Annotated in this window: 96 protein-coding genes (2 of these 96 cut by a window edge); 36 read left to right on the top strand and 60 right to left on the bottom strand. The window is 56.5% G+C overall.

Translation table 11 applies throughout. The features are described from left to right. The 3 genes from DD597_RS11825 to DD597_RS11835 form a co-directional block, all read right to left on the bottom strand. A protein-coding gene (locus DD597_RS11825) for a glycoside hydrolase family 10 protein (protein ID WP_129256213.1) crosses the window boundary here: on the bottom strand, positions 1-759 show its 5' portion. Its footprint begins 531 nt before the window's first position; the window shows 759 of its 1,290 coding nt (coding positions 1-759); the start codon lies at positions 757-759; its stop codon lies beyond the left edge, outside the window. A gap of 7 nt (positions 760-766) precedes the next feature. Beyond that, positions 767-1,054 (bottom strand): VF530 family DNA-binding protein, encoded by a 288-nt coding sequence (locus DD597_RS11830; protein WP_063159047.1) that lies wholly within the window; start codon positions 1,052-1,054, stop codon positions 767-769. Positions 1,055-1,183: 129 nt separating this feature from the next. Then, on the bottom strand, positions 1,184-2,665 hold the full coding sequence (locus tag DD597_RS11835) for a UbiD family decarboxylase (RefSeq protein WP_063159048.1): 1,482 nt from the start codon (positions 2,663-2,665) through the stop codon (positions 1,184-1,186). A 113-nt stretch (positions 2,666-2,778) separates the two neighbouring features. Here DD597_RS11835 and DD597_RS11840 point away from each other — a divergent pair, with 113 nt between their 5' ends. After that, entirely contained in the window at positions 2,779-3,663 is an 885-nt protein-coding gene (locus DD597_RS11840) for a LysR substrate-binding domain-containing protein (protein WP_003857101.1), read from the top strand. Here DD597_RS11840 and DD597_RS11845 read toward each other — a convergent pair. The 4 genes from DD597_RS11845 to DD597_RS11860 all read right to left on the bottom strand — a co-directional run bounded on the left by DD597_RS11845 (position 3,654) and on the right by DD597_RS11860 (position 7,172). Further along, complete coding sequence (locus tag DD597_RS11845) at positions 3,654-4,562, bottom strand: LysR family transcriptional regulator (protein ID WP_129256214.1); 909 nt, start codon at positions 4,560-4,562, stop codon at positions 3,654-3,656. The genes DD597_RS11840 and DD597_RS11845 overlap by 10 nt on opposite strands. Position 4,563: 1 nt before the next feature. Then, positions 4,564-5,541 (bottom strand): MBL fold metallo-hydrolase, encoded by a 978-nt coding sequence (locus DD597_RS11850; protein ID WP_023324665.1) that lies wholly within the window; start codon positions 5,539-5,541, stop codon positions 4,564-4,566. A 107-nt stretch (positions 5,542-5,648) separates the two neighbouring features. Beyond that, entirely contained in the window at positions 5,649-6,533 is an 885-nt protein-coding gene (locus DD597_RS11855) for an SDR family oxidoreductase (protein WP_022651207.1), read from the bottom strand. 111 nt (positions 6,534-6,644) lie between these two features. Beyond that, positions 6,645-7,172, bottom strand: coding sequence for a GNAT family N-acetyltransferase (locus DD597_RS11860; RefSeq protein WP_003857109.1), 528 nt, complete (start codon positions 7,170-7,172; stop codon positions 6,645-6,647). 131 nt (positions 7,173-7,303) lie between these two features. On the opposite strand from DD597_RS11860, the gene treZ reads away from it, so the two are divergent. From treZ to glgX, 3 genes are read left to right on the top strand one after another with little or no spacing between them, the layout of a single operon-like run. Continuing rightward, positions 7,304-9,091 carry a malto-oligosyltrehalose trehalohydrolase gene (treZ, locus tag DD597_RS11865; RefSeq protein WP_058647876.1) on the top strand — a complete coding sequence of 596 codons (1,788 nt, stop codon included), beginning with the start codon at positions 7,304-7,306 and terminating at the stop codon, positions 9,089-9,091. After that, the gene (gene treY / locus DD597_RS11870) at positions 9,088-11,556 is read left to right on the top strand and encodes a malto-oligosyltrehalose synthase (protein ID WP_063944731.1); all 2,469 of its coding nucleotides are present in this window, start codon (positions 9,088-9,090) and stop codon (positions 11,554-11,556) included. The genes treZ and treY overlap by 4 nt, the downstream gene beginning before the upstream one ends. Positions 11,557-11,571: 15 nt before the next feature. Then, positions 11,572-13,647 carry a glycogen debranching protein GlgX gene (glgX, locus tag DD597_RS11875; RefSeq protein WP_003857116.1) on the top strand — a complete coding sequence of 692 codons (2,076 nt, stop codon included), beginning with the start codon at positions 11,572-11,574 and terminating at the stop codon, positions 13,645-13,647. On the opposite strand, the gene DD597_RS11880 is transcribed toward glgX, so the two are convergent. Further along, a complete protein-coding gene (locus DD597_RS11880; RefSeq protein ID WP_003857118.1) occupies positions 13,644-14,192 on the bottom strand; it encodes a winged helix DNA-binding protein in 549 nt (182 codons plus the stop codon). The genes glgX and DD597_RS11880 overlap by 4 nt on opposite strands. A gap of 224 nt (positions 14,193-14,416) precedes the next feature. Between DD597_RS11880 and DD597_RS11885 the strand changes: the two genes are divergently transcribed. From DD597_RS11885 to DD597_RS11895, 3 genes are read left to right on the top strand one after another with little or no spacing between them, the layout of a single operon-like run. Beyond that, positions 14,417-15,139: a DUF969 domain-containing protein gene (locus DD597_RS11885; RefSeq protein ID WP_003857121.1), complete on the top strand. Its 723-nt coding sequence runs from the start codon at positions 14,417-14,419 to the stop codon at positions 15,137-15,139. After that, a complete protein-coding gene (locus DD597_RS11890) occupies positions 15,136-16,122 on the top strand; it encodes a DUF979 domain-containing protein (protein ID WP_063159052.1) in 987 nt (328 codons plus the stop codon). Before DD597_RS11885 ends, DD597_RS11890 begins: the two co-directional genes overlap by 4 nt. 9 nt (positions 16,123-16,131) lie before the next feature. Then, positions 16,132-17,127 carry a DUF2891 domain-containing protein gene (locus DD597_RS11895; RefSeq protein WP_063868602.1) on the top strand — a complete coding sequence of 332 codons (996 nt, stop codon included), beginning with the start codon at positions 16,132-16,134 and terminating at the stop codon, positions 17,125-17,127. Between the two features lie 21 nt (positions 17,128-17,148). On the opposite strand, the gene DD597_RS11900 is transcribed toward DD597_RS11895, so the two are convergent. After that, the gene (locus DD597_RS11900) at positions 17,149-18,537 is read right to left on the bottom strand and encodes an MFS transporter (RefSeq protein WP_023314162.1); all 1,389 of its coding nucleotides are present in this window, start codon (positions 18,535-18,537) and stop codon (positions 17,149-17,151) included. Positions 18,538-18,666: 129 nt separating this feature from the next. On the opposite strand from DD597_RS11900, the gene DD597_RS11905 reads away from it, so the two are divergent. The 3 genes from DD597_RS11905 to DD597_RS11915 all read left to right on the top strand — a co-directional run bounded on the left by DD597_RS11905 (position 18,667) and on the right by DD597_RS11915 (position 20,399). Beyond that, positions 18,667-19,596, top strand: a complete 930-nt coding sequence (locus DD597_RS11905) for a LysR family transcriptional regulator (RefSeq protein ID WP_129256215.1) — start codon at positions 18,667-18,669, stop codon at positions 19,594-19,596. 63 nt (positions 19,597-19,659) lie between these two features. Then, positions 19,660-19,926, top strand: a complete 267-nt coding sequence (locus tag DD597_RS11910) for a DUF1778 domain-containing protein (protein ID WP_003857131.1) — start codon at positions 19,660-19,662, stop codon at positions 19,924-19,926. Then, positions 19,914-20,399 carry a GNAT family N-acetyltransferase gene (locus tag DD597_RS11915; protein WP_003857133.1) on the top strand — a complete coding sequence of 162 codons (486 nt, stop codon included), beginning with the start codon at positions 19,914-19,916 and terminating at the stop codon, positions 20,397-20,399. The genes DD597_RS11910 and DD597_RS11915 overlap by 13 nt, the downstream gene beginning before the upstream one ends. 177 nt (positions 20,400-20,576) lie before the next feature. Here DD597_RS11915 and DD597_RS11920 read toward each other — a convergent pair whose 3' ends face one another. Continuing rightward, complete coding sequence (locus DD597_RS11920; protein WP_045896810.1) at positions 20,577-21,869, bottom strand: glycoside hydrolase family 28 protein; 1,293 nt, start codon at positions 21,867-21,869, stop codon at positions 20,577-20,579. A gap of 104 nt (positions 21,870-21,973) precedes the next feature. Beyond that, positions 21,974-22,732 carry a DeoR/GlpR family DNA-binding transcription regulator gene (locus DD597_RS11925; protein WP_003857136.1) on the bottom strand — a complete coding sequence of 253 codons (759 nt, stop codon included), beginning with the start codon at positions 22,730-22,732 and terminating at the stop codon, positions 21,974-21,976. 86 nt (positions 22,733-22,818) lie between these two features. Here DD597_RS11925 and DD597_RS11930 point away from each other — a divergent pair, with 86 nt between their 5' ends. Together DD597_RS11930 and tam are read left to right on the top strand one after the other, a co-directional pair. Beyond that, positions 22,819-23,403: an NUDIX hydrolase gene (locus tag DD597_RS11930; protein ID WP_023324657.1), complete on the top strand. Its 585-nt coding sequence runs from the start codon at positions 22,819-22,821 to the stop codon at positions 23,401-23,403. Between the two features lie 84 nt (positions 23,404-23,487). Then, positions 23,488-24,246, top strand: coding sequence for a trans-aconitate 2-methyltransferase (gene tam / locus DD597_RS11935; RefSeq protein WP_023314159.1), 759 nt, complete (start codon positions 23,488-23,490; stop codon positions 24,244-24,246). A gap of 6 nt (positions 24,247-24,252) precedes the next feature. On the opposite strand, the gene DD597_RS11940 is transcribed toward tam, so the two are convergent. From DD597_RS11940 to DD597_RS11960, 5 genes are all read right to left on the bottom strand, one after another. Continuing rightward, entirely contained in the window at positions 24,253-25,443 is a 1,191-nt protein-coding gene (locus DD597_RS11940; protein WP_045342948.1) for a cytochrome c biogenesis protein DipZ, read from the bottom strand. A gap of 135 nt (positions 25,444-25,578) precedes the next feature. Next, positions 25,579-26,874 carry an ATP-binding protein gene (locus DD597_RS11945; protein WP_032609216.1) on the bottom strand — a complete coding sequence of 432 codons (1,296 nt, stop codon included), beginning with the start codon at positions 26,872-26,874 and terminating at the stop codon, positions 25,579-25,581. After that, positions 26,871-27,611 carry a response regulator gene (locus DD597_RS11950; RefSeq protein WP_022651194.1) on the bottom strand — a complete coding sequence of 247 codons (741 nt, stop codon included), beginning with the start codon at positions 27,609-27,611 and terminating at the stop codon, positions 26,871-26,873. The genes DD597_RS11945 and DD597_RS11950 overlap by 4 nt, the downstream gene beginning before the upstream one ends. A gap of 44 nt (positions 27,612-27,655) precedes the next feature. Then, a complete protein-coding gene (locus tag DD597_RS11955) occupies positions 27,656-28,651 on the bottom strand; it encodes an alpha/beta fold hydrolase (RefSeq protein ID WP_129256216.1) in 996 nt (331 codons plus the stop codon). A gap of 145 nt (positions 28,652-28,796) precedes the next feature. Beyond that, a complete protein-coding gene (locus DD597_RS11960) occupies positions 28,797-29,237 on the bottom strand; it encodes a GNAT family N-acetyltransferase (RefSeq protein WP_003857152.1) in 441 nt (146 codons plus the stop codon). 303 nt (positions 29,238-29,540) lie between these two features. On the opposite strand from DD597_RS11960, the gene DD597_RS11970 reads away from it, so the two are divergent. Continuing rightward, a complete protein-coding gene (locus DD597_RS11970; protein WP_023314155.1) occupies positions 29,541-30,089 on the top strand; it encodes a GNAT family N-acetyltransferase in 549 nt (182 codons plus the stop codon). Here the strand turns inward: DD597_RS11970 and DD597_RS11975 are convergent. The 8 genes from DD597_RS11975 to sad form a co-directional block, all read right to left on the bottom strand. After that, positions 30,077-30,991, bottom strand: coding sequence for a bestrophin family protein (locus DD597_RS11975; protein WP_003857155.1), 915 nt, complete (start codon positions 30,989-30,991; stop codon positions 30,077-30,079). The genes DD597_RS11970 and DD597_RS11975 overlap by 13 nt on opposite strands. A gap of 201 nt (positions 30,992-31,192) precedes the next feature. Further along, the gene (locus DD597_RS11980; protein ID WP_123060511.1) at positions 31,193-32,644 is read right to left on the bottom strand and encodes a tagaturonate reductase; all 1,452 of its coding nucleotides are present in this window, start codon (positions 32,642-32,644) and stop codon (positions 31,193-31,195) included. A 116-nt stretch (positions 32,645-32,760) separates the two neighbouring features. Then, positions 32,761-33,288: a GNAT family N-acetyltransferase gene (locus DD597_RS11985; protein WP_123060512.1), complete on the bottom strand. Its 528-nt coding sequence runs from the start codon at positions 33,286-33,288 to the stop codon at positions 32,761-32,763. An 82-nt stretch (positions 33,289-33,370) separates the two neighbouring features. Beyond that, entirely contained in the window at positions 33,371-34,336 is a 966-nt protein-coding gene (locus tag DD597_RS11990; protein WP_003857161.1) for a sensor domain-containing diguanylate cyclase, read from the bottom strand. A 58-nt stretch (positions 34,337-34,394) separates the two neighbouring features. Then, positions 34,395-34,757: a DUF4186 domain-containing protein gene (locus tag DD597_RS11995; protein ID WP_003857163.1), complete on the bottom strand. Its 363-nt coding sequence runs from the start codon at positions 34,755-34,757 to the stop codon at positions 34,395-34,397. Further along, positions 34,757-35,683 carry a glutaminase B gene (gene glsB / locus DD597_RS12000; RefSeq protein ID WP_003857165.1) on the bottom strand — a complete coding sequence of 309 codons (927 nt, stop codon included), beginning with the start codon at positions 35,681-35,683 and terminating at the stop codon, positions 34,757-34,759. Before glsB ends, DD597_RS11995 begins: the two co-directional genes overlap by 1 nt. 62 nt (positions 35,684-35,745) lie before the next feature. Beyond that, positions 35,746-37,335 (bottom strand): methyl-accepting chemotaxis protein, encoded by a 1,590-nt coding sequence (locus tag DD597_RS12005; RefSeq protein ID WP_048244070.1) that lies wholly within the window; start codon positions 37,333-37,335, stop codon positions 35,746-35,748. Between the two features lie 127 nt (positions 37,336-37,462). After that, positions 37,463-38,845, bottom strand: a complete 1,383-nt coding sequence (sad, locus tag DD597_RS12010) for a succinate-semialdehyde dehydrogenase (protein ID WP_129256217.1) — start codon at positions 38,843-38,845, stop codon at positions 37,463-37,465. 99 nt (positions 38,846-38,944) lie between these two features. Between sad and DD597_RS12015 the strand changes: the two genes are divergently transcribed. After that, positions 38,945-39,823: a LysR family transcriptional regulator gene (locus DD597_RS12015; protein ID WP_017382364.1), complete on the top strand. Its 879-nt coding sequence runs from the start codon at positions 38,945-38,947 to the stop codon at positions 39,821-39,823. On the opposite strand, the gene DD597_RS12020 is transcribed toward DD597_RS12015, so the two are convergent. Both DD597_RS12020 and DD597_RS12025 read right to left on the bottom strand, forming a co-directional pair. After that, positions 39,820-40,632 carry a PhzF family phenazine biosynthesis protein gene (locus tag DD597_RS12020; protein ID WP_003857174.1) on the bottom strand — a complete coding sequence of 271 codons (813 nt, stop codon included), beginning with the start codon at positions 40,630-40,632 and terminating at the stop codon, positions 39,820-39,822. The two genes, DD597_RS12015 and DD597_RS12020, sit on opposite strands and share 4 nt — an antisense overlap. 22 nt (positions 40,633-40,654) lie before the next feature. Next, positions 40,655-41,443 (bottom strand): PhzF family phenazine biosynthesis protein, encoded by a 789-nt coding sequence (locus tag DD597_RS12025; RefSeq protein ID WP_045342938.1) that lies wholly within the window; start codon positions 41,441-41,443, stop codon positions 40,655-40,657. 176 nt (positions 41,444-41,619) lie between these two features. On the opposite strand from DD597_RS12025, the gene DD597_RS12030 reads away from it, so the two are divergent. After that, the gene (locus DD597_RS12030; protein WP_063944717.1) at positions 41,620-42,816 is read left to right on the top strand and encodes a sugar transporter; all 1,197 of its coding nucleotides are present in this window, start codon (positions 41,620-41,622) and stop codon (positions 42,814-42,816) included. A gap of 43 nt (positions 42,817-42,859) precedes the next feature. On the opposite strand, the gene DD597_RS12035 is transcribed toward DD597_RS12030, so the two are convergent. Then, positions 42,860-43,525, bottom strand: a complete 666-nt coding sequence (locus DD597_RS12035; RefSeq protein WP_023324645.1) for a MarC family NAAT transporter — start codon at positions 43,523-43,525, stop codon at positions 42,860-42,862. Between the two features lie 256 nt (positions 43,526-43,781). Here DD597_RS12035 and marR point away from each other — a divergent pair, with 256 nt between their 5' ends. The 3 genes from marR to marB are packed head-to-tail and all read left to right on the top strand — an operon-like array spanning position 43,782 to position 44,865. After that, entirely contained in the window at positions 43,782-44,216 is a 435-nt protein-coding gene (gene marR, locus DD597_RS12040; RefSeq protein ID WP_023314145.1) for a multiple antibiotic resistance transcriptional regulator MarR, read from the top strand. 20 nt (positions 44,217-44,236) lie between these two features. Continuing rightward, complete coding sequence (gene marA, locus DD597_RS12045) at positions 44,237-44,617, top strand: MDR efflux pump AcrAB transcriptional activator MarA (protein WP_001303241.1); 381 nt, start codon at positions 44,237-44,239, stop codon at positions 44,615-44,617. A 32-nt stretch (positions 44,618-44,649) separates the two neighbouring features. Beyond that, positions 44,650-44,865, top strand: a complete 216-nt coding sequence (gene marB / locus DD597_RS12050; protein WP_048240814.1) for a multiple antibiotic resistance protein MarB — start codon at positions 44,650-44,652, stop codon at positions 44,863-44,865. Between the two features lie 38 nt (positions 44,866-44,903). On the opposite strand, the gene eamA is transcribed toward marB, so the two are convergent. Next, positions 44,904-45,803 (bottom strand): O-acetylserine/cysteine exporter, encoded by a 900-nt coding sequence (gene eamA, locus DD597_RS12055; protein WP_129256218.1) that lies wholly within the window; start codon positions 45,801-45,803, stop codon positions 44,904-44,906. A 193-nt stretch (positions 45,804-45,996) separates the two neighbouring features. On the opposite strand from eamA, the gene ydeE reads away from it, so the two are divergent. Continuing rightward, positions 45,997-47,214: an efflux MFS transporter YdeE gene (gene ydeE, locus DD597_RS12060; protein ID WP_023324643.1), complete on the top strand. Its 1,218-nt coding sequence runs from the start codon at positions 45,997-45,999 to the stop codon at positions 47,212-47,214. A gap of 46 nt (positions 47,215-47,260) precedes the next feature. Here the strand turns inward: ydeE and zinT are convergent, their stop codons facing one another. From zinT to DD597_RS12100, 8 genes are all read right to left on the bottom strand, one after another. Beyond that, positions 47,261-47,899 carry a metal-binding protein ZinT gene (gene zinT / locus DD597_RS12065; RefSeq protein WP_129256219.1) on the bottom strand — a complete coding sequence of 213 codons (639 nt, stop codon included), beginning with the start codon at positions 47,897-47,899 and terminating at the stop codon, positions 47,261-47,263. Positions 47,900-47,951: 52 nt separating this feature from the next. After that, positions 47,952-48,650 carry an urea ABC transporter ATP-binding subunit UrtE gene (urtE, locus tag DD597_RS12070; protein ID WP_058647864.1) on the bottom strand — a complete coding sequence of 233 codons (699 nt, stop codon included), beginning with the start codon at positions 48,648-48,650 and terminating at the stop codon, positions 47,952-47,954. A gap of 9 nt (positions 48,651-48,659) precedes the next feature. Then, positions 48,660-49,457: an urea ABC transporter ATP-binding protein UrtD gene (gene urtD / locus DD597_RS12075; RefSeq protein ID WP_015570541.1), complete on the bottom strand. Its 798-nt coding sequence runs from the start codon at positions 49,455-49,457 to the stop codon at positions 48,660-48,662. Beyond that, on the bottom strand, positions 49,457-50,530 hold the full coding sequence (urtC, locus tag DD597_RS12080; protein ID WP_032609181.1) for an urea ABC transporter permease subunit UrtC: 1,074 nt from the start codon (positions 50,528-50,530) through the stop codon (positions 49,457-49,459). Before urtC ends, urtD begins: the two co-directional genes overlap by 1 nt. After that, complete coding sequence (urtB, locus tag DD597_RS12085; protein ID WP_060579876.1) at positions 50,530-52,104, bottom strand: urea ABC transporter permease subunit UrtB; 1,575 nt, start codon at positions 52,102-52,104, stop codon at positions 50,530-50,532. The genes urtC and urtB overlap by 1 nt, the downstream gene beginning before the upstream one ends. A gap of 22 nt (positions 52,105-52,126) precedes the next feature. Further along, on the bottom strand, positions 52,127-53,398 hold the full coding sequence (urtA, locus tag DD597_RS12090) for an urea ABC transporter substrate-binding protein (protein ID WP_015570544.1): 1,272 nt from the start codon (positions 53,396-53,398) through the stop codon (positions 52,127-52,129). Between the two features lie 201 nt (positions 53,399-53,599). Further along, positions 53,600-54,703 (bottom strand): cobalamin-independent methionine synthase II family protein, encoded by a 1,104-nt coding sequence (locus DD597_RS12095; protein ID WP_015570545.1) that lies wholly within the window; start codon positions 54,701-54,703, stop codon positions 53,600-53,602. A gap of 156 nt (positions 54,704-54,859) precedes the next feature. Beyond that, positions 54,860-55,270: a rhodanese-like domain-containing protein gene (locus tag DD597_RS12100; protein ID WP_003857206.1), complete on the bottom strand. Its 411-nt coding sequence runs from the start codon at positions 55,268-55,270 to the stop codon at positions 54,860-54,862. Between the two features lie 73 nt (positions 55,271-55,343). On the opposite strand from DD597_RS12100, the gene ftrA reads away from it, so the two are divergent. After that, a complete protein-coding gene (gene ftrA, locus DD597_RS12105; RefSeq protein WP_129256220.1) occupies positions 55,344-56,342 on the top strand; it encodes a transcriptional regulator FtrA in 999 nt (332 codons plus the stop codon). 148 nt (positions 56,343-56,490) lie between these two features. On the opposite strand, the gene DD597_RS12110 is transcribed toward ftrA, so the two are convergent. Continuing rightward, positions 56,491-56,853: a hypothetical protein gene (locus DD597_RS12110; protein WP_003857209.1), complete on the bottom strand. Its 363-nt coding sequence runs from the start codon at positions 56,851-56,853 to the stop codon at positions 56,491-56,493. Positions 56,854-57,096: 243 nt separating this feature from the next. On the opposite strand from DD597_RS12110, the gene DD597_RS12115 reads away from it, so the two are divergent. Then, positions 57,097-57,330, top strand: a complete 234-nt coding sequence (locus tag DD597_RS12115) for a DUF2554 family protein (protein ID WP_003857211.1) — start codon at positions 57,097-57,099, stop codon at positions 57,328-57,330. On the opposite strand, the gene DD597_RS12120 is transcribed toward DD597_RS12115, so the two are convergent. Further along, a complete protein-coding gene (locus DD597_RS12120; protein WP_045894346.1) occupies positions 57,327-59,291 on the bottom strand; it encodes a U32 family peptidase in 1,965 nt (654 codons plus the stop codon). The genes DD597_RS12115 and DD597_RS12120 overlap by 4 nt on opposite strands. An 80-nt stretch (positions 59,292-59,371) precedes the next feature. Beyond that, positions 59,372-59,899 (bottom strand): helix-turn-helix domain-containing protein, encoded by a 528-nt coding sequence (locus DD597_RS12125; RefSeq protein ID WP_045336245.1) that lies wholly within the window; start codon positions 59,897-59,899, stop codon positions 59,372-59,374. Positions 59,900-59,991: 92 nt separating this feature from the next. On the opposite strand from DD597_RS12125, the gene DD597_RS12130 reads away from it, so the two are divergent. Beyond that, positions 59,992-61,158 carry a benzoate/H(+) symporter BenE family transporter gene (locus DD597_RS12130; protein WP_129256221.1) on the top strand — a complete coding sequence of 389 codons (1,167 nt, stop codon included), beginning with the start codon at positions 59,992-59,994 and terminating at the stop codon, positions 61,156-61,158. Here DD597_RS12130 and DD597_RS12135 read toward each other — a convergent pair. After that, the gene (locus DD597_RS12135) at positions 61,138-62,010 is read right to left on the bottom strand and encodes a helix-turn-helix domain-containing protein (RefSeq protein ID WP_003857218.1); all 873 of its coding nucleotides are present in this window, start codon (positions 62,008-62,010) and stop codon (positions 61,138-61,140) included. The two genes, DD597_RS12130 and DD597_RS12135, sit on opposite strands and share 21 nt — an antisense overlap. A gap of 174 nt (positions 62,011-62,184) precedes the next feature. On the opposite strand from DD597_RS12135, the gene DD597_RS12140 reads away from it, so the two are divergent. Continuing rightward, positions 62,185-63,081, top strand: a complete 897-nt coding sequence (locus DD597_RS12140; RefSeq protein ID WP_003857219.1) for a DMT family transporter — start codon at positions 62,185-62,187, stop codon at positions 63,079-63,081. Positions 63,082-63,115: 34 nt separating this feature from the next. Here the strand turns inward: DD597_RS12140 and DD597_RS12145 are convergent, their stop codons facing one another. Beyond that, complete coding sequence (locus DD597_RS12145; RefSeq protein WP_129256222.1) at positions 63,116-63,790, bottom strand: DUF3313 domain-containing protein; 675 nt, start codon at positions 63,788-63,790, stop codon at positions 63,116-63,118. Positions 63,791-63,923: 133 nt separating this feature from the next. Further along, positions 63,924-65,519 carry an ABC transporter substrate-binding protein gene (locus DD597_RS12150; RefSeq protein ID WP_003857222.1) on the bottom strand — a complete coding sequence of 532 codons (1,596 nt, stop codon included), beginning with the start codon at positions 65,517-65,519 and terminating at the stop codon, positions 63,924-63,926. A gap of 111 nt (positions 65,520-65,630) precedes the next feature. On the opposite strand from DD597_RS12150, the gene pepT reads away from it, so the two are divergent. Then, positions 65,631-66,860 carry a peptidase T gene (pepT, locus tag DD597_RS12155; protein WP_048208673.1) on the top strand — a complete coding sequence of 410 codons (1,230 nt, stop codon included), beginning with the start codon at positions 65,631-65,633 and terminating at the stop codon, positions 66,858-66,860. Here the strand turns inward: pepT and tehB are convergent. Together tehB and tehA are read right to left on the bottom strand one after the other, a co-directional pair. After that, entirely contained in the window at positions 66,857-67,450 is a 594-nt protein-coding gene (gene tehB / locus DD597_RS12160; RefSeq protein WP_023314132.1) for a tellurite resistance methyltransferase TehB, read from the bottom strand. The genes pepT and tehB overlap by 4 nt on opposite strands. Then, positions 67,450-68,445 (bottom strand): dicarboxylate transporter/tellurite-resistance protein TehA, encoded by a 996-nt coding sequence (gene tehA, locus DD597_RS12165; protein WP_023324635.1) that lies wholly within the window; start codon positions 68,443-68,445, stop codon positions 67,450-67,452. The genes tehB and tehA overlap by 1 nt, the downstream gene beginning before the upstream one ends. A gap of 121 nt (positions 68,446-68,566) precedes the next feature. Here tehA and ydcK point away from each other — a divergent pair, with 121 nt between their 5' ends. Further along, a complete protein-coding gene (ydcK, locus tag DD597_RS12170; protein ID WP_127675299.1) occupies positions 68,567-69,547 on the top strand; it encodes a YdcK family protein in 981 nt (326 codons plus the stop codon). On the opposite strand, the gene rimL is transcribed toward ydcK, so the two are convergent. The 4 genes from rimL to DD597_RS12190 all read right to left on the bottom strand — a co-directional run bounded on the left by rimL (position 69,542) and on the right by DD597_RS12190 (position 74,026). Continuing rightward, complete coding sequence (gene rimL / locus DD597_RS12175; protein ID WP_023324633.1) at positions 69,542-70,081, bottom strand: 50S ribosomal protein L7/L12-serine acetyltransferase; 540 nt, start codon at positions 70,079-70,081, stop codon at positions 69,542-69,544. The genes ydcK and rimL overlap by 6 nt on opposite strands. A gap of 105 nt (positions 70,082-70,186) precedes the next feature. Next, on the bottom strand, positions 70,187-71,842 hold the full coding sequence (locus tag DD597_RS12180) for a glucan biosynthesis protein D (RefSeq protein ID WP_032609161.1): 1,656 nt from the start codon (positions 71,840-71,842) through the stop codon (positions 70,187-70,189). A 230-nt stretch (positions 71,843-72,072) separates the two neighbouring features. Next, the gene (locus DD597_RS12185; RefSeq protein WP_023314127.1) at positions 72,073-72,846 is read right to left on the bottom strand and encodes an ABC transporter substrate-binding protein; all 774 of its coding nucleotides are present in this window, start codon (positions 72,844-72,846) and stop codon (positions 72,073-72,075) included. Between the two features lie 10 nt (positions 72,847-72,856). Continuing rightward, positions 72,857-74,026: a pyridoxal phosphate-dependent aminotransferase gene (locus tag DD597_RS12190; RefSeq protein ID WP_129256223.1), complete on the bottom strand. Its 1,170-nt coding sequence runs from the start codon at positions 74,024-74,026 to the stop codon at positions 72,857-72,859. A 113-nt stretch (positions 74,027-74,139) separates the two neighbouring features. On the opposite strand from DD597_RS12190, the gene DD597_RS12195 reads away from it, so the two are divergent. Beyond that, a complete protein-coding gene (locus DD597_RS12195; RefSeq protein WP_100397324.1) occupies positions 74,140-74,982 on the top strand; it encodes a LysR family transcriptional regulator in 843 nt (280 codons plus the stop codon). Here the strand turns inward: DD597_RS12195 and DD597_RS12200 are convergent. Together DD597_RS12200 and DD597_RS12205 are read right to left on the bottom strand one after the other, a co-directional pair. Further along, a complete protein-coding gene (locus tag DD597_RS12200) occupies positions 74,969-76,474 on the bottom strand; it encodes a carboxylesterase/lipase family protein (protein ID WP_045349905.1) in 1,506 nt (501 codons plus the stop codon). The genes DD597_RS12195 and DD597_RS12200 overlap by 14 nt on opposite strands. Before the next feature lie 42 nt (positions 76,475-76,516). Then, on the bottom strand, positions 76,517-77,860 hold the full coding sequence (locus DD597_RS12205) for a VOC family protein (protein ID WP_129256224.1): 1,344 nt from the start codon (positions 77,858-77,860) through the stop codon (positions 76,517-76,519). 227 nt (positions 77,861-78,087) lie between these two features. On the opposite strand from DD597_RS12205, the gene DD597_RS12210 reads away from it, so the two are divergent. Further along, positions 78,088-79,011, top strand: coding sequence for a LysR substrate-binding domain-containing protein (locus DD597_RS12210; protein ID WP_003857247.1), 924 nt, complete (start codon positions 78,088-78,090; stop codon positions 79,009-79,011). Between the two features lie 41 nt (positions 79,012-79,052). On the opposite strand, the gene DD597_RS12215 is transcribed toward DD597_RS12210, so the two are convergent. The 3 genes from DD597_RS12215 to DD597_RS12225 form a co-directional block, all read right to left on the bottom strand. Beyond that, positions 79,053-80,744, bottom strand: coding sequence for a methyl-accepting chemotaxis protein (locus tag DD597_RS12215; protein WP_023314123.1), 1,692 nt, complete (start codon positions 80,742-80,744; stop codon positions 79,053-79,055). A gap of 159 nt (positions 80,745-80,903) precedes the next feature. Next, the gene (locus DD597_RS12220; protein ID WP_058658927.1) at positions 80,904-82,022 is read right to left on the bottom strand and encodes an S-(hydroxymethyl)glutathione dehydrogenase/class III alcohol dehydrogenase; all 1,119 of its coding nucleotides are present in this window, start codon (positions 82,020-82,022) and stop codon (positions 80,904-80,906) included. 32 nt (positions 82,023-82,054) lie between these two features. Continuing rightward, complete coding sequence (locus tag DD597_RS12225; protein ID WP_003857256.1) at positions 82,055-82,330, bottom strand: metal/formaldehyde-sensitive transcriptional repressor; 276 nt, start codon at positions 82,328-82,330, stop codon at positions 82,055-82,057. 340 nt (positions 82,331-82,670) lie between these two features. On the opposite strand from DD597_RS12225, the gene DD597_RS12230 reads away from it, so the two are divergent. From DD597_RS12230 to DD597_RS12255, 6 genes are all read left to right on the top strand, one after another. Further along, positions 82,671-83,213: a hypothetical protein gene (locus DD597_RS12230; protein ID WP_129256225.1), complete on the top strand. Its 543-nt coding sequence runs from the start codon at positions 82,671-82,673 to the stop codon at positions 83,211-83,213. Positions 83,214-83,700: 487 nt separating this feature from the next. Next, a complete protein-coding gene (locus DD597_RS12235) occupies positions 83,701-84,306 on the top strand; it encodes a transporter (protein ID WP_129256226.1) in 606 nt (201 codons plus the stop codon). 184 nt (positions 84,307-84,490) lie between these two features. Further along, positions 84,491-84,763 (top strand): YqjD family protein, encoded by a 273-nt coding sequence (locus tag DD597_RS12240; protein ID WP_003857263.1) that lies wholly within the window; start codon positions 84,491-84,493, stop codon positions 84,761-84,763. Positions 84,764-84,951: 188 nt separating this feature from the next. Further along, positions 84,952-85,191 carry a regulatory protein YcgZ gene (ycgZ, locus tag DD597_RS12245; RefSeq protein ID WP_003857265.1) on the top strand — a complete coding sequence of 80 codons (240 nt, stop codon included), beginning with the start codon at positions 84,952-84,954 and terminating at the stop codon, positions 85,189-85,191. A gap of 118 nt (positions 85,192-85,309) precedes the next feature. Then, positions 85,310-85,609 (top strand): hypothetical protein, encoded by a 300-nt coding sequence (locus DD597_RS12250; protein ID WP_003857266.1) that lies wholly within the window; start codon positions 85,310-85,312, stop codon positions 85,607-85,609. 23 nt (positions 85,610-85,632) lie between these two features. After that, a complete protein-coding gene (locus DD597_RS12255) occupies positions 85,633-85,911 on the top strand; it encodes a biofilm development regulator YmgB/AriR family protein (protein ID WP_129256227.1) in 279 nt (92 codons plus the stop codon). An 83-nt stretch (positions 85,912-85,994) separates the two neighbouring features. Here the strand turns inward: DD597_RS12255 and DD597_RS12260 are convergent, their stop codons facing one another. Continuing rightward, on the bottom strand, positions 85,995-87,452 hold the full coding sequence (locus tag DD597_RS12260) for an EAL domain-containing protein (RefSeq protein WP_129256228.1): 1,458 nt from the start codon (positions 87,450-87,452) through the stop codon (positions 85,995-85,997). 285 nt (positions 87,453-87,737) lie between these two features. On the opposite strand from DD597_RS12260, the gene DD597_RS12265 reads away from it, so the two are divergent. Then, positions 87,738-88,622 (top strand): hypothetical protein, encoded by an 885-nt coding sequence (locus DD597_RS12265; protein WP_032634546.1) that lies wholly within the window; start codon positions 87,738-87,740, stop codon positions 88,620-88,622. 33 nt (positions 88,623-88,655) lie between these two features. Here the strand turns inward: DD597_RS12265 and DD597_RS12270 are convergent, their stop codons facing one another. From DD597_RS12270 to DD597_RS12285, 4 genes are all read right to left on the bottom strand, one after another. Continuing rightward, a complete protein-coding gene (locus tag DD597_RS12270) occupies positions 88,656-89,831 on the bottom strand; it encodes an HlyD family type I secretion periplasmic adaptor subunit (protein WP_022651165.1) in 1,176 nt (391 codons plus the stop codon). Further along, positions 89,828-91,993, bottom strand: a complete 2,166-nt coding sequence (locus tag DD597_RS12275) for a type I secretion system permease/ATPase (protein ID WP_129256229.1) — start codon at positions 91,991-91,993, stop codon at positions 89,828-89,830. Before DD597_RS12275 ends, DD597_RS12270 begins: the two co-directional genes overlap by 4 nt. 176 nt (positions 91,994-92,169) lie before the next feature. Beyond that, positions 92,170-110,223, bottom strand: coding sequence for an Ig-like domain-containing protein (locus DD597_RS12280; protein ID WP_129256230.1), 18,054 nt, complete (start codon positions 110,221-110,223; stop codon positions 92,170-92,172). Positions 110,224-110,343: 120 nt separating this feature from the next. Then, a complete protein-coding gene (locus DD597_RS12285; protein ID WP_129256231.1) occupies positions 110,344-111,681 on the bottom strand; it encodes a TolC family outer membrane protein in 1,338 nt (445 codons plus the stop codon). Positions 111,682-112,415: 734 nt separating this feature from the next. Between DD597_RS12285 and DD597_RS12290 the strand changes: the two genes are divergently transcribed. Both DD597_RS12290 and DD597_RS12295 read left to right on the top strand, forming a co-directional pair. Then, on the top strand, positions 112,416-113,159 hold the full coding sequence (locus DD597_RS12290; RefSeq protein WP_032658360.1) for a DeoR/GlpR family DNA-binding transcription regulator: 744 nt from the start codon (positions 112,416-112,418) through the stop codon (positions 113,157-113,159). Between the two features lie 13 nt (positions 113,160-113,172). Further along, the gene (locus tag DD597_RS12295; protein WP_129256232.1) at positions 113,173-114,240 is read left to right on the top strand and encodes an oxidoreductase; all 1,068 of its coding nucleotides are present in this window, start codon (positions 113,173-113,175) and stop codon (positions 114,238-114,240) included. Between the two features lie 40 nt (positions 114,241-114,280). On the opposite strand, the gene cybB is transcribed toward DD597_RS12295, so the two are convergent. Beyond that, positions 114,281-114,811, bottom strand: a complete 531-nt coding sequence (cybB, locus tag DD597_RS12300; RefSeq protein ID WP_003857288.1) for a cytochrome b561 — start codon at positions 114,809-114,811, stop codon at positions 114,281-114,283. Positions 114,812-114,898: 87 nt separating this feature from the next. Then, positions 114,899-115,343, bottom strand: the final stretch of a protein-coding gene (gene aldA / locus DD597_RS12305) for an aldehyde dehydrogenase (RefSeq protein ID WP_032658358.1). 995 nt of this gene lie beyond the right edge of the window; only the last 445 of its 1,440 coding nucleotides appear in the window; the start codon falls outside the window, past its right edge; it ends in the stop codon at positions 114,899-114,901.

Here is a 115,343-nt window from a genome sequence, read left to right on the forward strand (position 1 = left end):
TTTTGACGAAAATCCTTCGCCATAGCGCCTGAAGGTCCAGGCATCATTCAGGGGGGAGCCCGGCGTCTCGGTGTAAAAATAGTCATCGAACTGAACGCCGTCGACAGGGTAATGATTTACCACTTCCATCACCACCTGGGTTATCCAGCCCCGCACCTCGGGAATGCCCGGGTCGAGAACAAAACGATCCCCCGAGGTGCGGATCCACTCCGGATGCAGGACGTACACGCTCGAAGGATGAAGCGACGAGGTGCGGTTAAGCGCGGCGATGGTCGACGGCTTCGTGTTGGTGGAAACGCGGTATGGGTTAAACCAGGCATGAACCTTCATCCCACGCTTGTGCGCTTCATCCAGCATAAACTGAAGCGGATCGTAACCGGGATCTTCCCCGATAGTCCCCGTCAGGGTATCTGACCAGGGCAGTATTTTAGAAGCCCACAGCGCCGTACTGTCCGGTTTTACCTGAAAGAAGACGGTGTTGATCCCAAGATTTTTCAGCTTATCGAGCTTGTCCGTCAGCGCCCGCTGTTGCTGGGCGATGCGCTGGTCCGCGCTACGGCCATTCACCGATGAAACGGGAGGCCAGTCGAGACGGGAGACGGTCGCCAGCCAGATCCCGCGCATGGGTTCTTTAGTCTGCTGTACTGGTTTCGCCTGCGGCAGCGGGGTTACGAGTGATTTAGGTGGTTTGGAAGTGCAACTTACCAGTAAAAGCGCGCAGCCAAGCAGCGCGCCAGTCCGTTTTACGTGTCGCATCATTTGCGTGTTAGCTCCTGGGTGTCCGGCTATCCGTCCAGGGATTAAACGCCGGTTCGTCCTGTTCCCCGTTACCGTCATCGTGAAGGGAGTCGAGGTAGAGGGCTTCAACTTCCGCCCGCGCCCATGGGGTGCGGCGCAGAAACTTCAGACTCGATTTAACGCTCGGGTCCTTGCGAAAACAGTTGATTTTGATTCGGTTGCCCAGTTCATACCAGCCATATCGCGCAACCAGCGCGTTAACCTGCATTTCGAGGGTTACGCCATGCAAAGGATCGTTGGAAACATGTGCTGTCATAGGCGTCCGGTAGTCTCATTTTTTATGGGGATGTGATAAACGCTCAAAGGTTACAAGAAAGCAGGGGACGCGGCAATTTCAGCGTGAGGTTCTTCACCCGTGAAGGGTGAAGAGGATTTCCGGTTAATACTATTTTTTAAACAGTTCAGGTGCCCACGGCGTTGGGTCTACCTCCATAAAGGGCGCACGCTCAAAGCGGGACTTCAGCGCCCAGGGCACCGTACAGTCGAAAATCGTTTTGCAGGTGATCCCGTTGCCACGAATGGAGGGGCTGTAGTCCGGCGCCTGAGACGGATCGAGCTGGTGTCCGCGGATCCCCGGCAGATGGGTGATGCTGACATCGCCCTGCATACGGGTCGTCATCGCCCACAAGATGTCGTCGCTGTCGAAAATATCCACATCTTCGTCGACGAGAATAATGTTTTTAAGCTCGGAATAGGTGGCTAACGCGATGAGAGCCGCCTGACCCTGACGCCCTTCGTCAGAGGGCTGGCGTTTTTTCACCTGCAATACGCCAAGGAACTTGCCGCCGCCAGCGGTATGCGCATAGACGTTTTGCAGAAAACCGGGGATGGCTTCTTCCACCGCATTACGGATGCTGGCCTCCGTTGGCAAACCGGCCAGCGTGGTGTGCTCTTCGCCCGGTCCTACCAGGGTTTGCAGGATCGCCTGATGACGCATCGTGACGGCCTTCACTTTGATTACCGGTAAGGAGGGGTTAGCCTCCCCGCAGTAGCCGGGAAATTCCGGCATCGCGTGCCCGGTGTGGGTATGCTGATCTTCTTCTACGCGCACGCCCGGCAGCAGTTCGCCTTCGATGATAATTTCCGCACGCGCAATCGCTTTTTCATTTACGGCCACACCCTGCACCAGCTCGACGGGGGTCTGACGTAACGCGCCGGCGACACCCAGCTCGTTGTAGCCGAAGGGCGTGGTAGGGGCTTCGAAACAGGCGCCAATATAGATAGCGGGATCGAGACCCATATTGATCGTGACCGGCAACGGTTTGCCCGCCTCCTCGGCTTTCTTACGGAACACTTCAATATGGCGGCCCGCGGCAAGAAACATGGAGAGCTCATCGCGCTCCTGCACGCAGAGACGGTGAATAGTGACATCGGTCAGTGAGGCATCTTCCGGATCGCTTGCCAGCACCAGCCCCAGACAGAAGAACGGACCGGCATCTATCGGCGTGTTGGTCGGTGCCGGAAGCAATTTACGCAGATCGAAGTCCGGATCGTCGGCATAAAACACCTGTTCCTGACACGGCGCCTGTGCCGCCGGAACCACAACGGGAGCAATCGGGTTTTTCACGGCCTGGCCGACATGTTTTGCCAGTTCAGAGGGATCGCAGCCCAACAGGAGCGCCGCCCGCTCGCGGCTGGCGTGCATTCCGACCAGAATACGGGAGTCGGGGTATCCCTTAATAGCGTTAAACATCATCGCCGGGCCAATGCGCGTCGGACGTTTTACCGTGCCGCCAGCACCAATATGCCGGTACACACCCGCCAGCTCCGCGTCAGGATCGACCGGATGGCTGGTTTCAAGGTATTGACCTTCATGGCGTTTTAGCAGTTCGATAGCACTTCTGAGATCGTTGATGTGGTTTTCCATATTTTTCCCCCCTCGGATGAATGCATCCATTCTTAACCGGACGAAGAGGGCTATCAATTGCATCATTTATGCTATTTTAATATGAATTTTATTATCAATAATAAAGGCATGGTATGCAGTTTCGACTGATGCGCAATTTTATCGTGGTGGCGGAAGAGCTTCACATGCATCGAGCGGCGGAGCGCCTTAACATGGCGCAGCCCGCGCTGAGTCAGCAGATAAAAACGCTTGAAGATCGTCTGGGGGTAATGCTCTTTAGCCGGGCGAATCGTCGCCTGACGCTGACGCCAGCCGGTGAGGCGTTTCTCAGTAAAGCCAGAGTCGCGATTTTAATGACCGATCAGGCGATTCTGGATGCCAGACAGACGGCCAGAGGGGAACAGGGCGTGCTGAATCTCGGATGTGTTTCAAGTGCGATATTCGACAGTAAGCTGCCCGCCGCGCTGCGGCTTTTACATGAGAAATGGCCCGCCATCAGCCTTTCCATGATGACGGGAAATGTGCAAACCCTTTATACCGGCGTGCAAAGCAACCAGCTGGATGTGGCCATTATTCGTGCCCCGTTACCGCTGCTGCCTGACGATCTGCAAAGCCGTCCTTTCACAACGGAAAAAGCCGTGCTGGCCTTACCTCGTCAACACAGCCTGGCGGGCTCCGCCGCGCTGACGCTTGCGTCGGTGAAAGAGGAGAAGTGGATCGCCCTGCGCGACCCGGAGGGGATGGGGCTGGAGCAATATTTCTATGATGCCTGCCACAGCGCGGGCATACAGCCTGACGTTGTGCAAAATGCCACCGATGTCCCCACGGTGATAAGTCTCGTCTCGGCAGGGTTTGGCATCGCCATGCTGCCGGCTTCAGCGAAGGCGATATGCGTACAAAACGTCGTCTTTGTGGATATTCTTGACCGACTCCGGGAGAGCGAGCTGACGCTGGTTTGCCACCGGATTATTCGCTCTGAGGTGCTGAAAAAATTGATGAGTATCCTCGATCATACCTGACGTCCGGCGGCCTGAAGAAGCTGTTCTCGCAGCCAGCGGTTAGCCGGATCCTGGCTGTTTTTCGGGTGCCAGTACATACCGATGACGATCGGCGGGAGATCCAGCGGCGGCGGAAAAATATCAAGCGTTTGCGTAAACCGTAGCAACATGCGTCTGGGTAAGGTGCAGAGCAAATCGGTACCGGCAACAATCGCAGGCGCCATCGCATAGCTTTGCGTCGACATCACTACGTTACGCTGGTGGCCAAGCCCCGCCAGGTGCTGATCGACAAAGCCCGCGAACGGGTCGCCCTCGGATGAAACCACCAGGTGGGAAAGGCTACAATAGCTATCCAGATCCATCGGACTCGTACCGCGCGGATGGCCTTTTCGCTGGGCTGTGGCATATTCATCGTCAAACAGCTTGCGTCTGACCCATGCATCGTGCGCCACCGCGTTAACGCCGACATAAATATCCACATCGCCATTTTCCATCTGCGCTGGCAGCAGTTGGGTTTCCGGGAGCGCAAAACGCAGGCGGATACCTGGCGCCGCACTGCTAATCTGATTCTGCAACTCTGCCCCCAGCATCAGCGCCGGGTTCTCGTGCAGGGCAATCACAAAGGTGCGGTTGCTGTTCTGCGCGTTAAACGTGGTGGGTTCAAGCATCGCCGATATACCCTGCAAAACCGTCGCGACCTGCGGCCTTAACCCCTCGGCGCGCGGCGTCGGTAACACCCCACGTCCGTGTGGGGAAGGGACAAACAGCGGCTCACCAAACAACACGCGCAGGCGCGCAAGGCGGCCAGACATCGCCGGCTGGCTGATGCCCAGCCGCGCGGCGGCATGGGTGATATTCTGGTCCCTGAGTAACGCATCCAGCGTCAGGATCAGGTCCATATCCATATCGGAGGGGGACATCTTATTTTGCGTCACGGTTGGTATAGGTCACCGGAACCCACGCGTAGCCGTCCCGCTCACCTTTCGTCACATAGCCGATCCCGGGGAAAGGCAGATGTGGCGCCGCAATCAGCGCTTTATTTTTCACAAACTCAGCGAAAGCAGCGTTGCGCACCCGGGCGGCGCCGTCCTGATCCTCATCGTAAGCAATCGTCACGTTGGGCTGTGGGAACTGAACCGCGGCAACGTGAATGATGTCGCCGACAAAAGTCATTTTTTCACCTTTGCTCTCCAGCGTGTAGAACGCGGAGCCTGGAGTGTGACCCGGGTGAACCGTACCGCTGATGCCCGGCAGAAGCTGTTCCGTGCCGGAGAAGGTCGTCACTTTTCCGGCATCCAGATAGGGCTTTAAGGTCTTGTGCGCGACGTCGAAGTAGTTCTGGTCATAGCCAGACTTTTTCTGGTTCTCGTCGTTAAAGAAGAAATCGATATCCGGTTTGCCGACATACACCTGCGCGCGGGTAAACACGCGCTGACCGTCTTTAACCAGGCCGCCAGCGTGATCGGAGTGCGCATGGGTGATCAGAATATCGGTAATATCTTCGGGTTTGATGCCCTGGGTCGCCAGGCTCTCAATCAGCCGCCCGCCTTTGCCGGGGCCAAACAGCTGACCGGAACCGGTATCCACCAGAATTTTGTGGCCGGGGATGGCGATATAGAACGCGTTAATCGACGCTTCCACCGGATTGGCCTGGAAGTTTTTAGCCAGTAACGCATCGGTATTTTCCGCCGTCGTCCGGCGCAGTAAGGCGTGCAGATCCTGCGGCACGCTCCCGTCCGTAAAGGCGGTGACAATCGTATCGCCAACCTGAACGCTGTAGCCGCCAGCCTGCTGTTTCACCACATGCTGCGGAACGCTGGCCACCGCGTGGATAGCGGGAAAGAATAAAACCGAACCGGCCAACAGGGTTGATATCGCAAGTTTTTTCACAGTAAACATGATGGGCTCCTCAATAGTAAGTTCATCATAGTTCAACTGCGATTTTTGAGAACCGCCGGGAAGTGAATGTGACCTATCCATGGAATGGATAGGTCTGAGAGGATGCTTTACAGCACGCCGGTACCGCCGTCAGAGCACCACACTTGCCCGGAGGCGTATGAGCAGGTATCGGAGGCAAACAATACATACAGCGGTGCGATTTCAACCGGCTGGCCCGGTCTGCCCAGGGGCGTATCTTCCCCGAACTTCTGAACTTTGGACTGCGGCTGGCCGCCGCTGGACTGAAGAGGCGTCCAGTATGGACCTGGCGCGACGGCATTCACCCGAATGCCACGCGGTCCCAGCTGCTGGGCCAGAGACTTGGTAAAGGCTACGTTACAGGCTTTGGTCTGCGCATAGTCCACCAGGATCGCGCTCGGTTTAAACGCCTGAACGGAAGTGGTGTTAATGATCACGGCGCCTTCCTGCAAATGGCGCAGCGCAGCTTTGGTGATCCAGAAGGGGGCATAGACGTTGGTCTTAAACGTCGCGTCAAAATCTGCCGTGGTGAGATCGTCGATAGATTCACAGTACTGCTGGCGTCCGGCGTTATTCACCAGAATATCCAGGCCGCCCAGTTCGGCAACGGCTTTTTCCACCAGCGTGTCGCAGAACGACTCCACGCGAATGTCGCCCGGAATGGCGACCGCTTTACGGCCTTCAGCCTGAATCAGCGCAATGACCGATGCCGCATCGGACTCCTCTTCCGGCAGATAGCCAATAGCGACATCTGCGCCTTCACGGGCATAGGCGATCGCTACCGCGCGACCAATTCCGGAATCACCGCCGGTAATCAGCGCTTTTTTTCCTGCCAGTTTTCCTGACCCGATATAACTTGTTTCACCATGATCCGGTATTGGCTTCATTTCCGATGCCAGCCCGGGGGCCCTTTGCGGTTGTTCAGCAAACGGTGGACGAGGGTAATGCAGCGTGTGATTATTTCCTGTAGACATACCGGCCTCCTTAATAGTGAATTCCAAGATTAGTCGTTAATTAAACGTAAGCGGGCAAAATTGACAAATTCAGACAAATCTATCTTCCGGTAGCGGATATAAAATATTTTCTCAAGCCAGCATGTAATACCAGAAAAGGGCGACCTCATCTTTTTCCGGCAGGGCGTTGTAAAGGTAGCGATCGTAACCGCCGAGAATAAACCCATAGTGACGATAAAAAAGACAGGCAGAAACATTAACGTTCTGCGTCTCCAGCCGTAACCCGGGCGCATTGAGGCTTCGCGCCCAGACGTGGGTGGCGGACATCAGCTTGTGCGCCGCGCCCGTACGACGCTTTGAACGCTCCACGGCAATGTAATCCACCGATATAAATTTATTCCAGTTGCAGGACGCGGTAATAAAACCGGCGATTTCACCGTCATCCGTTTCGGCGATAAGAAATATTGAATCCGGATTAACACAATGATTTTCCAGCGTCTGGAGATCCAGTTCATAGGTTTTAAGATAAGGTTCGGTCAGCGCCTCGATATGCAAATCACCATTGAGAAAAGGCTCTCTGGCAATCTCATCGACCGTAAAAGAAAAATCACAGCATTCAAGACGGGCAAGGTCGGTGCTTAATCCTTTTCGAATATGCATAGTATTCCTTAAGTGGGAGTTATAAATAGATAATAGACGAAGCGGCATACTCTGCTGGCATAACACTCTGTAGATCCTGGTCTAAGCTTGTATTTCGTTCCGCGTAAAATGTGGTCATTCGAGGACAATGAATGGAATTCAGAACATGTCGCAGGCACTGGGGTGCTGAGTTTATTTCCGATGACGTTGTACGTTTTCGCGTCTGGGCAGAAGGGCAAAAAGATCTCACGTTGCGTTTAACCGATACCGACATTCACATGGCGGCGGTGGGCGACGGCTGGTTTCAGATTGACGTGCCCGGCATCAGGCACGGTACGACGTATCAGTTTGTTTTACAGGATGGAATGGCGGTGCCGGACCCGGCCTCGCGCGCGCAGCAGGCTGACGTCAATGGCCCGTCGGTGGTGATCGACCCGCGTCGCAGCCTGCCCGCTCAGCGCGAATGGCAAGGACGACCGTGGGAAGAGACGGTGATCTACGAGCTGCATATCGGCACCTTCACCGGGGAAGGAACCTTCAGGGCGGCCATAGACAAACTGCCTTATCTGGCCGAACTGGGTATTACGCAACTGGAAGTGATGCCCGTGTCCCAGTTCGGGGGCGCGCGCGGATGGGGGTATGACGGTGTACTGCTGTATGCCCCGCACTCGGCTTATGGTACACCGGATGATTTTCATGCCTTCATTGATGCCGCCCACGCGCTCGGGCTTTCCGTGGTGCTGGATATCGTACTCAACCACTTTGGCCCGGAAGGGAACTACCTGCCGTTGCTCTCGCCGGCGTTTTTCCATCAGGATCGTATGACCCCGTGGGGCAACGGTATTGCCTATGAGGTTGAAGCTGTCCGGCAATACATCGCTGAGGCGCCGTTATTCTGGCTCTCGGAGTATCATCTTGACGGTCTGCGCTTCGACGCCATCGACCAGATCCATGACGACGCTGAGACCCATATTCTTCCCGAGATAGCGCAACGGATCCGCGACGCCTTTCCGGATCGGCATATCCATCTGACCACCGAAGACAGTCGCAACGTGATTTTCCTGCATCCGCGTGATGAGCATGGTCAGACGCCGCTTTTCACCGCCGAATGGAATGATGATTTTCACAACGCCGCGCATGTCTTCGCGACGGGAGAATCACACGCCTACTATCAGGATTTTGCCTTTGAGCCGGAGAAAAAACTGGCGCGGGCGCTGGCAGAAGGCTTTGTCTACCAGGGGGAAATCTCGCTTCAGACCGGAAAATCGCGCGGGGTAGAGTGTCGCGAGCAACCCCCACAGTTTTTTGTCGATTTTATTCAAAATCACGACCAGGTCGGCAACCGTGCCCAGGGGGAGAGGCTTATCTCTCTGGCTGGGGCGGATAAAACGCGCGTGCTGTTCGCGGCGCTGCTCCTGTCGCCCCATATTCCGCTGCTGTTTATGGGCGAGGAGTATGGCGAAACGCATCCGTTCCTCTTTTTCACCGACTTCCACGGCGACCTGGCGAAAGCGGTGCGGGAAGGGCGCGCGAAAGAGTTTACCGGCCATGCCGGGCACGATGAAACCGTACCGGACCCCAATGACGTAAATACCTTTATGCGGTCGAAGCTTGACTGGAACAAGGCAGACACGGAGGAAGGCAGGGCGTGGCTGCACGTCACGCGCGAGCTGATTGTGCTGCGTCAGCGCTTTATCGTCCCGTTACTGAAACAGCGGGGCACCGTGGAGGGTAACGTCCTGCAAACGGCGCTCGGCATGGTTGCAGTGAGCTGGCGTTTTCCGTCCGGCACGTTGTCGCTGGCGCTGAATATCGGCAAAAAGCCGCTCGCCTTACCGGACCTGCCCGGAAAAACGATCTTTAGCTGGCCGGAGGCAGTCGAAAACCTGCCGTCGAACAGCATTGTTGTTCGCTTTGCTGATGGAGAAGCAGCGCTATGATCCCTTCCTCTACTTACCGAATTCAGTTTCGCAACGGCATGACCTTTGACCGCGTGGCAGACCTGATTCCGTATATGAAAGACCTCGGTATCAGCCATCTTTACGCGTCGCCTGTTTTCACCGCAACCACGAATTCCACCCACGGCTATGACGTGACCGACCCCAACGAAATTGACCCGGCGATTGGCGGGCGGGAAGGGTTTGACCGCATGGCGGCGGCGCTGAAACAGGCGGGGATGGGGCTGATTCTGGATATCGTTCCTAACCATATGTCGACCTCGCTGGAAAACCGCTGGTGGCGCGATGTTATCGAACATGGCGGGCAGAGCCGCTATGCGGCGTATTTTGATATCGACTGGTCCCGACCGCTGACGTTGCCGTTTCTTGGCGACACCTTTGAAGCCGAGCTGGAGCGGGGGACTATCACCTTAAAACGTGACAGTGTCACCAACAGCGCAGCGCTGGTTTACTATGATACCGCCTATCCGCTTAATCCCGGCACGTATGCCGAAGGCAAGAGCATCGCTGAGATCCACGAGGCGCAAAGCTGGCGGCTGATGTCCTGGCGGGAAGCGCCGAAACAGCTTTCATGGCGGCGCTTTTTTGAAATCACCGGGCTGGTCGGCGTGCGGGTAGAGGATGAGGCGGTATTCGCAGATACGCACCACCTGATCCTTGAGCTTGTCCACGCCGGGGTTGTCGACGGCCTGCGCATTGACCATGTGGACGGGCTTGCCGATCCGCTGGGCTATTTGCAGCGACTGCGTGCGGCTACCGGACCGGATTGCTACATCACGGTGGAAAAAATCCTCGCCAAAGGGGAACAGCTTCCTCCGGAGTGGCCCATCTCAGGTACTACGGGTTATGAGTTTATCGCCTCCCTGGCGGAAGTGCTGGTGGATGATACCAACCTCTCGCGGCTGGAGATGCTCTACGACGAGACGCTGGGTACGACCGTGGACAGGCAGGCGGAACTTCGCAACGCCAAAGGGCTGATGACCGATCGTAATTTTGAGGGTGAATTTACCACGTTGCTCAAAATAGCCAGCGAGCTGGCCGGGCATAACGGCGCCGAAGTGGAGCATGATGATATCCGCCATGCCCTGCGTGAGCTGCTTATCGCGTTTCCGGTGTATCGCACCTACGGCACCGCTGAGGGACTGACGCCACCGGATGTGGCGCTGCTCAGCCGTGTGGTCGCCAGCGTCAACGCCTCTGAACCCGCTCTGAGCCTGATCGTGCGTATTCTTACCGGCGATCTGCCGGAGCATGACCACGCGCTGGCCTCGCTTTTCCGCACCCGTTTTCAGCAACTGACCGGGCCGCTGATGGCAAAATCGGTAGAGGATACGCTGTTCTTCCGCCATAACCTGGAGCTGGCCCTGAACGAAGTCGGCGCCGACCCGACGCCGCGCGCGTTTTCACTTTCCCGTTTTCATCAGGAAATGCGCATTCGTCTTGCCCGCCAGCCCGATGCGCTGCTGGGAACTTCCACCCACGACACCAAACGCGGCGAGGATGCACGAGCTCGTCTGTATACGCTGACGGAAGCGCCAGATCTGTGGGGAGAAAATCTGGCGCGCTGGCGGCAGATGAACCAGACGCAGGTCCGATTCCTCAACGATGGCACCGCGCCGAACGCCGCCGACACCTGGATGATCTTCCAGGCGCTGGCGGGCGTCTGGCCAGCAACCCTGTCGCCTGAGGATCGTGATGGCCTTAAGTCACTGGAAGAGCGTTTCCTCGGCTTTATCGAGAAAGCCCTGCGCGAGGCCAAGCAGCGTACCGACTGGATCGACAGCAACGAAGGTTACGAGAGCGTGGTCCTGGACTACGTGCGCCATCTGCTTTCCCCGGATAACACCCTGTTCCTGCGTGATTTCAGTGCCGCACTCCAGCCGTTTATTCGGGCTGGGTTAATGAACAGCCTGAGCCAGACGGTGATCAAGCTGACTGCGCCTGGCGTACCGGACATCTACCAGGGCAGCGAGGGGCTTAACTTCAGCCTCGTCGACCCGGATAACCGCCGCGAACCGGATTTCGCCGCACTGGCGGAAAACCTCAGCGTAGCGGATGGCACCGTTTTTAACGATGCGCAACGCTGGCGAGACGGCAGCGTGAAGCAGTACGTTACCGCCACGCTGTTACGGCTTCGGCCACATTACCCCGCACTTTTCCGCTACGGCGACTGGCTGCCGCTGAAGGTAACCGGTGAGCGGGAGGAGAATCTGATCGTTTATGCCCGCATAAAAGATGACGAGGCGCTGATCGTCGCCGTGCCGCGTCTGGTGTTTGACGTCACCGACAATGCGATGCTGTGGGCCAACACTATCGTGGCCATACCCCAGGAGCTGGCCGGGAAGCACTACCGGGATCTGTTTACCGGTGAGCGTCGCCTTCTGCCAGAGACGCTGGATTTAACGTCTGAAAAGGGATGTTTGTTGGTTCTGCTTACCTGCGACTAATCGAGGAGAACAAAAATGCCAAAGGATACAACGTTTGAAATTCGGGCCGGTCATGGCCAGCAGTTGGGCGCAAATTATGACGGGAAAGGGGTAAACTTCGCCCTGTTTTCCGCCCACGCGGAGCGGGTGGAGCTGTGTCTGTTTGATCCTTCGGGAAAAACAGAAATCGCCCGCCTGGAACTGCCGGAATATACCCATGAGGTCTGGCACGGCTATGTGCCGGATTTGAAACCGGGGGCGCTGTATGGCTACCGTGTGTATGGCCCCTACGATCCGGAGAACGGTCACCGTTTTAACCCCAATAAGCTGCTTATTGACCCCTATGCCCGTGAACTGGTGGGTGACATTGAGTGGAACGATGCCCACTTCGGCTATGAGCTGGGACACGATGAGCTGGATCTCAGTTTTGATACGCGAGACAGCGCGCCATTTACGCCCAAATGTAAGGTCATCGACCCCAATGCCGTTGACTGGCAGGACTCACGCCGGCCCGATATCCCGTGGCCGCATACCGTGGTCTATGAAAGCCACGTAAAAGGCTTTACCCAGCTTAACCCGGCTATTCCGCCTGAACTGCGCGGTACGTTTGAGGGGATGGGGCATAAAGCCTCGGTGGAATACATCAAAAGCCTCGGCATTACCTCGGTCGAGCTGCTACCGGTTCACTGGTTCCCTGACGATCAGCACCTGCTCGATCGCGGCCTGAAAAACTTCTGGGGCTATAACTCGCTCGGTTTCTTTGCGCCAGCGTCCCGCTATTACGGCCCGGCGGGCATCCAGGGTTTCCGCGACATGGTGCGTGCCTATCATGACGCGGGCATCGAGGTGATCCTCGACGTGGTCTATAACCACACGGCGGAGGGCAACGAGCTGGGACCAACCCTGTCGTTTAAGGGGATTGATAACTTCTGTTATTACCGCACCATGCCGGATCAGCACCGGTATTACATCAACGACACCGGCACCGGGAACACCGTTAATACATCGCACCCGCGCGTGTTACAGATGGTCATGGACTCCCTGCGCTACTGGGCGGAGTCGATGCAGATTGACGGTTTCCGCTTTGACCTCGGGACCATTCTCGGACGTGAGCCGGAGGGGTTCGATCCGCGCGGCGGCTTCTTTGATGCCGTGACCCAGGATCCGGTGCTGTCGAAGCTGAAGCTCATCGGTGAGCCGTGGGATATCGGCCCCGGCGGGTATCAGGTGGGGGGCTTCCCACCTGGCTGGGGTGAGTGGAACGACAAATACCGCGATACGGTACGTGAATACTGGAAGGGGGATAACGTTTCTAACGATTTTGCCGCCCGTCTGTTAGGGTCCGGTGATTTGTACGATCTGCGCGGGCGTCGTCCGTGGGCCAGCGTCAATTTTATCACCGCGCATGACGGCTTCACGCTGAACGACCTGGTATCGTACAACGAGAAACATAACGCCGATAACGGGGAAGATAATAACGACGGACATAACGATAACCGGTCGTATAACTACGGCGAAGAGGGGCCGACGGAAAACCCGGATATCATTGCCACCCGCGAGCGGCAAAAGCGCAACTTCCTCACCACGCTCTTCTTCTCGCACGGCACGCCGATGCTGCTGGCAGGCGATGAGTTTGGCCGGACGCAAAAGGGCAATAATAACGGCTATTGTCAGGACAGCGAGATCTCCTGGGTAAACTGGGAAGGACTCACTGAAAACGACGAGAAGCTGCGCGACTTTACCCGTCGGTTGATTGCCCTGCGCGCGACGCAGCCGCTGCTGCGACGTGAGAACTGGCGCGACGGGCTGGAGATCCGCTGGTTTAACGCCGGTGGCGGACCGCAGCAGTCGGAACAGTGGGACGAGGGTTCCACCCTTGGTCTTGCCATCAGCCGTCCTGATCTTGAGCAGGAAGAGGGCGTCTGGCAAGACGTGCTGATGCTGTTTAACCCGTTTGAAGGTACGGTGCCATTCCAGATCCCGCAGTTTGGCGAAGGGGGTTGGGTGCTCGAACTCTCGACGTCGGAGGATGCCCCCACGGGGGAAATCATCACTGAATCTGTCGATTACGAGCTGGCCGGGCGGAGTATCACCCTGTTCCGCCGTCCTTAAAGCGAGGCCGCCGCGCGTGCGGCGGTATCATACAGGGAGGAGATCGCGCGGAGTAACTGCGCGGTCTCGCCAATCGACGCGCCCGGAATACCGCTTTCCGCATGAATGTTGATTAGGCAGGCCTCCCGCACCTCCCGGTACTTCATGCACAGCGCTTTTCCCTCCTCCGTAGTGGAGAAAAAAAGCTCTTTTCCCGCTTTCTCGCTGGTGACGTAGCCCGCCTTGACCAGCTTTTTCAGCGCATACGTCACCACGTGGGTATCTTCCACGTTCAGCACAAAGCAGATGTCAGCCAGCTTTTTCTTACGGTTGCGGTGATTCACGTGGTGCAGAAGCGAAACATCAAAGGCCCCCATATCCGGTTCACCCGCTGCGGTCATGCAGCGCACCATCCATTTGTTAAACGCATTGCTGGTCATGATCAGCGCATATTCCAGCTCTGATAATTCAGCACACCGCTCTGAGACGAGATGACGGGAGGAGACGATTCGCCCGTCCGCAATATCGTCGTGGTTTAACGCTGTCGTCTTTTTCTTTACTGTCATAACGATCCTTCCCCCGAAATGTAAACCCGTCGATAAAATAAGAACATTTTATTGATAAATTGTTTACATGTTTTTGACGTTCAGATATAGCTTTTTAGTGCAGGTTCTGTGGAGCCTCACGCAAAACACAACATCGCGCGCCGTAATGCACCGGCTTCGCTCTGCTGCGAAGTATAAAAAATAGCCGTCGGCGCGCAACGCTCACTTTGGATAGGGTAACGTTTATGGACAGTTCTACACTGTTGCCACTTATCGGGATTCCGGTGGTGGTTATTGGTTTTGCACTGCGTTTCAACCCGCTGCTGGTTGTCGTGGTGGCGGGCCTGGCGACGGGCCTGCTGGTTGGCATGGATTTCGGTATGCTGCTGGAAACCTTTGGCGAAAAGTTCGTGAATAGCCGATCGCTTGCCACCTTCATTCTGATCCTGCCGGTGATTGGCCTATTAGAGTATTACGGGCTGAAAGAACGCGCCCAGGCCTGGGTCGCGAAGATCGCCAGCGCCACCTCGGCGCGTATCCTGATGCTCTACTTTGTTGCCCGCGAAGGAACGGCTGCGCTGGGCCTGATGTCGCTTGGCGGCCACGCGCAAACGGTGCGTCCGCTGCTGGCGCCGATGGCGGAAGGGGCAGCTCTGAATGAATACGGGGAACTGCCGCAGACTATCCGCGACAAAATCAAAGCCCATGCCGCCGCGTGTGACAATATCGCGGTTTTCTTTGGGGAAGATATTTTTATCGCCTTTGGCGCGGTACTGCTGATTGATGCGTTCCTGAAAGAGAACGGGATCGAGGGGATCGAACCGCTGCATATCGGCCTGTGGGCCATTCCGACCGCCATTGCGGCACTGATCATCCATATGACGCGTCTGCTACGCCTTGATGCCAGCATTCGTCGCGACGTGATGGCCTGGAAAGCAGAGCAGGGTACGCAGGAGATCGCACCATGATGACCCTCATCACCATTAACCGCGTGTACTACCTGATCGGCTTCGTCGTGATGCTGCTGGTTGTGATGACCCTTCGCGATCGCGCTAACCCGAAACGCTATACCACGGCGCTGTTCTGGTTTCTGTTTGGCGGGATCTTCCTGTTTGGCGATCTGATGGTGCAGGAGCTGGGTAAGCCCCTGGCGTATCGCATTATTGGCGGCGCCGTTATCGTGATTGCGCTGCTGGCCGGTTTCGGGCTGGTCGGGAAGGGGCATTATAAAATGTCCACCGAGGAGGAGCGTGTTGCCTCGTCGAACCGGCTGAAAAACTCGCTGTTTTTACCGGCACTGATGATCCCCGTGGTAACGGTCATCGGGACGCTATTTCTGAAAGGCGTGTCGATTGGCGGTGTCTATCTGCTCGACCAGAAACAGCTTACGCTGGCGGCGCTGTGCGTGGCCTGTGTGGCAGCTATCCTCACCGGCTGGTGGCTGACAAAAGGTACGCCGCTGCATGCGGTTCGTCAGTCGCGTCGGCTGGTCGATACCATTGGCTGGGCGGTGATCCTGCCGCAGATGCTCGCCATGCTCGGCGGGGTGTTTGTGGTGGCGAATACCGGCGAATCGGTACAAAAGGTGGTCAGCCTGTTTGTGAACCCGGACAGCCGCTTCATGCTGGTGGTCATTTATTGCGTGGGGATGGCGCTGTTTACCATGATCATGGGTAACGCCTTCGCAGCCTTCCCGGTGTTAAGCGCCGGTATCGCTCTGCCATTCCTGATTAATGTCCATCACGGTAACCCGGCGCCGCTGCTGGCTATCGGTATGTACGCTGGCTATTGCGGCACGCTGATGACGCCGATGGCCGCCAACTTCAACATTGTGCCCGCCGCGCTACTGGAGCTAAAAGACAAATATCAGGTTATCAAGATCCAGATCCCGACCGCGTTAACCCTGCTGGTGGTGAACGTGTTCTTAATGTATTTCCTCGTGTTTCGCTAAGGAGCTGCAATGGAATTAACGCAACATCAGGCTGACGCCTTCGCCAGAATGCCGTTGACCTATTTACGTCAGGAATACCCGAACCACATTATGCATCTGCTCAACGATGACGGCGACGTTCTGCCGCCTCGCGAGCTGCACCCGATCTTTTACGGCTGTTTTGACTGGCACTCTGCGGTGCACGGCTACTGGCTGCTGCTGCGCTGCCTGCGTCTCTGGCCCGAACTGCCGTGCCGGGAAGAGATCATCACTCTGTTCGAAGAACACCTGACCGACGAGAAGGTGGCGAAGGAGTTGGCCTATTTTACCGCGCCGTTCCGCGCGTCGTTTGAGCGGCCTTATGGCTACGGCTGGCTGCTGGCGCTGGCGCAGGAGCTGAAGCAATCGTCACTGCCGCAGGCGGAGCGCTGGTACCAGACGCTGCAACCGTTAACGCTGGATATTCGCCAGCGGCTGGTGGATTACCTCAGCAAGCTTACCTATCCGATCCGCGTCGGGACGCACTACAACACGGCGTTTGCGCTCGCGCTGGGGCTGGATTATGCCCGGGCGGTGAACGATGACACGCTTGAGCGCGCCATCCTGGACGCGGCAACGCGGTTTTACCTCGCGGACACGCAATATCCTGCGCATTATGAGCCGGGTGGCGACGAGTATATCTCCGGAGCGCTGACCGAGGCCCTGCTGATGAGTAAGGTGGTGGGGGATTTCCCGACCTGGTTCGATGCGTTTCTGCCTGAAGTGGGCGCCGTTTCTGCGCTCATGAACCCGGCCGAGGTGAGCGACCGCACCGACCCGAAAATCGCGCATCTTGACGGTCTCAACCTCAGCCGCGCCTGGTGTATGAAGCACATTGCCCGTGCTCTGCCGGAAAATCATCACGCCCGGAAGCCATTACACGATGCCGTTGCGCGCCATCTCTCGGCAAGCGTGGAGCATGTTGTCGGCAGTCACTACAGCGGCGGGCACTGGCTGGCGAGTTTTGCGCTGCTGGCGCTGGAGTAGCGCTTAGTTATATTTTCGTGCTCATCCTGTTTCCGCAGGATGAGTGATTTTACGCAACCGACTCGCGCTGACGACGACCGCTACCGCAGAAGCCGCGGCGGCGACCCACAGTGCAACATGAATTGACCTTTCATCTGCGGCCAGCAGAACGGCCACGGCGGCGGCGCCCAGACACTGCCCGAACGTGCGCATAATGGATAAAACACCGGATGCATAGCTCGCATGCTCACGAATAACGTTGGAGAGCATTTCCCGGTTATTGGGACTCTGAAAGCAGCCAAACCCCATGCCGCATACCAGACTCCGCAGGCAGATATCCCACATTGTAGGGCGGTCGGGTAATGTCGCAAGAAGGATCAAACCCACGACAAAAATCACCAGCCCCAGGGTGGATATCGCCGGGGCTGAAATCGTGTCCGCCCACCGGCCTGCATGCGGCGCAATCAGTACGATCCCTAGCGGCCACGGCGTAAACAGCAGGGCAGACAACACCGGACTGTAGCCGTATTCGCTCTGAAACAGGAAAGGCAGTGCAATAAAAGTGATCCCCTGGCTGACAAAAGCAATCATTGACGTGAAGGCCGCGAGGGTAAAACGTTCATTTTTAAACATCGTCGGCGGCAGCAAGGGGTTATCCGTGCGGCGGATCTGCCAGATAAACGCCATGCCGCTCAGCGCAGCGAGCACCGTCCAGCAAAGACTGCCGGGGTGATAAGTAGCCTCCTGGAGGCTGTTCGCCGCCATGATCGTCGACCCCAGCAGCAGCGCCGACAATATGGCGCCCGGGGTGTCGAAGGGCGCTTGCTTTCGAACCGCATCCCGCGGCAGCGCTTTGACCGCCAGCAGTAAGGCGAGGGTGCCGGGAACCACGTTTATCGCAAACAGCCATTGCCAGCTCAGGGTGTGAAGGATCGTCCCACCCAATACCGGCCCGATAGCGGAGCTGGAGGCGATGAGCAGAGCGTGTAACCCCAGAATGCGGCCAAGTAATCGCCCGGGAAATACGGATCGCAGGATTGCGGGGGCAATACTCAGCGTCGCCGCGCCGCCGATCCCCTGAAGCACGCGCATACCGATGAGCACTTCGGGCGTCTTCGCCAGCGCGCAACCCAGCGATGTCAGGGTAAAGGTTGTCAGACCTGCCAGAAAAACGGGGCGATAACCCAGGCGGGCCGCAAGCGCCGCGAATATCGCCAGCGACATCGCGGCCGCCAGCAGATACCCGTTGGCGAACCAGACGGCAATACTGGCAGGTACCTGCATCTCCTGAGCCATGGAGGGCAGGGCAATGTTGATCATGGTGCCATCAAACACGCCCATTAAGGTGGTGGTCATAATTGCGGCCATCACCCGTGCGCGCGCCGGGCCAGGCAGTCCTTCGTCGCCGGGTTGACTGGAAAAGAGCGTCATCAGGTTGTCCTCTGAGAAGAGTGTATGGTTGACAAAACTATAAAGATGGCTTTTACAGGGCGGAAGGCGCACCATTTGCACTTTATCGTTGCATGAAACGCCTTATCTGAGTGTACAGGAATGAGCGCTATGACCGATCCAGATTTTAATTTACTGATTGCACTCGACATATTGCTGAGCGAAGCAAGTGTCGCAGGTGCGGCACGCCGTCTGAACCTCAGCACCTCGGCCATGAGCCGGACATTAAGCAGGTTACGCGACGTTACAGGCGACCCGATCCTGGTGCGCGCCGGACGTAACATGGTACTGACCCCGTGGGCCGAAGCGACCCGGGATCGCGCCAGGCGTGCAGTGCACGAGGCCAGGGCGGTATTGCAGCCCTCAACTGAAACGTTCAGCGCGCAGAGTCTGGCGCGTCTTTTTACCATCAGGGCAAACGATGGTTTTGTGGTGGCGTTTGGGCCTGCGCTCATAGCGGCTGTGGCCGACGCCGCGCCGGACGTCTGTATACGCTTCGCGCCTAAGCCGGAAAAAACGTCGCGCTATCTTCGGGAAGGGCTGGTTGATCTGGAGATTGGCGTCCAGAGCAATATGGGGCCTGAAATACGGCTGCAACGACTGTTTGAGGATCGGTTTGTGGGCGTCGTGCGTAAGGGGCATCCGCTGGCTAATCAGGCAGAAATAGGGGTGAAGGATTATGTCGCCTGGGGCCATGTGGTAGCGTCACCTGAGGGCGCGTTGCACGGTTCCGTTGACGATGCGCTGGCCGAACTGGGGACAAAACGTAAAATCGCCAGCGTCGTACCGGGATTTCCGACGGCGCTGTCCGTGGCGCTGGCATCAGATCTTATTGCCATGATACCCGCGCTCTATTTACTCAATCAGCAGGTAACGGACCAGGTACATCTGTTCGAGCTGCCGTTCAAAAGCCGTCGTATTATGGTTTCACAGATGTGGCACCCAAGAATGGAACGCGACCCTGGTCACCGCTGGCTGAGAGAGCAAATTCTTGCGATATGCGGTGTGGAGAGGTCAGACATAATTTCGGGCTCTGTATAGCGATTGCTATACACACCGCTTATGCTATGCTTGTAAAGCAATTGCTATACAAGAGGTATACCTATGAAATCAGATGTTCAACTCAATCTCAGAGCCAAAGAATCCCAGCGGGCGCTTATCGATGCCGCCGCAGAGATCCTCCATAAATCACGCACGGACTTCATACTGGAGATGGCCTGTCAGGCAGCCGAGAATGTGATCCTCGATCGACGTGTATTCAATTTTAACGATGAACAGTACGCAGAGTTCATTGACATGCTCGATGCCCCGGTCGCGGACGATCCGGCCATAGAAAAACTGCTGGCAAGGAAACCACAGTGGGACGTGTAACAGCACCAGAGCCCTTATCCAGCGTCCATCAACTGGCGGAGTTCGTCAGCGGAGAGGCCGTGCTTGACGAATGGCTAAAACAAAGAGGTCTGAAAAACCAGGCGCTCGGCGCAGCCCGAACCTTTGTCGTTTGTAAAACGGGCACGAAGCAGGTCGCGGGATTTTACTCTCTGGCTACCGGCAGCGTTAACCATACGCAAGCGACAGGGAATCTGCGGCGTAACATGCCGGATCCCATTCCCGTGATTATTCTTGCCCGTCTGGCAGTTGATGTCTCGTTACGCGGAAACGGGTTGGGAGCCGATTTACTCCACGATGCGGTTTTACGCTGTTATCGGGTAGCTGAGAATATCGGGGTGCGGGCGATTATGGTTCATGCACTCACTGAGGAAGCCAAAGCGTTTTATATCCACCATGGTTTTAAAGCATCGCAGACTCAGGAACGGACACTGTTTCTCAGGCTTCCTCAGTAGAGGCAAAGGGAGGGGGTAGGATGCGATGGGCTTATCTGACGAGGGATAGGCTTCATAATATCCAATTTAACATAATATACATTATGCGCACTAAGATTAATTAAGAACAAATCCAGCCGTTTCGGGCCCAGCCTTGTTCTGCTCATTCAGCGAATTATGCCCATAGATTCTATGCCATCAACGTTCATAACTGTCGTTACAGTCTTGCGTGTTCTCTACGGCAGTCACCTGCACATCCTGAAAGCGCAACCCATCCACACCGGAAATTTTCCCAAACTCTGTCGCGTCAATAAAAATCCCCTCCAGCGTTAACCCGGCCACAGGACGCTCCGGATACCCCGCAATGAAAAATGCCCGCGAGAAATATTTGTTGTCTGAGCGACGCGCCGTCATATTTTTAATCGTCAGTCCGCTGACCTCAGTAAGACCGGCTTCGCCCTCAACACCTTCAGCCAGCTTGCGCCAGTGTTCTGGTTTATCAGATAAATTGCTCTGGTCGCCATAGCTGTACTGCGGAAACCAGTTCAGCTGGATCAGCACCGGAAAACGTACGTCCGTAAGACGTAAATTTTGGACGGTGATATCACGGATAAACCCGCCACGGTTGCGGGCCGACTTAATGCGGAACCCGACGCCCGTTCCGTTAAACGCGTTATCTTCTATCAGGACGCGTTCAATGCCACCTGAAGTTTCACTCCCCAGCGTGATCCCGGATCCCTTATTCAGCGTACATCCTCGAATCACTATATCCCGCGCGGTACGTGCTTTTTGCGCCGCTTCGCGTCCTCGTCCAGATTTGATGCAAATATTGTCGTCATTGCAGGACACAATGCAGCGTTCAATCCGCGCCTGTTCGCAGGAGTCGACGTCAATCCCGTCGGTGCTCGGCCCCGCAGAATTGCTGATTTGCACACCCTCAACCGCGATACGGCGCGAATAACAGAGGTGTATGTTCCAGAATCCGGACTCCCGACTGGTAAAATCACGCAGCAGAATGTTCTGGCTTTCAAAGACCAGGATATTGCGCGGGCGCTGACAGTCGTAATCAACCACCCAGCGTAATCCTCTGGCGCTGTAATCGCCAACCATGCCGCTGCGTTCGTCATCGCCCCAGAAGCGTTGCCACCAGATGACACCCTGCCCGTCTATCGTGCCTGTACCGGTAATGCTGACGTTTTCACAATCAATGATATTAATAATGCCTGCCGGCCAGCGCATATCAATGCCGGCCACCCGGGTGTTTATCAGGGGATAATCAGCCAGATCCTGGCTTCCAACGAGCTGTGCGCCAGCATCCAGGCGAAGCGAAACACCGCTTTTCAGAAACAGTGCGCCGGTCAGAAAACGGCCTTGCGGAATAACAATGACATCGTTCTCTTGAGCACTGTTTATGGCCTGCTGAATGGCAGACGTTGACAGGCGTTGCGCGGTTGGGTCCGCGCCACACGCCAGAATGGAGATCGCTTTCATGGCTTGTCCTTAAACAGATGAAAGCCTTAGTCTAGAAATCCGCGTGAAGGATAACCTTTGTCTGTTTGACAGCCTGGCGGTCAGGCTGGCAAAAAAGCGGATATTTACTGGCTTGCGATCACCGTAACGCCCTTTTCTTTCATGGCGCTCACCCAGCGTTCATCCGTTGTGTTTTCAACAACCAGCGTATTCACCAGCGACAGGTCGCCAATCACGAACGCCGAGGCCGTGTTGATCTTTTCCGGTGAGGCCAGTACCACCGTTTCCGCCGCTCTGCCGGAAAATGCACGTTTGATGCACGCTTCTTCATAATCTCCGGTGGTCAGCCCGGCCTCAGGATGCACGCCGGTGACACCCATGAAAAACAGATCCGCATGAATATTATTGATGCCTTCAATTGCGGCCGCGCCGACCGTGACGATGGAGTGTTTATACAAACGACCACCGATCAGGATCACCTCTATGCTCGGATGGCCGACCAGACCCAATGCGATACCCGGGCTGTGCGTCACCACGGTTATCGGTAAATCGGGTGGCAAGAATGTAATAAGTTCGGAGGTGGTCGTCCCGCCATCAATGATCACCACCTGCCCCGGTGAAATGAGCTGCGCGCCTCGCCGTGCCACGCGTTTTTTTGCATCCATTTTGACGGACTGACGCTCGGCAAAAGGCGCAATTGCTGAAGATGCTGGCAGTGCACCGCCGTGAACACGCTGCAAACGCCCTTCTGCCGCCAGTTCACGTAAATCCCGGCGGATAGTGTCCTCAGACACCGAGAAAAAGAGGCTGAGCGCAGTTGACTGGACCTGGCCTTCCGCCTCCAGTTTTTCCAGAATCAACTGTTTACGCTGGCTTGTAAGCATGATTTATTCCTGATGTTGCACGATATATCTTGTATTTGCGCGATAGTGCTGTTTATGATGCTTACTCTACGAGAGGAGAGCCAAACGTGCAATCAAAACGTGCAGATATACGCATCATCAACAGCGAAACGTTGTCCGACAACTGGTATAACCTGAAAAAATACACTTTTGACTTCCAGCGCAGCGATGGCGACTGGCAGCGGCAAGAGCGTGAAGTGTATGACCGGGGGAATGGCGCGACGATCCTGCTCTATAATCGCGACAGCAAAACCGTCATTCTGACGCGTCAGTTCCGTTTCCCGGTGTTTATCAATGGTCACGAAGAGGATCTCATTGAGGCGGCCGCCGGCTTGCTCGATAACCTTGACCCGGAAAGCCGGATTAAGGCCGAAGCGGAAGAAGAAACCGGGTTTAAGGTGACGCGCGTAGAGAAAATTTTTGAGGCCTATATGAGCCCGGGCTCGGTTACCGAGAAACTCTACTTCTATCTGGCGGAATATCATCCGCAGGATCGGACCAGCGCGGGCGGCGGCGTTAAAGCTGAGGGGGAAGATATCGACGTGCTGGAAATGACGCTGGACGACGCGCTTCGGGGCATTGAAAATGGGCAGATCGTCGACGGAAAAACCATCATGCTGCTCTATCACCTGGCCCTCAAAGGCATTTTATAATCTCACCATTAGCCAGATACCTGCCCCGGCGCAGGTATTTGCCTGTGCTATTCTTGCTGAACACCTCAACATGGAGATGCGAAAATGGCCGACTGGGATCCCTCTCTTTATCTACAGTACAGCGCAGAACGCACACGTCCCGCCGCTGAGTTACTGGCCCGGGTGCCGCTTGCTGACATAACCTCAGCCGTGGATTTGGGCTGCGGGCCAGGCAACAGCACCGCGCTGCTGAAACAGCGCTGGCCTTCTGCGCAGATCGCCGGCGTGGATAACTCCCCGGCCATGCTGGAGGAAGCCCGACAGGCCCTGCCAGACTGCCACTTTGTTGAGGCGGATATCCGTCACTACAAACCTGACCAGCCGCTCAGCCTGATCTACGCCAACGCCTCATTGCAATGGATCCCGGACCATTACCACCTTCTGCCACACCTGGTTTCACTGCTCCAGTTAAACGGCGTGCTGGCGGTGCAAATGCCTGACAACTGGCTTGAGCCGACGCACGCCCTGATGCGTGAAGTTGCCTGGGAACAGGGCTACCCCGATCGTGGCCGCGAGCCATTGCCGGGTATCCATGCCTACTACGATATTCTGACGGAAGCGGGATGTGACGTGGATATCTGGCGCACCACCTACTTCCATCAGATGAGCTCTCATCAGGCGATTATTGACTGGGTCAGCGCGACGGGGTTACGGCCGTGGTTACAGGAACTCAACGAAAGCGAGCAGAAAAACTATCTGAAACGCTACCTTGAGCTGCTGGAAGAGCAGTATCCGCTCCAGGAGAACGGGCAGATACTGCTGGCTTTTCCGCGCCTGTTTATGGTGGCTCAGCGGGTTCCGTAAGCCGGATCAGGAACGCGCTTCCTTGAGCAACTGCTGAATCACGGCCTCCTGCTTGTCGTAGTTACCTTCGCCAAACGCGGTGTAACGCAGTTGCCCTTTCGCATCGAAATAGTAATGCGCTGGCCAGTACTGATTTCCGAACGCGCTCCAGATTTTGTAGTTATTATCCGTCACTACGGGGTACGGCAGCTGCCATTTATTGACCGCGTTTTTCACCGATGATAACGGCTTTTCCCAGGGGTATTCCGGGGTGTGGACGCCAATCACCACCAGACCTTGTGACTCATATTTCTTCGCCCAGTCTCGAACATGCGGAAGGGTATGCTGGCAGTTGATACAGTCCCAGGTCCAGAAATCGATAAGCACAACTTTCCCCCGCAAGGCCTCAGACGTGACAGGGTCACCGTTTACCCAGCCCGTACCGCCGCTTAATGATGGTAGCTGGCTGCTCGGCGTTGCGTCAGCGACTGGTTGCAGTTTCACCTGCGTGGAGGATGGTTGCGCAAGGCTCAACAGAGCGTTTTCCAGCTGGTCGGCAATACCGTTGGCACCTTTCAGGGCTGAGGTCATCCCGCTGGCGTTGAACGCAACGGCAGCTAACATCATCACTCCCGCTCCCTGACGCAAACGCGCCATCAATGCGGATTTGGCTCTCAGAGGGGTTATCAGCTTACGGCCCCCCGCGACAAGCAGCCCCAGCATCAACGCGCATCCACTGCCGTAAGCGGCTAACAGCGCTCCGGTTGCGATGGCCGAGTGGCCCGCAATATTAATGCTGAAGATCGCCCCGAGAATCGGTCCGGCACAGGGGGACCACAGAAGTCCAACGGCCAGCCCTGCCAGAAAAGCCGAAACCAGGCCGCGTCGCTGAACGCTGTGGGTGTTGAGAACGTTTCCCGCACTGACCGCCGGACGGGCAATGCGCTGAGCAAACTGCGGGAAGATCAGAGCCAGGGCGGCAATGCTCAGTATCAGCAGCGCAATCCAGCGACCGATAACGGTGGCGTCAGCGATCCACTCGCTGGCAACCGTTACTACCATCGCCACCAACGTGAACATCACAATCATTCCCGCCAGAAGCGCCAGAATGTGTTTGCGCTGCCCCTGAAAGCCAGCGAACAGCAGAGGAATGACGGGAAGCGTGCACGGACTGAGCAGGCTAATCATGCCGCCCAAAAAAGCGATTATCAGAAACATAACGACCTCACGATACGGTTGCTGCGAAGGTGCAGTGAGGTTATTTGACCGTACGAATGTGTTCAGGCCGTGTGCGAAAAGCTGAATTTTGTCTGCCTGCGTATCGGCACGGGGTGCAGATACACAGGCGTACAATTAACCGCGCGGAAGAGTCACGCTTACGACCAGCCCGCCCTCTGCCCGGTTTGCAAGATGCAATTTCCCGTCAAGCTGGGCGGTGAGCTGCGCGGCAATGGCGAGCCCTAACCCGGTGCCGCCCGTTTCGCGGTTGCGCGACGTTTCAACCCGGTAGAACGGCTGTAACACCGCCTCCAGTTCTGCCTCCGGGATGCCGGGGCCGTTATCCATAATACGGATCGCTACCTGCCTTTCATCTTCATCAATCTCTATAACCGCGCTATCGCCAAACTTGAGCGCATTATCCAGCAGATTGGTCATTACCCTGCGCAATGCCTGTGGACGAGTAACGATCGGCAGACGCGCATTGCGTGCATGAAACTGCACGTTTTTACCAATGTCCTGATAATCACTGGCGATGCTGTTAACCCACGCGTTCAGCTCCAGCTTCAGCGTGGTCTCTTCCAGTGATTCTGATGACCGGGCATAGGCAATCCCCTCCCGTACCAGGCGCGACATATTATCCAGGTCGCTCAGCAGCTTATCGCGGAGTTCGGGCTGATCTGCCATTTCGATCCGCAGCTTCATGCGCGTGATGGGCGTCTGGAGATCGTGAGAAATGGACGCCAGAATCTGCGCGCGTTCACGCAGATACGTTTGTATCCGCGACTGCATCTCATTAAAAGCGTGTGCAGCCTGGCGCACTTCAACCGGTCCTTTTTCAGTCATCGGTGAATGGGCCGCAGGATCGAGGGAATCAACCGCACGCGTGAATTGCAGGAAAGGCCGGACAACCTGGCGTACGGCAATCCAGGAGCAGAGCGCGACAAGTAACAGCTGAAGAACTAGCACCACGGGTAACCAGCTGGCGACAGGCGGCATGCGCGGGATCAGATCGATAGTGAGCGGTGCGCCGTCGCGGAGCGTCAGATGGGCCTGAATATGGGAGATTGGCCCTGGCACCGCCGTAAACTGGAGCGGATATTGGGCTGAAAGCGTCTCTTTCAGGGTGCGAATTGCATCCCGCGAGCGCTTGTCCGTTGGTGCGGCGCCTGCCTCGCCGGGGCCAAGGATATAACGATAATTACCGCGACTGAGCCGTTCCAGCCACTCTGGCCTCTCTTTGGCCGGAAGCCGGTCGAGAATGGCCACGCTGGTCGCCACGTCATTCTCAAGATTGCCCAGCATAACCGTGCGCGCGCTGTGCATTCGCTCAACCATGACCAGCGTCAGGCTGAGCGCGTTAGCCAGTAAGAGTCCAAGCAGCACAATGATCAGCAGCCGGGCCAGTAAGGTGCGGGGCCACAGCGTCATTCATTGGCCTCGACGATGGTCACCGGCATGGTAAAAACGTAGCCTTCGCTGCGAACGGTTTTAATGTAGGCCGGCGTGCGGGCATCTTCATTCAGGCGCTGTCGCACGCGGCTCACCAGGAGATCAATCGAACGCTCAAACAGCTCGGCATCACGTCCCTGCGTCAGGTTCAGCAGCTGATCGCGGGTCAGCACCCGTTGAGGATGATCGAGGAATACGCGCAAAAGGCGATATTCCGCCCCGCTGAGCGCCACAACCATCCCCTCGTTATCAATCAGATGACGCGCCACGGTATCCAGTTGCCATTCACCGAACACCACCAGGCGCCCTGCCTCGGTCACCTGAAGATTAGGCGGCATAGTACGAAAACGACGCAGGATAGCTTTGATACGCGCCAGCAGTTCGCGGGCCACAAACGGTTTCACCACATAATCGTCGGCGCCCATCTCCAGTCCCAGGATCCGGTCCGTGTCCTCGTTGCGCGCGGTGAGCATCAGGATCGGCAGATCCTTATGCCTGCTGCTGCGCAGCTGTCGACACAGCGTCAGGCCATCATCGCCGGGCATCATCACGTCCAGCACCACCAGGTCGATATGCTGTTTGTCGAGCACTACGCGCATCTCTTTCCCGTTCGCCGCGCCAGAGGCGTGGTAGCCGGATTTCACGAGGTAATCGACAATCAGTTCACGAATATCCCTGTCGTCATCGACGACAAGGATGTGATCAATATGCTCCACCGCAGGCTCCTGATTAAGAGGTAACGGATTGAAAATAGCACATATCAGAGCTTATCCGCGTCGACAACGGCTTTAACAAAGTCCTGCGGATCTTCCTGCGGCGGGTTGTGGCCAACCGTTGCGCCGAAAGTACGGTGCTCATATTTTCCGGTGAATTTCCCTGCATAGGCTGCGGGTACAGGATGTGGTGCTCCGTTGTTACCGCCCTCGATGGTGATGGTCGGCACCGTAATATTCGGCAGCGTAGCCAGCTTTTGTTCGTAGGCGTCATATTTCTGCTCACCCTTCTCCAGCCCCAGACGCCAGCGGTAATTACTGAGCGTGACGGCAACGTGGTCCGGGTTATCGAGGGATTTGGCGCTGGCATTGAAGGTGGCATCGCTGAATTTCCAGTCAGGCGAAGCCTGGGACCAAATCAACCGGGCAAAATCGTGCGTATTTTTAGTATAGCCCTCCGCCCCGCGCGGCGTGGCGAAATAGAACTGATACCACCACTGAACCTCTGCCTTCGGCGGTAAAGGCTGTTTGCCAATCGCCTGGCTGCTGATCAGGTAGCCACTTACCGAGACCAGCGATTTCACCCGTTCCGGCCAGAGCGCTGCAACGATATCTGCCGTACGCGCCCCCCAGTCATAACCGGCAAACACCGCCTGTTTGATATTCAGGGCGTCCATCAGGTTGACGATGTCTTTTGCCATTGCCGAAGGCTGGCCGTTTCGCGGCGTTTTATCAGAAATAAAGCGTGTGGTGCCGTACCCGCGCAGGGACGGCACAATGACACGATACCCCTTCGCGGCCAGCGCGGGGGCCACTTCTTCATAACTGTGAATGTCGTACGGCCAGCCATGTAGCAGGATCACCGGTTGCCCCTCTTTTGGCCCGATATCGATGTAACCGACGTTCAAATCGCCAGCGTTAATCTGTTTAACCTGGTTAAAGGCCGACGCGTAATCCTTACCCGTCGCTTCTGCCTGGCAGGACATCACGGTGCCAAGTGATACGGTCAGGGCGACGGCTGAGTATGCGAGTTTATTAAACATGATGTTATCTCCGTGTAAGTTCAGTTGACGGAGATATAACACCATGCGTTTGTATAGGAGATGTGTGCGGATGCGGTTTTATTGCATACCTGTGTATGTATCACAGAGGCAGATACAGTGTGATACAAACCCAGGTATTAAACGACTAAAGCGAGATTCGGTACCGGACGTAATCGTCGGCTTCACCATAGTGATCATACAGCTTACGCGCAGGATTATTCATGCGGGTTACCCAGTAGAGTTTTGACCACCCTTCCCGCTTGCCTTCATCGATCAGGGCGTCGATAAGCGCTTTACCCGCCCCTGCGCCACGTTCGGCAGCGTCAACAAACAGATCTTCCAGATAGCAAACGGGCGCGGTTGACCAGGTCCCTTCATGCAGGACGCACATGGCGAAGCCGATGACGCGGCCGTCCTTCTCCACGACACGGCAAAACAGAGATGATGAATCTGCGAGCGCCCTGTCCCAGGTGGCCGCGGTAACGGACTCGTCAAGGTAGCACTCATAAAAATGGGTATAGCCATCCCACAGCGGTCGCCATTGTGGGTAATCATCTGTGCATAAAGGACGTACGGTTAGCGTCATCTGTTCTGACCTTACAAATCAATTGCCATTTCAATACAGCGTAAATGCGCGTCGGCCATACGCGAGTAATGCGTATTTTCACCCAGCATGGCAAAACCCACTAGATTTTGCAGCCATGGCGAATCGCTTCGTTACGGACGTGCCAGAGTGTTTCGGCTTCTTCGGGCCTGGCTTTTCTCAGCATCATATAACCCCTTTTATGGATAAACCTGAATAACAAAAGCACGACCAAATAGAATGTGATATTGATGAAAATACCAGAACCCAAACAAAAGCATAACGCTTAATTATGGAGATCAGCGGATGACCATACCCACGCTTACCACCGAGCGCCTGATATTACGCCCCCTGATTGCAGAAGATGCCGTCCAGATCCAGCAACACTATCCGCGCTGGGAGATTGTCCGCTATATGGTGGCTTCAGTCCCCTGGCCCTACCCGGAAAACGGTGCAGAAAATTATGTCAACAACGTTGCACTGCCCGATATGGCCAAAGGGATTGCGTGGTTCTGGACGATTCGCCGTCGCGAAGCGCCTGACGAACTGATGGGGTTGATTTGCCTGTATGACGTGGAGGACAACAATCGGGGCTTCTGGCTCGCGCCGGAATTTCAGGGCCAGGGATATATGCGCGAGGCGAGTATTGCGGCCACGGATTACTGGTTCAATACGCTCAATAAACCGGTGTTGCGCGCGCCGAAAGCGGCTGCAAACAGCCGCTCCCGATGTATTTCAGACAGCAGCGGCATGCGGCTCATCAGGACGGAGAAGAAAGCCTATGTCAGCGGTCTGCTGGATTCGGAGCTGTGGGAAATCACCCGCGACGAGTGGAATGCCCGTCAGGTCAGCTGATAATGCTTATCCGGCATCAGTCTTTCAGGTATGTTCTCTTCATCGTTCATCTGCAACAGATCGCGCTCCATCATGTTGCAGATGGCGTCCAGCGGCAGATCGTTATCTTCCGTCCCAAACGGATCTTCCAGCTCTTCCGCCAGCGTGTCCAGCGAGATAAAGGTGTAGGAAATCAGTGCAGAGACAAAGGGCGTCATGTAATGCAGGTCAACGACCAGCGCAAACGGCAGCATGATGCAGAACAGATACACCGTCCGGTGCAGGATCAGCGTATAGGCAAACGGGACTGGCGTATTGGCGATACGCTCACAGCCAGCCAGCACGATGGACATATCATTCAGGCGGTTGTTGAGGCTGTGAAACAGAATGTCTGAAAGGTGCCCGCTACGCCGCCGCACGGCCAGCCACTCCCCCATGATCAGCAGGATACGGTTCGCCGGCGAGTTGGCGTCCATCACTTTGCGTAAATCGTCTGGAGCCAGATAGCGGGACAGCTGATCGGCATTGGTTTCTCTGCGTAGAGTCATTCGCAGACAGTTAGCAAACGCGATTTGCAGGCGGACAAACTCTCCAAGATGTTTATCATCCGGCAAGGTGTTTTTTACCTCGCGAAACAGCGAGCGCGCCGCTATCATCAACTGCCCCCAAAGCAGACGCGCCTCAACGTAGCGCGAATAACAGGCGTTATTGCGAAACCCCAGGAAGATGGCGATAGCCACACCCAGAATGCTGAACGGCGCGACGGTAAACCGGATACCCAGCGAGGTGTACCACGGCAGCATGACAATCACGGCGATGGAAAGCAGGAAGTTAAGCAGCAGTCGGGTATAAATTTTGGGAAGTACCGAACCATGCCAGACAAAAATCAGTTGCAGCCAGTGCTGTTGAGGACGAACAATCATAATCAGCTTCAGAAAAGTAAAGAGCGCGGCTATTAAACGTGATCCCCCTCACGGTTGCAAGCATGTTAATAGTTCATTGCATTTTCTGACCTGTTAAGCCTGAACCGCACGGTGCCGCAAGTGCTTTCTAAAAAAAGAAAGTATAGTATGTTGTAACTAAATGGGGTCTTTAAAAAACCCGGCAAACGCCGGGCATTATGATTAGCAGAGCGGTTTCACCGCATCGCGCATGCCTTTGCTTAAAATCGCATCCAGATCCAGCGCAACCTGGTCTACCAGTCCGTTAACCAGAGTGAGATCCTGTTCCCAGTGCTCGCTCACGCTTAACACCGACGATACCAGTTCACGGGTAGTGACCTGTTTGTCGTGATGTTGCGTCCACAGCTGCTGGTAACGTTCAAGCCAGTGCGCATCGTCCTGCACCGGATAGCGCTCACCGTTGCGCTCGGCACGGTAAAATGCAATCAGCGCCGCCAGAGCAAAGGTCAGACGTGCTGGCAGTTTGCCGGTCGCCTTCTGCCCTGCCAGCAGTTGCGGCAGAATGCGGGTGCGGTACTTGGTCATCCCGTTCAGTGCAATCGACAGCAGCTGATGCTTAATGTACGGATTACGGAAACGCCCCGTTACGGCACTGGCGAAGGAGTGCAGCTCGTCGCGCGGCAGATCCAGGACCGGAATAATCTCCTCATAAATAGCTTTCTCTACGAACGCGCAAATTTCCGCGTCGTTCATGGCTTCCCCAACCGTATCCAGGCCGGCCTGAAAAGCGACCGGAACCAGCGCCGTGTGCGCGCCGTTGAGGATCGCCACCTTACGCTCTTTATACGGTTTGATATCGTCAACAATCAGGACGTTGAGTGGGTATTTATCCAGGCGCAGTTCAGCTGCAAGTGATTTCGGCCCCTGAATAACAAACAGATAGAAATGTTCCGCCGTGTCGAGGAAGCTGTCGTGATAGTCCAGCCCGGCTTCCAGCTCTGCCACCTCATCACGCGGATAGCCGGTAACAATGCGGTCAACCAGCGTCGAACAGAAAGTGTTAGCATCATTCAGCCACGCAATGAATGCCGCCGGCAGCGCCCACTCCTGTGCATAGCGCAGCACCAGTTCACGCAGGGCATCGCCGTTGTAGTCGATGAGTTCGCAAGGAATGATAATCCAGCCTTTATCCGCTGCCCCGTTAAAGTGGGTAAAGCGCTCGAACAGCAGACGCGTCAGTTTGGCCGGATAGCTGACAGCTGGCGCATCGTCAAACTTATCCCCCGCGTGATAGCTGATGCCCGCCTCCGTGGTATTGGAGAAGACAAACCGTATGTCCGGGTTATGGGCGAGCTTCAGAAATTCATCGTACTGGCTGTAGACGCTGATTTCACGATTTACGGAACGAATAAGACGCGCATCGCTTACCGCTTCTCCCTCCTCATTCAGACCACGAATAATCGTGGTATACAGACCATCCTGGGTGCTCAGCGACGGTGGAAAATCGCTCTGGATCGGCCGCACAATCACCACACCGGCATTGAGATCGGTATGCTCGTTTAAGAGGTCGATTTGCCAGTCAACGAACGCGCGCAGGAAGTTACCTTCGCCAAACTGGATGATACGTTCAGGGTAGCACGCACCGGGAAAATCACGACGGTTGAGAGTGTTCACAATGGAGGTCCTTTATGATTAGTCATACAGCCTGATAAGATTGGTGTGATAACTTATCAAAACTTCAGGACCAGAACCCCTGTCTGGATCAACTCAGGACGCGATGGTGAAAAATATCAAAGAAATTTATAGAACATCGAGGTCGCCGTCATGTCCCCGTTCGGCATCAGGGCGTAGCGTGGGATCTCCCCCGCCTTTTGCCAGCCCGCTCTCTGATAAAACGTCTCCGCGCCGCTGCCGGTCGAGGTATCAAGCACCAGCACCGTAAGCGTTTTTTCACGCGCAACCGCCTCCAGGGCTTCCATCAGCGCCATTGCCGCCCCTTTACGGCGCGCCTTCTCATGAACCAGCAGTTTCGCGACATCTGCACGGTGCGGCTGGTTTTCAGGCTGATCGGTGATCAGCTGGACCGTGCCAACCAGCCCCTGCTCCGCATCAAAACAGCCCAGGACGGTACGCTCGTCGCGCCCGACGCTGTCTGCGACGCCGAGCCAGAAGGTTTGGGCTTTCCCGGCAGAAAAAGGCAGCATAAAGCTGACAGAGGCGCCGCCGTTGACACAGTTGACGAGAATATCGTTCAGGGCATCAATATGGGTGAGGATGTCCTGTCGGGAGAGAGGTTTAATCAGCATGGGAGAGTTCATTGCGCGTCCTTAGGTTGAATCTCTCCACTTTGCTATTAACATTTTTGTAACGCAATAAGCGATGACATAGGATTTCGTTATGTCATTTTTCGCCGTGGTGTTGCCGCTTCATGGCGTACATTTGCGCATCCGCGTGTTTTAACCATGCCTGAATATCGTTGCGGTGATGATCGAACTCGCTCAGCCCCCAGGAGAACTGTAACGACCAGGGATGCAGCTGACGCGCGTTATACTTTTCCGTTTGTTCGACGAGATACTGCATGGCGATCCAGGCGCCAGGCTCATCGGTATCCGCAAACAGCACCGCGAACTCATCTCCCCCGAAACGTACCAGCAGATCGGCCTCGCGGAACGAGGAACGCATCAGGGCGGCCATCGCTTTCAGAGCTTTGTCACCCTCCTGATGTCCGAAGCGATCGTTAATGGTTTTGAAATGGTCCAGATCCAGCCAGCCAAGGGTTAACGGTTCTGCCCGACGCTGCGAAACCGACAGTGCAAACTGCGCAAACTGGTTAAACCCGCGACGGTTAAACAATCCCGTGAGTTCATCGGTCGTGGCGGCGCTAACGGCTGCAAATTCATCCTCCGCCAGCGCGCTGAGATCGGCCAGTACGGCGGCATCCGCCGCGGTAAACTCCCGCGGCGCGTAATCAATGAGACACAACGATCCTACGCACGCCCCGTCGCGTAAACGCAGCGGGAAACCGGCATAAAAGCGCACGCCCGGACCTCCCGCCACCTGCGGATTATCCGCGAAGCGTTCGTCCAGGAGCGTGTCACTCACCACCAGCGGCGCGTCACCCAGGATCGTATGACCGCAAAACGAGAGGTCGCGAGGCTGGCTGGCGAGTGCCCGGCCGTCAGCAGATTTCACGATCGCGGCGTGGTCATCCACCAGCGTAATCATCGCCAGCGGCACCCTGAAAAAGCGTGTTGCCAGCCGCGTAAGACGATCAAACGCGGGATAATTGTCGATCTCAAGCAGACCGGATTCGCGCAGCGCATTCATGCGCTCCGCTTCATTAACGGGAATTTGAGGTGCCTTCATAACGTCTCCTGACGCTGAGCATTAGTAAAAGCGTAGCTTAAACAGAGACATTGTCAGTTCAGGAGGCACGATTTACCTCTATGACCAGCCAATGATGGATTACGTTGACGATATACTGTTGTTGCTGCGCACTCAGCGGCACGCCCTGCGGAATAGCGTGCCACTTAGCCAGACAGCCCCGACAGCAGGTTGCCGTGGCATGCTGGGCGATAAAAACCGGATGGCCGCGCATCGGCGTCTGCTTACCGTCATTCACCGGGTGTGCAGGCGCCAGCCGCGCGGCGACAAAATCGGCGGCATGCTTATCGATAGTCTCTGCGCCCTTATCCCAGCAGTATTGCCGCTCTTTCGTCCCTAAATGAAATCGTGAACGAAACGTGGAGCGAGCCAGGCGCGCGAACAGAGGATCTAACGTGGACATCAGTATACGGACCGTCCAAGACGTTTGGTCAGCTGTTCCAGCGCCGCTACGCCCGCCAGTGAATTTCCGGTCTCGTCCAGTTCCGGGCTCCAGACGGCAATCGCCATCTCGTGGGGGACAATCGCCACGACCCCACCGCCAACGCCGGATTTAGCCGGCAGCCCCACGCGCCAGGCAAACTCACCGGCATTCTGATACATTCCGCTGGTTGCCATTAAGGCGTTGATCTGCCGGGCCTGCATCGGGGAGACAACGTCCTCGCCCAGATGAGGGGCATGGCCCTGATGCGCCAGAAACAGAAAAGTCTGCGCCAGTTCAACGCAGTTCATCTTCAGCGCGCAGTAATGAAAATAGTTTTGCAGCACCGTGGCAACGTCATTATGAAAGTTGCCGAAGGACTTCATCAGCCAGGCGATGGCGGCGTTACGTGCAGAGTGTTCAAACTCAGAGCGCGCTACCACCGGATCGTAGGCGATGTCCTGCACGCCGGAAAGCTGCCGCACAATCTGTAGCATCCGCTGACGCGGCGCGCTCAGCCGGCTTTGCAGCATATCGCACACCACCAGCGCCCCGGCGTTAATAAATGGGTTACGCGGCTTACCCTGTTCGATTTCCAGCTGAAGAAGGGAGTTAAACGGCTGACCGGACGGATCTTTGCCCACCCGCTGCCAGATCTCCTGCTCGTCATACTGGCGCATGGCGGCAACGAGGCTAAGCACTTTTGAGATCGACTGAATGGAAAATCGCTCCAGCGCGTCTCCCGCCTGAAAACGCTGCCCGTCGACAGTACAAATGGCGATGCCGAGCTTATTACCGCTGATCGACGCCAGCGCGGGAATGTAATCGGCAACCTTACCCTGCCCCAATAACGGACGAACCTGCGCCAGAATCTCGTCCAGCATCTCATTATGGATGACCGCAGCCACACTTTGCTCCTTGCCCTCAGGCTAAAACGGGCTGCGAGTATAACAGAGGCTTATACGTCACGTCAGGCAGGGAGACGAAAACGCGAGACGGCCTGCAACAAAAGATCGGACTGTTGATGCAGGCGCTCAGAGGCATTTGACGCTTCGCTAACCAGCACATCAGTCTGACGTGATACCTGATTCAGCGCCTGAAGTTGGCGCGTCATCTGATGGATGCTATCCCCCTGATTCAGGGTGGCCAAGGAAATATCATTCAGCAGGCTGCTCAGATTCGCCACCAGCCCGGTGACCTGTTGCAAATTCTCTTCCAGACGGTTTACCACCTGAGATCCTTCCTCAATGCCCTGAAGCGAGTGGTTAATCAGCGCCTGGATGGTTTGCGTAGAGTGACTGCTTTTTCTGGCCAGCAACCCCACTTCCCGGGCGACCACCGCAAATCCGCGCCCCTGCTCTCCTGCATGGGCGGCTTCAATGGCAGCATTGAGGGCGAGAATGTTGGTCTGAAACGCCACGCTGTCGATCATCGCGACGATCCCGCGCATCTCTGAGGATCGGTCGACGATCGTCTGCATCGAGCCATTCACCGCCGCCATCATTTGCTCCCCGCCTACGGCAGCCTGTCGGGCCTCATCCGCGCGCGAGCGGGCGAGTTTTGCATAACCTGTGTTCCCCTCAACGTGGGTTTCGAGATCGGCGATATGCGCGGTCACCTCCTCCAGCTCTTTGGCTTGTCGCGTAGACTGCTGATAAAGCTTCTGATTCCCCTGCGCAAGTGACCCAATATTTTCAACCATGGCGGTAGTGGCCTCGCTGACCTGAGCCACCAGCTGCTGTAGCCCAAGCTGCATGGCGGTAATACTGCCGCAGAGCTGGCTGATTTCACGGTTAAAGCGCACAACGTCAGGCGGCGTGCCTGACAAATCCCCTGCCGCAAGCTGGTTAATATGGATAATCAGGCGGCGTAGCGGGGAGATCACCCACTTCGCCATTCCGAACCAGACGGCTATGGCAATGGCCAGCAGCACCAGCGGCGCAAACAGGAACAGCCGTTGCAGGCCTGAGAGTTGTTCCATGAGCGACTGACGCCCCTGTATCGCCTGCTTCTCACTCCGTTGCTGATAGCGTGCAAAGTTGTCATTAAAATCGGTCTGAAAGGCCTGGGCGGGTACGGCAAAAAAGAGGTCGATGCTGTTGGTTTTCACCAGCCCTTCCGCCTGCTCGCTAATGGCACCGAAGAATAGCTGATAGCTGTTAACAAGCCCCTCGTCCTGCGGAGGATTAAGCGCGAGCCATGCTTGCCATGCCTGTTGAGACGCCGCCAGGGATTTTTGCGCCTCGTCCATCAGGCTATGCCAGCTCCCTTCCGAACCGGTCTCTTTATCCTGCATAAAGTACACGCCGGAGCGGTTGAGCAGATCGCTCGCCGCAAGCAGCGAAATACGGGCCTGATCCAGCCTGCTCTGTTGCTGCCAGGCCAGCTGATTGCGCTGTTCGTTACGCTGGGCTTGATTCAGGGAGGCGGTCAGCAGGAAGGAGGAAGAGAGTTGCAGGGCAGAGAAAAGGCCAATAATACAAAAGATGCCGGTCAGCAGGCCAAACTGACGAGGAATAAAGCGCGGCGCAAGACGGCGAAAAATTTGCGTTAGGTTCATAATTTTCTTCTGTAACAATACGTTAGGCGCGAGCGAGTCTACGAAACGAAAATGACAGAACCATTACGCAAAAATGACAGGAAACGTGAATTGCCGGGTAGCGGCCTGGCCTTACCCGGCAACAATATTAGATGCGGTCCTTCCACACCGTCTGCACATTACAGAACTCATGCAGACCGAAATGAGATAGCTCTCGCCCGAAGCCGCTCTTCTTCACTCCGCCAAAGGCAACGCGCGCATCGCTTGCGCTATAGCCGTTGATAAAGACTCCGCCGCACTCCAGCTCGCGAGAGAAGGTTTCAGCCAGCGCATCGTTCGCGGTAAAGACCGTCGCCGATAAGCCAAAATCGCTGTCGTTAGCCAGCTGCAACGCGTGCGCCGCATCATTGGCGACGGTAATCGCGGCCACCGGGCCAAACAGCTCCTGACGGAAGGCCGTCATCTGTGGGGTGACGCCGCCGAGTACGGTTGGCGCATAATAGTTACCGCTCCCGGCAAGCTTCTCTCCGCCGAGCAGCAGGGTCGCCCCTTCCGCCAGCGTAGCCTGCACCTGCTGATGCAGTTCATCGCGAAGATCAAATCGCGCCATCGGGCCAATATAGTTATCTTCTTCATCCGGTGCGCCCATCTTCAGCGCCTTGACCGCGTCAACAAAGCGTTGGGTAAAGGCGTCCGCTACGCCCGCTTCCACAATAAAGCGTTTTGCCGCCGCACAAACCTGTCCGGTATTCTGATAACGTCCGGCCACCGCCGCGTTGACGGCCAGATCAAGATCCGCATCGTTCAGAACGATAAACGGATCGGAACCGCCCAGCTCCAGCACGCATTTCTTCAGCGCCGCGCCCGCCTGCGCGCCAATTGCCGCACCAGCCCGAACGCTGCCGGTTACGGTCACCGCCGCGATACGCCGATCGTTAATCGCCTGGCTGACGCCGTCATTCGTCGCGTTCACCCAGCCAAAGACCCCCTCCGGGAAACCGGCATCCGCGAATACCTTCCCGATCAGCTCCGCCGAGCCGAGCACATTAGGCGCATGTTTAAGCAGATAGCTGTTCCCTGCCAGCAGGATCGGCACCGCACCGCGCAGCACCTGCCAGAGCGGGAAGTTCCACGGCATCACCGCAAGAATAGGTCCCAGCGGACGGTACTCAATCACCGCATTTTCGACCTGGGTTGATTCCGGGTGCAGCATCGACGGGCCGTGTTCAGCGTACCAGTCGCAAAGGCTGGCGGACTTAGCCACCTCCGCACGCGCCTGCACAATGGGCTTGCCCATCTCCCGGGAGATAGTCTGCGCCATCTCTTCCGCACGACTACGCAGCGCCGCACCCAGATCGCGAAGTTTTTGCGCCCGGTGCGCCACGCTTTCGCGTCGCCATTGACGAAAACCGGTATCCGCCTGTGCAATGGCACGCTCAACGTCACGGGACGTTGCCCACGGGTAAGCAGCCAGCGTTTCGCCGGTAGCCGGGTTGACAGAGTGGGCATGGGTAGCAGATGAATACATCATGATGTCCTCCACGTAATAACAGTTGATTGATTGTGGCCTACTCTGCTATTTCTTAAAAATGAATAATACTCACCACCTTATTCACGAATCGAGAACGGCATGGACTTAACACAGCTTGAGATGTTTAACGCCGTCGCACTGACCGGCAGCATTACCCAGGCGGCGCAGAAGGTACACCGGGTGCCCTCAAACCTCACCACCCGCATCCGACAGCTAGAAGCGGATCTCGGCGTGGAGCTGTTTATTCGCGAGAATCAGCGCCTGCGGCTTTCCCCCGCCGGGCACAATTTTTTGCGCTACAGCAAACAGATCCTGGCGCTGGTCGACGAAGCGCGAATGGTCGTCGCCGGGGATGAACCGCAGGGATTATTCTCGCTCGGCGCGCTGGAAAGTACCGCCGCCGTACGCATTCCGGAAAGTCTGGCGCGGTTTAACCAGCGCTATCCGCGCATTCAGTTTGCGTTATCCACCGGGCCTTCCGGTACGATGATTGACGGCGTGCTTGAAGGGACGCTTAGTGCCGCCTTTGTCGACGGGCCGCTCTCGCACCCGGAACTGGAAGGAATGCCGGTTTACCGGGAAGAGATGATGCTGGTCACCCCTGCGGGCCACGCGGAAGTGTCAAAAGCCACGCAGGTGAGCGGCAGCGACGTGTATGCCTTTCGCGCCAACTGTTCTTACCGGCGTCATCTGGAGAGCTGGTTCCATGCCGACCGCGTAACGCCGGGAAGGATCCATGAGATGGAGTCCTACCACGGGATGCTCGCCTGTGTGATTGCCGGGGCAGGCATTGCGCTGATGCCCCGCTCCATGCTGGAGAGCATGCCGGGGCATCATCAGGTGGCGGCGTGGCCGCTGGCGGAAAACTGGCGCTGGCTCACCACCTGGCTGGTGTGGCGACGCGGGGCGATGACTCGCCAGCTGGAGGCATTTATCGCGCTGCTGAACGAGCGTCAGCCACCTGCGCCCAGTTGTTAAAGTTGAACGTAGTCCTGGAGTCGAAGGAAAATTTTTCCCTTCATATACAGCGTGGCCTGCCCGCCAATCAGCACGCGGTCGCCTTTCAGCTCGCAGCGCAGATCCCCGCCGCGCAAGGAGACCTGGCGGGCCGACATCTGCGTTTTACCAAGCTTTTCGCTCCAGTACGGGATCAGCATGCTGTGAGCTGATCCCGTCACCGGATCCTCCGGCACCCCTTCCCCCGGGCAGAAGAAGCGGCTGACGAAATCATACTCATCTCCCGGCGCTGTAACGCAGACCATTTTCCCCAGCGGGAGCATGGCAGTGATATCCGGCGTCAGCGCCTCCACCTGCCGCTGGCTGTCGAGCACCACCATGTAGTCACGCCCCACACGGACCTCGTTTGTCGCGTTAATGCCCAGCGCGCTGAACAGCACTGGGGGTGGAGTATCGACAACCTCGGTTGACCACGCCGGGAAATTAAGCGTCAGCCAGTCGCCGCTGCGTTGTACCGTCAGTTCGCCGACAAAGCGCGTGGTGAAGGTGATTTCCGTATGCGGATAATCCAGGTATTCAAAAATAACGTGAGAAGCCGCGAGGGTTGCGTGGCCACAGAGGTTAATTTCATCCTGCGTGGTAAACCAGCGCAGTTCAAACCCGTTATCCGTTCGGACAAAAAACGCCGTCTCTGACTGATTATGCTGCTTCGCCATCTTCAGCAGCGTCTCATCCGGTAGCCACGCTTCCAGCGGACACACCGCCGCCGCATTGCCGCCGAACGCCCTGTCGCTGAAGGCATCTACCAGATAAAAATCAATTTCCTGCATCATTTGTTCCTCTTAGATTTATTCAGCGCAGAAATACTGTGCCCTTCAGATACAGCGCCGCCTGCCCGCCCATCCGCACGCGGTCGCCCTTGAGTTCGCAGCGTACGTCTCCTCCACGGGCGGAAACCTGGCGGGCAAACATCTGTGTTTTGCCAAGCTGTTCACTCCAGTAAGGGATCAGCATGGTGTGCGCGGAGCCGGTGACAGGATCTTCCGGCACGGCCACGCCCGGCGAGAAGAAACGACTGATAAAGTCGTATTCTCCTTCGTCCCGGGCGGTGACGGCCACTTTATGCTCCCCCGGCGTCATGGCGGAGAAATCCGGATTAATGGCTTCCACCTGCTCGCGGCTCTCCAGTACCAGCACCCAGGCGCGGCCTTTTCGCGCCTCGACGTAGCGGGTGATACCGAGTGCGGTGAGCAACTCCGGTGGCGGCGTCTGTGCCTGCGTCGGGCAGGCCGGGAAGTCCAGCGTCATCCAGTCACCTTCACGGCTGACGGTCAGGCGACCAGAGGCAGTGTCAAAATGAAGGCGTGAGTCCGGATAATCCAGTTCGTTAAACAGAATATACGCCGCGGCAAGCGTCGCGTGACCACACAGATTAACCTCGGTTAGCGTGGTGAACCAGCGCAACTCGATCCCCCCTTTGGTACACACAAAAAACGCGGTTTCCGACTGGTTATGCTGTTGTGCCATCCGCAGTAACGTCTCATCCGGTAGCCACGCGTCGAGGGGGCACACCGCCGCCGGGTTGCCGCCAAAGGAGGACGCGCTGAACGCATCTACCAGATAAAAATCAATCTCCTGCATTGTGTTACCGCCTGTTTTTGTTGTGTTGTTCTTTATCTTCAATGAAAACAACCGCGTTCGCTACCGCTGCATGAAGGTAAATTTTGTGATTCATATCACATAACGGTTGAGTTTTCGCCGTTTAAGGCTTTAAGATCGTCTCCTCATCTTTCAGGCAACGAATCCCAGATATCCCTATGACAACACACACGGTTTCCCGCAGGGTCGCGTGGCTACGCGTGGTCACGCTCGCCATCGCAGCGTTTATTTTCAACACCACGGAATTTGTTCCGGTTGGGCTGCTGTCCGACATTGCAGCCAGCTTCCATATGGAAACGGCACAGGTTGGCATTATGCTGACCATCTATGCATGGGGGGTAGCGCTGATGTCGCTGCCGTTTATGCTGCTGACCAGCCAGATGGAACGTCGTAAGCTGCTGATTGGGCTGTTTGTGGTGTTCATTGCCAGCCATGTGCTGTCATTTATGGCATGGAACTTCACCGTGCTGGTCATCAGCCGCGTCGGCATCGCGTTTGCCCATGCCGTTTTCTGGTCGATCACCGCATCGCTCGCCATTCGTCTGGCCCCGGCGGGGAAACGCGCCCAGGCGCTGAGCCTGATTGCCACCGGAACGGCGCTGGCGATGGTGTTAGGCCTGCCGATCGGGCGCATTGTGGGTCAATACTTCGGCTGGCGCACCACCTTCTTTGCCATCGGCATGGGGGCGCTGATCACCCTGGTGTGTCTGATCAAACTGCTGCCAAAACTGCCCAGCGAACACTCCGGCTCGCTGAAAAGTCTTCCGCTGCTGATGCGTCGACCGGCGCTGATGAGCATCTATTTGCTGACCGTGATTGTGGTGACCGCCCATTACACGGCCTACAGCTATATTGAGCCGTTTGTTCAGGTTGTGGCGGGCTTTAGCGCTAACTTTGCCACCGTTCTGCTGCTGATCCTGGGCGGCGCGGGGATTATCGGCAGCATCCTGTTCGGGAAGCTGGGCAATCAGCATGCGTCTGCGCTTGTAAGCAGTGCGATTGGCCTGCTGCTGGCATGTCTGCTGTTACTGATGCCTGCGGCAGGCAGCGAGAGTCATCTGGCGATCCTCAGTCTGTTCTGGGGCGTGGCGATCATGATTATTGGTCTGGGAATGCAGGTCAAAGTGCTGGCGCTGGCCCCGGACGCCACGGACGTAGCGATGTCGCTCTTCTCCGGGATTTTTAATCTGGGGATTGGCGCCGGTGCGCTGGTGGGAAATCAGATCAGCCTGCATGTATCGATGTCGGCCATTGGCTATCTCGGGGCGATTCCGGCGCTGATCGCGCTGATCTGGTCGGTGCTTATCTTCCGTAAATGGCCGGTCGCGATGGAAGAGCAGTCCAGCCACGGTTGACGTTTGTTATGCCGGGTGGCTCTGCGCTTACCCGGCAACGTTCTCAATGATACGTCTTAACAATCTCCAGCACGCCGTTAATAATAAACTGCACGCCCATACAGACCAGCAGGAAGCCCATCAGACGGGAGATAGCCTCAATCCCCCCCTTGCCCACCCAGCGCATAATCGCCCCGGAACTGCGCAATGACCCCCAGACAATAATGGCAATAAGCGCAAAAATGATCGGCGGCGCAACGGTGATAACCCAGTGCGGAAATGTCGACCCATCACGCACCGTTGAGGCGGAACTGATGATCATCGCAATCGTTCCCGGCCCTGCCGTGCTCGGCATGGCTAACGGCACAAACGCGATGTTGGCGCTCGGTTCGCTTTCAAGCTCCTCCGATTTGCTTTTGGCTTCCGGGGATTCGTGCGCTTTGTGCGCCGGGAACAGCATCCGGAAACCAATAAAGGCCACGATCAGCCCGCCAGCGATACGCAGACCGGGAATCGAAATACCAAAGGTATTCATCACCAGTTGCCCGGCGTAATAAGCCACCATCATTATGGCAAAGACATACACAGAGGCCATCATCGACTGCTGATTGCGCTCCGTGCTGTTCATGTTCCCCGCCAGCCCCAGAAAAAGCGCCACCGTCGTTAACGGGTTCGCTAGCGGCAGCAACACCACCAGCCCAAGTCCCACTGCTTTAATCAAATCCAACATAATGCACCGCAGTCCTTATCCTTATTCAACATCGCAATTATAGGGGCAAATCCTCGTCCGTAGCCATCCGCGCAGCGTAACCATAATTGTCTCTCGTAATTCATAACCCCAGATTATCTGTATGATTTAAAAGCGTACAGAATGAGTTCCTGAAGCGTTTTAGCATTTCGTGGCATCGGCCGATTCATTCAGTTGACTTATACTTGCCTGAGCAATAATATCTGCCGTGACTAAACTACTTGCCAGGGCAACCATTGTGAAAAGCACCAGTGACCTCTTTAACGACATAATCCCACTGGGTCGTCTTATTCATATGGTTAATCAGAAAAAAGATCGCCTGCTCAATGACTATCTGTCACCGCTGGATATCACCGCAACACAGTTTAAAGTGCTGTGTTCCATTCGCTGCGAAGTGTGTATCACGCCGGTTGAGCTGAAAAAGGTGCTCTCTGTCGATCTGGGTGCGTTAACCCGCATGCTGGATCGTCTCGTCTGTAAAGGATGGGTAGAACGAAGCCCTAACCCAAATGACAAACGTGGCGTACTGGTGAAACTGACCAGCGATGGCGCGGCCATGTGTGAGCAATGTCATCAATTAGTAGGACAAACACTGCACCAGGAACTGACAAAAAACTTATCGGCAGATGAAGTGGCAACGCTTGAGCTCTTACTCAAGAAAATCCTGCCGTAAACAGAAAAAGAGGTATGACGATGTCCAGACGCAATACTGACGCTATCACCATTCATAGCATTTTGGACTGGATCGAAGATAACCTGGAATCTCCGCTCTCCCTTGAGAAAGTGTCTGAGCGTTCAGGTTACTCAAAATGGCACCTGCAACGGATGTTTAAAAAAGAGACCGGCCATTCATTAGGACAATATATTCGCAGCCGCAAGCTGACGGAGATTGCCCAAAAACTGAAAGAAAGCAATGAGCCGATCCTCTATCTGGCGGAACGTTACGGATTTGAATCGCAACAAACCCTGACGCGTACGTTCAAGAACTACTTTGACGTGCCGCCTCATAAGTACCGTATTACCAGTATGCCGGGTGAATCCCGTTATCTGTATCCGCTTAAACATTGCAGTTAATCATCGCCTGTTAAGACGTAACCGAGGAAATCATGAAATTTATCGCCTCCGCCGTCCTCACCTTGCTGGTGCTGGTTTCCGGCCAGAGCTTCGCGGAGCAAACCCCCAGTGCGGGTCAGCAAAATAATCGCGACACCATGATTATGCCGTCCACGCAAAACCAGTCGCCCTGGGACTTCAATCACATGGGCGCTGGCAGCGACAAATCCGACGAATTAGGCGTGCCGTATTACAACCACGACCTGTAATTCGTTTTTGCCCCGCTAATGCGGGGCTTTTTTCTGCCTTAACCCTGCACCCGCGTCGCCCGACGCACCCGCAAGCCAAAGACGTTGATATACAGCCCGGCCATAATCAGCCCTGCGCCACACAGTTGCAGCGCGCCGAGCGTTTCATCCAGCAACAGTGCGGCGCTGGCAAGCCCGACCACCGGTACCAGCAGCGATAACGGCGCCACGCGCCAGGTTTCATAGCGTCCGAGCAGCGATCCCCAGATACCATAGCCAATGATTGAGGCAACGAACGCCAGGTAGATTAGCGACAAAATAGTCGTCAGGTCGATTTCCACCAGGCTTTTCAGCATCGCCTGCGGCCCCTCCAGAATAAACGACGCGGCCATAAACGGTACGATGGGGATCAACGCGCTCCAGACCACCAGCGATAAGACCGCCGGACGCGCCTCGTGCTGCATTATCAGCTTGTTAAAGATATTGCCGCACGCCCAGCTCAGACCCGCCGCCAGGGTGAGCATAAAGCCCAGCAGCGCGACATGCTGACCGTTGAGGCTGCCTTCAATCAGCACCAGCACGCCAAAGACCGCAAGGCTAATGCCCGCCAGCTGTTTGCCCTGCAAGCGTTCGCCAAAGACAAACGCGCCGAGAATGATGGTAAAGAACGCCTGCACCTGAAGCACCAGCGAAGCCAGGCCCGCAGGCATACCGAATTTAATAGCGCAAAAAAGAAACGCAAACTGACCAAAGCTGATGGTGAGGCCGTAGCCCAGCAGCAGCTTGAGGGGAATTTTCGGGCGGGCGACGAACAGCAGCGCCGGAAACGCCACCAGCAGGAAGCGCAGACCCGCCAGCATCAGTGGAGGCATGTTGTGCAACCCCATTTTGATGACCACAAAATTGAGTCCCCACACCACGACAACCAGCAACGCTAACAGCCCGTCTTTCCGCGTCATTTTCCGCCCCTGAAATATTAAAATTTTGTAAACACTTCAAGGTAACAGAAAAAATAGCCCCGCGAGAAGATCATTAATTCTGGTACTGAAGAGAAGCACTTGCGGATAAATTGGGTGCTATACAAGCTGCCGATCCCATGATAATCCTGTAATAACACAACAAAAAAAGCATAAGCATTTGTCGGGCAGGAAAATGAAACCATCAATCAGGCGCTCAACCGCAGCGCTGCTGGCATCGTCATTGTTATTAACAATTGGCCGCGGGGCAACGCTGCCCTTTATGACCATATATCTTACACGCGTGTACGATATGAGCGTGGAGAATATTGGCTATGCCCTTACCGTGGCGTTGACCATTGGCGTGGTGTTTAGCCTGGGGTTTGGCATCCTGGCGGATAAATTCGACAAAAAACGCTATATGCTGATCGCCATCGTCGCCTTTATCGCCGGGTTTGTGGCCATTCCGCTGGTGAATAACGTGACGCTGGTAGTGCTGTTCTTTGCCCTGATTAACTGCGCCTATTCCGTCTTCTCAACGGTGCTGAAAGCATGGTTTGCCGACGTGCTGACCTCCAGCGAAAAGGCGCGCGTTTTCTCACTCAACTACAGTTTCCTGAACATCGGCTGGACGATCGGGCCGCCGATCGGCACCCTGCTTGTGATGTACAGCCTGCAACTGCCGTTCTGGCTGGCGGCCTTCTGCGCCGCACTGCCGCTCGGGTTTATCCATTTCTTTGTGCAGAAAAGCATAGCCTCGGACAGCCCTGAGGAGAAAATGCCATGGCAACCCTCGGTGCTGCTGAAAGACCGGGCGCTGTTCTGGTACACGCTTTCCGGGCTGCTGGCGTCGTATGTGGGTGGATCGTTTGCCACCTGCATTTCCCAGTATGTCCTCGCTGCACATGCGGACAGTGATTTCGCAGAAAAGGTGGTGGCCGTTGTGCTGCCCGTCAACGCGGCGGTGGTCGTCACCCTGCAATATGCGCTTGGACGGAAGATCACCGCCAGCAATATCCGTCCGCTAATGACCGCCGCGACGCTTTTTTTCATCCTCGGGCTGGGGGGGTTTATGCTTTCCGGCGAGAACCTGATTTACTGGGGGATCGCGGCAGCGATTTTCACCCTGGGTGAGATTATTTATGCACCGGGTGAATACATGCTGATCGACAATATCGCCCCGCCGGGCATGAAGGCGAGCTACTTCTCCGCACAAGCGCTGGGCTGGCTGGGCGCGGCGGCGAACCCGATGATCACCGGGCTCATCCTGACCCATCTGCCGCACTGGTCATTATTTATCATTATGATGGCCGCCATCATTGCGGCCTGGCTGATGATATTGCGCGGGATGCGCGTGAAAAGTGAAGATAGCGTGTCGAGTAGCGCTGCGCTTACCCGACCTGGAAAACCCTAATCCCAGGCCGGGTAAGGCGAAGCCGTCCCCCGGCAAAACCAACACCTTAGTGGTGCAACATCTCCTCCACCACCTGCTCCTTGTACATCTCATTCGGGTAGTAGGTCGGCCAGTTATCCATCTCTTTCAGCAGCGCCTCGTGGGAGGTGTTGCCCATAAAGATATGGAAGTGTGAAGAGGCTTTCGGCCCGATGATATGGTCGCTGAACTGCACAAACTTAGGCGCCTCGCTCGCGTTATCCTTGCACTCAAACAGGTAGCGCACACCTTTTTTCCCCGACGCATAGGTCAGAATTTTGTAGCCGCTGTAGTCGTAGCGGCAGCTGCTCACCGTTTTGCCTCGGTGGAATTCCATCACGTTGTTTTCAATGCCGATGGCGTCCACGTCCGTCGCGTAACCCTTGCGGTAGTAGGCCTTCACCTCGGCAGCAGATTTTTCTCCCTTCTGCGCTTTCTTTTCGAAAACCGGATCCAGCGAACCATCAAGCAGGAACGGGTAAATAGACTGCCAGGTTCCGTCCCAGTCAGACAGCTTCCTGTCCCTGACGTCTTTATCCTCAAAGACGCCGTTTGCCGCCTTCTGTTCCGCCTCCGTCATCTGATGACCGTGCGAATGGGCAAAAAGCGAGCCGCTTACCAGCAGCGTTCCCAAAGTCAGCGCAATTTTTCCAGGTTGTGCAGCCACAGCAAAATCCTCATTCCGTTTTATAAGAATAGGGATGTTATATTATAACATTTCAGATCGCAACCAGCCCGCGAACGCCCTCCCGCTCCATATTCTCCCCGCGCCCCTGCTGGACGATGCTGCCGCGCGACATCACCAGATAGCTGTCGGCCAGCTCTGCCGCAAAATCATAAAACTGCTCCACCAGCAGGATCGCCATATCCCCCCGGTTCGCCAGGCTGCGGATCACCTGCCCAATCTCTTTGATCACCGACGGCTGAATCCCTTCCGTGGGTTCATCCAGAATCAGTAACCGTGGACGGCTCGCCAGCGCGCGACCAATCGCCAGCTGCTGCTGCTGACCACCGGAAAGATCGCCTCCGCGTCGGTGCTTCATCTCCTTCAGCACCGGGAAAAGCTGCCAAATCTCCTCCGGTACGCTCCTGGCGTTTCCCGCGGAGAAGCGCGACAGCCCCATCAGCAGGTTTTCTTCTACGGTCAGACGCGGAAAAATCTCCCGCCCCTGCGGAACATACGCCACGCCGGACTGTACCCGCTGGTGCGGTTTACTGTGAGTGATGCTCTTTCCCTGCCAGACCACCTCCCCGGCTTTCACCGGGATCAGCCCCATCAGGCACCTCAGCAGCGTGGTTTTGCCCACCCCGTTGCGCCCCAGCAGGCAGGTCACTTCCCCGACGACCGCCTCAAAGCTCACCCCGCGCAGAATATGACTTCCGCCGTAGTACTGATTCAGTTCGCTAACCTGTAACATCCCCTCTCCTTAGCGTCCCAGATAGACGTCAATCACCTGTTCATTGGCCTGTACCTCGCGAAGCGAACCTTCCGCCAGTACGCGCCCCTGATGCAGCACCGTGACGTGGTCGGCGATGGTCTCAACGAAGCCCATATCGTGCTCAACCACCATCAGCGAATGCTTGCCTGCCAGGGTGCGGAACAGCTCGGCAGTGTATTCCGTCTCGGCGTCGGTCATACCGGCGGCGGGTTCGTCCAGCAGTAACAGGTGCGGGTCCTGCACCAGCAGCATGCCGATCTCCAGAAACTGCTTCTGTCCGTGGGAAAGCAGTCCGGCACGGCGATCGCGCTCGCTGCCAAGCCGCAGCAAAACCAGCATCTCATCAATGCGGTCGCGCTGCTCGCCGCTGAGCGTGGCCCGCAGGCTCGCCCAGACGGACCTGTCGGCTTTCATGGCGATTTCGAGGTTTTCCCCTACGGTCAACGCTTCAAACACGGTCGGCTTCTGGAACTTACGGCCAATGCCCTGACGGGCGATGGCCGCCGGTTCCAGGGCAGTCAGATCGATGGACTGATCGTAAATAGCTTTCCCGCTTTTTGGCCGGGTTTTGCCGGTGATCACGTCCATCAGCGTGGTTTTACCGGCTCCGTTAGGGCCAATGATGCAGCGCAATTCTCCGACGCCGATATTCAGCGAGAGATCGGTCAACGCCTGAAAACCGTCGAAACTGACGTTAATGGCCTCGAGCTGCAACACCGGATCGGTCTGCTCGCGGTAACGGTCGCCCGGTAGCTGGCGGGTAAAGAGTCCTTCAGAGGGCTGCATTAATTCTCTCCCTTACGAAACAGACCGAACACGCCGCGCGGTAAAAACAGCGTCACGGCGATGAAAATCAGCCCCAGAAACAGCTGCCAGTACTCCGGCATCGCCACGGTGAAAAAGCTCTTCGCACCGTTGACCAGCGCCGCGCCAATCACCGGGCCCACCAGAGTGCCGCGCCCGCCCAGCGCTACCCAGATGGCCGCTTCAATCGAGTTGGTTGGCGACATTTCACCCGGGTTGATAATGCCCACCTGCGGAACGTACAGCGCCCCCGCCAGGCCACACAGCACGGCGGAAAGCGTCCAGACCAGCAGCTTGAAGCCGCGCGGATCGTAGCCGCAGAACGTGAGACGGTTTTCCGCATCGCGCACCGCCGTTAAAATGCGGCCAAATTTACTCTTCGCCAGCGCGTAGCCTGTGCCCAGGGCCAGAAGCAGCAGCACGACCGTTGCGAGAAACAGCGCGATCCGCGTGGTGGTCGCCGTGACGGAAAATCCGAGCAGCGTGGTAAAGCCGGTAAAGCCGTTATTGCCGCCAAAGCCGGTTTCGTTGCGAAAGAACAGCAGCATGCCCGCATAGGTCAGCGCCTGGGTCATGATGGAGAAATAGACCCCTTTGATCTTCGAGCGGAAAGCAAACCAGCCGAAGACCAGCGCCAGCAGGCCGGGTATCGTCACAATTAACACCAGTGCCCAGGCAAAATGCTGCGTTCCCCACCAGAACCAGGGCAGTTCGCTCCACGAGAGAAACGACATAAACGCGGGCAGCCCGTCTCCGGCCGCCTGGCGCATCAGGTACATGCCCATCGCATAGCCGCCCAGGGCGAAGAATATGCCGTGCCCCAGCGAGAGCATACCGGCATAGCCCCAGACCAGATCGAGGGCCACGGCGACCACCGCGTAGCAGAGGATCTTGCCGATGAGCGTCAACATCCACGTGGAAACGGCCAGCGGATGGGTGGCGGGCAACAGCGCGAGAAAAGGCAGCACCAGCAGCGCCGCAACCAGCAGACTGCCGAAGATTTGCGCGGTGCGCGGTGCCCTGCGCGCCAGTGTTAAGGTCAATGGCTGGCTCATCAGTCTGTCACCCTCCCTTTAAGTGCGAATAACCCCTGCGGACGTTTCTGGATAAACAGAATGATCGCCACCAGAATCAGGATCTTGCCCAGCACGGCGCCCATCTGCGGTTCAAGAATTTTATTGAAGATCCCCAGACCAAAGGCCGCCGCGACGCTACCGGCCAGCTGGCCGACGCCGCCGAGCACCACCACCAAGAACGAATCAATGATGTATCCCTGGCCCAGCTCCGGTCCCACGTTCCCCAGCTGGGACAACGCCACGCCGCCCAGCCCGGCAATGCCGGACCCGAGGCCAAACGCCAGCATATCTACCCGTCCGGTGGGGACGCCGCAGCAGGCCGCCATGCTGCGGTTTTGCGTCACCGCCCGCACGTTCAGCCCCAGACGCGTTTTATTCAGAATGAGCCAGGTGAAGAACAGCACCAGCAACACAAACCCGAGCACCACAATACGGTTCCACGGCAGCGTCAGGTTGGCGAAAACCTGCACCCCGCCGGACAGCCAGGCCGGGTTTGCGACCTCAAGGTTCTGAGCGCCAAAGGTCATGCGCACCAGCTGGATAAGCATCAGGCTGATCCCCCAGGTGGCGAGCAGGGTTTCCAGCGGGCGGCCATACAGATGGCGGATCACCGTGCGCTCCAGCACCATCCCGATACCTGCCGTCAGGCAAAACGCCACCGGCAGCGCCACCACCGGATAGAGCGCCAGCCACTGAGGCATCCACTGCGCCATAACCTGCTGCACCATCCAGGTGGCATACGCCCCGAGCATCAGCATTTCGCCGTGGGCCATGTTAATCACCCCCAGCAGACCATAGGTGATAGCCAGCCCGAGCGCGGCCAGCAAGAGTACCGATCCCAACGACAGGCCCATGAAGGCCTGCCCCAGCAGTTCGCCCCACATCAGCCGGTGCTGAATACGGTCCAGGCTCTCAGCGGCGGCGGCACGTACCCGTGCGTCCGGCTCGGTTTGCGCCCGGGTGAATGGCGTCAGCGTGGCCTGCACGTCCGGATCGTCAGACTGTCCCAGCAGTTCAACCGCATTAAGGCGCGTTTCCGCCTGCGGACTCGCCAGCTGAAGATTTGCCAGCGCCAGCCTCAGCGACTGTCGGGTGACGTCGTCCGTTTCGCGATTAGCCCGCTGTTGCAGAAACCCGAGCATATCCGGCTGGGCGTCACGCTGAAGCTGCCGCGCGGCATGACGTCTTTCGGTGACACTGTCACTGACAAGCTGATGCGTCGCCAGCGCCGTGACGGTTAACACGCGCAGCCGGTTGGTCAGCCGCACGGCTTTGGTCGTTCCTTCGGCGCTCTTTGCCGCGCCCAGGGCAACCATTTCGCCGTCGATGCGGGTAAAAGCCTTCTTCTGGCTGTCGGTGTAGAGGTTCTCCTGTTGTAGCGCCTTAAGCAGCGGCAAGCGTGCAGGTTCCGGCGTGGCTGCCCAGCGGGTCAGCATGGAGGTTTGCTGGCTGCGGCTAGCGGCAACGAAATCATCGGCATCCGATGCCTGCGCCATCCCTGGCAGCAGTCCGGTAAGCCACACAATCGCAATCATCATGCGCATGGCGTTCATGACGTCTCTCCCTGGTGGTGGCTTAGTTGCTGGCGGTTTTCATCGGCTGGTCAGGCTTTTTGTCATTCCCGGCAATAAACGGGCTCCACGGCTGAGCGCGTACCGGCTGTTCGGTTTGCCAGACGACGTTGAACTGGCCGTTGCCTTCGATTTCACCAATCATGACGGGCTTATGCAGGTGGTGGTTGGTGGCATCCATGGTCAGCGTAAAGCCGGATGGCGCGTTGAACGACTGGCCCGCCATTGCCGCGCGCACTTTGTCCACGTCGGTTGTCCCCGCTTTTTCAACCGCCTGCGCCCACATATGCAGGCCGACATAGGTCGCTTCCATCGGATCGTTGGTGACGACGGTATCGGCATTCGGCAGCTTATGGGCTTTCGCGTAAGCTTTGTAGGCCGCGACAAAGGTCTGGTTGGTCGGGTTATCGACGGATTCAAAGTAGTTCCACGCCGCCAGGTTACCCACCAGCGGTTTGGTATCAATGCCCCGCAGTTCCTCCTCGCCCACCGAGAACGCCACCACCGGCACGTCCGTGGCTTTCAGGCCCTGGTTCGCCAGCTCTTTATAGAAAGGCACGTTGGAATCACCGTTGATGGTGGAGACCACCGCCGTTTTACCGCCCGCGGAGAATTTCTTGATACTGGCGACGATGGTCTGGTAATCGCTATGACCAAACGGGGTGTAGACCTCTTCAATATCTTTATCTTCCACGCCTTTCGAGTGCAGGAAGGCGCGCAGGATCTTGTTCGTGGTGCGCGGGTAAACGTAGTCCGTTCCCAGCAGGAAGAAGCGTTTCGCGCTGCCGCCGTCCTCGCTCATCAGGTACTCCACCGCCGGGATCGCCTGCTGGTTAGGCGCCGCGCCGGTATAGAAGACGTTAGGTGACATCTCTTCACCTTCATACTGCACCGGATAGAACAGCAAACCGTTCAGCTCTTCAAAAACCGGCAGAACTGATTTACGCGATACGGAGGTCCAGCAGCCGAACACCACGGCGACCTTATCCTGGCTCAGAAGCTGGCGGGCCTTTTCGGCAAACAGCGGCCAGTTGGAGGCCGGGTCAACCACCACCGGCTCCAGCTTTTTCCCGAGTACGCCGCCTTTGGCGTTGATTTCGTCGATGGTCATCAGGGCGACATCTTTCAGGGGCGTTTCTGAAATGGCCATCGTGCCGGAGAGTGAGTGCATGATCCCGACTTTAATGGTCTCTGCGGCCTGAACGCCAAAACTCACTCCCATGGCGACCACGGAGGCGGACAAGGCGAACGCTTTTATAAAGGTACGACGGTGCATATTTTCACTCCTGAAAAAGAAAGCTGTGCGAAGACGTCCGTTACCGCCCGGACGCAGAAAAAAGTAACGTCAGTTTCAGGAGAGCAAAAAGAGTGCCAGGTTGCAGAGGCAGGATTTAAACGGGTTCGAAGAGAGGATCTACGGGAAACGACTCAGAATGGTACAGCACTGCACTGTAATAATGCAGCGCTGTAAACGATGTTACCAGACGTCGCTGGCGATTTGCGTCACCAGGCGAACTTTATCCCACTGCTGGGCTTCGCTCAGGCTGTTACCCTCTTCCGTGGAGGCAAATCCGCACTGCGGGCTGAGGCAAATCTGCTCTTTCGCCACGTAGCGCGCAGCCTCTTCCAGACGCGCTTTCACCCCTTCCGGGTTCTCCAGTTCACCGTGCTTGGTGGTGATCAGCCCCAGCACCACCTGCTGTTTACCCGGGCGCACAAAACGCAGTGGCGCAAAGTCGCCGCTACGGTCGTTGTCGTACTCCAGGAAGAACGCGTCGACGTTCACCGTGCCGAACAGCACCTCCGCCACCGGCTCATAGCCGCCTTCGGAAATCCAGGTTGAGCGGAAGTTGCCGCGGCAGACGTGCAGCCCGATGGTCAGGTCGTCCGGTTTGCCCTCCAGCGCCTTATTCAGCACCCGGGCATAGGTTCGGGCAAGTTCGTCTGCATCGTCACCGCGCTCGCGGATCTGGCGGCGCTGGTCTTCTGAACAAAGGTAGGCCCAGACGGTATCATCCAGTTGCAGATAGCGGCAGCCTGCATCGTAAAAGGCCCGAATGGCATCGCGCCAGGTTGTCGCCAGATCGTCAAAGTAATCCTTCAGATCCGGGTAGACCGTGGCATCAATATCCTTGCGGCCACCGCGGAAGTGCAGCACGCTCGGGCTCGGAATGGTCATCTTCGGCTGTGCGTTACCGCTGATGCTTTTGAGGTAGCGAAAATCTTCCAGCATAGGATGATCGCCGAAGCCCAGTTTGCCCGTTACGCGCACGCCGTGGGCTTTGGTCTGCACCCCGTTGAACTGAATGCCCTGCTGCGAATCATAACGCTCTACGCCCTGTAGCCCGTCAAAGAAGTCAAAGTGCCACCAGGCGCGGCGGAATTCACCGTCCGTTACCACATGCAGACCGCAGGCGCACTGCTGTTCGACAACATGGCGAATGGCCTCGTCCTCAACCGCGCGAAGCTGACCGGCATCGATCTCACCGCTGGCAAATTGCAGACGGGCCTGTTTAACAGAGTCCGGGCGTAAAAAACTGCCGACTACATCGGCGCGGTACGGGGCGTGGTGTCGCTGCATGGAAATCTCCTCTGTCTGTCGGCGTTAATTGCCCACAGTGATAATTCATCTCTTGAACATTTAGACTTCTGGATGTCTAAACGTCCTAAAAAGATGTCATACCGGCTCGCCGCCGACAAACGAGAAAATTTCATCTGTGATGAAATAAATTCATGTTCACAGGGCGGGCGATGAAGATCCTGCAAACGCGAACCGCTCATCTTCCCAGCCGGTCATGCCCCCGAGCATAATCTTAACCGGCAGACCCAGACGCGCCAGCTTCAGCGCCGCCCTGTCCGCCCCGTTGCAGTGCGGGCCTGCACAATAGACGACAAACAGCGTGCCCTCTGGCCACGCTGTCATCCGCTCGGCGGTGATCTGGCTCCAGGGTAAATGCAGCGCGCCGGGCAGATGCCGCCGGGCAAAATGTTCAGGCTTCCCGACAACGTGCAGCAGAACAAAGTCCTGCTCACCGCTGGATACCGCGTGATGGACATCGGCGCAGTCCGTCTCGACGCTCAGACGACGCAGAAAATGCCCCACGGCTTCCTGCGGCTCAGCAGCCGGAAATTCAGTAACATAGCTCATGAATCTTCCTCATTTGTGGTGTTTGTGTTAACACTACTCTATCCCTTAATTCAGCACATGAATGCGTCCGCCTATGCCAGAAAACAGCAAAAAGATGACAAACTTAAGACATCCCTCGCCGCGCGCGGTCGTGCTGGCATATGACGGTTTATGTACCTTTGAGTTTGGCGTGGCGGTAGAAATCTTTGGCTTGCCGCGCCCGGAGATGGGCGATGACTGGTATCAGTTCGCCGTGGCGAGCGTGGATGGCGGCGAGCTCCGGGCAACGGGCGGGATCCGTATTCTGGCCGACGGCGATCTGCGTCTGCTTGAAACGGCGGATCTGGTTGTTGTACCCGGCTGGCGAGGGCTGGATGAACCCGTACCCGAAGCGCTCTGCCAGGCGCTCCGTGCGGCGCAAGCCCGCGGCTGCCAGCTACTCTCGATCTGTTCTGGCGTTTTCGTTCTGGCAGCCTCAGGCCTGCTTGACGGGCGGAAGGCAACCACCCACTGGCGCTACACGCAAGCTCTGAAAACACGCTTTCCCGCCATCACCGTGGTCGAAGATGTGCTCTACCAGGACGAAGGCGATATTCTCACTTCCGCCGGCAGCGCCGCGGGGATTGATCTGTGTCTGCACGTGGTGCGCCGGAATTACGGTATGGAGGCAGCAAACCGCGTGGCGCGTCGACTGGTGATCCCGCCCCATCGGGACGGCTCGCAAACCCAGCAACTTAGCCGACCGGTGGCTCAGTTGCGGGAGAGCCAGCGCCTGGGCCAGCTGTTCGATTATCTTCACCAGCATCTGGCCGTTTCCCATACCGTCGAATCGCTGGCCCTGCGGGTGGGTATGAGTCAACGCACCTTTCTGCGCCGTTTCCAGGACGCGACCGGGACAACGCCCGCGCGCTGGTTATTGACTGCGCGATTGCAGCGGGCAAAAGATTATCTCGAAAACAGTCGGCTCAGCATTGATAATATTGCGGAACAAACCGGATTTGGACAAAGCGCCACGCAGCGCCACCATTTCCGGCAGCAATTTGCGCTTTCGCCCGCGCAATATCGCAAACAATTTTTACAGCCGGTACGATAAACGGGCAAAAAAAAACCGCCATAATCTGGCGGTAAATGCTTGCATGGATAGATTTGTATTTTGGTATCTACGCTCCGGTATTCCCTACCGGGATGTGGATCACCAGCAATCTACCACTGTGAGCCTCAACGAAGCATAAACGAATCGATTAACCCGCTTTGGTATTAATTTGCAGATAACGCATCAGCCCCTGATCTGCACTCTGGCGGGCATCATCATTAATCGCTTCGAGATAAAACGCACGAGAGACCCCATACGGTGCCTGCTCGGGTGGGTAAACGGCGAACTGGAAGGTTTTGCCTCTCGCCTTATTGGTACAGCCCAGCTCCCAGCGATCTTCACTTACCTGGGTGCTATTACATTCGACACGTCCGTAATCGCTGGTTAAATACGATCCGACACGGCTTTTTGCTGACTGAATATATTCTGGTTCTTCATTTGAATAGATGCTGGCCGCAGCACCCACCGCAACCACTACGCCCAGAAGTGATAGCACGATTATTTTTTTCATTTATTCGATCCAATCCTTAGCCAGAAAAATCTTATTGTAAATGATTTCCCAATAAATCTAGTTGTTCTTTGCATACCAGAAATGGGAGTTTACAACGTCGATATCGCTTTTAAGAATAGTCTTAAGCGCGTTTTATTGCGACCACAATTTTTGACACTCTATTTTCTCAAATTTAAAGAGTCGAATAATTACTCTATGAAATTATCCCTACGATGACCGTAGCGTATTTTCAGGGGATAAATGATGTTCAGAAAAGAATTTTCGCTACTGCTGGTGATTAGCGCCCTGTTCTCAGGACAGATTATGGCGGAGCACAAAGGGCATGAATTTGTGTATGTGAAAAACGCCGACCATCAGCTTCGTCATGAAGCTGACAGCGACGAGTTACGCAGCGCGGCTGAGGAGTCTGCGGAGGGGTTGCGCGAGCACCATACCTGGCAGAAATCGCGCAAACCGGATACCCACTCTGCGGGTTAGCTGCCTTTACGCTTCGGCAGGGTCTTCATCAAATCGTCAGGGCTGACGGAGGCCACAATGCTTCCCGGCGGCGGCATTTTGAAGATGTGATTCTTCATCTTGCCGATAACGTGCATTTCACACGGACGGCAGTCAAACTTCAGCGTCAGCACTTCATCGCCATTCACCAGCCGCATCGGCGTCGCTTTCCAGCTTTTAATATTGCCTTTCGCCTGTTTCGGACAAAGGTTAAAAGCAAACCGCAGGCAGTGTTTGGTGATCATCACCGGCACATCGCCCTTCTCTTCATGCGCTTCATACGCGGCGTCAATCAGCTGCACGCCGTGACGATGATAAAACGCACGCGCTTTGTGGTTGTATACGTTCGCGAGGAAAGAAAGATGCGTGTCCGGGTAGACCGGCGCAGGCACCGCTTCGGCCTTACGGCTGCCGCGCGAATAGTTTGCCAGGCGTACTTCATCCAGCATCTCGGCCGTTTCACGGCGGAACTGGTTCAGCAGGCTGTTCGGCACGAACAGCGCGTCCGGCAGATTCACCTCAATATTGCGCGCGTAATAAATGGTCTGCCCCAGCTTCGCCACGCCATCCTTGAGGTTGTTGAGCGCTTTCTCCGCATTGTTCGCCACCTCGAACAGGCCGTCGAGCGTATGCGTCACGCTGATGCCGTCTTCGCATGTCATGGTCAGGATCAGCTGCTCTTCCCAGCCCCCCAGCGCGATATCCACCGCAATGCGGCGCTCGCTGGAGGTCTTGAGCAAGGCCTGCTGCCAGTTGTGATCCAGGTTACGGTTAAGCGCCGCATTAGGACGGGCTTTGTAGAGATCGGCAGGCATTTCGTTCGGCCAGACGCGATAGCGATTTTCGCCGGTTTTCTCCACCGTATTGGCGCGGAAACCCACTACTTCACGTTTGATCATCACGTTGAGACCATCGCCATTCGCCAGCGGCTCTGTCACCTGAACGTCAAGATGATCTTTCGCCACTTTCAGCACTTCACCCACCGGCAGGCCGATAAACTTCGGTGAGTCGAACGCGCCAATATCCCCTTTACGGGCATTCACGAAATAGTCCGTGCTGCCGCGGTGGAAGGTTTTGTCCGTAGACGGAATAAAGAAATGCTCTGTACGCCCGGCGGAGGCGCGCGCCAGATCACCGCGATCGTCGATGATGGCATCCAGCATCTGACGATAATGTGCGGTGATATTTTTGACGTAGCTCATGTCCTTGTAGCGCCCTTCAATTTTGAAGGAGCGTACGCCAGCATCGATCAGCGCACCGAGGTTCGCCGTCTGATCGTTATCTTTCATCGACAGCAGGTGTTTTTCGAATGCCACCACGCGGCCCTGATCGTCTTTCAGGGTATACGGCAGACGGCAGGCCTGAGAGCAGTCGCCCCGGTTAGCGCTGCGCCCCGTCTGGGCGTGAGAGATATTACACTGCCCGGAATAGGCCACACACAGCGCACCGTGGATAAAGAATTCAATGGTCGCGTCGGTCGCCTGATGGATATCGCGGATCTGGTTCAGGTTCAGCTCGCGCGCCAGCACAATCTGCGTAAACCCGACGTCCGAAAGAAACTTCGCCTTCTCGACGGTGCGGATATCGCACTGGGTGCTGGCGTGCAGCTCAATCGGCGGGATATCCAGTTCCAGAACGCCCATATCCTGAACGATCAGGGCATCAACGCCGGTCTGGTAGAGATCGGTGATCAGACGCTGCGCGGGCTCCAGCTCATCATCATGAAGAATGGTGTTCAGGGTCACAAACACCTTCGCCCCGAAACGGTGAGCGAACGGTACCAGCTCGGCAATGTCGCGCAGGCTGTTGCTGGCGTTATGCCGGGCACCGAAGCCAGGGCCGCCAATGTAGACGGCATCCGCACCGTGAAGAATGGCTTCACGGGCGATGGCGGCGTCGCGGGCCGGGCTTAGCAGTTCAAGATGATGGGAGTGCAGGCGCATACTTCGTCGTTATCCGTTATGGTCAAAATGGCGGCTATTGTAGTCAGAAGTCTGTGTCAGTGAAACCGTTTTGCGACGCTTTAGCGGGGATAATGGATCAGGGAGTGAAAATGCACCGTCCGGGCGCTGCTGTTGCGGTACGCGTGCGGTTTATCGCCGGCAAAACGCACGCCGGAATCAGCGTATATTGTGCGCCAGACACCGTCGATCTGCATATCCAGCTCACCGCTTATCACCACCACATGTTCGATCACCCCGGCTTCGTGCGGCGTGGACTCGCTCAGCGCGCCGGGCGACAGGGTGATGGAGAAATGGTCGAACTTAAGCTGTTCATCCCAGGGGAAAAGCGGTTTCACCACCATCGCCTGCTGCTGCGGATCGAACACCGCCTGCGGTTCGCTTTCTGGAGTGATAAACGCCGAAAAAGGTACGTTCAGCCCGGTGGCGATTTTCCACAAGGTAGAGACCGTCGGGCTGGACTCATTGCGTTCGATTTGCCCAAGCATCGCTTTCGACACGCCCGTCTCTTCCGCCAGTTTTGACAGGCTCCAGCCCCGCGCCTGACGCAGCGCTTTCAGTGTGGTTGCCAGGTGTTGAGTGATATCCATAGTTCCTCCCGTTGCGGCAAAGCATACCACTTGTACGTTATAGCGCACAGTGATACCTTATCCCGGACGTTATAACGCACAACGGAGTTTCCATGCGATCGACTGCCTCTCTCTTTCCTGCCGTGCTGGCCGGTTTTGTTGCCGTTCTGGTGGGCTATGCCAGCTCTGCCGCCATTATCTGGCAGGCGGCTGCGGCGGCTGGCGCCAGTACACAGCAAATCGCCGGATGGATGACCGCGCTAGGGCTCGGGATGGGGATCAGCACGCTGGCATTGTCGTGGTGGTATAAAGCCCCCGTGCTGACCGCCTGGTCGACTCCGGGCGCGGCGTTGCTCGCCACCAGCCTGCATGGCGTGACGCTGGCGGAAACCATCGGGGTATTTATATTCGCGAATACGCTGATTCTGCTGTGCGGCGTCACCGGCCTGTTTGCCCGGTTGATGAAACTGATCCCGCACTCGCTTGCCGCCGCTATGCTGGCGGGCGTGCTGTTACAGTTTGGCCTGAAGGCATTCAGCAATCTTGAGGGACACATTTTTCTTTGCGGCAGTATGCTGGCCGCCTGGCTGGTGGCCAAAGCTGTAGCGCCCCGGTACGCCATTGTCGCCACGCTGCTGGTGGGCGTGTTCGTTGCCTGGGCTGGAGGTGACGTTGTCACGAAAAGGATGACGTTATCGGTCATCATGCCGGAATTCATTGCCCCTGCGTTCACCTTCACCAGCCTGATCAGCATCGGCTTACCCTTCTTCCTGGTGACCATGGCGTCGCAGAATGCGCCCGGCTTCGCCACCATGCAGGCATCGGGCTATCCGCTGGCGGTCTCACCGCTGATCGTTGCCACAGGCGGGCTGGCGCTGCTGTTGTCCCCCTTCGGCGTCTATTCTATATGCATCGCCGCCATCACCGCCGCCATCTGCCAGAGCCCGGACGCCCACCCGGATGCCAGTAAACGCTGGCTGGCTGCGGCAGCCGCAGGTGGGTTTTATCTGCTGGCGGGGGTGTTCGGCGGGTCGATTTCGGGGCTGATGTCCGCCCTGCCGCTGAGCGGCATCCAGACGCTGGCCGGGCTGGCCCTGCTCGGCACTATCAGCGGGAGTTTGTATCAGGCACTGAATCATGAAGCAGAGCGCGACGCGGCGATCGTCACCTTCCTGATGACCGCCAGCGGCGTCACGCTCCTGGGGATTGGCTCCGCCTTCTGGGGGCTGGTGTTGGGAGGGATCTGTTACGCCGTCTTCTCACGCCTTCGCCGCGCGTAGCTGTGACGGCGTAATGCCGGTCATGCTGCGAAAACGGTTACTGAAATGGCTGGCGGAGTTAAATCCGCAGGCCAGCGCGATGTCGGTGAGCGGCGTAGTCGTGTGCTGCACCATCGCTTTGGCCTTCTCCATGCGGCGCTGCATGACGTACTGATGCGGCGCCAGGCCCATCGACTGGCGGAACATCCGCGCAAAGTGATACTCACTGAGTGCGGCCTGGCCCGCCAGTTCCGCCAGCGTTAAGGGTTGCGCCAGGTTTTCCTCGATAAAGGCCAGCACGTTGCGCAGCACAAACGGCGATAACCCGCCGGTCACTACCGGCAGCTTCCACTGTACGCTGGAATAGTGCTGGACTAAATGCGTCAGCAATAAGGTCGACGCGGTGCTCAGGGTGAGCTGATTGGCGTTTTGCTGCCAGTCGCAGCCGAGCAAAAACTGGCGATAAAGGGCGGTGATTTTCGGATCGCTGCCGAATATTTTTTCCTCCAGCGTCAGCGATAGCGGTCGTTTATCCCAGATTTTCTCCCCCACGTCCCGCAGGTGTTCATCGGTGCAGTAGAGGTGCACGAACGACAGGTCGTCACGAATATCCCACGTGGATTCGCTCTCTTCCGGCATCAGACAAAAACGATCCGGCCCACCGCCATTTTTCCAGCCACCCGGCGTTTTTTGATAGCTTTCATAGCCATCTGCCACGTACAGGCTAAGGGTGTGATGGTTGCTTTTCACCGTTATCGTGTCGTGCTTGTTGTACCACGCCGCCAGTTGAATGCCAGTATTGAGCGCGACGGTTTCCCGCAGCACCGCATTTTGTTGGCGTAACGTTTCAAAGGTGTCGTAAACGAGAGACATGGCCGTAAACAGGTGATTAATCAGACTGTCAGTCTAAGAAGTGTTGCAGCCTGTTACCAGCCATTGTGCGAGAAAAAAGCGCAAGAATTTGCAAGTCCGGCGCAAGGCGATGAAAGCCGGGCCCCTCTTCTTTCGCCACACTGTTGTTTTTCGCGGTATGAGAAGAGAGAAGCCATGAACGCATTACTCTATGGGCTGGTTGTTGTTATCTGGGGCACGACCTGGATCGCCATTTTTTTGCAACAGGGGCCGGTTGCAGCGCCGGTCTCCATTTTCTGGCGCTTCGCCGTGGCCAGCGCCACGATGATGATCGTCCTGGTCGCCCTTCGCCGTCTGCGCAGGCTGGCGCTGCGGGATCATCTCTACTGCATGCTTCAGGGCTGCTGCGTTTTCTGTTTCAACTTCTGGTGCTTTTACACCGCCGCCGCCCATATCAATACCGGCCTTGAGTCGGTGATTTTCTCGATGGCCGTGCTGTATAACGCCATCAACAGCTTTATCTTCTTCGGCCAGCGTCCACCCGCACGCTTCTGGACAGCGGCAGCGCTGGGGCTTATCGGGATCATTACCCTGTTCTGGAACGATCTGCTCGCCAGCGGCTGGAGCGCGTCGTTGCTTACGGGCATCGGGCTTTCCGCCCTCGGCACCTACGGCTTCTCGCTGGGGAATATGATCAGCATGCGTCATCAGCGAAACGGGCTGGAAACCATGACCACCAACGCCTGGGCGATGCTGTATGGCACCGTCGTGATGGGCCTTATCGCCCTCTTCAGAGGCGATAACTTTATGCCGGAATGGACGGTGAGCTATATGGGGGCGCTGCTCTATCTTGCGCTGTTTGGCTCGGTGATTGCCTTCGGCGCCTACTTTACGCTGGTAGGCCGCATTGGTCCCGGTAAAGCCGCCTACAGCACCCTGCTGTTCCCGCTGGTGGCGCTGTCGATTTCAACGGTGTACGAGGGTTACGTGTGGCATCTCAACGGGATCGTCGGCCTGTTGTTGATACTGGGCGGGAATATGGTGATGTTTACGAAGCCGGAAACCTGGTTCCGCCGCCTGCGGACGGCATAAAAAAACGGCCTGCGAAAATGCAGGCCTTTTTTTATTAATTTGCTGTCTGATGAACATCAAACATAGTGGCATCCGTTGCCATGTCATCCACAACCTGCTTCAGGGTGCCGAAGCCCATTGGCGTATTCTCGTTCGCCAGCTCTTTCCCTTCCCCCTTACGAACAACCTTAATCACCGGTTTGTTCGTAGCCGCGTCGATTAACTCACCTTCGAAGAACAGATGCGTATCCATGGTACGATGGCCCGTGGCCATCTGCGTACCCGCAACCAGCAGCGCGACAGGCACCACTTCATAGAACTGCAAACCTTCTTTGTCTGAGCTCACACCCGTGATGGCGCCGCGGAAGATCAGGCTATGTTTGCCCGGCGTCGTCACAATCGGCTTACGCTGTCCAATCGCGGTTTTCAGTTTGGTATTGGTATAATTCAACAGCTCATCAAGCGTTTTTTGCCCAAGCTGAGTGGTCGGTTTTGGCGTCGGGTAATAGGTTATCGGCGTCCAGATAATGCTGTCATAATTCGCCTCATTATAAGAAGGATCAACCCAACGCAGGGTTGGCTTCCCGGTTGCAGATTTCATCTCCTGCAAGCCTGAGTAATCTTTTAAAAAGCCTGAATATTGATCGGGGGATGCGACTTTTGACGCACAGCCTGAGAGGGCCAACAGACCAGAAAGCACTGCAACTTTAAAAAAAGTGTGAGTACGCATGATGGTATTCCATGTTATCTGCAAGTATGCACTTGAAGTTATAACAAAAAATGGGGCGATGTGTTGTGGCAAAAAATGACGAAGACAGCACAAATAGCGAAAAAACTGCCCGACCGAAACCGGGCAGTGAAAATTACTCTTTCAGGTCCACTTGCCAGAACAGGTGTTTGCCGAAGGGATCAATTTCATAGCCCGTGACCTCTTTACGGACTGGCTCAAAAATCGTTGAATGAGCAATCATTACCGCCGGCATTTGATCGTGCATCATCTGCTGCGCCTGCTTGTACAGCGCCACGCGTTTTTCGCGATCGGTTATCGATTTTGCTTCGGCAATCAGGTTATCAAACGGCTTATAACACCATTTCGCCGAATTCGACCCGCCGTTGGCGGACGTACAGGTAAACAGCGGGCCGAAGAAGTTATCTGGATCCCCCGTCGCCGTTGTCCAGCCCATCAGCGCAGCCTGATGCTCCCCGCCCTTCACGCGCTTCAGGTATTCGCCCCATTCGTAGGTCACGATTTTGGTCTGCACGCCAACTTTCGCCCAGTCCGCCTGGATCATCTCCGCCATACGCTTCGCGTTCGGGTTATACGGCCGTTGCACGGGCATGGCCCACAGATCGATGCTTACGCCGTTGGCAAACCCCGCCTCCTTTAACAGCGCTTTCGCTTTTTCTGGATCGTAATCGTAGTCTTTCAGCTCACTGTCGGCACTCCAGACGCCAGGCGGCAGCAGGTTTTTCGCCGCCGTGCCGGTGCCGTGGAAAACCGCCTCAATGATGGCCGGTTTGTTAATCGCCATCGCCAGCGCCTGGCGCACTTTTACGTTATCCAGCGGCGGCTTTTGCGTGTTAAACGCCAGGAAACCGGTATTCAGACCGGCCTTGCTCATCAGGTTGATATCTTTGTTAGCCTTCATACGCGGCAGGTCCGCCGGGTTCGGGAACGGCATCACCTGACACTCATTCTTCTCGACTTTGGCAAAACGTACCGAGGCGTCCGGCGTGATGGTGAACACCAGACGATCCAGCTTCGATTTTCCCTGCCAGTAGTCAGGGAAAGCGGTAAAGAGGATGCGGGAATCCTTCTGATATTGCGACAGCTTAAACGGCCCGGTGCCAATCGGCTGCATATCGACCTTTTCTGGCGTGCCCGCTTTCAGCATGGCATCGGCATACTCCGCCGACAGAATGGAGGCAAAGTACCACGCCAGGTCAGCGACAAACGGCGCTTCCGGATGCGCCAGGGTGAAGCGCACGGTGCGATCGTCAACTTTATCAATGGCGGTAATCAGGCTGCCGAACTCCAGACTTTCGAAGTTGGAATAACTGCCGTTGGAGACGTTATGGTAAGGATGATTCACATCTTTCTGGCGCATAAACGAGAAAATCACGTCGTCCGCGTTGAAATCGCGCGTCGGCGTGAACAGCTTATTACTGTGGAATTTCACCCCTTTGCGCAGGTGGAAGGTGTAGACCTTGCCATCCTCGCTTACCTCCCAGCTTTCCGCCAGGCTCGGCACCAGTTCGGTAGTGCCCGGTTTGAAATCGACCAGACGGTTATAAACCGGTACGGCGCTGGCGTCCACGCTGGTCCCCGACGTATAGAGCTGAGGATTGAAATTTTCCGGCGATCCTTCGGAGCAATACACCAGCGTTTTTGCCGCGACGGTGGAACTGACCGTCAGTGCAGCAAGCGCCAGCGTTATCATTGTGAATGTGCTTTTCATCATTTATTCCTGTCTTTTTAATTCGACGGCTAATTACTTCTTTTGCCATTTCATAAATAACATTAAAGTGATGGCGCAAACACATGAAAAATAAATACAGAAGGAAACACTATGGGCTCGGAACTCTCCAGACAATTAACCCAACGCTTTTTCCGCTATCTCGCCATCACCAGCCAGAGCGACCCGAAAGTCAAAACCCTGCCCTCCACTCCGGGCCAGCACGACATGGCGCGGGAGCTGGCGAAGGAGCTGGAAACGCTGGGGTTAGACGATATTGTGATTGATGAGTTCGCCACCGTTACCGCCGTGAAAAAAGGCAATATTCCCGGCGCGCCGCGTATTGGTTTTATTACCCATATCGACACCGTCGACGTCGGTTTATCCCCGGATATTCATCCACAAATATTAACCTTTACGGGGGATGATCTCTGTCTGAATAAAGAGAAAGATATTTGGCTGCGCGTAAAAGAGCACCCGGAAATTCTGGCTTATCCTGATGAGGAGATTATTTTCAGCGACGGAACCAGCGTATTAGGCGCAGATAATAAAGCGGCCGTCACCGTGGTCATGACGGTGCTGGAAAACCTCACCGCTGAGCACAAGCATGGCGATATTGTGGTGGCGTTTGTGCCCGATGAAGAGATTGGCCTGTGCGGCGCGAAAGCGCTGGATTTAAAGCGCTTCGACGTCGATTTTGCCTGGACTATCGACTGCTGCGAGCTGGGCGAAATTGTTTACGAGAACTTTAACGCGGCGGCGGCTGAAATTCGCTTTACCGGCGTCACGGCGCACCCGATGTCCGCCAAAGGGGTGCTGGTCAATCCGCTGCTGATGGCAACGGATTTCATCAGCCATTTCGATCGCCGGCAAACCCCGGAATGCACCGAGGGGCGCGAAGGTTATATCTGGTTTAACGGCATCCAGGCCGGGCAAAACGAAGCGGTGCTGAAAGCCAACATTCGTGATTTTGACAAAGACGGTTTTGCCGCCCGCAAGCAGCAAATTGCCGATGTGGCGGCGCAAATAGCCGCGCAGCATCCCACGGCAAACGTGGAGTATCGCATTGAAGATACCTACAGCAATATCAGCAATGCGATTGGCGAAGACCGCCGCGCGATCGACCTGATGTTCGAGGCGATGGAGTCGCTCGGCATCACCCCAAAACCGATCCCCATGCGCGGTGGCACGGATGGGGCGGCCCTGTCAGCTAAAGGCCTGCTCACCCCGAACTTCTTCACCGGCGCCCATAACTTCCACTCGAAGTTTGAGTTTTTACCGCTGTCGTCGTTCGAGGCCTCCTGTCGCACTGCACTGCAACTCTGTCTGCTGGCCGCGCGTTAAGCGGGCTTGCGTGCGAGCATGGTGGCGAAGCGCAGCTTGATACGGTTCCCGTTGGCATCGGTACGGTGGAGTTCCCCCACCTCTTCGTTGTACTTGATCAGCTCCCAACCTTCGTAGTAGTTACTCAGTTCACCGGGTTTGAAGGCAAACGGGAAGCCGACGGTGCACGGATAATCCTCCGTATCCATGGCGGCAACGATCAGGTTATAGCCGCCTGGTCTGGTGCAACGCTGCATATTGGCGATAAGACCAGGGATGGTATTCGCTTCGAGGAACATCAACACGACGGTGGAAAGAATAAAGTCGTATTCGCCGTCAAAGGTCAGGTTGTTCAGATCCTTAATCGCCGTTTGCAGATTCGCGATCCCTTCCGCCGCCTTAATGCGCTCAATGTTATCGATGCTCATCGGGTTTTTATCCCACGCCGTCACGTCATAGCCATTGGCAGCGAGGTAGAGGCTGTTACGGCCATTTCCGCAACCGAGATCGAGCGTTTTTCCCGGCTTAACAATGTCCGCGCTGAGCAGCACCTCTGAGTGCGTGCGGGTCAGCCCATATTTCTCAGTAAAGTAGTTTTCATCGACAGTCATTATTTTTCCTCAGATTGCATAAGCAGTGCCTTATCAGCGCGCACCAGAAGTTTGCCCTGCATCAGCAAGATAAAAGTACGGACCAGCAGCATCGCGATGATGACGTTGGTGAAAATAAACAGGGGAACAGCGAGGGCATGAAAGAACCCTGACGGACTGCTTTGCCCAAGATGTAAACCGGTGGTCGCCAGCGCCGACACCCCGAACGAGAAGCTCCAGAACGACGCGTTGAACGGCTGCGACAGATACCACGGCATCAGACGCAGCATAAACAGGAGTTGCAACAGGCCATAGCCGAAAAGCATTTTGGCGAAGGTGTCCGCTTCGCCGCCGTTGACGCTAAACCAGGCGCTACAGGCCACCAGAGCAGGCGCAAGCTGGATCCCGAGCGAGGTACGAAGGGCAGCGGGCAGCTCGCCCGCGCTGCGCAGGCGTTGTAAAATGACCGGCTCCAGGCTCAGCCAGGAAAAGACCCCGGCACCAAGGAACACCAGCCCCGCGTCGTGGAAGCCTAGCGCACCGCAGGCCATCGCGCTGATAAAATTGTTCGCCACCGTCGGCAGATAGAGTCCCGGCGTCGTGGCTTCTTCCGGATGTTTGCCGCGCCACAGCCCGGCGCTTTGCCAGGCGGCATACGCAAGCTGGATCACCACGCCCACGCTAAACAACCCCAGCGCCACCGGGCGATACCACGGCACAAAGCCGATGGCCACCAGCAGCGTTGTGGCAGGAAACAGGCTGACAAAACTGCTCATTACCGGATGCCGCATCTCGGCCAACACGCTATGTGGAAACCGTACCGCACGGGTAAGAAACGCCACGCTCAGAAGGAACCAGATCGCCACCGCCAGCGCCACCAGGATCTCGCCCGGCCAGCGCGTCACCGGCCAGATGGTGCTGGCATAACGCCAGGCGAACCCCATACCTATGGTCCCGAGGACCATACCGAAATACCCGGCGGGCAAGTTAAGAACGCGTTGGTTTAGGTTATGCATTTTTTTTAAAGTTTAAAATGTATTTTAAATGCCATTTTAAGGGGTTTCCTGTGCGGACGCCAGCACTTCGAAAAACCAAAACTTTGCTACGTTTATTGAAAGGCTTTTCAGGGATAACACGATGACAAAATATCGGCTCAGCAATGAAACGCGTCTCTGGCGCTGGCAGGACGGATCAACACCGTGCACAACGCCTCTAAGACAAATTATTGCCGTGAAGGATTTTAACGATGTGACCAGCGGGACTAAAGGCGGTTGGGTTGAGGATGAACACGCGCTCGCCCAGGACGGGGATTGCTGGGTTTACGATGAAAACAGCGTGGTGTTTGCCGGGGCCAGGATATCCGGTAACGCCCGCCTCACCCAACCCTGCATCGTAAGCCACCGCGCACACGTTGGCGGCAACGGCTGGCTTGACGCGGCAGAGGTGAGTCACGGCGCGATGATACGTGACAACGTCACCATTCAGCATTCCACCGTACGCGGGGAATGTCGTATCGCGGGTGACGCGCGGGTGCTGCATAACAGCCTGGTGATTGCAGCCAAAGGGCTGACACCCGACCGTGAGCAGATCCTGCAAATTTATGACCGAGCCACGGTCAGCCAGTCGCGTATTGTGCATCAGGCGCAAATCTACGGCGATGCCATGGTGACCTGGGCCTTTGTTGAGCACCGTGCCGAGGTGTTCGAACGCGCCATTCTTGAGGGCAACGCGCTGAATAACGTCTGGGTGTGCGACTGCGCCAAAGTGTACGGCAACGCCCGTTTGCTGGCCGGTCTGGAGGATGATGCCATCCCGACCGTGCGGTACAGTTCACAGGTCGCGGAAAACGCCCTCGTAGAAGGCAACTGCGTCATTAAACACCACGTATTAATAGGCGGCGAGGCGTGGTTACGCGGCGGGCCGATCCTGATTGATGACAAAGTGGTTATTCAGGGGCGGGCGCGTATCAGCGGCGATGTCCTGATCGAGCATCAGGTGGAAATAACGGACGATGCGGTTATCGAGGCGCTGGAGGGTGAAAGCATTCACGTCCGGGGAGCCAAAGTGATCAACGGCGACACGCGGATCACCCGGACGCCGCTGCTGGGGGCGCTATAGCGGGAAGATTCTGGCGTACAGGTTCACGTCATCGTAACGGCCGTTGAGCATTTCCGCTTCCCGCAAACAACCTTCGAGCGTGAAACCGTTGCGCTGCGCCACCCGGTTACTGCTCTGGTTATCCACGCGACACTTGATCACAAAACGGCGGATCTCGCCGCGCTCAACGTAATAGCGCATAAACGTCTGGAGCGCCTGAGAAAGAATACCCTGCCCCTGATGCGCCTCGTCAAGCCAGTATCCAATGTACCCGGTCTTATTCGCAGGCTCGATCGCGTTGAAGGACAGCACGCCCACCAGCTCGTCCTTCATGAAAATCAGGAACATTTTGGCGTAACCGCGCTGGTGCAGCATCTGGTTGCTCTGCACGTTGCGGCGCGTGTCCTCTTCGCTGCCGACATGCTGCGCCCAGTCGAAGGCGGTTTGCAGCCAGGTTTTGTTTTTGATTACGAGGTTGTGCAGATCGGTGGTATAGCGCTCTTCGACGGCGCGAAGCTCGATTTCCTGGTTAACGGGGATGATTTCTGAAGACATAGTGCCTCTTAATTGCCGGGTGGCGCTAACGCTTACCCGGCCTACAAATGCGTCCAGAGCAGGCCGGCTAAGGCGAAGCCGCCACCCGGCACAAACCCATAAGGACTAGCGCATGATCCGGTCGTCAACGTAGTTACGTTTGTCCGGCGCGGGCGGGAAGTACTGGTACAGCCAGGTCTCGCTGATGGCATCGCCCTGACAGCGCAGGAACAGGCGCATATCCACCGGCTCGGTGGAGTCAGAGGTTGGATACCAGTCAAACAGAATGCGATACCCGTCGAATGGCTCGACATAGAGGATCTCTACCTGCTTCGCTTCACCGCTGGACAGGGTGATCACCGGCTCAATGCCCTTCGGTGCGGCGGCCTTCAGATCGCCCCCGACGAAGTCAATGGCAAAGCGACGGGCCCACACTTTCGGGTAATTTTCACCCGGCGCCCAGCCCTCCGGGAAGCCGCCCATACCGGTACGGGTGGCGTAGACGTTTGCCAGCGGGGAACGCACCGGCGGCTGCGCGCTCCAGTAGAGACGGTATTTGAAGTCCAGCTCATCACCCGCCTGCACCGGTTTCTCCGGCTGCCAGAAGCAGACCACGTTATCGAGCGTCTCGCCGGTTGTCGGGATCTCCATCAGGGCAATAGAACCTTTCCCCCAGTTGTTGCGCGGCTCGACCCACAGGCTTGGTCGCTTGTTATACCAGCCCATGACGTCCTGGTAATGGGAGAAGTCACGGTCAAGCTGTAACAAACCAAAGCCTTTCGGGTTTTTATCCAGGTAGGCGTTGAATTGCAGCTTTTGCGGGTTGTTCAGCGGTCGGCAGATCCACTCCCCGTTACCGCGCCACATCGCCAGGCGGTCTGAATCATGGATCTGCGGATGTATGGTGTCGCACATGCGGCGTTCGTTGTTGCCGCAGCTGAACATGCTGGTCATTGGTGCGATGCCGAGCTGCTTGATGTCTTTGCGCGCATAGAGATGGTTTTCGACGTCCATGATCACCTGACTCTTCTCACAGTGGATCACAAACTTATAGGCACCGGTAATGCTCGGGCTGTCCAGCAGCGCATAGACGGTAAAGGTGGTATCACCCGGCTTAACGGTTTCAAACCAGAAGGAGGTGAAATCCGGGAACTCTTCCGGGGTGTCGGTAAAGGTATCTACCGCCAGCCCGCGCGCGGAGAGGCCGTACTGGTAGGTATCATCCACTGCGCGGAAGTAGCTCGCGCCCAGGAACGAAACGATATCGCGTCGCGCCAGTTCCGGCGCTTTAAAGACGCGGAATCCGGCGAAGCCGAGGTCACTCTGCCCTTCAAGCTGTTTGGTATCCACGCCCGTATCGCCATAGCTGAACAGCTCAGGCCGGAAGTGGATCTCACGCGCCTGAGAGGTGGTTTGATCCAGCGAGAACATGCGCACGCGGCGGCGGAATCCCATCCCCATATGGAAGAACTGGGCGTCCAGCTGACGGCCTTCAATGTTATTCCACAGCGACTGCTTCTCATCGTAACGGATGGCGTTGTACGCCTGCGGCGTCATGGTGGCCAGCGTTTCCGGCAGCGGACGCGGCGCACCGCCCCACGGGGTTTTCGCCAGATCGTGCGCCATGGATTGCAGAACAGAGAAGTCAAAGCGACGGCTCTGACCGTCGGCAATGTCGGAGTCAGCAGCATACGCCGCCTGGGAAAACAGAGATGCAAGGCCAGAAGTGCCGCTCAGGGCAGCCATTGCCAGGGAACCTTTGAGAAAACGTCTGCGATTCATGCCTGAGAAAACGTCCTTATGGTCGTGTGAATGAGTTTCGCGCGCAGCGAAATGACGGCAAGAAAGAACGCACAGCCTAAACAAAAACGGTTAAGAATCCAATTGTTGGCGGGTGATTATCTGAACAAACCGAGAAATATTTTCTGTCGACCAGAACGGCCTGAAAAAGGGGTAAAGTTATGTATAAAAATGCCCCGGCTGGACATCGACAGCCGGGACCAACGAGGCGGTTATTTTACGCTGACATCGATACCCGGGAAGTACTTATCAGCCAGTTTAGCGATCGTGCCGTCGGCACGTACTTTATCAATTGCGGCATCAAGCTGCTTTTTGGTGGCCTCATCCCCTTTACGCAGCCCAAAGCCGATCCCACTGCCGAGGATGGTGTCGTCCGACACCGGTTTGCCGATAAAGCCAAACCCTTTACCCTGCGGCTTACTGAGGAAACCTGCCTGCCCGGCCGCTGACATGACCAGCGAGGCATCAATGCGGCCATTCAGCAGATCTCCCCAGGCCATATTCTGATCTTTATAAGACACCACGGTGACACCGTGCTTTTCCCAGTGCTCTTTGGCGTAAGTTTCCTGAATTGAACCCTGGAGAACGCCGATGGTTTTGCCCTTCAGCCCTTCGGGGGTAGCCTCTACCGCAGAACCGGCTTTGCCCACCAGCTGGGAGGGAATGCGATAGATGGGCTGGGTGAAATCAATGCTTTTGCGACGCTGCTCGGTGATGTTCATCGCCGAGTTTATGGCGTCGAACTTTTTCGCCACCAGACCGGGGATCAGCGCATCAAACGAGGTTTCAACCCAGCTGCACTTCAGCGCGGCGGCTTTACAGATGGCATTTCCCAGCTCTACGTCAAACCCTTCCAGCTCCCCTGACGCATTGCGGCTTTCAAACGGTGGATATTCCGCTTCCAGCCCGTATCGCAACTCGGTGGCGGCAAACGACGAGAATGAACACAACAGTCCCATGCCGACAACTAACGCGTGTAATTTCATCTCAAATTCCTTAACGTGGTGTAACCCGACAAAGGGCCTGGGCACCTGCCCGTAACGTCGCCTCATCTTTCGCAAAAGAGAGACGGATTAACTTATTGTCCGTGCCATCGGCATAAAACGCCGACAGCGGAATGGTGGCAACCCCGTACTCGACAATCAGCCTTTTCACCATCTCGCTGTCGCGCTCGTCGCTAAAGCCGCTGTAATCCGCCAGCAGGAAGAACGAACCGGCACTTGGTAGCAGCCTGAACGGTGAGTCGGCGAGCAAACTTTGCAGCAGATCGCGCTTGCGCTGATAAAACGCCGCCAGCGACAGCCAGGTTTGCGGATCGGTCATGTGTTCGGCAAACGCGTACTGCATCGGCGTATCGGCCGAGAACATTAAAAATTGATGGACTTTACATATCTCATCCATCAGTTCCGCGGGTGCCACACAATAACCCACGCGCCAGCCGGTGACGTGATAGGTTTTTCCGAAAGAAGAAATAATCACGCTGCGCTCCGCCAGCTGCGGGTGCGTCGCCATTCCGTGGTGCGGTTCGCCATCAAAAACGACGTGCTCATACACTTCGTCAGACAAAATGATGATGTCGGTGTGGCGCGTCAGCGCTGCCAGCTGGTGCAGATCGGCGGCTGAAAACACCTGTCCGCTCGGGTTGTGCGGCGTATTGACGATGATCATCCGCGTGCGTGGGGTTATAGCCGCCCGTACTTCATCCCAGTTCACGGCAAAATCCGGTACCGTCAGTTTAATGGCAATCGGCGTCGCTCCTTGCAGACGGACAATCGGCGCATAGCTGTCAAAGGAGGGCTCGAAATAGATCACCTCGTCTCCAGGATGAACCAGCCCGCTGATGGCTGAGTAAAGCCCTTCGCTGGCGCTGGCGGTCACCAGCACCTCACTCGCCGGGTCATAGTGTGTGCCATAGAGCGTGGCAATTTTGTCCGCGATGCGCTCTCTGAGCGGTTGCAGACCGGTCAGAGAGGCGTACTGGTTATACCCTGTCTCCATGGCGCGGGTCACGCCGGAGATAAGTTTTGGGTCGCATGAAAAATTCGGCGCACCCTGAGAAAGGTTGATGGCGTTATGCCGGGCTGAAAGCTGGCCGATAACGGTAAAAATGGTGGTTCCTACATCGGGCAATTTGGATCGTGTCTGCACCGGCGTTTTCAAAGTCATCCTCTGTCCCTTCTCGTGGTGAATGCATAACTATTCAAACAACAACTTCATTGCCGGGACAATCGAATTGTTGTCATAATAGCCATGACAAAAATGCATAGCTAAGGTGAGATATGTCGCGTCGTTCATTTCCGCTTAATGCCGTAGAGACGTTCATCGTGACCGCGCGTCACCTGAATCTTACCCATGCCGCGAAGGAGCTTTGTCTGACGCAGGGGGCGGTAAGCCGTAAAATCGCCTCGCTGGAAAGCTGGTTCGGCTTCCCGCTGTTCGAGCGCCATGCCCGCGGCCTGCGTCTCTCCTCACAGGGAAGCGCCCTGCTGCCGGAGCTGCAATCTGCCTTTGAGCACCTGCTGAACGTTGCTGAACAGGCGCGAACGCACCAGACCGTAATCCGTCTGAAAGCGCCTACCTGCGCGATGCGCTGGCTGGTGCCGCGTCTGCTACAGGTGGAGCGCGAACAGCCGGAACTCCAGATTGCGCTGACCACCACCACCGATCACAACGTCAATTTCAAAACCGAATCCTGTGACGCGGCGATTGTGTTTGGGACGCACATGAGCGCCGGCGATCTGCTGTTCGAAGAGGCCTTAACCCCGGTGATGAGCCCGCTACGGGCCGGCTCTGCGCTGGAAGCACTCACCTTCCTTCACCCCACGCGGGACAAAACGGACTGGTCGCTGTGGCTGGCGAAACAGCCGGGTCCGCCGCCAGCTATGCTCAAAAATCAACACTTCGAAACCATGGATCTCGCCATTACCGCCGCCATTCAGGGGCTGGGCATCGCCATCGCGGATGAAACGCTGGTGGAGGAGGACGTGCACGCCGGACGGCTGATGCGCCCGTTTGACACAAGCATAAAAACGGGGGCGAGCTACCGGCTGGTATTACGCGACGCACCCGGCCCTGAAAACGGGCTGGATGCGTTTCGCGCCTGTCTGCTCAGTCGAGGCTGACGTGGTGTTTCATCACCCGTTTGAAGAGGCTCATACGGGCACGCATGAAGCGGTTTTCAAGCCGAAAACCTGCATGTTTATTCACACCAATACGTAACAGCACGTCCCGCCCTTTCCGGCAGGCGGGCCAGCGCGTGGGCCCTGCCAGGCTATCGCGTGCCCCCGCATCCCGGGCGAAGCTCACCCAGTAGTCCGCCACCTGAGCGGCGAAGGCCAGATCGCGTTCATTCACATACTGCCGCGAAGGTTCCACCTGTCCAAGGGTATCGAAGACGTAGGGCACTTCGTTGCCGTGCCAGGCGCCGTTGATGTACGTCGCGTGCTCCGCTTCGGCCACATAATCAAACCAGTATCGCCAGCACAGGCCGCCCGCCCGCTGCTGGGCCTGCATTACCACGTATCCCATGGTGGTGAAGGCCATGTCGCGGCATACCTGCCTGCCAAGTTCCTCATCGCCCTTCACGCCAGGATAAAGCAGCTTTATCAGCCCCAGGCCAAAGCGCCGCTCACGGCGGAGCTTCTGGATCTGCCCGGCCAGATCGACCCCGAATACCGACATCACGCTGGCTTCGTCGCTGTTCGACCCAATCATCACCGGTACAGGATGCTGGCGGGCCGCGAAGAAAACGTCGAGCATGGCCTCAGGCAAAACGCAATCCCCCACGATGGGCGCAGGGGCGATATTCAACGGCGAGGTCAGCGGCCAGAACGCCTCAGGCGGGATCGCGCGAAGCTGTTCCGCGGTAGCATTGTGCAGGCCGAAATGGGCGGCAATCGCTTCGCCTTTATGCATGGCCTGCTCGCGCGGGGTGTCGGGCAGCGTGTACCCGCTTTGCACAATGGCTTTATGGAACAGTCCTCCTGCAAGCGGGGAAGCCATCAGCGACAGCACGCTGCGCGCACCGGCCGACTCGCCAAATACGGTGATGTTCTCAGGATCGCCGCCGAACGCGGCAATGTTATCGCGCACCCATTCCAGGGCCTGGATCTGATCGAGCAGTGCGAAGTTATGCACCACGCGCTCTTCCTCCCCCTCCAGCGCCGGATGAGCAAAAAAGCCGAGGTGGCCGAGACGGTAATTGATCGTCACCACCACCGTGCCACGCTTCGCCAGCGCCCTGCCGTTATACGGAGGCAGCCCGCCAGCGCCGAGGGTAAATCCTCCGCCGTGCAGCCAGACCATCACCGGAAGCGGAGCGGCGCGAGCCACTGGCGACCAGACGTTAAGATACAGGCAGTCTTCAGAGAACTGGCCGGGGTCGCCGCCGCCCAGCTCCTGGCAGCTTTCGCTGCTCTGCCAGCTGGAGGCGGAGAACGCCGTCGCCGGACGCACGCCATCCCAGCGTGCAGGGGGACGCGGGGAGCGCCAGCGCCACGGGCCAACAGGGGGTGCCGCATAGGGAATGCCACACCACACATGGGTATCGCCTTCAGTAAAACCAATCAGTGCGCCCTGGCGCGTTTCAACCACAGGGGCGGAGGGATTTTCCATACCAACCTTCTTTTTCCATCACACCCTCGCAGAGTAACGGTTTCAGAGCAAACCGCAACGCTGTTTGCTGCGCGCTTCCGCCTCCTCGTAAAGCGAAAACTCGTCGTACACCGCACAGCCGAGCGCGGCTTCGAAGGCATTGCGGCTGGCATTGCCGTGGCTGCGCGCCTGCGTTTCATTGCCAAGATTCGACTGGAAGATCCCCGCCGCGCTGACGGGCAGAAAATCCTCGTAGGTGATGGGCTGTGCCACAACCCAGCCGCGCTCGATCAGCGGCTGCGGATCGTCGCCGGGATGAAAAGCGTGGCGATGCGCCTCACCTGTCGGGGTCAGACGGTAGCGGAAATAAGCCAGCCCCTGACGGCGCAGGAACATTTCACTGTCCGGGAAGGCGCTGAAGATCTCGCGCAGGTGAAGCTGGTGGGTCAGGTTGTCTTTGCCGGTCCCGGCCTGGTTTAACAGGCTGTCGTACAGCTCGCGCCCTTTCGGCGTAAGCGCCACGCCGCGCTGCTCAATCTCACCGAAACGCGCGGTATGGGTGCCCTTGTGTTCCCCCGCGAACAGCACCGGCTCCTCCAGCGCCTTAAAGCTGGTCTGACGCAGGAGGATCGGCACCTCGCGGCGCGGCGGGCCTTCAATCAGGATTTTCGGCTCGATGCCGTACTTCGGCATTAGCTCCTGCACCCGGTCGATATCCAGCGTGCGCGGCGTGAGATGGTTGATGTGGCACCCCGGGAAACAGACCACGTCGGCAATCAGGCGATGTTCGTTGCTCAGCGCCAGATAGGTTTCCTGATCGACCGTCGCATGGCGATGCCAGCGGAAGGTTTCTAAGGCTTCCTGCACAAATTCGCGCGCCTGTGCCTCGGTAAAGTGTCCCTGCGCATCATGCAGGTCGATCAGTTCCAGACAGCGCGGCGTAAAGATGTTGCGCCGGGAGAGGATCTCCGCCGCCCTTTCGCGCAGCGCAACGTTTTCAATCAGCTCCAGGCGCAGCAGCGAGGTAAAAATGCGAAACGGATTACGGCAGAGCGCCGCATCGTCTGTCGGACGAAACGCCGTCGAGTGGACGGGCACGCCCGCCTGGGAGAGATCGTAGTAGCTGACCGGGTACATGCCCATAATGGCGAAGATCCGGCGCAGGGTGGAAAGCTCCTGCGCGGTGCCAACGCGGATCGCACCGTGACGTTCAACATTCAGGCGCGCCAGTTCGTCTGCGTTCGCCAGTTGTTCATATAAAAGTGGGTTATTTTCCAGAACCGCCAGGTTAACGTCCGCCACCAGTTCCAGCAAGGTGCCGTACTGCGGAACTTCCTGCTGGTACATCGCCGACATAGCCTGCGAAAAGTGTTCCCGAATATCATCAGCCGTGATGGTGTTCGCCATGATGTCATGCCTCCAGTGAATACTACCTGGAGTGTAGAGAAGCCCGTTCCTTTCGTTGGGAAGAATTTACGAATTGTGATCCAGGCAGACGAGTGGTCAAAGCGTGGGCATTTTCGAAAAACGGTTGTAACTCAAACAGATCAAATGTTAAAAATATTTTGCTATCAGGTTATCAAATTCAAACATCTTAACTTGTCACCCGCGTCGCTCTGTTTTTAACATCGCCTATGGAAAAAAATGGTCTGTTCAGTCAGCGCATACGCTTGCGCCATTTGCATACTTTTGTGGCCGTCGCTCAACAGGGAACGCTGGGGCGAGCGGCTGAAACCCTTAACCTCAGTCAGCCTGCACTCTCCAAAACGCTGAACGAACTGGAACAGCTTACCGGAACCCGCCTGTTCGATCGCGGCCGTCTGGGGGCTCAGCTTACGCTCGTGGGCGAACAGTTCCTGACGCATGCCGTTAAAGTTCTCGATGCCCTCAATACCGCCGGTCAGGCGTTAAACCGTAAAGAGGAGCCGGCCAGCGACATCGTGCGCGTGGGCGCGCTGCCAACGGCGGCGCTGGGCATACTGCCTGCGGCGATCGGCCAGTTCCACCGTCAGCAAAAGCACGCCACGCTTCAGGTCGCGACCATGAATAACACCATGCTGCTGGCGGGCCTGAAGTCAGGCGAGCTGGATCTGGGCATTGGGCGGATGTCCGATCCGGAGCTGATGAGCGGCCTGAACTACGAGCTGCTGTTCCTGGAATCGCTGAAGCTGGTCGTGCGTCCGAATCATCCCCTGTTGCAGGACACCGTGACCCTGAGCCGTGTGATGGAGTGGCCGGTGGTGGTCTCACCAAAAGGAACCGTTCCGCGTCAGAATGCGGAAGCGTTGCTGCAAATGCAGGGCTGCACGCTGCCTTCCGGGTGTATTGAAACGCTCTCGGCGTCGCTGTCGCGCCAGCTTACGGTGGATTATGACTACGTATGGTTTGTGCCGTCCGGCGCGGTGAAGGACGATCTGCGACGCGGCGTGCTTACGGCGCTGCCGGTAACATCGCCCGGCGCGGGAGAACCGATTGGGATCCTGACGCGGGTAGATGCCCCGCTCTCTGAAGGTGCCCAAACGCTGTTAAGCGCCATTCGTAAATCAATGCCTCTCTGACCATAAACGCAGAACCCGCCGCGAGGGCGGGTCTGTCTTACTCAGAACGTTTCCCAGTTATCACCTGAGACGACCGCCGCCGGGGTTAAAGGCGCGGGTTTCGCTGCGTTTGCAGCGGCTGGAGCCCGTCCTGCACGCGCCCCGTTGAGACGAAACGCGCCAACGGCTTCCGTCAGACGTGCGCCCTGCTCCTCCAGCGAAGCCGCTGCCGCAGAAGCTTCTTCCACCAGCGAGGCATTCTGCTGCGTCACCTTATCCATCTCGGAAATCGCCTGGCTCACCTGAACGATGCCGCGGCTCTGCTCATCGGACGCCGCTGCAATCTCCAGCATGATATCGGTGACGCGTTTAACCGCCTCGACGATTTCATTCATGGTATTGCCCGCTGCAACCACCTCCCCGGAACCCTGATCGATAAGCGACACCGATTCATTAATCAGGCTTTCAATCTCTTTCGCCGCGTTTGCGCTGCGGCTTGCCAGGGTGCGAACTTCACTCGCCACGACCGCAAAGCCGCGTCCCTGTTCACCCGCACGCGCCGCCTCGACCGCCGCGTTGAGCGCCAGAATATTGGTCTGGAACGCGATGCTGTTAATCACGGCGGTAATTTCAGAGATCTTCTTCGAGCTAGTGGAAATATTACCCATGGTTTTCACCACGCCGGAGACCATCTGCCCCCCGCGGCTGGCCTTCCCGGAGGCATCTTCTGCCAGTTTACTTGCATGATGCGCGTTATCGGCGTTCTGTTTCACCGTCGCGGTGAGCTGCTCCATGCTGGCCGCCGTCTGTTCAATCGCCGCCGCCTGCTGCTCAGTACGGGAAGAGAGATCGGTGTTACCCGCGGAGATCTCGCTCGTTCCCCGGTAGATCTCCTCCGCCCCCTGCCGCACAGTGCCTACGGTGGTCACCAGCGCGTGCTGCATCGTTTGCAGATCGCGCGTAAGGCGGCCAATTTCACTGCGCCCGGTCGGTTCGTCCGGCATGGTCAAATCGCCTTTCGCGATATTTTCGATACGCGTAGCGGCTCGCTGGAGCGGGTTTATCACCGTACGGCGCAGCACCACAAAAGTGATCACCGCCAGCGCTAGCGCCAGGCCAAACGCGCCGAACATAAACATCAGCCCCAGCCGGGTGCGGGTGTGAGCCTGCGCCGTCAGCGCGTTGGCGCGTTCGGTGCGGATTTTTATCGCCTTCAGCAGCACCGCGTTATAGGCATCGTCCAGCGGACGCGCGGTCTCATTTTCGTGGTTAATAATGGCTTCAAACATGCCGTTTTTGGCATATTTCAGCATCGGCTGCATACCGGCGATGTAGGCGTCATAGCGGGCTTTCAGATCGCCGTCCAGCGCTTCATCAGCCGGTGTGCGAATAGTGCGCTTCATATAGGCGGCAAATCCATCCTGCGACTGCCTGATGCGGGTCTCAGCCTCAGCGATGTTTTGTTTCATCGCCTCCATCTCCGCGATACGGCTCGCCGCCCCCGCGTGGATCATGTTGATACGGGCGGTGCGTAAATGGTTGGAACTGTTTGACAGCCCGGTGCGCACCTGGATTTCTGCCGTGACATCCTGCTGATCGTTATCGGCCTGGAGCAGGAAATAGCCTGCCAGACCCGAGCTCAATGCAAACAGGAGAATAATGCCACCGAGAATGGAGGAAAACAGCGGAACCAGCCGGATGTGATGCAAGAAACTCAGCTTATGCTGCGCCTGCATCGATGTTGTGTTGTCCATGACCGTCGACTCTCTTATAGGTAAGATGCGTAAAAACACGCCTGTAAAAGAGTCATCGGCACGGCGTAGAATTAGATTACGGTTAAAAGCGCCAGACAGGTCACACTTTAGAAAAGATCAGGGAAGAAATGCCAGCGGAAAAAACCGCTGGCAGAATAATCAGTTGTCGCCGAAATGGATAACGGTACGAATAGATTTTCCTTCGTGCATCAGATCGAAGGCTTCGTTGATCTGCTCCAGCGGCAGGCGGTGCGTAATGAACGGGTCGAGCTGAATTTTACCGACCATCGCATCTTCAACCATGCCCGGCAGCTGGGTACGGCCTTTCACGCCGCCAAATGCCGACCCGCGCCATACGCGCCCTGTCACCAGCTGGAAGGGACGGGTTTTGATCTCCTGACCCACGCCGGCCACACCGATAATGATGCTCTCGCCCCAGCCTTTGTGGCAGCACTCAAGCGCTGAGCGCATCACATCGACGTTGCCGATACATTCGAAGCTGAAGTCCACGCCGCCGTCGGTCAGCTCAACGATCACCTCCTGAACCGGTTTGTCGTAGTCTTTCGGGTTGATGAAATCGGTCGCGCCCATCTCACCTGCGAGCTTAAATTTTTCCGGGTTGGTATCCACAGCAATGATGCGGCCAGCTTTCGCCTGTACCGCGCCCTGGATGACTGCCAGACCGATCCCGCCGAGGCCGAACACCGCCACGGTGTCACCCTCTTTCACTTTCGCCGTGTTATGCACCGCGCCGATACCGGTGGTGACACCGCAGCCGAGCAGACAGACTTTATCCAGCGGGGCCTGCGGATTCACTTTCGCCAGTGAGATCTCGGCGCACACCGTGTATTCGCTGAAGGTGCTGGTCCCCATGTAGTGATAAATGGGCTCGCCGTTATAGGAGAAACGGGTGGTGCCGTCCGGCATAAGACCTTTACCCTGCGTGGCGCGCACGGCCTGGCAGAGGTTAGTTTTGCCGGATTTGCAGAACTTACACTCGCCGCACTCTGCGGTGTAGAGCGGGATCACATGGTCGCCGGGCTTCAGGCTGGTGACGCCTTCACCCACTTCCACCACCACACCGCCCCCTTCGTGGCCGAGCACCGCCGGGAATACGCCTTCCGGATCGTCACCAGACAGGGTAAACGCATCGGTATGGCAAACGCCGGTATGGGTAATTTTGATCAGCACTTCGCCTTTCTTCGGCGGAGCAACATCAATTTCAACGATTTTCAGCGGCTGGCCTGGGCCGAACGCGACAGCTGCGCGAGATTTCATGATGTCTTTCCCTTGTTGTGAGGTGTGTGGATTTATTTTAGATAAGAGCGCAGTAAATGGCCGACTTCCGCCATCCGCACAGCCCGCTGATCCGGGGTGGTCTCCCCCGTCACCAGCTCATCTTTGAGGTGAATTTCAACCATTTCCCCCATCAGGCCATTGGCAGCGCCGCGCACGGCGGCGATTTGCTGCAAAATGGCGAGACAGGGATCGCCCGATTCCAGGGCGCGTTCAAGGGCATCAACCTGGCCCCGAATGCGGCGGACGCGGGTCAAAATACGTTTTTTATCTTCGGGTGAATGCGGCATACGCCCTCCTGATACTATAGGGGGGTATTGTATCCTTCATGGGAAGTTAATGTAAACATTAAGTTTTATGAGGGTATCAGGTATCATGTAATTTATAGTGTGTTTCTTTTCTTAACTCGAACATCTGAACTAAGCTATGACACATTCTGTAAAAACATAGTTGTAATAAATACCGTCGTATCCGCATTTTTGAAGGTTTCTGCATTCACGCAAATTCCCGTCCCCACCAAAGACTGTAGGTTTCTTAAGAATACAATGAGGAATAGACTAATAGGCGATAGTTAACATTTTTAAATGTCAAATGCTTTTTATGAATGAAAACTTTTATTAAGGGCTTTTAATGAGCATTTTCTTAAGACGAAGTATAAATGCATTATGCAAAGATAGTTTATTTTTCGTTCTTCTTAGTCTGGTTGTATTGATACCTTTCAATTTCCTTAGTGATAAATATACTCAGGAGATAGAAACTATCATTGAAGAACATATGGCCCCTCATTCTCTTGCAGCAATGCTTGTAATAGCAACGTCTATTACGTCTCTGACACTTCGATTTGTCGGCAGCATAAATGTCAAGAAAAAATATAATAAACTCATATATACACTCATTATTTTCCCTGTTATCAAAGTAGGGAAAGCGTATGCTTCTACGATGGTCGGCATGATGACAGGGTTAACCTTAATATTATCCTTCTCTGAAGGTATATCAAAAACAATAATGCCTTTATTTTTCATTGTTTGTATTTCTATGTACTGGTTTCTTTTTGAAGCGATATTGTATGTTAGTAAAAATGGCCTGCCATCAAACGTCAGTAAAAAAACAACAAATATTTTATTGCTAATAATAGTAATTATAATACCCGCAGTGTATTTCTACATTGTATGAAGTAGCTATCAATGAATTCAAAACCAGATGGCCATACCTAAAAATTGCGGCCAGTTTTAAACTCAAGTTAAGATCCGTATTGAGCAGGCAAAGGAGATCACTATAGCCTGTCTGTACAACTGCGGCCGCGGTGTTATTGGCCTTGCGGCATTTAGCACTTAAACACATGCTGGTCACCAGCTGCTGACTTAGCCACTCTTTCTTCGCCTGCCAGCTCGGGTGTGGAGAAGCGGAAATGCTGTATCTGGTATATTCGACCTGCTTCAACGAGTTCTATGTTGAGCAGCTACAGCTGTTTAACGAGCGGTTGGGGTTTACCCTTAACGTCTCTCTCAGAGATGGTGCAACCATATTTAGGGTTTACCCCCACCTCGACCAACCCTATTTAGCTCAAAATGTTAAAAATCCGCACTTATATGGCACATTGTGAACAGAAATAACATTCTCGTCACCTAACATACCCGCTACAAACAAAATGGTGGTGTTAATGATTGTACTAAAGAGCTTTTTATTCTTCGTTGGCGCGGCGGCCGCTTGCGCACTTATTGTACTGTGTCTTTGGGTTGATATGCGGTTTGTCGGCCATGATATTCCGGAATTATCACTGACCGAAATTATGCAGGAAACGGTATTAGCGAATATTGTCTTTCTCCATTTTCGTCTGGCGAAAATGTACGAATCCATGCGTTACTGTAATATTCTGGTGGGCGGATTTTTCCTGACAATGCTAATTCGTGAGCTGGACGCGCTTTTTGATCTCATTTCTCATGGGAGTTGGGTGTGGTTCGCGCTGATTACCGCTGTGCTGGCGTTAATTCGCCCCGTTATGCATTTTCGTGCTACCCTGGAACAGCTGGCAAAATATACCCAATCCCCCTGGTACGGTATTCTGTTGAGCGGCCTGCTGGCTGTACTGGTCTTCTCCCGCCTCTTTGGAATGCAGGTGCTGTGGCACGCCATCCTGGAGCATGGCTATATGCGTGTCGTGAAAAACGCCGTGGAGGAAGGTTCGGAATCGTTCGGTTATATGCTGTGCCTGGCCGCATCCCTTGGTTATTACGTTACCTTTCCCGCTCACGCACGACAAAAATAATCTCTTCGCACTGCGTAGAGAGATGGCGAGGGAAATAGTGATCAAGAACATCCTAAGGACGTTAGGGTGGTCATGTAAGAAAGACATATCCTAAAAAGGAGCAATCAGGCGTCGATTTCAGCGAATTCTCTCTCACGCCTGAAATCAGCGTCTATCCTTAGACTATCAACAAAAGGAGGCTGGAATGTCTGATTTCGACACTGATAAAAATGCACAATACGCTGGCGATAAAGCCAAAAACAAACTTGATGAATTATCCGGCTCTGCGCAGCAGCAGTTTGGTGAATTCGTTGACTCCCCTAAACACCAGGTGAAAGGTGCAGCGAAAAAATATGCTGCCCAGGCCAGTGATGCCGTCTCGGATGTTACTGAAGCCGTCAGAAATAACCCGTTAACGGGCTTAATCGCTGCGGGTGCGGTAGGTATCGTTCTGGGACTTCTGCTGGGACGTAAATAATTTCAGGCCCTCCGGGGCCTTTTCTTTTCCCCCTCTTTCCTTCTCTTCCCCCCCTAATTTTGATAGTTCTCCTGATAAAAGCTCAATCCATACGAAAAAGTTGTACAATTTTGATGTACAGATTTGACCATATAGTATAAATTCGATGCCAGTGATGTTACAAAATTGTTTGTTAACGGTGGAAAATTATGCGTCGCAACCATGCTCCCTCTACAGCAGAAAGCGCTATAACATTGTATTTTAACAAGGATAACGTCCCAACACAGCAGGAAACCCTTGGTGCCATCGTCAGTGAGATCATCAAAGAAAATGTACAACTGAGCAGAATGACAATTTGTACAAAGCTGTTGCGCAGAATTGAAGAATCCACGTCTGACGTTGAGAAAGCGCACTACAACGGTTTGATAGCCCTCTTCTTCGAGCGTTAACCTGAACACTGTTTTTTAACTTACTAAGTTAGTCATGCTGAGTGAGAATAGAGCTTCTGAATGCAATGACTAGCCCCATGCTACAGCCTGCCGCGTGTAGCAGAGTGAGATTGAAGGTATGCATAGAACTAAATTTGAACGACTTAAGGATGACCTTATCGGTGAGGCCGTATTATCCATACTGAAAGAGAACGGACCTATTACCTTTGTGTCTCTTGCTAATCGCCTGCGGGCGATGGCTAACGTTGAATCAAATGATGAACGTAAAAATGCATTGATTGCCGCTGAAGATGAAGTGCGCCAGCGTGTAACCGGCGTCTCGCACGACCGGGGAAGAGTGATGGGCAATTATGACATGGGTCGCATGCGATCTCTCTTTACTCACAACACGCTTCTGACCCCAGACAAGAAACACTAATTTTAACCGAAACGGTGACCACCATGAGTAAAGCGATTATGCAGCAGACGTATAATTTTGAAGACTTGCACGATAAAGGACTGGCGGAACATTTTCTTAATGCAGGAAAACATCTCAGTGGTGAGGTTGAAGTGTTGGGCTCGGCAATACGCTGTATTATGCTGACCGGTGACAATCTCTCTAATAAAGAGATTATCCTGCAACTGATTCACGCCCTCGAAATTACCGAGGAGCCCGAAGCCTGCGATGTCATTCGAAATACGCTTGAAATTGTTGTCGGTTTTACGCGCGATGATATCTGATAACAGATTATTGCGCTGGTGAGTGACTGTTTTTGCTGGTGGTAGAAAAGTTTCTCTGTCGTACCACCAGCATAGTGAACCCATTAACTAAATAGCCGTACCATTCGATCATGCTCTTCTTCTTTAACCGCCCGGGAAAGATAATATCCCTGGAAGCGTTTAACCCCTAACGCGACAAGTTTTTCAAATTTTTCTTCGCTATCGACGCCTTCCGCAACGCATTCCCTTCCCGTCATGTCGCTGTATATCTGTATCGCTTTAATAATGCTATAGTCATTGTCGTTAGCAACAAAGTGCTCAACTATATCGCGGTCAAGCTTCAATCCATCAACATTAATCTGTCGGATGGGTAACATAGCGTAATCTCTGGAAAAGCAATCATCCAGAAACAGCCGACACCCCTCGGCGCGTAAACGCTGAAGAGTGACAGGAATATTTGGATCCTTTGTCACATCAATCGCTTCAGCTAATTCAAAGACAAGTTTCCCGGCCCACTGCGGCTTCAGTAACATCTCAACGGCTTTTTTCGCCATTCCCGGCAGCGCGTTCCCGGTAGCCAGTGGAGGCGGAATATTAACCGAAAAATAATATTTCCCATTGTATCTGTTGATACCTGACACGGCCGCGTGGATGACTAACGCCGTCAGCTTGAGCCATATTTCGCCATTTTTCACCCCACCCAGAAATTGGGCAGCCTTCAGAACCTGACCGTTTTTATGCCAGCGCAGCAGAATTTCAAAGCCTACTCCTTTTTTATCGCCGTCGGTAATAATTTGATAAGCCGCAAAGATTTCCCGCTTATGTAACGCCTGCAAAATATCAATTTCCGCATCCGAAAACCCCTGCGGATTATTTTTTACTGCACAGACTTCATCTCTGAAAACACGTGCATCGCTAAACCACACCCTGATAAGATATAATTTATCCAACCCCACTTTTCTATGGGTATAAATGGTTTTATCTGACAACCCTAACCTCGCAGACTGCTCTTTTATCGAAATACCCCGATAAAAATTCAGCAATACGGTTAATTCGCGCTTTGTTAAACCATTCAGACTTTCTTTACCTTCTTTCTCGGGTCCATCACGCAATATGCGTGACGAATCGGCATGCACGTCATAAATGTTGTCTGCACAGTCCATTACATCTGAAATATTCGCTATCCTGATCATCGATAACGATTTGGTATTATTAACGAGACTACACAACGTGGCATAAAGCCATCTCTCTGGTATTGCGCCATACAGCGTCACGCTACAAATAACCGGCAGCGCATTCAGCACCGATACCAACTGCTTCAGGCTTTCAAGAAAGGCAGCGACGTCGCGACCAAGAAAAACAGCAACTTCAGGTGGTTGATTTTGCATCATTTTATGAACATCACCTGAGCAAACTTCATCCTCTTCAAAATGGAGCCGCGTGGCGTTTACGCCACGTGACTTCAGAAGCAGGCTATACCCCTCGAAGGTGAAACCGCAGGCTGAAATAACAAACCGTTGCTTGTAGCACGTACCTTGTATAAAAGGTAAATTTTGAGACATAACCTGCTCCTGAGAATGCAAATAGTATTCCCATCTGTAATTAAAGCCAATACTCTTTGTCGCATTGAATAATTTTACCGCACCCTGTTTGGTTAATAAACCGTTATCAATGTTATGCACAGGAACATTTTTGCGTTAATCAACCGACTCATCCATATGCAGCATAAATATTACTTTCTTTTCATATAACGACAGTAAATATGCATTTCTCGAGGTATAATGAAAATTCCGAAAAAGAAGACCGGACACTTCATCTTATCGGCCCAGACAAAAAGAGAAAATGCTATGGATAATCACATCTCATCCAGGGCTTTGCTACATCGAAGGGATGTCATTAAAAACAACCCGCGATTTGGTGAAGCTATAACAGAACACTACAGAATTAATGATGCCATTTATAAAAAACAACCCTTGTTCTACAAAACGATGCTTCAGGAATCACGCTTCAACATAATACTGTCCATGTGTTGTTTTGTTTTTGGCAATCAGGCTGAGTCAGTTTCAGAGATTAAGGCGCTATGCACCCGTTATAATATCGCCAGCCCTAACAGTGTTATCGCGATCATTACCATACTTAAAACTACCGGGCGAATTAAGACCTGGCGCTGTAGTGAAGATCGCCGAAAAACAAAAATTGCGCCGACGGAAAAAGGACTCGATGAGCTTAAACGCTATATGTCCGGGGCGTTTACGCCTGTCAGCATTCTTTATCCGGCATTCAACATTAATGTTAACCTTCTGGACAATGACATTCTGAGGCACAACTTTTTCCGGCGCGCCGCAGAGTACCTTTTCCGCGGATTAACATTCAGGAAAGTGCTTCCGGAGGTGGGTTTATTTATTGATAAGGATGGTGGACGAATGATTATGCTCTATCTCTATTTGCAGGCCATTAAAAACAAAACAGCACACGGTGCCATAATAGCGTATTCAGCCAGCACGCTGGCAAAAGAATTTTTCGTCTCGCGTATTCACGTCAACCGCATTATCAAATCGGCGCAGGAGGCAGGTTATCTTAAAGATCGCGGCGATGGCCGGATGTCAATTTATCCGGCCTTTATCGAGCTTGTCGAAAATTATGCCGGATTATATTTTGCGTATGTCACACATTACATCAATGTGGTACCAAAAGAACGACGCCATGCTGTCAACATGACGCCTACACTCTGATCTGACGGGCGTTCGGTTTGCTGAACGCCTTTTTTACCGCTCGCGCAGCGCCTCTTTTGCCTTATTCAACGGTTTCAGCAGATAATCAATGACGGATTTACTGCCGGTTTTGATATCAACTGTGGCTATCATGCCCGGGAACACCGGGAACGCCTTGCCCTGCCTGTTGGTCAGATGGTTACTGTCTGTACGAATATAAACGCGATAATAATAAACATCCCGTTTCACCTCGTCCTGAAGGGTATCCGGGGAAATCATCGTCACCTCCCCTTCCAGCCCGCCGTAGATCGAGTAATCATAGGCGGTGATTTTCACCAGCGCTTTTTGCCCGGGATGGATAAACGCGACATCGCGCGGCGAGATTTTCGCTTCTATCACCATCTGGTCATCAAGGGGTACCAGGCTCATCAGTTTGCCGTTCGGCGGGATCACCCCGCCCACCGTCGTCACGTCAATATCCTTCACGATGCCACGCACCGGCGCATTAAACGTTAAGCGGGTGAGTGAATCTTCGCGTCCTTTCATGACCGAACGCTGCGCCTCTATTTCTGCGTTCGCTTTCGCCAGTTCTTCGCGGGCGCGAACGTAGTACTGGTTTTTCATCTCGGTGATTTTGCTCTCCAGCTCATTTTTTTGGCGTTCAAGGCGTAAGACTTCGACCTTACTGGCCGCCCCCTGCGTCACCAGCGGGCGCGTTAATGCCAGTTCACGCTGCACGAGATCCGCTCCCTGGCGTAAACCCGCCAGCCCTTTTTCAAGGCTTTCGCGACGTGACTGATAAAGCGCCGTTTCCTGTTTGACCAGCTCAACGTCGTCATCCAGCTCTGCCGGGAATGTCAGCCCGGTGTCGTTCACCTCAGCATTCAGACGCGCGGCCGTCGCCATCGCAGCGTTTAATCGAGACTCGCTCTCCAGCACGCTGGACTCGGTTTTCGTCCGGTCCAGTTGGGCAAGCTGTTGACCACGCTCGACGATGTCGCCTTCGCGCACCATCAGACTGTGAATAATCCCCCCTTCCAGGGACTGGATCACCTGCTCGTGGGAGGACGGGATCACCTTGCCACTGCCCGTAGTGACCTCATCCAGCTGGAACAGGCTGGCCCAGGTAATAAACACCACCAGCAGGGCAAACAGCGACCATGCCACCAGCGACGAACGCGGCAGGCGGGGCTCCTTCAGTCGGCTATTAAAGCGGGAGAAATCATTCATGCCACGCCCTCCGTTTTCAGTTTAACCGTACGCTGCGGCGCCTGCTGCGGGGCCATTCCGTGCTGGCGTAAAATGGCATCACGAGGGCCATCCATCACCACTTTGCCGTTTTCCAGGACGATGATGCGGTCAACCAGGTCCAGAATCGGCAGGCGATGCGTCGCCACCACCAGCGTCCGGCGCTTACCGAGCCACTGGTGCAGATGCTGGATAAACTGCTTCTCGCTGACCTCATCCAGCCAGGCGGTGGGTTCATCCAGCAGCAGAATATTCGGCGAGGTGATCAGCGCGCGCGCCAGCAGCAGCGCCTGACGTTGCCCGCCGGAAAGCCCCGTTCCGCCCTCGTTGATGATGGTGTTTAGCCCCATTTTCTGCTTGCGCACAAACTCCAGCGCGCCGCTGTTGACCAGCGCCTGATGGATTTCCTCGTCTGTCGCCAGCGGATTACCCATCAGGATGTTGTCGCGTACGGATCCGAAGAACAGCCGCGCCTGCTGGCTGAGCAACTGCATATCGCGGCGCACGTCGGCCGGGTCAAGATGATTGAGAGCAATATCGTCCAGCAAAATGCTGCCCTGCTGCGGCTCCTGCATTCCCGCGAGGAGGTGCAGCAAGGTGCTTTTCCCCGAACCATTCCGCCCGAGCACCGCCACGCGCTCCCCGGCGCGAATGCGTAGTTTGCTGATATTCAGCACGGTGAGCTTCTCTTCTTCGTCGTAATAAAACCCGACGTCGTCCAGCCGATAATCACCGCGCAGGTGGGCTTTATGCACCTTCTTTCCGTGCTGGGGATCGTCAATCGGGCGCTGCATCAGGTCATCCAGTCCCTTGCGGGCCACCTTTGCTGACTGCCAGCGGGAAAGCACGCCAGAAATTTGCGACAGCGGCGCAATGGTCCGGGACGCCAGAATCGAGGTGCCCACCAGCGCACCGGTGGTCATGTCACCGCTGATGACCAGGTAACACCCCACCAGCAGCACCACGGCGTAGACGATAGATTGCACCTCCTGGGTCCAGGTTAGCAGCAGCCCCGTCAGCCAGCGCTGCTTCATGCCGACGCTGGCGGCAACGTCATTGGTGTTATTCCACTGGTTCTGGAACCGCTGCTCAGCGCGCATCAGCTTGATGTCCTCAAGCCCCTGCACCGCTTCCACCAGCGTGGCGTTGCGAATCGCCGATTCACGCATCCCTTCGCTGGAGAGTTTCCCCAGCGGGCGCTGCACCAGCAGGCCAGGAATAAGCAACAGCGGCACGGCGAGCAGGACCACCAGCACCAGCGGACCACCAATCATCCACAGAATGAAGACGAACAGCAGGAAGAACGGCAGATCGGAGAGGGCCGCAATGGTCGTCGAGGTGATCAGCTCGCGCACCGACTCCAGCTCGCGGATCTGCGCGATAAACGATCCGGTTGATTTCGAGCGTGCGCCGTTTTTAATCCGCAGCGCGTGGGCAAAGACGCGTTCAGAGATGCGCAGATCGGCGCGCTTCCCCACCACGTCAGAAATGTGCACGCGCAGCATGCGCATGATGAATTCGAACACGATGGCAATCATCACGCCGCCAAACAGCACCCACAGCGTGGCTTCTGACTGCGACGGTACCACCCTGTCGTAGACCTGCATGGAGAAGACCATGCCGGAAAGCGCCAGCACGTTGGCGACCAGCGCCACCAGCATAATATCGCTGTAACGACGCCAGTCTTTCAGCGCCAGCTGCCAGAACCAGTTTTTCTCATAGGGTTTGATGTAATCATCCACGCGCGCATCCGGCGTGGACTCCAGGGGACGCAGCACCATCAGCCCCTTTAACCGCGAACCGAGATCGTCCCGCGTCAGCGTTGTCTCCAGGCCGCCGTCGCCGCTAAACTGCACGCTGACGTTCCCATCGTTGTCCATACGGTTGATGACCGCAATTTGCCCGCCGGTAAACTCCGCCAGCAGCGGTAAACGCCAGGGATCGAGCGATAGGGCTTCCGCCGCCACCCAACGCATCCCCAGCCCAAGCTGGCGCGCCATCTCCTCCAGCACCAGCTGGCGTGGCGACTGGCTTTCATGGTTAATCGTGACCCGAACATGCTCCGCCGAAAAATCCAGCCGATAATATTTCGCGATGATGAGCATGCCCTGCAACCAGGGTTCGTACTGTGGATGTGTCTTCATAATGCTACGTCCTGTTCAGGGCGATGATTTCGCACTGAAATGATACCTTTCCGGGATGATTAGAAATCGAACACTGTCTAAACGAGCCCGCAAAATAATCTTGTGAAATATAGGGTTATGGCTATTCGTGTAAAGAAACGCAAAAAGCCGCGAGGATCGCTCCCCGCGGCAGTGTTTTACGCAATTAACAGCTGGTGGTTCGCCAGCAGCGTCGCCAGATCTGTCTGCACCCCGTTCAGCGTCACCAGCGTGGTGGGCGAGAACTGACCGCCGGTGCCGTCCAGGTCAACCTGGATCTCGGTGTTGCTGCCGTTCTGCACCACGCGGATGTAGTCGGCGATGTTGCCCGCGCTGCTGTCCAGCGTCGCCACGCCGTTGACGTAGCTCGCCGAGCCGGTGCCGGTATAACCGCTGTCGGAAAGCAGGTCGCGCAGGTCGATACGGTCCGTATCCGCCGTCCCTTCCCAGGTGCCGACGGTAAAGCCGTTCACCACATCGCTGCCGTTGCCGCCCGTCGCGTCAGACGCGTTGATCAGCTTATAGAGCAACGTATCGTGACCGCCGCTGCCGATGTTGAAGGTGTCGTTCCCGCCCCGGCCTTCGAACTGGTTATCACCGCTGTTGCCGGTGATCACGTCGTCATAGTCGGAGCCGTTGATGCCTTCAATATTCACCAGTGTCGCGGTATCGAATCCGGTACTCTGCGCCGTAGAGCGTCCTAAATCGACGGTGACGCCGGAAGTGGCGTTGCGATAATCCACGACATCCATGCCGCCCGTACTGCTCCACGTGTCGTGTTCAGAGGTCGTCGTCCAGCCACCGGAACCGTTGTAGGTATACGTCCCTGCTTCAGCGATAAAGGTATCGTTGTAGCCGGTTCCTGTCAGGGTGCCCTGGTGACCGCCCGTAGCAGCTTCAGCCGTCAGGGCGTAACTTTCTTTACCGTCTCCTGCCGTCAGCCCGTCCCAGGTTACGTTACTCGAAACACCGTTAACGGCACGAACCAGCACCGCGTGATACGTCTCGCTGGGATCCAGGCCGTAAAAACTGATGAGCGACGAGGAATCGTTAATGCCAATCCCGGACTGGGCATTGATGATTTCACTGGCGACCAGCTGGCCTGCCGCGTTGTACAGCTGGACAGTGTTGCCAAAGAAGGCGTTAATCCCTTCGCTGTCGACAATCTTCAGATGCAAGGCCGTACCTGGTGCGACCGTATTGGTATTCCGCTCCAGTAAAACCGTACCGTTTTGACGGAAAATGAGCAGATCCTGTGCGCCATCCCAGTCGTAATCAAGCAGAGCCGCGCCGGATACCTGAGTTGACGTAGCGGTACTGAATTTCGAAGCAGTAAAGCTTGCAGTACCTGCCAGTCCATCATTGGTGTAAAGATAAGACTGCCCGCTATTCGCCAGCTTGATGATGTCCATGTGACCGTCGAGGTTCCAGTCCACCGCCACGCTGACGTTACCCACAAACTTATCCGTGGTCGCCGTTCCAACCGCGGTGCCGGCCAGAAGGTTGCCGCTACCGTCGTTCAGCATTAACACCCCGCCCTGACTGGTTCCGCTGGAGGTACGGGACATGCTCATATACAGGTCCATGTAACCATCACCGTTAAAGTCGGCCCAGGTCATACTCACGGCATTGGACGCTGCGGCGGAACCATAGCCGCTGTACATGGTATTGGTGAAGTTTTGCCCCCACGTAAATGAGCCATTGCCCTGGTTAAACATGGTCGACAGGGCATAGTTGTTGCCCCCGTTGGTCGTATGCTGGGCAATATCCACTTTCCCGTCGTTGTTCAAATCCACACCGGACGTTTCAATCAGACTGTTGTAGTTACCTACCGTTGATCCCGATACGAAACTGGAGTACGTACCGGACTTCGAACTGCCCGTCAGCGTGCCGTTGTTATTGAGCATGACGGTGCTGGAATCAGGCCCGCCAGCATCCCCGATGACAAAGTCAGTGTAACCATCGCCCTTGATGTCAATGGCGACCACCGCGCCATACCACACCGCAGCCCCCATATTGGTCAGCGTACTGGAAGTGTATGTACCGTCTCCATTGTTAATCAGCTGCACCATGTACGAGTAACTTGTCCCTTCCGCCAGCACGTCAGCCAGCCCGTCGCGGTTGATATCCGCGTAAGTACCGGTTGTGTAACTCCCCGTCATTGAGAAATTGCCTGAAACGGTGTAAGCGTTACGGCTACTGGTATTGGCGGATGCGAATTGCTGGTTGGCCATAATCGTCCACAGCCCATCCGAATCCAGCATATAGCTGGCAGAATAGGAGTAGTTCGCGGCGGTAAATGACCAGGCCGGCGTCAATGATTCTTCACTCCCTACAATCAGGCTACCGGTGGTCAACCCAGCGGTATTACCGTTGCCGGCGCTGCTTTTCACCTGTGCCGTAACATCATAATTCTTCACGCTCAGCGCATCGCCGTCAGGGAGCTGCAAATACCATGTGTTGTTCTCCGGATCGACCACGACCGCACCGCCAGTCTCTGAGGTGTAGGTTTTATCGTTCACGGTGATAACCACGTACTCGCCGTTGGTCAGTCCCGCCGATACAAGTCCACTCAGAATCGGGGTGCTATCTGTCGTCGTCTGAGGGTTAATGGTCACGGTGGTGGTCGGGATGCTCGTATCCACTTTCAGCACGAAATCATCTGAGTCGGTGAAGTTACCTGCCAGATCGGTAACACGCAGCATATAGACGTGATTACCGTCATTCAGACCACTGTCCTGGAAATACCAGCTGGCGGCGCCGTTCATCGTCACCTGTCCCAGCAGCACACCGTCACGATACAGTTGCACGATCTCGCCATTGTCCGGCGCACGGTTAAGCGTCCCGTTAATCACTGGAGAGTTGTCATCTGTTGCCACCGAAGCGCCGAAGCTGCCCTGACGTTCGCCTTCCCCGTCGGTATAGCTGACCACCGTTCCCACCGTATCAGGCGGCGTGGTATCAACCGTTACTACCTGCGAAGTGGTTGAGCCGACGTTGCCCGCCTGGTCGATGATCCGCACCTGGTAGTTGTAATCCCCGTCCGCCAGATCGCGGGTGTCCGTATAGCTCCAGCGCTGGTTAGTGACGGTAGCGTCAATCCAGGTATTGCCGCCGTCGAGGCTAATCTGTACGCGCTCGTCGCTGGCCAGCGCGCTGCCCAACGAACCGTTGATTGTCAGCGAGGTGTCCATGGTGATGAAATCACTTCCGGACTGCCCGGTATCTTCGCTGATGCTGTCAATGGTGATGCCGTACTGCGGCGCCTGGGTATCCACCGTCACGTCCTGCGTGGTGGTGGCCCCGACGTTGCCCGCCTGATCGACAACCCGCACCTGATAGCGGTAGTCGCCGTCGGCCAGGGTGCGCGCGTCGGTATAGCGCCACTGGGTACCGCTTACCGTGGCGTAAACCCAGGTGGTGCCGCCATCCATGCTCACCTGCACATACTCACCCGCCCCGAGTTCGGCCCCGAGCGTCCCGTTGAGCGTGTACGAGGTCGAACTGGTCAGGAAGTCATTGTTATCGAAACCGGTATCGACGGTGATGTTATCCACGGTCACCGTAATCGCCGCATCCGGCGCGACCGTATCGACCGTCACCTGCTGATGAGCGCTGGCACCCACGTTGCCCGCCGCATCCACTACGCGAACGTAGTAGTCATAGGTCTGGTTACCCAGCGTGCGGCCGTCCACGTAGTACCAACTGTTGCCGGTGACGATCACGTTCTGCCAGGTGACGCCGCCGTCGATGCTGATCTGGGCATATTCGCCGTCGGCCAGCGTCGCGCCGAGTGAGCCGTGCAGGGTCAGGGACGTGTCGCGAGTGATAAAGTCGCTGCTGCTCAGGCCGGTATCGTCGCTGATGCTGTCGATAGCGATCGTTTTGCTGGCGTCCGGCGCGACGGTATCAATGGTCACCACCTGGCTGGTGGTGGCGCTGATATTCCCCGCCTCGTCAATCACGCGCAGCTGGTAGTTGTAATCCCCGTCGGTCAGCGTACGGCCATCAATATACGTCCAGCTCAGGCCGCTAACGCTCACGTCAGTCCAGGTCGCGCCACCGTCCAGGCTGATCTGGGCGTGGTCGCCGCTGCCCAGGGCCGCGCCGAGCGTACCTTTCAGGCTGATCTGGTTGTCGCTGGTAATGAAGTCGCTGTCGGACAGGCCGGTATCCTGCGAGACGGAATCCACGGTAATGGTCGCCGCCGCAGGCTTCGTCAGATCGATTACCACGTCCTGGCTGTCCGTTGCCCCAACGTTGCCCGCGTTATCAATCACGCGTACCTGGTACTGATACGTACCGTCCGTCAGGGTGCGGCCATCAGTGTAGCGCCAGGTGGTGCCGGTGACGGTCAGGTCGATCCAGGTGACGCCGCCGTCAAGGCTGATCTGCGCCTTCTCGTTATTGCCGAGCTGCGCGGTCAGGGAACCATTCACCACCACCTGGCTGTCGTTGGTGATGAAGTCATTCGCGCTGAGGCCGGTATCGTTTTGCAGGGAATCAATGCTGATCCCCATCGACGGTGCGGTGAGATCCACGGTTACGGTGTGGTTATCGCTGACGCTGTTGCCGATGGCGTTGCTCACCTGCGCGTTAATCACGCACGAACCGCCGTCCGCCAGCGCGGTCACGTCTGCGCTGCCGACCGTATAGCTCCAGGTGCCGTCATTTTGAACGGTAGCCGTGTAGGTTTTACCGTTAAGCGTAATTGTCACCGTCTGGCCCGCTGGCGCATCGGTGGTGCCGCTGATAACCAGTGGCGTGCCATGTTCGGCGGCATTTACGATATCGTCCTGCGCAAAGGTGTTAATGGCGATGGTCGGCACGTCGCCGTTAAGCGTCACGTCGTGCGTTGCGCTGCCCGGGTTACCTGCCTTATCGCTCACCGTAGCCGTAATGGTGTAATCCCCGTCGCTCAGGCCAAGGAAATCACGCCCCGGCACGAAGACCGACCAGGAGCCGTTCGCCGCCACGGTCGCCTGATAGCTGTGGCCGTTGAAGGAGACGGTCACCGTCTGGCCCTGTTCCGCGGTGGTGGTCCCGCTGATGGTCTGCCCCGCCAGCTGCTCGGCGTTGTTGACGATATCGTCATCGGCCACGGTGCTAATGGTGACGGCTGGCGCGATGGTATCGACCGTTAAGGTATGCGTCGTCTGGCCGCTGTTACCGGCTTTATCGTTGACCGAAGCGGTGACCGTCAGCGCGCCCTGGCTCAGGGCGGCCAGGTCGGCTGCCGGCACGTCGAGCGTCCAAGTGCCGTCGCTGCCGACAAGCGCAGTGTAGGTTTTTCCTCCCAGCGTCACGGTAACGGTCTGACCCGCCTCCGCGCTGGAAGATCCGTGCACGGTCAGCGGCTGCTGCGCTTCCGCCGCATTCAGCACATCGTCGCCCGACAACGTGTTCACGCTAATCACCGGCGCGGTGGTGTCCACGCTGATGGTGTGCGTCGCCGAGGCGCTGTTCCCGGCGCTGTCCTGCGCCGAAACAGAAACCTGGTAGCTCGCGCCGTCGGCCAGGGTGCCCACGTCGGCGGCCGGTACGGTGGTTGTCCAGGAGCTATCGCTCTGGATAGTGGCCGTATAGCTCTTACCATTCAGGGTGATAGTGACCTGCGTACCGCTGGCGAACTGCGCGCTGGAGCCGTTGATGACCAGCGACGCGCCCGCTTCTGCCGCATTGATCACGTCATCACCGCTGAGGGTGTTGACGGTCAGCGCGACCGATGCGGTATTTACCACCACGTCGTGGGTCTGGGTGCTGCTGTTACCCGCACTGTCGGTGATAGTCGCGCTAAGGGTCACGGTGCCGTCGGTCAGCGCGGAAATCACGCTGGCCGGAACGCCCACGCTCCATTTGCCGCTGGCGTCAACGGTGGTGGTGTACTGGTTCGAACCGATGGTGATGACCACCTTATCGCCGACGCTGGCGCCGGTTGCGGTGCCGCTGACGATCTGCGCCTGCCCGTGCTCCACGCTGTTGAAGACGTCATCGCCCGCCACAACGTTAAAGCTGACGGTCGGCGGCGTGGTATCAAGCGTAATCGCTTTCCCCGCGCTGCCCGGATTACCCGCGGCGTCACTCACGCTGGCCTGCACGGTGTAACCGTTATCCGCCAGTGCGGAAAGGTCTGTGCCCGGCACGTTCACGCTCCAGACGCCGCCCTGCTGAACCTGTGCGGTGTAGCTGTTTCCGCCCAGCGTCACGGTGACCGTCTGACCGACTTCAGCCGTGGTGGTGCCGGAAATGGCCACGCCCGCAGCCGCTTCGCTGCCGTTGATCACGTTGTCGCCGGCTACCGTATCAATGGTCACGGTTGGCGCAGTCGCGTCCACGCTGTATTCGCGGCCCGCCGAGGCGCTGTTGCCGTGCGCGTTGGTGACGCTCACCTGCACGCTGGCGTCACCGTCCTTCAGGCCCGCGAGATCGGCGGAAGGCACGGTGGCCGTCCAGTTACCGTCAGCATCCACCTTCGCGGTGTACGTCTTGCCGCCGAAGGTAACGGTAACGGTCTGGTTTTCCTCAACGTTCGAGGTGCTGCCGGAGAGCACCAGATCCACGCCTTTCTCCGCCGCGTTAATCACGTCGTCGGTGGCAATCGCATCAATGCTGATAGCCACCGCCGCCAGATCGACGGTCACGTCATGGCTGATGGAGACCGGGTTGCCCGCCGTGCTCTGGCCCGCTACGGTGACGGTCATCGTGCCTGCGGCCAGAGCGCCCACGTCTGCCGCCGGGATCGCCGCGGTCCAGGAGCCGTCTGCCAGTACCGACGCGGCATAGGTCTTGCCATTCACGGTCACGGTGAGCGTTGTGCCTGCCGCCAGCCCGTCACTGGTGCCGGAGACGATCAGGTTTTGACCATGCTCAATGCTGTTGATCACGTCATCGCCCGCCACGGTATTCACGCGCAGCCCCGGCAGGCTGGCGTCGATGGTGACATCGCGCTCGCCCGTTCCCATGTTGCCGTGGCCGTTGGTCACAGTCGCAGACACCGTCAGGTCGCCGTTGCCCAGCGCCGTCAGGACGGATTCCGGCACGTTCACGGACCAGGTCAGATCGCTCTGCACTGTCGCGGTGTACGTGTTGCCGCCAATGGTCACGGTGACGGTATTGCCCGCCTCCGCGTTCGCTACCTTGCCGCTGAGGGTCTGACCCGCGGCCACTTCCGCCGCGTTGATGACGTTATCGCCCGCAATGGTGTTGATGGTGACGGTTGGCAACGCGGTATCTACCAGCAGGTTCGCGGTGTTGCTCACGCTGTTGCCCACGCCGTTGGTGGCCGTCGCGTTCAGGGTGTAACTGGCCTGACCGAGACCGGTCAGATCCGCAGCCGGAACCGTCAGGCTCCAGGTGCCGTCTGCCGCAGTTGTCGCCGTGTAGTTTTTACCGTTCAGGGTCACGGTGACCAGGGTGCCTTCCGCCAGGTTGGCGCTGGTGCCGCTGACGCTCAGATCCTGGCCTTTTTCAACGGCGTTCAGGACGTTGTCATCGCTGATGGCGTTGAAGCTGACCGATGGCAGACCGGTATCGACGGTCACATTATGCGTGCCGCTGCCGGTATTGCCCGCCGCGTCGGTGACTGACACAGAGACGGTCGCGGTGCCGTCGCTGAGGCCTGAAATCACATTCGCCGGAACGCCCACGCTCCAGTTACCCGCCGCGTCCAGCACGGTGGTATAAGTCTGGCCGCCGATCGTGACGGTGACCTTATCGCCCGCCGCCGCGCCGGTGGCGGAGCCGCTGATAATCTGCGCCTGATTGTGTTCAGCCACGTTAATCACGTCGTCGCCTGCCACGGTGTGGATGGTCACTGCCGGAACGGTGACGTCCACCGTAAGGTTGTGGTCCGCCGACGCCGGGTTACCCGCCTTGTCGCTCACGCTCGCGGTCACGGTGACGCTGCCGTCGCTTAATCCTGCCAGATCCGCCGCCGGAACGTTCAGCGTCCAGCTGCCGTTCGCGCTGACGGTTGTGGTGTAATCTTTGCCGTTCAGCGATACGGTCACCGTCTGGCCCGCTTCGGCGGTGCTGGTGCCGGAGATTGCCAGGTCGGACTGCGCTTCTGAGGCGTTGAGGATATCGTCGGTGGCAATGGTGTTGATGGTCACGGACGGCGCGGTAGCATCCACGCTGTACTCACGGCCCGCCGAGGCGCTGTTGCCGTTCACATTGGTGACGCTCACCTGTACGCTGGCGTCACCATCCTTCAGGCCAGCCAGATCCGCTGACGGCACGGTGTAAGTCCAGTTGCCGCTGTCGTCCACGGTGGTGGTGTAGATCCTGCCGTTCAGACTAATGGTCACGGTCTGCCCGGCTTCCACGTTGGTGGTCACACCGGACAGCACCAGATCCGCGCCCTTCTCCGCCGCGTTAATCACGTCGTCGGTGGCAAGCGCATTGATGCTGATGGCAACGGTAGCCAGATCAACGGTCACGTCGTGGCTGATGGTGATCGGATTACCCGCCGCGCTGTCACCGGTAACGCTGATTTTCACGGTGCCTTCCGGCCACGCGCTCACGTCGGTGGACGGGATCGCAGCGCGCCAGGTGCCGTCTGCCAGCACCGTTGCCGCGTAATCTTTACCGTTGACGGTAACCGTCAGCGCCGTGCCCGGCGCCAGCCCGTCGCTGGTGCCTGAAACAATCAGGTTCTGCGCGTGCTCGATGGTGTTGACCACGTCGTCACCCGCCACGGTATCGACGCGCAGCCCCGGCAGGTTAGCGTCGATAGCGATCTCGCGTTCGCCGGTGCCGGTGTTGCCGTGGCCGTTGGTGACGGTCGCGGTTACGCTCAGGCTGCCGTTGCCGAGTGCGGTCAGCACGTCAGACGGCACGTTGACGGACCAGGACAGATTATTCTGCACCGTTGCGGTGTAGCTTTGGCCGCCGATAGCGACGGTCACGGTGTTGCCCGCTTCGGCATTCGCCACGGTGCCGCTCAGGGTCTGACCCGCGGCCACTTCCGCCGCGTTGATGACGTTGTCGCCCGCCACGGTGTTGATGGTGACGGTTGGCAGCGCGGTGTCGACAAGCAGGTTCGCAGAATTGCTCACGCTGTTGCCCACGCCGTTGGTGGCCGTCGCGTTCAGGGTGTAACTGGCCTGACCGAGACCGGTCAGATCCGCAGCCGGAACCGTCAGGCTCCAGGTGCCGTCTGCCGCAGTTGTCGCCGTGTAGTTTTTACCGTTCAGGGTAACGGTGACCACGGTGCCTTCCGCAAGGTTGGCGCTGGTGCCGCTGACGCTCAGATCCTGGCCTTTTTCAACGGCGTTCAGGACGTTGTCATCGCTGATGGCGTTGAAGCTGACCGATGGCAGACCGGTATCGACGGTCACATTATGCGTGCCGCTGCCGGTATTGCCCGCCGCGTCGGTGACTGACACAGAGACGGTCACGGTTCCGTCGCTGAGGCCTGAAATCACATTCGCCGGAACGCCCACGCTCCAGTTACCCGCCGCGTCCAACACGGTGGTATAAGTCTGGCCGCCGATCGTGACGGTGACCTTATCGCCCGCCGCCGCGCCGGTGGCGGAGCCGCTGATAATCTGCGCCTGATTGTGTTCAGCCACGTTAATCACGTCGTCGCCTGCCACGGTGTGGATGGTCACTGCCGGAACGGTGACGTCCACCGTCAGGTTGTGGTCCGCCGACGCCGGGTTACCCGCCTTGTCGCTGACGCTCGCGGTTACGGTGACGCTGCCGTCGCTTAATCCTGCAAGGTCAGCTGCCGGCACGTTCAGCGTCCAGCTGCCGTTCGCGCTGACGGTTGTGGTGTAATCTTTGCCGTTCAGCGATACGGTCACCGTCTGGCCTGCTTCGGCTGTGCTGGTGCCGGAGATTGCAAGGTCGGACTGTGCTTCTGAGGCGTTGAGGATATCGTCGGTGGCAATCGTGTTGATGGTCACGGACGGCGCGGTAGCATCCACGCTGTACTCGCGGCCCGCAGACGCGCTGTTGCCGTTCACGTTGGTGACGCTTACCTGCACGCTGGCGTCACCGTCCTTCAGGCCAGCCAGATCCGCAGACGGCACCGTGGCGGTCCATTTACCCTCAGCGTCCACCGTGGCAGTGTAGCTTTTGCCGCCGAAGGTGATGGTGACGGTTTGATTTTCCTCTACATTCGCGGTGGTGCCGGAGAGCACCAGATCCGCACCCCTCTCGGCGGCGTTGATCACGTCATCGGAAGCGATGGCGTCAATGCTGATCGCGACATTTGCCAGATCCACCGTCACATCATGGTTGATAGCCACCGGATTGCCCGCGCTGCTCTGGCCTTCAACGTTCACGGTGACCGTGCCTGCGGCAAGGGCACTCACGTCCGCAGAAGGGATCGCCGCGCTCCAGGTGCCGTCTGCCAGCACCGTGGCTGCATAGGTTTTACCGTTTACGGTGACGGTCAGCGCTGTGCCCGCCGTCAGGCCGTCGCTTGAACCCGTGATAATCAGATTCTGCCCGTGTTCGATGCTGTTAATCACGTCATCGCCCGCTACGGTGTCCACGCGCAGGCCCGGCAGATTCGCGTCGATAGTGATATCGCGCTCTCCGCTGCCGCTGTTGCCCACGCCGTTCGTGACGCTGGCGGTCACGGTCAGATCGCCATTGCCCAGCGCGGTGAGCACAGATTCCGGTACGCTGACGGACCAGGTCAGATCGCTCTGCACCGTTGCGGTGTAGTTATGGCCGCCAACAGACACAGTCACGGTGTTGCCCGCTTCGGCATTCACCACTGTGCCGCTAATGGTCTGGCCGGTTGCCAGCTCCGCCGCGTTGATCACGTCGTCGCCCGCCACGGTGTTAATGATGACGCCAGGCAGCACGGATTCCACGTTCACGGTGTGCGAGGTGCTGGTGCTGTTGCCGACGCTGTCCGTTGCGGAGGCCGACACGGTGTAAAGCGCTTCACCCAGTTGCCCCACCTCGCTCGCCGGAACGGTTGTGGTCCATTGGCCATTGGTATCCACCGTGGCGCTGTACGCTTTGCCGTTGAGCATCACGGTGACCACCGCGCCCACGGCCAGCCCGGAAGCCGTACCTGTGATGGTCAGATCCTGCGTTTTCTCACTGCTGTTGATCACATCGTCGCCGGACACGGTGTCAATGGTCAGCACCGGCGCAGTGAGGTTGACTTCAACCTCGTGCGTTGTGCTGTTGCTGTTTCCGGCTTTATCGGTCAGCGCCGCGGTGATGGTGTGATCCCCGGCGGTCAGGGCACTCACGTCCGCCGCAGGCACGCCCACGCTCCACCTGCCGGAAGCGTCCAAGGTCGCCGTGTAATCTTTGTTATTGATGGTGACGGTCACCACGTCGCCCGCCGCCGCACCGGTCACGGAACCAGTGACAATCAGCGCCTGCGCATGCTCGGCGCTGTTGATCACGTCGTCGTCGGAAACGGTGTTAATGGTCAGCTGTGGCACCGTGGTATCCACCAGCACATCGCGGTCCGCCAAGGCCGGGTTACCCGCCTTATCCGCGACGACTGCCGTGATGGTGTAACTGCCGTCGATAATCGCGCCGATATCCGCAGACGGTACGGTGACGCTCCAGCTGCCGTTCGCCTGTACGGTGGTGGTGTAGTCCAGGCCGTTCAGCGTCACGGTGACGGTCTGGCCCGCTTCGGCGTTGGAGACACCGTTAACGACCAGATCCTGCTGCGCTTCGGCCGCGTTGATGATGTTGTTGTCGCTGACGATCTCGATGGACACCGTCGGCGCGGTGGCGTCCACGCTGTACTCGCGGCCCGCCGAGGCGCTGTTGCCGTTCACGTTGGTGACGCTGACCTGCACGCTGGCGTCGCCGTCTTTCAGGCTACCTAAATCGGCAGACGGTACGGTCGCCGTCCAGTGGCCGCTGGCATCCACCGTCGCGCTATAGGTCTTACCGCCGAAAGTGATGGTAACGGTCTGGTTTTTTTCCACGTTGGTGGTGGCACCCGACAGCACCAGATCTGCGCCTTTTTCTGCCGCATTGATTACGTCGTCGGTAGCGATAGCGTCAATGCTGATAGCAACCGTCGCCAGGTCGATCTTCACGTCGTGGCTGATAGAAACCGGGTTGCCCGCTGCGCTCTGGCCTTCAACGGTCATGGTGACGGTGCCTTCGCTCAGCGCGCCGACGTCTGCTGCCGGAACGGCGGCCGTCCAGGTACCGTCTGCCAGTACGGTGGCCGCGTAGGTTTTACCGTTAACGGTCACCGTCAATGCTGAACCCGCTGCCAGACCGTCGCTGGAGCCGGTGATAATAAGGTTTTGTCCGTGTTCGATGCTGTTGATCACGTCGTCACCCGCCACCTTATCGACCCGCAGGCCAGGCAGGTTGGCATCAATCGTGATGTCGCGCTCGCCGGAGCCGGTATTACCGTGGCCGTTAGTGACGCTGGCGGATACGGTCAGGTCGCCGTTGCCGATGGCGGTTAACACGTCAGACGCGACGTTAACCGACCAGCTTAAATCGTCCTGCACGGTTGTCGTGTAGGTATTGCCACCCACCGAAATTGTGACAGTGTCACCACTCGCAGCACCGCTCACTTTCCCGCTCAGGGTTTGTCCGGAAGCCACTTCCGCCGCGTTAATCACGTCGTCGGTGGCAACCGCATTAATGGTGACCTGCGGCAGCGCGCTGTCGACCAGCACGCTATGGCTGGTGTTCGCACTATTACCCGCAGTATCGGTCACGCTGGCCGTCACGCTATAGCTCGCTTCGCCCAATGCCGAGACGTTTGCCGCCGGAACGGTGACGCTCCAGTTACCGCTGGCATCGGTGGTGGCGGCGTAACTGATACCGTTCAGGGTTACGGTGATGCGGGTCCCGTCCGGCTGGTTGCTGGTACCGGAGATCAACAGGTCCTGGCCTTTCTCGGTCGCGTTGATCACGTCGTCAACCGCCAGGGTATTGATGGCAATCACCGGCGCGGTCAGGGAGACGTCAAACGCGTGCGTCGCGCTGGTGCTGTTGCCCGCTTTATCGGTGACCGTGGCGGAGATCGTCTGATCGCCGTTAGCCAGCGCGCCCACGTCTGCCGCCGGAACGCCCACGCTCCAGCTTCCGGCACCGTCCAGCATCGCTGTGTAGTCTTTGCCGTTCAGGGTCATGGTAATCACATCGCCCGCCTGCGCGCCCGTCACCTTGCCGGTGACAATCAGCGCCTGGCCGTGCTCGGCAATATTAACAATGTCGTCGCCCGCCACAATGTTGAAGGTAATCTGCGGCACGGTAGTGTCGACCAGCACGGACGCCCCCGCGCTGGCCGGGTTGCCCGCTTTATCGGAAACGGTCACCGTGACCGCCGCGCTGCCGTCGGCGATCCCCGCCAGATCCGCCGCCGGTACGTCCAGCGTCCAGCTGCCGTTTGCCTGCACCTGGGCGGTGTACTGATTGCCGTTGAAGGTCACGGTGACCGTCTGGCCTGCTTCGGCAGTAGACGTCCCGCTCAGGGTCAGATCCTGCGCCGCCTCTGCCGCATTCAGCATGTTGTCGCCGCTGATGGTGTTGATGGTGACCGCTGGCGCGGCGGTATCGACGCTGAATGCCTGCGAGGAAGAGGCCGCGTTGCCGTTCACGTTGGTTACGCTGACCTGTACGCTGGCGTCGCCGTCCTTCAGGCCGCTCAGATCGGCAGCCGGTACGGTGCAGGTCCAGTCGCCGTTGGCATCGACCATCGTGGTCCAGGTTTTACCCGCAAAGATAATGGTAACGGTCTGGCCCGCTTCAACGTTCGAGGAGGAGCCGGACAGCACCAGATCCTGGCCTTTTTCTGCCGCGTTCAGCACGTTGTCGTCCGTCACGCTGTTAATGCTTATCGCCACCGGGGCGAGATCGACATCCACCACGGTGCCGATGTTCACCGGGTTGCCGGAGGTATCCTGCGCGCTGGCGCTGATGGTGAGCGACCCGTCCGCCCACCGGGAGACGTCTGCGGCCGGAACCGCAGCCTGCCAGGTGCCGTCCGCCTGTACCGATGCGGAATAACTCTTGCCGTTGATGGTCACGGTGACGGTGCTACCCGCCGCCAGGTCGGTGCTGGTGCCGGAGATAACCAGGTTCTGCGCGTGTTCAATAACGTTAATGACGTCGTCACCGGCGACGGTATCAATGCGCAGGCCGGGCAGCTGGGCGTCAATGGTGACATCCAGGGAAGACGATCCGGTATTACCGTGCGCGTTCGTCACGCTGGCCGAGACGGTCAGGTCGCCGTTGCCGAGCGCGGTTAACTGACTCTGGGTTAACGGCAGGCTCCAGGTGAGATCGTCCTGTACTGTAGCCGTGTATGTCTGCCCGCCGAGGATAATCGTGACGGTATCGCCCGATGCCGCGTTAGAAACCTTTCCGGTCAGGGTTTGCCCTGCGGTCACTTCCGCCGCGTTGACGATATTGTCGCCCGCGAAGTTGTTGAGGGTAACAACCGGCAGCGAGCTGTCCACCAGCACATCGTGCGTGGCAGCGGCGCTATTGCCCACATTATCGGTGACGCTCGCCGTTACGGTGTAATTGGCTTCACCCAGCGCGCTCACCGCAGAGGCGGGTACGGTAACGCTCCAGTTGCCGCTGGCGTCGGTGGTGGCGGTGTAGTTGATACCGTTCAGATTAACAGTGATGGTGGTTCCTTCCGGCTGGTTGCTGGTACCGGAAAGCAGCAGATCTTCGCCCTTCTCTGCCGCATTGATCACGTCATCCGCTGCCAGCGTGTTAATACCGATAACGGGCGTCACAGTATTGACCACCACATCCACTGAACTGCTGCCGGTGTTACCGGACCGATCGGTCACGGAGACGTTAATGGTCCAGGTGCCGTCCGTCAGCCCCTGAATGACGGACGCAGGCAGGCCGAGACTCCAGTTTCCTGCCGCATCCACCACGGTGGTGTAGTCTACGTTATTGATGGTGATGGTGACCAAATCGCCCGCCGCCGCGCCGGTGACGGAGCCGCTCAGGATCTGCGCCTGAGCATGGGCCAGCTGGTTAACGGTGTTGGTGTCGGTGACGAAATCGTTGATGGTCACCTGCGGCACGGTGGCATCCACCAGCCCAACGCGATCCGCGCTGCTGCTGTTGCCCGCCACGTCAGTGACGGTGGCCGTCACGGTGACATTGCCATCGGTCAGCGCGCCTACGTCGGCGGCAGGCACGTTCAGCTGCCAGCGACCGTCCGCCTGTACCGTGGTCTGGTAAGATTTACCGTTCAGCGTCACGGTGACCGTCTGGCCCGTTTCAGCGGTTGTGCTGCCGCTGAGCACCAGATCCTGCTGCGCTTCTGCCGCATTAATGATGTTGTCGTCGGTCAGGTTATCAAGCGTAATGGCTGGCGGCTGCGTATCGACGATCACCACGCGTGAGGCGTCCGCGCTGTTGCCGTTGACGTTAGTCACGCTGACGCTCACCTGCGCACGCCCGTCGATCAGCGTTTCCATCGCGCTCGCCGGAACGGTCAGGTGCCAGGAGCCGTCCTGCTGCACCTGTGCGGTAAAGGTTTGATCCGCGAATTTCACCACTACGGTCTGCCCGGCCTCCACGCCCTGCGTCTGACCAGAAAGCGTGACATCCGCGCCTTTTTCCGCCGCGTTGAGCATATCGTCAGTGGTTACGGTATCGATGGTGACAGCCACCGCATTCAGGTCAAGCTCGATCGGGTGTTCAGCCGCCACGGTGTTGCCCCAGGCATCTTCCGCGCTGACGCTGACGGTCATGCCTCCCGCCGTCCATGCCTGAAGGTCCGCCGCCGGCACGCCAATCTGCCAGCTGCCGCTGGCGTTAACCGTGGTGACGTATTCGACATTATTGATGGTAACGGTGATCTGTGTGCCTTCGGCCAGATGAGTGCTGGAGCCGGTGACGGCCAGATCCTGCTGCTGCTCGATGGCGTTAATCACGTCATCGCCAGAGATCGTGTTCACGCGCAGGCCCGGCAGTTCGGCGTTGATGTTGATATCACGTTCGCCGGTGCCGGTATTGCCGTGCGCATTGGTGACAGAGGCGCTGAAGGTTAAATCGCCGTCGCCAAACGCCTGGAGGTCGGCCGATGGGATCGTCACGCTCCATTTCAGGTCGCTGCCAACCGTCGCGGTGTAGCTCTTGCCGCCCACGGTGACAGAGACGGTATCGCCCGCCGCCGCGCCGGTGACGCGTCCGCTGAGGGTTTGGTCAACCGCTGCTTCGGCGTTATTGACCAGGTTATCCCCGGCAAAGGTGTTGACGATCACCTGCGGCAGCACGGTGTCTACCAGCAGATTCGCCTCGGCGGAGCCGCTGTTACCCACGCTGTCGGTGCCGCTGACGCTGACGGTGTAAAGGGTATTCGCCAGATCCAGCACGTCGGAGACCGGCACCTGAACGGACCAGCGACCGTTCTCAACGGTGGTCTGATAGTTAACGTTGTTCAGCGTCACGGTGACAGCGCTGCCGTTCGGCAGATTACTGGTCCCGCTCAGGCTCAGGGGCTGCATGGCCTCCTGCGCATTCAGGACGTTATCCTGGCTGATGGGATCAAGGGTAAATTCCGGCGGGTTGCCGCTCAGCGTAATGCCGTGCGTCGCGCTGCCGGTGTTGCCCGCCGCATCGGTCACGGCAACCGAAATGCTGTGGCTACCTTCCCCCAGCGCGCCAATGACGGAGGCAGGCACGCCGACGCTCCAGGTGCCGTCCGCCTGGACGACACCGGTAAAGGTCTTGCCGCCAACGGTCACGGTGACAACGTCGCCCTCCGCCGCGCCGTTCGCCTGGCCGGAAATAATCTGCGCCTGCCCCTGCTCGCTGGTGTTCAGAATGTCGTCGCCCGCGACGGTGTTGATAGTGACCACTGGCGCTGCGGTATCGACCGTGAAATCGGCGGTGATGGAGGACCCATTACCCGCTTTGTCGCTGACGTTTACCGTCAGGGTGTGCTCGCCGTTAGCCAGCGTCTGTACTTCACTGGCCGGAAGCGTAACGAACCAGCTGCCGTCGCTGCCCACGGTCGCCGTGTGATTTTTGCCGTTCAGCGTGACCGTCACAATCTGGCCCGCTTCCGCATCGGTTTTCCCCGTCAGCGTCAGCGGCTGATTATGTTCAGCCGCGTTGATGATGTTGTCCTGGGCGATCGTGTCGACAGAGATCACTGGCGAGGCGGTATCCACGCCAATCGTCTGGCTGCCGGACACGGTGTTGCCCGCCGCGTCTTTTCCGCTGACGTTGACCGTCCAGGTACCATCGCCCAGCGCCTGTGCGTCGGCAGCAGGCACCTTCACGCTCCATGCGCCGTTTGCTCCCACTTCTGCGGTATAGGTTTTACCGTTGAGCGTGACGGTAAGCGCCGTTCCCTGCGCCAGGTTTTTGCTGGTGCCGGACAGGGTAAAGCCCGCGGACTGTTCGCTGGCGTTGATCACGTTATCACCCGCCGTGGTGGCGAGCGTCACGCTGGTATCCGCTGTAGAAACGGTTACGGTAATACTGCCCGCAGAGGTCGTTTTACTGCCGTCGATCTGTACGACGGACCAGGTATGTTCCCCGTCCGCCTGGGTCGGGAGTGTTACCGTCCAGGTGCCGTCCTTCGCGACCATGGTGCTGGCGATGGTGCTGCCGCTGCCGTCTTTAACCTGAATGGTCGCGCCCGGCTGCCCGGTACCGCTGAAGGTGGGGGTGTTATCATCCGTGACCTCTTTTGCACTCAGCACGCCCTGCTTGTCACCCGCGTTGTCCGCCAGCAAAAATGTCGGCGTAGCGCTTTCGACTTCTTTTGTATTATCAATAACCCTGGTTTTGGTTTCGCCATCGCCGCCGTGAGCCAGCAGTGCGCCGATCGCACCGCCCCCTAACGCCGCACCGGCAATCCAGCCCCACGGCGCATCGCTTAATACGCTTCCCTGCTCCAGGAAAGGTTCAATGCTGCTAATGGGTGCAGCCTGGGCGGTTAATTCGGTGGCGGCAACGCCTGATGCTTCCCCGGCATCGGCAAATGAAATATGCGTCAACGCCTGGTTATCGTTAAATACCAGTTCGGAATGATTATGGGTTTCCGTGTCTTCGACAAAATAATTATTGCAGCGGATCACGCTGCCATCTTTCATATAAATGAGGAGGTCATTCCCCTGGCGGACATAACGCACCACGTCCTGAGCAGAACCCTGAATTTCAATCACGCTCGGTGAGGAAATAGAAACCGAGAGATTCCCTTCACCGGTTAATTTCGTCTTCTCTGCCGTTTTGCGAATGATGACATCAACAACTTTTGCGGTACTCATATTCTTCTCCTTGCAGGTGCGCGTATTCCTGTGGATATGTCCACCAGAGGGATGTAGCTATCCTTGGGAAAAATCACCCATTATTGTCTGACTTATTTCGCGCAGAAAGGCGCGCCTTTTTTAATTTAAATCAGGTAATTTCTCGGCAGCGTTTTTCTCTATTCCGATAAGCGGCATGAGATTATCCACCGCAGAGGCGTAATTAATCGCCGCACTCCAGCCATCGTATTCAGCCATTATTTTCGCGGAGGTGGCAGACCAGACATCCTGCTCCACGCTGAGCAGATCGTTAATGCTGCGCTTGCTCAGGGTATATTCATTTTTGTAGACATCGCGGGCGCGCAACGCATTTTCCAGCTGACGTTTCCCGGCTTCCATTCGTCCACGCGCCCCGGTCCAGTCGGCCTGTGCGACGGAGGCTTTTTGCAGGACATCAAAACGGGCCTGATCGACCTGAGACGATGCCATTGCCCTTGCGCCCTCGGCCTGACGGACGCGCGCCGAGACCGCGCCGCCCTGATAAAGCGGTGCGTCAATATTGAGCTGGATCTGATCATCCCAGTACGCGCGATTATCCGACTCATACCGGGTCCGGCCCCCTTTCAGGCTTAAGGTCGGCCAGTGCTGAGACTTCGCGGTTTCTACGCCGTACCGGGCTGAACGCTCCATGTTCTGCGCGGCCATCACCGTTGGGATCAGTGAATAATCAATCCGATTGAGAGAATCCGGCTCCACGGCCAGACCTCCCGGAACCGGTGAATAGCGTTCAGCCTGTATGCCAGTTAATACCGCCAGCCGCGCGCGGGCGCTGTTCAGGGATGCATTGTACTGCTCTACCGTCGCCTGCATCCCGGCAATACGGGTGCGGGTCTGAAGCTCATCAGAGGTGGAGCTTACGCCAGCGTCGGCGCGGAGTTTTGCCAGCTGCTCAACGTTTTTAAGCGCCTGCACGTTCTCTTTTGCCGCCTGCAACAGATCGCTGTAGCGTTTCACTTCCACATAGCTGAGGGCCGTTTTTTCCGCGACGGCAGACATCGTGCTCATCAGCTGGTAGCGATAGCTGTCACGCTGAGCTGAAGACTGGCTGATGCTGTTGTTGGTCTTGCCAAAATCGTACACCAGCTGCGTCAGACTCAGGCCCCAGGCTGCGGAATTTCGCAACGAGCCGCTTGAATCGGTGGTCTGGCTGTGACCCGTACTCCCGTTCAGGGCTATTTGTGGCATCCAGCCACTGCGCGCTTCGTCTATTTGTGCCTGGCCGATCCCCAGCTGTGCCGCCTGCTGGCTCACCGAGGGGTCGCGATCGAGAGCGAAAAGAATACTTTCTTTCATCGTCATTGCCGCAACGGGAGATATCCCCGCCTGGCCGTTATTTGCATTAGCCGCAGTCACCACCAACGAAATTAAGGTCAGGGAGGCAGATAATCTGAGTAACCTGTTATTGCATTTCATCTTCATAATATCCCCCGACTCCAGGTGATAGCCAAATAAATACCCAGGAAGAGGTACAAATAATTCGCCAGAAATCCATTGCCCCTTCTCCATTAATTCCGGGAAAGAGTTCCCCTAACCCATTTCAATTGAGATGAGAGCCGTTCAATCCCTTTTTTTCTTTTAAGAATTTACTTAAATATTTAGTGATTCGCAGCATAACAAAATGTGATATAAGCAACCACACCCGCAATGTTAATGTGTTGTTACAAATAAGAAAAAAGATGGGGTTTCTGGACAAAACGTTATAAAAGACCTTTCAGATGAAACAAATAAACCCCCTGTAATCTAAAGAAAATTCTAAAATACCCCGGTGTACATTTTTGCGTTAATTTCACCCCGAATCAGACACAAAGATTTTCAAAGAAATGTCAATTTAAGTAATCCACGGAATAAAACTGGATTATTTTACTTTAAAAACAAAAATTATTAGATATATGCACTAATTTATAATTACAAATTAGTTATAAATATCAATTAGGCACTGGAATGTGGCAGCTTAAGCCAAATTTTTAAGTAAAACATAGCGATAACAACATACCTAAAAGATACATACATGCTTTTTATGACTGATTAATGCAATATCAATAATCACAACATTAAACTGTTTTTGGATAACATCCCGCGCCTGTCCCGATTCCCTTTTCTGCAAAATGCTGTAAACTGCGAAGTATTGCGACGTTTTGCAGGATACTGCGCCCATGCATAAAACCGCCAGACAGAAATATGTGCTTGATATCATTACTGAACAAGGCCAGGCCAGCATTACCGAGCTGGCAGATCGATTGCAGGTTTCAGCGGACACCATCCGTCGCGATCTGACCGACCTGGAAAAACAGGGACTGGCACAAAAAAACCATGGTGGCGCCATCGCGCTGAATCTCTCGACGATGAACCGGGTTAGCAGGAATACCTTGCTGCCTGAAATCAAGCAGCGGCTGGGTAAACAGGTTGCGCAATGCGTTCCTGCGGGCTCGACGCTGTTTCTGGATGCCGGAAGCACACTGCTGGCCGTTGCCTCTTTCCTTCAGGGGCCGCTGACCATCATCACCCCTTCTCTTGATATCGCCCAACAGGTGAGCGATCGGGAAGGTATCGACCTGATCCTGCTCGGTGGAAAGTGGGATCAGAAACAGCGCCTGTTTGCCGGAAGCGCCACCCTTTCGCTGCTCTCTCGCTACCGGGCGGATATTGCCATCCTTGGCGCATGCGCCATCCATGCCGAACTCGGATTGAGCGCCAGTCAGGAGGCGGATGCCGAAGTGAAGCGTGCCATGCTGGCCGCAAGCCAGGCGCACTGGGTAGTCGCCGACCATCTAAAACTCAATCAGTGCGAACCGTATCTGGTGTCAGGGTTATCCGAGATTCATCAACTGTTTTTAGATCGTCCCTGGGCAGAGCTCGGGGACCATAGCGCCGTGCAGGTTACCGTTTGCGCACATTAACGTGGAGAAGGTCATGAATAAAGTGAAGACAATGAATATTGCGCTGATCGGGTATGGTTTTGTGGGTAAGACGTTCCATGCCCCGCTGATCCAGTCCGTTGACGGCCTGAAGCTGGCGGTGATCTCATCCCGGGATGAAGAGAAAGTGAAACGCGATCTGCCGGACGTGCTCGTTGTCGCCACGCCGGAAGAGGCCATTCAGCACCCGGATATCGATCTGGTGGTTATCGCCTCCCCTAACGCGACCCATGCGCCGCTGGCCACCCTGGCGCTCAATGCCGGCAAGCATGTGGTAGTGGATAAGCCGTTCACGCTGGATATGCAGGAAGCGCGGGATCTGATTGCGCTGGCTGAAGAAAAACAGCTGCTGCTTTCTGTCTTCCATAACCGCCGCTGGGACAGCGATTTTCTCGGCATTAAGCAGGTGATTGCGCAAGGCAGCATCGGCAAGGTGAAACATTTTGAGTCGCATATCGATCGTTTCCGCCCGGAGGTTCGCGTGCGCTGGAGAGAGCAAAACGTTCCCGGTAGCGGCCTGTGGTTCGATTTAGGCCCGCACATGATTGACCAGACGCTACAGCTTTTTGGTCTGCCGCAGTCGGTACAGGGCAACATCGCCACCCTGCGTGACGGCGCGGAGATTAACGACTGGGCGCACGTGGTGCTGAATTATCCGGAACACAAAGTGGTCCTCCATTGCAGCATGCTGGTGGCGGGCGGCGTATCCCGCTTTACCATTCACGGTAACAAGGCTAGCGTGGTGAAAGCGCGCATCGATCAGCAGGAAGCCCAGCTGCTGGCAGGCGTCATTCCGGGTAGTGAAAGCTGGGGTGAAGACAGCGACGCTATGGTGCTGCTTAATGCCCAGGGTGAAGCCAGCGCTATCCCTGCGCCAAAAGGCGACCAGCGGCAGTACTATATAAACGTGCGCGATGCCCTGAACGGCAAGATTGACAACCCGGTCCCGCCGATGGAAGCCCTGGCGGTGATGGCGGTGCTGGAAGCAGCTGTAAAATCTTCAGAAACGGGTACAACTCAGGAACTGGACTTAACGGCGCAGGAGCGCGCGCAACTGCAATAAGCCGCAAAAAATGCCCTGCGGGTTTGCAGGGCATTATCGGTTACTGACGCTTTTTCGGCATCATGCGCAGCAGCGTGTTGTCTTTCCAGAAATAGTGATGCATCAGCGCGGCAAAGGCGTGCAAACCAATCACGAAATATCCCAGATTGGCCAGCGTCACGTGCCACGCTTTTAGCGTATCCACCAGGTCGAAATTCCCCTCCGCCGCATGCGGCATCGTCAGGCCAAACGCAAACCAGTCATTTCCCCGGTTATACATCATCACCATGCCGATCAGCGGCAGCGCAATGAACAGCAGGTAGATAACCAGATGCCCCAGATGGGACAGCCCGGTAATCATCGCTTTTGGTTTCGGTTGAATAGGCGGAGCCGGGAATTTGAGGCGGATAAGCAGGCGCGCCACCATCAGCACCAGGATGCTGATCCCGCAGGAAACGTGGATCATATTAATGAGCGGACGATCGCTTCGCGGGAACCATCCCCTGAACTCCATGGCGCAATAGGCCATAATAACTAACAGAAAAACCAGCCAGTGAATGCTGATTTGCAGACCCGTATATTTTGTGCGCATGTTGTTTCCCGATAAATAACCATTATCGCGCCAACATAACCACCTTTCCTGAAAATGTGAACCCCCTCGCATGGAGGGGGCTCCTGATTACGACTGTAAATAGACCACCTGCGTCTGCAAATACTCATTCAGACCGTGTTTACCATCTGCCCCGCCGATTCCGGATTTCCGCCAGCCCGCATGGAAGCCCTGCATCGCTTCAAAGTTTTCACGGTTAATGTAGGTCTCGCCGAACTTAAGCCCCTTAATGGCTTTCATGGCGACGTTCAGGTCCTGCGTATAAACAGACGAGGTTAAACCGTAGTCGCTGTCGTTGGCCATGTTCAGGGCCTCTTCCAGGGTGTCGAAAGCCACCACCGGCAGCACCGGGCCAAAGGTCTCTTCGTGCATGATGGCCATATCCTGACGCACGTCCAGCAGCAGCGTTGGGGGATAAAAATACCCTTTACCTTCTGCCGCTTTACCGCCAAGGACCACTTTGGCCCCCTCCTGCACCGCGCGCGCCACCTTCTGCTCCACGCGCTCCAGCGCG

This window comes from Enterobacter cloacae complex sp. 677-3DZ2D5B (assembly GCF_004136695.1).
In the GTDB taxonomy this organism is placed as follows: domain Bacteria; phylum Pseudomonadota; class Gammaproteobacteria; order Enterobacterales; family Enterobacteriaceae; genus Enterobacter; species Enterobacter hormaechei_C.

Bases quoted from the DNA above. Each gene is read 5' to 3' on its own strand.
- DD597_RS11840 (WP_003857101.1), top strand. From the start codon at position 2,779: ATGCAGTTTCGACTGATGCGCAATTTTATCGTGGTGGCGGAAGAGCTT.
- DD597_RS11970 (WP_023314155.1), top strand. From the start codon at position 29,541: ATGACCATACCCACGCTTACCACCGAGCGCCTGATATTACGCCCCCTG.
- DD597_RS11940 (WP_045342948.1), bottom strand. From the start codon at position 25,443: ATGTTTCTGATAATCGCTTTTTTGGGCGGCATGATTAGCCTGCTCAGT.
- tehB (WP_023314132.1), bottom strand. From the start codon at position 67,450: ATGACTGTCGATGAAAACTACTTTACTGAGAAATATGGGCTGACCCGC.
- DD597_RS12130 (WP_129256221.1), top strand. From the start codon at position 59,992: ATGCGATCGACTGCCTCTCTCTTTCCTGCCGTGCTGGCCGGTTTTGTT.
- DD597_RS12265 (WP_032634546.1), top strand. From the start codon at position 87,738: ATGGATAATCACATCTCATCCAGGGCTTTGCTACATCGAAGGGATGTC.
- DD597_RS12205 (WP_129256224.1), bottom strand. From the start codon at position 77,860: ATGGCGAACACCATCACGGCTGATGATATTCGGGAACACTTTTCGCAG.
- DD597_RS12200 (WP_045349905.1), bottom strand. From the start codon at position 76,474: ATGGAAAATCCCTCCGCCCCTGTGGTTGAAACGCGCCAGGGCGCACTG.
- urtE (WP_058647864.1), bottom strand. From the start codon at position 48,650: ATGTTACAGGTTAGCGAACTGAATCAGTACTACGGCGGAAGTCATATT.
- DD597_RS11985 (WP_123060512.1), bottom strand. From the start codon at position 33,288: ATGAACTCTCCCATGCTGATTAAACCTCTCTCCCGACAGGACATCCTC.
- tehA (WP_023324635.1), bottom strand. From the start codon at position 68,445: ATGCATAACCTAAACCAACGCGTTCTTAACTTGCCCGCCGGGTATTTC.
- DD597_RS12030 (WP_063944717.1), top strand. From the start codon at position 41,620: ATGACAACACACACGGTTTCCCGCAGGGTCGCGTGGCTACGCGTGGTC.
- ydeE (WP_023324643.1), top strand. From the start codon at position 45,997: ATGAAACCATCAATCAGGCGCTCAACCGCAGCGCTGCTGGCATCGTCA.
- DD597_RS12230 (WP_129256225.1), top strand. From the start codon at position 82,671: ATGAGCATTTTCTTAAGACGAAGTATAAATGCATTATGCAAAGATAGT.
- DD597_RS12135 (WP_003857218.1), bottom strand. From the start codon at position 62,010: ATGTCTCTCGTTTACGACACCTTTGAAACGTTACGCCAACAAAATGCG.
- DD597_RS11955 (WP_129256216.1), bottom strand. From the start codon at position 28,651: ATGTTTAATAAACTCGCATACTCAGCCGTCGCCCTGACCGTATCACTT.
- DD597_RS11925 (WP_003857136.1), bottom strand. From the start codon at position 22,732: ATGCTTACAAGCCAGCGTAAACAGTTGATTCTGGAAAAACTGGAGGCG.
- DD597_RS12110 (WP_003857209.1), bottom strand. From the start codon at position 56,853: ATGAAAAAAATAATCGTGCTATCACTTCTGGGCGTAGTGGTTGCGGTG.
- DD597_RS12210 (WP_003857247.1), top strand. From the start codon at position 78,088: ATGGAAAAAAATGGTCTGTTCAGTCAGCGCATACGCTTGCGCCATTTG.
- rimL (WP_023324633.1), bottom strand. From the start codon at position 70,081: ATGTCTTCAGAAATCATCCCCGTTAACCAGGAAATCGAGCTTCGCGCC.
- DD597_RS11920 (WP_045896810.1), bottom strand. From the start codon at position 21,869: ATGAAAGCGATCTCCATTCTGGCGTGTGGCGCGGACCCAACCGCGCAA.
- DD597_RS12190 (WP_129256223.1), bottom strand. From the start codon at position 74,026: ATGACTTTGAAAACGCCGGTGCAGACACGATCCAAATTGCCCGATGTA.
- DD597_RS12150 (WP_003857222.1), bottom strand. From the start codon at position 65,519: ATGAAAAGCACATTCACAATGATAACGCTGGCGCTTGCTGCACTGACG.
- DD597_RS12275 (WP_129256229.1), bottom strand. From the start codon at position 91,993: ATGAAGACACATCCACAGTACGAACCCTGGTTGCAGGGCATGCTCATC.
- DD597_RS11855 (WP_022651207.1), bottom strand. From the start codon at position 6,533: ATGTCTACAGGAAATAATCACACGCTGCATTACCCTCGTCCACCGTTT.
- DD597_RS12260 (WP_129256228.1), bottom strand. From the start codon at position 87,452: ATGTCTCAAAATTTACCTTTTATACAAGGTACGTGCTACAAGCAACGG.
- DD597_RS11910 (WP_003857131.1), top strand. From the start codon at position 19,660: ATGAAATCAGATGTTCAACTCAATCTCAGAGCCAAAGAATCCCAGCGG.
- DD597_RS12250 (WP_003857266.1), top strand. From the start codon at position 85,310: ATGCATAGAACTAAATTTGAACGACTTAAGGATGACCTTATCGGTGAG.
- DD597_RS12020 (WP_003857174.1), bottom strand. From the start codon at position 40,632: ATGCAGGAAATTGATTTTTATCTGGTAGATGCCTTCAGCGACAGGGCG.
- DD597_RS12225 (WP_003857256.1), bottom strand. From the start codon at position 82,330: ATGCCGCATTCACCCGAAGATAAAAAACGTATTTTGACCCGCGTCCGC.
- ycgZ (WP_003857265.1), top strand. From the start codon at position 84,952: ATGCGTCGCAACCATGCTCCCTCTACAGCAGAAAGCGCTATAACATTG.
- DD597_RS12120 (WP_045894346.1), bottom strand. From the start codon at position 59,291: ATGCGCCTGCACTCCCATCATCTTGAACTGCTAAGCCCGGCCCGCGAC.
- DD597_RS12295 (WP_129256232.1), top strand. From the start codon at position 113,173: ATGAATAAAGTGAAGACAATGAATATTGCGCTGATCGGGTATGGTTTT.
- urtD (WP_015570541.1), bottom strand. From the start codon at position 49,457: ATGCAGCCCTCTGAAGGACTCTTTACCCGCCAGCTACCGGGCGACCGT.
- sad (WP_129256217.1), bottom strand. From the start codon at position 38,845: ATGATGTATTCATCTGCTACCCATGCCCACTCTGTCAACCCGGCTACC.
- DD597_RS12235 (WP_129256226.1), top strand. From the start codon at position 83,701: ATGATTGTACTAAAGAGCTTTTTATTCTTCGTTGGCGCGGCGGCCGCT.
- DD597_RS12185 (WP_023314127.1), bottom strand. From the start codon at position 72,846: ATGAAATTACACGCGTTAGTTGTCGGCATGGGACTGTTGTGTTCATTC.
- treY (WP_063944731.1), top strand. From the start codon at position 9,088: ATGATCCCTTCCTCTACTTACCGAATTCAGTTTCGCAACGGCATGACC.
- DD597_RS12140 (WP_003857219.1), top strand. From the start codon at position 62,185: ATGAACGCATTACTCTATGGGCTGGTTGTTGTTATCTGGGGCACGACC.
- eamA (WP_129256218.1), bottom strand. From the start codon at position 45,803: ATGACGCGGAAAGACGGGCTGTTAGCGTTGCTGGTTGTCGTGGTGTGG.
- DD597_RS12270 (WP_022651165.1), bottom strand. From the start codon at position 89,831: ATGAATGATTTCTCCCGCTTTAATAGCCGACTGAAGGAGCCCCGCCTG.
- DD597_RS11835 (WP_063159048.1), bottom strand. From the start codon at position 2,665: ATGGAAAACCACATCAACGATCTCAGAAGTGCTATCGAACTGCTAAAA.
- urtC (WP_032609181.1), bottom strand. From the start codon at position 50,530: ATGAGCCAGCCATTGACCTTAACACTGGCGCGCAGGGCACCGCGCACC.
- DD597_RS12290 (WP_032658360.1), top strand. From the start codon at position 112,416: ATGCATAAAACCGCCAGACAGAAATATGTGCTTGATATCATTACTGAA.
- marB (WP_048240814.1), top strand. From the start codon at position 44,650: ATGAAATTTATCGCCTCCGCCGTCCTCACCTTGCTGGTGCTGGTTTCC.
- pepT (WP_048208673.1), top strand. From the start codon at position 65,631: ATGGGCTCGGAACTCTCCAGACAATTAACCCAACGCTTTTTCCGCTAT.
- DD597_RS11845 (WP_129256214.1), bottom strand. From the start codon at position 4,562: ATGTCCCCCTCCGATATGGATATGGACCTGATCCTGACGCTGGATGCG.
- DD597_RS12100 (WP_003857206.1), bottom strand. From the start codon at position 55,270: ATGAGCTATGTTACTGAATTTCCGGCTGCTGAGCCGCAGGAAGCCGTG.
- DD597_RS11885 (WP_003857121.1), top strand. From the start codon at position 14,417: ATGGACAGTTCTACACTGTTGCCACTTATCGGGATTCCGGTGGTGGTT.
- DD597_RS12015 (WP_017382364.1), top strand. From the start codon at position 38,945: ATGGACTTAACACAGCTTGAGATGTTTAACGCCGTCGCACTGACCGGC.
- DD597_RS12035 (WP_023324645.1), bottom strand. From the start codon at position 43,525: ATGTTGGATTTGATTAAAGCAGTGGGACTTGGGCTGGTGGTGTTGCTG.
- DD597_RS11860 (WP_003857109.1), bottom strand. From the start codon at position 7,172: ATGCATATTCGAAAAGGATTAAGCACCGACCTTGCCCGTCTTGAATGC.
- DD597_RS12115 (WP_003857211.1), top strand. From the start codon at position 57,097: ATGTTCAGAAAAGAATTTTCGCTACTGCTGGTGATTAGCGCCCTGTTC.
- marA (WP_001303241.1), top strand. From the start codon at position 44,237: ATGTCCAGACGCAATACTGACGCTATCACCATTCATAGCATTTTGGAC.
- DD597_RS11905 (WP_129256215.1), top strand. From the start codon at position 18,667: ATGACCGATCCAGATTTTAATTTACTGATTGCACTCGACATATTGCTG.
- DD597_RS12220 (WP_058658927.1), bottom strand. From the start codon at position 82,022: ATGAAATCTCGCGCAGCTGTCGCGTTCGGCCCAGGCCAGCCGCTGAAA.
- DD597_RS12255 (WP_129256227.1), top strand. From the start codon at position 85,633: ATGAGTAAAGCGATTATGCAGCAGACGTATAATTTTGAAGACTTGCAC.
- cybB (WP_003857288.1), bottom strand. From the start codon at position 114,811: ATGCGCACAAAATATACGGGTCTGCAAATCAGCATTCACTGGCTGGTT.
- treZ (WP_058647876.1), top strand. From the start codon at position 7,304: ATGGAATTCAGAACATGTCGCAGGCACTGGGGTGCTGAGTTTATTTCC.
- DD597_RS12240 (WP_003857263.1), top strand. From the start codon at position 84,491: ATGTCTGATTTCGACACTGATAAAAATGCACAATACGCTGGCGATAAA.
- DD597_RS11960 (WP_003857152.1), bottom strand. From the start codon at position 29,237: ATGACGCTAACCGTACGTCCTTTATGCACAGATGATTACCCACAATGG.
- DD597_RS11975 (WP_003857155.1), bottom strand. From the start codon at position 30,991: ATGATTGTTCGTCCTCAACAGCACTGGCTGCAACTGATTTTTGTCTGG.
- DD597_RS12285 (WP_129256231.1), bottom strand. From the start codon at position 111,681: ATGAAGATGAAATGCAATAACAGGTTACTCAGATTATCTGCCTCCCTG.
- DD597_RS11990 (WP_003857161.1), bottom strand. From the start codon at position 34,336: ATGAAGGCACCTCAAATTCCCGTTAATGAAGCGGAGCGCATGAATGCG.
- DD597_RS12280 (WP_129256230.1), bottom strand. From the start codon at position 110,223: ATGAGTACCGCAAAAGTTGTTGATGTCATCATTCGCAAAACGGCAGAG.
- ftrA (WP_129256220.1), top strand. From the start codon at position 55,344: ATGCCAGAAAACAGCAAAAAGATGACAAACTTAAGACATCCCTCGCCG.
- DD597_RS12180 (WP_032609161.1), bottom strand. From the start codon at position 71,842: ATGAATCGCAGACGTTTTCTCAAAGGTTCCCTGGCAATGGCTGCCCTG.
- DD597_RS11880 (WP_003857118.1), bottom strand. From the start codon at position 14,192: ATGACAGTAAAGAAAAAGACGACAGCGTTAAACCACGACGATATTGCG.
- DD597_RS11830 (WP_063159047.1), bottom strand. From the start codon at position 1,054: ATGACAGCACATGTTTCCAACGATCCTTTGCATGGCGTAACCCTCGAA.
- DD597_RS11895 (WP_063868602.1), top strand. From the start codon at position 16,132: ATGGAATTAACGCAACATCAGGCTGACGCCTTCGCCAGAATGCCGTTG.
- DD597_RS12195 (WP_100397324.1), top strand. From the start codon at position 74,140: ATGTCGCGTCGTTCATTTCCGCTTAATGCCGTAGAGACGTTCATCGTG.
- ydcK (WP_127675299.1), top strand. From the start codon at position 68,567: ATGACAAAATATCGGCTCAGCAATGAAACGCGTCTCTGGCGCTGGCAG.
- DD597_RS11890 (WP_063159052.1), top strand. From the start codon at position 15,136: ATGATGACCCTCATCACCATTAACCGCGTGTACTACCTGATCGGCTTC.
- DD597_RS11900 (WP_023314162.1), bottom strand. From the start codon at position 18,537: ATGACGCTCTTTTCCAGTCAACCCGGCGACGAAGGACTGCCTGGCCCG.
- DD597_RS12145 (WP_129256222.1), bottom strand. From the start codon at position 63,790: ATGCGTACTCACACTTTTTTTAAAGTTGCAGTGCTTTCTGGTCTGTTG.
- DD597_RS12025 (WP_045342938.1), bottom strand. From the start codon at position 41,443: ATGCAGGAGATTGATTTTTATCTGGTAGATGCGTTCAGCGCGTCCTCC.
- DD597_RS11945 (WP_032609216.1), bottom strand. From the start codon at position 26,874: ATGACGCTGTGGCCCCGCACCTTACTGGCCCGGCTGCTGATCATTGTG.
- glgX (WP_003857116.1), top strand. From the start codon at position 11,572: ATGCCAAAGGATACAACGTTTGAAATTCGGGCCGGTCATGGCCAGCAG.
- DD597_RS12215 (WP_023314123.1), bottom strand. From the start codon at position 80,744: ATGGACAACACAACATCGATGCAGGCGCAGCATAAGCTGAGTTTCTTG.
- DD597_RS12125 (WP_045336245.1), bottom strand. From the start codon at position 59,899: ATGGATATCACTCAACACCTGGCAACCACACTGAAAGCGCTGCGTCAG.
- urtB (WP_060579876.1), bottom strand. From the start codon at position 52,104: ATGAACGCCATGCGCATGATGATTGCGATTGTGTGGCTTACCGGACTG.
- DD597_RS12095 (WP_015570545.1), bottom strand. From the start codon at position 54,703: ATGCAGCGACACCACGCCCCGTACCGCGCCGATGTAGTCGGCAGTTTT.
- DD597_RS12005 (WP_048244070.1), bottom strand. From the start codon at position 37,335: ATGAACCTAACGCAAATTTTTCGCCGTCTTGCGCCGCGCTTTATTCCT.
- DD597_RS11995 (WP_003857163.1), bottom strand. From the start codon at position 34,757: ATGTCCACGTTAGATCCTCTGTTCGCGCGCCTGGCTCGCTCCACGTTT.
- urtA (WP_015570544.1), bottom strand. From the start codon at position 53,398: ATGCACCGTCGTACCTTTATAAAAGCGTTCGCCTTGTCCGCCTCCGTG.
- DD597_RS11850 (WP_023324665.1), bottom strand. From the start codon at position 5,541: ATGTTTACTGTGAAAAAACTTGCGATATCAACCCTGTTGGCCGGTTCG.
- tam (WP_023314159.1), top strand. From the start codon at position 23,488: ATGGCCGACTGGGATCCCTCTCTTTATCTACAGTACAGCGCAGAACGC.